The sequence below is a fragment of the Mesorhizobium sp. M1295 genome (genome assembly GCF_040318135.1).
Taxonomy (GTDB): Bacteria; Pseudomonadota; Alphaproteobacteria; order Rhizobiales; family Rhizobiaceae; genus Mesorhizobium.
Map to the genome: position 1 here is coordinate 57,672 of NZ_JAMYLU010000012.1, position 112,207 is coordinate 169,878.

Annotated in this window: 106 protein-coding genes, 1 tRNA gene and 1 pseudogene (2 of these 108 only partly in view); 53 read left to right on the plus strand and 55 right to left on the minus strand. The window is 62.8% G+C overall.

The features are described 5' to 3' along the window. The 6 genes from glgB to bglA all read left to right on the plus strand — a co-directional run. Window positions 1-876, plus strand: the end of a protein-coding gene (glgB, locus tag NKH29_RS17820) for a 1,4-alpha-glucan branching protein GlgB (protein WP_353000209.1). The gene continues 1,338 nt to the left of window position 1, outside the view; only the last 876 of its 2,214 coding nucleotides appear in the window; the start codon falls outside the window, past its left edge; it ends in the stop codon at window positions 874-876. 35 nt (window positions 877-911) lie between these two features. Then, window positions 912-2,177 (plus strand): glucose-1-phosphate adenylyltransferase, encoded by a 1,266-nt coding sequence (gene glgC, locus NKH29_RS17825; protein WP_023718448.1) that lies wholly within the window; start codon window positions 912-914, stop codon window positions 2,175-2,177. Window positions 2,178-2,180: 3 nt separating this feature from the next. Beyond that, window positions 2,181-3,626, plus strand: a complete 1,446-nt coding sequence (gene glgA / locus NKH29_RS17830; protein ID WP_352549172.1) for a glycogen synthase GlgA — start codon at window positions 2,181-2,183, stop codon at window positions 3,624-3,626. Between the two features lie 3 nt (window positions 3,627-3,629). Continuing rightward, entirely contained in the window at window positions 3,630-5,258 is a 1,629-nt protein-coding gene (locus NKH29_RS17835) for an alpha-D-glucose phosphate-specific phosphoglucomutase (RefSeq protein ID WP_023718446.1), read from the plus strand. Between the two features lie 253 nt (window positions 5,259-5,511). Further along, on the plus strand, window positions 5,512-7,515 hold the full coding sequence (gene glgX / locus NKH29_RS17840) for a glycogen debranching protein GlgX (RefSeq protein ID WP_352515685.1): 2,004 nt from the start codon (window positions 5,512-5,514) through the stop codon (window positions 7,513-7,515). Continuing rightward, the gene (gene bglA, locus NKH29_RS17845; RefSeq protein ID WP_353000212.1) at window positions 7,505-9,133 is read left to right on the plus strand and encodes a beta-galactosidase BglA; all 1,629 of its coding nucleotides are present in this window, start codon (window positions 7,505-7,507) and stop codon (window positions 9,131-9,133) included. The genes glgX and bglA overlap by 11 nt, the downstream gene beginning before the upstream one ends. Before the next feature lie 13 nt (window positions 9,134-9,146). Here the strand turns inward: bglA and NKH29_RS17850 are convergent, their stop codons facing one another. Together NKH29_RS17850 and NKH29_RS17855 are read right to left on the minus strand one after the other, a co-directional pair. Then, the gene (locus NKH29_RS17850) at window positions 9,147-10,931 is read right to left on the minus strand and encodes a pilus assembly protein TadG-related protein (RefSeq protein ID WP_023718443.1); all 1,785 of its coding nucleotides are present in this window, start codon (window positions 10,929-10,931) and stop codon (window positions 9,147-9,149) included. A gap of 1 nt (window position 10,932) precedes the next feature. Beyond that, a complete protein-coding gene (locus NKH29_RS17855) occupies window positions 10,933-11,412 on the minus strand; it encodes a TadE family protein (RefSeq protein WP_084642568.1) in 480 nt (159 codons plus the stop codon). A gap of 373 nt (window positions 11,413-11,785) precedes the next feature. Between NKH29_RS17855 and NKH29_RS17860 the strand changes: the two genes are divergently transcribed. The 4 genes from NKH29_RS17860 to NKH29_RS17875 all read left to right on the plus strand — a co-directional run bounded on the left by NKH29_RS17860 (window position 11,786) and on the right by NKH29_RS17875 (window position 17,200). After that, complete coding sequence (locus NKH29_RS17860) at window positions 11,786-13,378, plus strand: peptide ABC transporter substrate-binding protein (protein WP_023718441.1); 1,593 nt, start codon at window positions 11,786-11,788, stop codon at window positions 13,376-13,378. Window positions 13,379-13,544: 166 nt separating this feature from the next. After that, entirely contained in the window at window positions 13,545-14,468 is a 924-nt protein-coding gene (locus NKH29_RS17865) for an ABC transporter permease subunit (RefSeq protein ID WP_023718440.1), read from the plus strand. Further along, complete coding sequence (locus NKH29_RS17870; protein WP_353000214.1) at window positions 14,461-15,579, plus strand: ABC transporter permease; 1,119 nt, start codon at window positions 14,461-14,463, stop codon at window positions 15,577-15,579. The genes NKH29_RS17865 and NKH29_RS17870 overlap by 8 nt, the downstream gene beginning before the upstream one ends. 1 nt (window position 15,580) lies before the next feature. Then, complete coding sequence (locus tag NKH29_RS17875) at window positions 15,581-17,200, plus strand: ABC transporter ATP-binding protein (protein ID WP_023718438.1); 1,620 nt, start codon at window positions 15,581-15,583, stop codon at window positions 17,198-17,200. Window positions 17,201-17,270: 70 nt separating this feature from the next. Here NKH29_RS17875 and NKH29_RS17880 read toward each other — a convergent pair. Further along, window positions 17,271-17,347, minus strand: a tRNA-Pro gene (locus NKH29_RS17880). 205 nt (window positions 17,348-17,552) lie between these two features. Between NKH29_RS17880 and NKH29_RS17885 the strand changes: the two genes are divergently transcribed. Together NKH29_RS17885 and NKH29_RS17890 are read left to right on the plus strand one after the other, a co-directional pair. After that, entirely contained in the window at window positions 17,553-19,067 is a 1,515-nt protein-coding gene (locus tag NKH29_RS17885; RefSeq protein ID WP_502895881.1) for a phosphomannomutase/phosphoglucomutase, read from the plus strand. A gap of 15 nt (window positions 19,068-19,082) precedes the next feature. Further along, a complete protein-coding gene (locus NKH29_RS17890; RefSeq protein ID WP_023718436.1) occupies window positions 19,083-21,353 on the plus strand; it encodes an AGE family epimerase/isomerase in 2,271 nt (756 codons plus the stop codon). On the opposite strand, the gene betB is transcribed toward NKH29_RS17890, so the two are convergent. The 6 genes from betB to NKH29_RS17920 are packed head-to-tail and all read right to left on the minus strand — an operon-like array spanning window position 21,317 to window position 27,840. Beyond that, window positions 21,317-22,780, minus strand: a complete 1,464-nt coding sequence (gene betB, locus NKH29_RS17895; RefSeq protein ID WP_353000216.1) for a betaine-aldehyde dehydrogenase — start codon at window positions 22,778-22,780, stop codon at window positions 21,317-21,319. The genes NKH29_RS17890 and betB overlap by 37 nt on opposite strands. A gap of 57 nt (window positions 22,781-22,837) precedes the next feature. Then, window positions 22,838-24,490: a choline dehydrogenase gene (gene betA, locus NKH29_RS17900; RefSeq protein ID WP_023718434.1), complete on the minus strand. Its 1,653-nt coding sequence runs from the start codon at window positions 24,488-24,490 to the stop codon at window positions 22,838-22,840. Window positions 24,491-24,493: 3 nt separating this feature from the next. Next, window positions 24,494-25,501, minus strand: coding sequence for a threonine/serine dehydratase family protein (locus tag NKH29_RS17905; RefSeq protein WP_023718433.1), 1,008 nt, complete (start codon window positions 25,499-25,501; stop codon window positions 24,494-24,496). Continuing rightward, complete coding sequence (gene betC / locus NKH29_RS17910) at window positions 25,501-27,030, minus strand: choline-sulfatase (protein WP_023718432.1); 1,530 nt, start codon at window positions 27,028-27,030, stop codon at window positions 25,501-25,503. Before betC ends, NKH29_RS17905 begins: the two co-directional genes overlap by 1 nt. Then, on the minus strand, window positions 27,027-27,617 hold the full coding sequence (gene betI / locus NKH29_RS17915) for a choline-binding transcriptional repressor BetI (protein ID WP_023718431.1): 591 nt from the start codon (window positions 27,615-27,617) through the stop codon (window positions 27,027-27,029). The genes betC and betI overlap by 4 nt, the downstream gene beginning before the upstream one ends. Before the next feature lie 43 nt (window positions 27,618-27,660). Continuing rightward, window positions 27,661-27,840 carry a hypothetical protein gene (locus tag NKH29_RS17920; protein WP_156948046.1) on the minus strand — a complete coding sequence of 60 codons (180 nt, stop codon included), beginning with the start codon at window positions 27,838-27,840 and terminating at the stop codon, window positions 27,661-27,663. On the opposite strand from NKH29_RS17920, the gene NKH29_RS17925 reads away from it, so the two are divergent. Then, entirely contained in the window at window positions 27,839-29,005 is a 1,167-nt protein-coding gene (locus tag NKH29_RS17925; RefSeq protein WP_023718430.1) for an acetyl-CoA acetyltransferase, read from the plus strand. The two genes, NKH29_RS17920 and NKH29_RS17925, sit on opposite strands and share 2 nt — an antisense overlap. Before the next feature lie 130 nt (window positions 29,006-29,135). Next, entirely contained in the window at window positions 29,136-30,140 is a 1,005-nt protein-coding gene (locus NKH29_RS17930; RefSeq protein WP_023718429.1) for an asparaginase, read from the plus strand. On the opposite strand, the gene NKH29_RS17935 is transcribed toward NKH29_RS17930, so the two are convergent. Continuing rightward, window positions 30,133-31,509 carry a TIGR03808 family TAT-translocated repetitive protein gene (locus NKH29_RS17935; protein WP_353000218.1) on the minus strand — a complete coding sequence of 459 codons (1,377 nt, stop codon included), beginning with the start codon at window positions 31,507-31,509 and terminating at the stop codon, window positions 30,133-30,135. The two genes, NKH29_RS17930 and NKH29_RS17935, sit on opposite strands and share 8 nt — an antisense overlap. A 122-nt stretch (window positions 31,510-31,631) precedes the next feature. On the opposite strand from NKH29_RS17935, the gene NKH29_RS17940 reads away from it, so the two are divergent. Continuing rightward, window positions 31,632-32,105, plus strand: coding sequence for a GreA/GreB family elongation factor (locus NKH29_RS17940; protein ID WP_023718427.1), 474 nt, complete (start codon window positions 31,632-31,634; stop codon window positions 32,103-32,105). Here NKH29_RS17940 and NKH29_RS17945 read toward each other — a convergent pair. From NKH29_RS17945 to NKH29_RS17960, 4 genes are all read right to left on the minus strand, one after another. Then, window positions 32,102-32,491: a type II toxin-antitoxin system death-on-curing family toxin gene (locus NKH29_RS17945; protein WP_023718426.1), complete on the minus strand. Its 390-nt coding sequence runs from the start codon at window positions 32,489-32,491 to the stop codon at window positions 32,102-32,104. The two genes, NKH29_RS17940 and NKH29_RS17945, sit on opposite strands and share 4 nt — an antisense overlap. Further along, entirely contained in the window at window positions 32,488-32,709 is a 222-nt protein-coding gene (locus NKH29_RS17950) for an AbrB/MazE/SpoVT family DNA-binding domain-containing protein (RefSeq protein WP_353000220.1), read from the minus strand. Before NKH29_RS17950 ends, NKH29_RS17945 begins: the two co-directional genes overlap by 4 nt. 73 nt (window positions 32,710-32,782) lie before the next feature. Beyond that, a complete protein-coding gene (gene scpA / locus NKH29_RS17955; protein WP_353000221.1) occupies window positions 32,783-34,906 on the minus strand; it encodes a methylmalonyl-CoA mutase in 2,124 nt (707 codons plus the stop codon). Continuing rightward, window positions 34,903-36,345: a methylmalonyl-CoA mutase subunit beta gene (locus NKH29_RS17960; RefSeq protein WP_352483647.1), complete on the minus strand. Its 1,443-nt coding sequence runs from the start codon at window positions 36,343-36,345 to the stop codon at window positions 34,903-34,905. The genes scpA and NKH29_RS17960 overlap by 4 nt, the downstream gene beginning before the upstream one ends. 276 nt (window positions 36,346-36,621) lie before the next feature. Between NKH29_RS17960 and NKH29_RS17965 the strand changes: the two genes are divergently transcribed. Beyond that, window positions 36,622-38,154, plus strand: coding sequence for a helicase HerA-like C-terminal domain-containing protein (locus NKH29_RS17965; protein ID WP_353000223.1), 1,533 nt, complete (start codon window positions 36,622-36,624; stop codon window positions 38,152-38,154). Window positions 38,155-38,762: 608 nt separating this feature from the next. Here the strand turns inward: NKH29_RS17965 and NKH29_RS17970 are convergent. Next, complete coding sequence (locus NKH29_RS17970) at window positions 38,763-39,344, minus strand: dienelactone hydrolase family protein (RefSeq protein WP_023718420.1); 582 nt, start codon at window positions 39,342-39,344, stop codon at window positions 38,763-38,765. 554 nt (window positions 39,345-39,898) lie between these two features. Between NKH29_RS17970 and NKH29_RS17975 the strand changes: the two genes are divergently transcribed. After that, window positions 39,899-40,705: an alpha/beta fold hydrolase gene (locus NKH29_RS17975; protein WP_023718418.1), complete on the plus strand. Its 807-nt coding sequence runs from the start codon at window positions 39,899-39,901 to the stop codon at window positions 40,703-40,705. A gap of 436 nt (window positions 40,706-41,141) precedes the next feature. Here NKH29_RS17975 and NKH29_RS17980 read toward each other — a convergent pair whose 3' ends face one another. Further along, the gene (locus NKH29_RS17980) at window positions 41,142-41,966 is read right to left on the minus strand and encodes a L,D-transpeptidase (protein ID WP_352483646.1); all 825 of its coding nucleotides are present in this window, start codon (window positions 41,964-41,966) and stop codon (window positions 41,142-41,144) included. 175 nt (window positions 41,967-42,141) lie between these two features. Beyond that, a complete protein-coding gene (locus NKH29_RS17985; RefSeq protein WP_353000225.1) occupies window positions 42,142-42,804 on the minus strand; it encodes a haloacid dehalogenase type II in 663 nt (220 codons plus the stop codon). A gap of 151 nt (window positions 42,805-42,955) precedes the next feature. Between NKH29_RS17985 and NKH29_RS17990 the strand changes: the two genes are divergently transcribed. The 4 genes from NKH29_RS17990 (at window position 42,956) to NKH29_RS18005 (ending at window position 46,117) form a co-directional block, all read left to right on the plus strand. Then, on the plus strand, window positions 42,956-43,834 hold the full coding sequence (locus tag NKH29_RS17990; protein ID WP_023718414.1) for a branched-chain amino acid aminotransferase: 879 nt from the start codon (window positions 42,956-42,958) through the stop codon (window positions 43,832-43,834). A 108-nt stretch (window positions 43,835-43,942) separates the two neighbouring features. Beyond that, complete coding sequence (locus NKH29_RS17995) at window positions 43,943-44,539, plus strand: superoxide dismutase (RefSeq protein ID WP_023718413.1); 597 nt, start codon at window positions 43,943-43,945, stop codon at window positions 44,537-44,539. Window positions 44,540-44,713: 174 nt separating this feature from the next. Beyond that, entirely contained in the window at window positions 44,714-45,157 is a 444-nt protein-coding gene (locus tag NKH29_RS18000) for a c-type cytochrome (protein WP_023718412.1), read from the plus strand. Between the two features lie 9 nt (window positions 45,158-45,166). Then, window positions 45,167-46,117, plus strand: coding sequence for a cytochrome c (locus NKH29_RS18005; protein ID WP_353000227.1), 951 nt, complete (start codon window positions 45,167-45,169; stop codon window positions 46,115-46,117). A gap of 12 nt (window positions 46,118-46,129) precedes the next feature. On the opposite strand, the gene NKH29_RS18010 is transcribed toward NKH29_RS18005, so the two are convergent. From NKH29_RS18010 to NKH29_RS18020, 3 genes are all read right to left on the minus strand, one after another. After that, window positions 46,130-46,513 (minus strand): SET domain-containing protein, encoded by a 384-nt coding sequence (locus NKH29_RS18010; protein WP_023718410.1) that lies wholly within the window; start codon window positions 46,511-46,513, stop codon window positions 46,130-46,132. Window positions 46,514-46,655: 142 nt separating this feature from the next. Next, a complete protein-coding gene (locus NKH29_RS18015) occupies window positions 46,656-47,282 on the minus strand; it encodes a LysE family translocator (RefSeq protein ID WP_353000228.1) in 627 nt (208 codons plus the stop codon). A 79-nt stretch (window positions 47,283-47,361) separates the two neighbouring features. Then, entirely contained in the window at window positions 47,362-49,473 is a 2,112-nt protein-coding gene (locus NKH29_RS18020; RefSeq protein ID WP_353000229.1) for a S9 family peptidase, read from the minus strand. A gap of 115 nt (window positions 49,474-49,588) precedes the next feature. Between NKH29_RS18020 and NKH29_RS18025 the strand changes: the two genes are divergently transcribed. After that, window positions 49,589-49,960: an SH3 domain-containing protein gene (locus NKH29_RS18025; RefSeq protein WP_023718408.1), complete on the plus strand. Its 372-nt coding sequence runs from the start codon at window positions 49,589-49,591 to the stop codon at window positions 49,958-49,960. 413 nt (window positions 49,961-50,373) lie between these two features. Beyond that, window positions 50,374-50,799 carry a Ros/MucR family transcriptional regulator gene (locus NKH29_RS18030; RefSeq protein ID WP_023677844.1) on the plus strand — a complete coding sequence of 142 codons (426 nt, stop codon included), beginning with the start codon at window positions 50,374-50,376 and terminating at the stop codon, window positions 50,797-50,799. 113 nt (window positions 50,800-50,912) lie between these two features. Here the strand turns inward: NKH29_RS18030 and NKH29_RS18035 are convergent, their stop codons facing one another. Then, window positions 50,913-51,341 carry a SufE family protein gene (locus NKH29_RS18035; RefSeq protein ID WP_023718407.1) on the minus strand — a complete coding sequence of 143 codons (429 nt, stop codon included), beginning with the start codon at window positions 51,339-51,341 and terminating at the stop codon, window positions 50,913-50,915. 113 nt (window positions 51,342-51,454) lie between these two features. Further along, window positions 51,455-51,823 carry a DUF5330 domain-containing protein gene (locus NKH29_RS18040; protein WP_023718406.1) on the minus strand — a complete coding sequence of 123 codons (369 nt, stop codon included), beginning with the start codon at window positions 51,821-51,823 and terminating at the stop codon, window positions 51,455-51,457. A gap of 518 nt (window positions 51,824-52,341) precedes the next feature. Here NKH29_RS18040 and NKH29_RS18045 point away from each other — a divergent pair. The 3 genes from NKH29_RS18045 to NKH29_RS18055 all read left to right on the plus strand — a co-directional run bounded on the left by NKH29_RS18045 (window position 52,342) and on the right by NKH29_RS18055 (window position 55,271). Beyond that, window positions 52,342-54,087, plus strand: a complete 1,746-nt coding sequence (locus NKH29_RS18045) for an ATP-binding protein (RefSeq protein ID WP_352588876.1) — start codon at window positions 52,342-52,344, stop codon at window positions 54,085-54,087. Continuing rightward, window positions 54,062-54,829: a peptidoglycan-binding domain-containing protein gene (locus tag NKH29_RS18050; RefSeq protein ID WP_023718404.1), complete on the plus strand. Its 768-nt coding sequence runs from the start codon at window positions 54,062-54,064 to the stop codon at window positions 54,827-54,829. The genes NKH29_RS18045 and NKH29_RS18050 overlap by 26 nt, the downstream gene beginning before the upstream one ends. Window positions 54,830-54,923: 94 nt before the next feature. Next, entirely contained in the window at window positions 54,924-55,271 is a 348-nt protein-coding gene (locus NKH29_RS18055; RefSeq protein WP_023718403.1) for a DUF1491 family protein, read from the plus strand. Between the two features lie 4 nt (window positions 55,272-55,275). On the opposite strand, the gene NKH29_RS18060 is transcribed toward NKH29_RS18055, so the two are convergent. Then, window positions 55,276-56,286 (minus strand): DUF2336 domain-containing protein, encoded by a 1,011-nt coding sequence (locus NKH29_RS18060; RefSeq protein WP_023718402.1) that lies wholly within the window; start codon window positions 56,284-56,286, stop codon window positions 55,276-55,278. Window positions 56,287-56,473: 187 nt separating this feature from the next. Between NKH29_RS18060 and NKH29_RS18065 the strand changes: the two genes are divergently transcribed. Further along, a complete protein-coding gene (locus NKH29_RS18065) occupies window positions 56,474-56,665 on the plus strand; it encodes a hypothetical protein (RefSeq protein ID WP_031193791.1) in 192 nt (63 codons plus the stop codon). Window positions 56,666-56,679: 14 nt separating this feature from the next. Here the strand turns inward: NKH29_RS18065 and NKH29_RS18070 are convergent, their stop codons facing one another. The 7 genes from NKH29_RS18070 to NKH29_RS18100 form a co-directional block, all read right to left on the minus strand. After that, the gene (locus tag NKH29_RS18070; protein ID WP_023718401.1) at window positions 56,680-57,228 is read right to left on the minus strand and encodes a DUF1254 domain-containing protein; all 549 of its coding nucleotides are present in this window, start codon (window positions 57,226-57,228) and stop codon (window positions 56,680-56,682) included. Continuing rightward, window positions 57,221-57,805, minus strand: coding sequence for a DUF1214 domain-containing protein (locus NKH29_RS18075; protein ID WP_023718400.1), 585 nt, complete (start codon window positions 57,803-57,805; stop codon window positions 57,221-57,223). The genes NKH29_RS18070 and NKH29_RS18075 overlap by 8 nt, the downstream gene beginning before the upstream one ends. Window positions 57,806-57,902: 97 nt before the next feature. Next, a complete protein-coding gene (locus NKH29_RS18080; RefSeq protein WP_023718399.1) occupies window positions 57,903-60,062 on the minus strand; it encodes a transglycosylase domain-containing protein in 2,160 nt (719 codons plus the stop codon). A 177-nt stretch (window positions 60,063-60,239) separates the two neighbouring features. Then, entirely contained in the window at window positions 60,240-60,677 is a 438-nt protein-coding gene (locus tag NKH29_RS18085) for an NAD(P)H-binding protein (protein ID WP_023718398.1), read from the minus strand. A 3-nt stretch (window positions 60,678-60,680) separates the two neighbouring features. Then, the gene (locus tag NKH29_RS18090; protein ID WP_023718397.1) at window positions 60,681-60,842 is read right to left on the minus strand and encodes a hypothetical protein; all 162 of its coding nucleotides are present in this window, start codon (window positions 60,840-60,842) and stop codon (window positions 60,681-60,683) included. Between the two features lie 82 nt (window positions 60,843-60,924). Next, window positions 60,925-62,544 (minus strand): chaperonin GroEL, encoded by a 1,620-nt coding sequence (gene groL, locus NKH29_RS18095; protein WP_352481903.1) that lies wholly within the window; start codon window positions 62,542-62,544, stop codon window positions 60,925-60,927. 102 nt (window positions 62,545-62,646) lie between these two features. Then, window positions 62,647-62,985, minus strand: a complete 339-nt coding sequence (locus tag NKH29_RS18100; protein ID WP_023718396.1) for a co-chaperone GroES — start codon at window positions 62,983-62,985, stop codon at window positions 62,647-62,649. Window positions 62,986-63,228: 243 nt separating this feature from the next. On the opposite strand from NKH29_RS18100, the gene NKH29_RS18105 reads away from it, so the two are divergent. Together NKH29_RS18105 and NKH29_RS18110 are read left to right on the plus strand one after the other, a co-directional pair. Beyond that, entirely contained in the window at window positions 63,229-63,501 is a 273-nt protein-coding gene (locus NKH29_RS18105) for a hypothetical protein (RefSeq protein ID WP_023718395.1), read from the plus strand. Then, window positions 63,498-63,764 carry a DUF1488 family protein gene (locus NKH29_RS18110; protein ID WP_023718394.1) on the plus strand — a complete coding sequence of 89 codons (267 nt, stop codon included), beginning with the start codon at window positions 63,498-63,500 and terminating at the stop codon, window positions 63,762-63,764. The genes NKH29_RS18105 and NKH29_RS18110 overlap by 4 nt, the downstream gene beginning before the upstream one ends. On the opposite strand, the gene NKH29_RS18115 is transcribed toward NKH29_RS18110, so the two are convergent. Further along, the gene (locus NKH29_RS18115; RefSeq protein WP_031193831.1) at window positions 63,761-63,985 is read right to left on the minus strand and encodes a hypothetical protein; all 225 of its coding nucleotides are present in this window, start codon (window positions 63,983-63,985) and stop codon (window positions 63,761-63,763) included. The genes NKH29_RS18110 and NKH29_RS18115 overlap by 4 nt on opposite strands. 44 nt (window positions 63,986-64,029) lie before the next feature. Further along, window positions 64,030-64,245, minus strand: a complete 216-nt coding sequence (locus NKH29_RS18120; RefSeq protein WP_352588751.1) for a hypothetical protein — start codon at window positions 64,243-64,245, stop codon at window positions 64,030-64,032. Window positions 64,246-64,511: 266 nt separating this feature from the next. Here NKH29_RS18120 and NKH29_RS18125 point away from each other — a divergent pair, with 266 nt between their 5' ends. From NKH29_RS18125 to NKH29_RS18190, 14 genes are all read left to right on the plus strand, one after another. After that, the gene (locus tag NKH29_RS18125; protein ID WP_023718393.1) at window positions 64,512-64,922 is read left to right on the plus strand and encodes a DUF3168 domain-containing protein; all 411 of its coding nucleotides are present in this window, start codon (window positions 64,512-64,514) and stop codon (window positions 64,920-64,922) included. Between the two features lie 398 nt (window positions 64,923-65,320). Beyond that, window positions 65,321-65,620 carry a hypothetical protein gene (locus NKH29_RS18130; RefSeq protein WP_023718391.1) on the plus strand — a complete coding sequence of 100 codons (300 nt, stop codon included), beginning with the start codon at window positions 65,321-65,323 and terminating at the stop codon, window positions 65,618-65,620. A 64-nt stretch (window positions 65,621-65,684) separates the two neighbouring features. Next, entirely contained in the window at window positions 65,685-66,350 is a 666-nt protein-coding gene (locus NKH29_RS18135; protein ID WP_023718390.1) for a response regulator transcription factor, read from the plus strand. Window positions 66,351-66,360: 10 nt separating this feature from the next. Next, entirely contained in the window at window positions 66,361-67,773 is a 1,413-nt protein-coding gene (locus NKH29_RS18140; RefSeq protein ID WP_051409642.1) for an ATP-binding protein, read from the plus strand. A gap of 109 nt (window positions 67,774-67,882) precedes the next feature. Next, complete coding sequence (locus NKH29_RS18145) at window positions 67,883-68,317, plus strand: RT0821/Lpp0805 family surface protein (protein WP_023718388.1); 435 nt, start codon at window positions 67,883-67,885, stop codon at window positions 68,315-68,317. 117 nt (window positions 68,318-68,434) lie between these two features. After that, entirely contained in the window at window positions 68,435-69,565 is a 1,131-nt protein-coding gene (gene ccmI, locus NKH29_RS18150; protein ID WP_023718387.1) for a c-type cytochrome biogenesis protein CcmI, read from the plus strand. 3 nt (window positions 69,566-69,568) lie between these two features. Further along, window positions 69,569-70,012 (plus strand): cytochrome c maturation protein CcmE, encoded by a 444-nt coding sequence (gene ccmE, locus NKH29_RS18155; protein WP_023718386.1) that lies wholly within the window; start codon window positions 69,569-69,571, stop codon window positions 70,010-70,012. Window positions 70,013-70,083: 71 nt separating this feature from the next. Beyond that, window positions 70,084-72,072: a heme lyase CcmF/NrfE family subunit gene (locus NKH29_RS18160; protein ID WP_023718385.1), complete on the plus strand. Its 1,989-nt coding sequence runs from the start codon at window positions 70,084-70,086 to the stop codon at window positions 72,070-72,072. After that, complete coding sequence (locus NKH29_RS18165; RefSeq protein ID WP_352588740.1) at window positions 72,069-72,536, plus strand: cytochrome c-type biogenesis protein; 468 nt, start codon at window positions 72,069-72,071, stop codon at window positions 72,534-72,536. The genes NKH29_RS18160 and NKH29_RS18165 overlap by 4 nt, the downstream gene beginning before the upstream one ends. 116 nt (window positions 72,537-72,652) lie before the next feature. Then, window positions 72,653-74,209: a Do family serine endopeptidase gene (locus NKH29_RS18170; RefSeq protein WP_023718383.1), complete on the plus strand. Its 1,557-nt coding sequence runs from the start codon at window positions 72,653-72,655 to the stop codon at window positions 74,207-74,209. Between the two features lie 299 nt (window positions 74,210-74,508). Continuing rightward, window positions 74,509-75,183, plus strand: coding sequence for a response regulator transcription factor (locus NKH29_RS18175; protein WP_254819962.1), 675 nt, complete (start codon window positions 74,509-74,511; stop codon window positions 75,181-75,183). 6 nt (window positions 75,184-75,189) lie between these two features. Beyond that, window positions 75,190-76,659 carry a sensor histidine kinase gene (locus NKH29_RS18180; protein ID WP_352788993.1) on the plus strand — a complete coding sequence of 490 codons (1,470 nt, stop codon included), beginning with the start codon at window positions 75,190-75,192 and terminating at the stop codon, window positions 76,657-76,659. Then, on the plus strand, window positions 76,659-79,625 hold the full coding sequence (locus NKH29_RS18185) for a bifunctional [glutamine synthetase] adenylyltransferase/[glutamine synthetase]-adenylyl-L-tyrosine phosphorylase (protein ID WP_352788991.1): 2,967 nt from the start codon (window positions 76,659-76,661) through the stop codon (window positions 79,623-79,625). The genes NKH29_RS18180 and NKH29_RS18185 overlap by 1 nt, the downstream gene beginning before the upstream one ends. Before the next feature lie 145 nt (window positions 79,626-79,770). Further along, a complete protein-coding gene (locus NKH29_RS18190; RefSeq protein WP_352481890.1) occupies window positions 79,771-80,241 on the plus strand; it encodes an EF-hand domain-containing protein in 471 nt (156 codons plus the stop codon). A 52-nt stretch (window positions 80,242-80,293) separates the two neighbouring features. On the opposite strand, the gene NKH29_RS18195 is transcribed toward NKH29_RS18190, so the two are convergent. Next, window positions 80,294-82,621 carry a PAS domain-containing sensor histidine kinase gene (locus tag NKH29_RS18195; protein ID WP_023718378.1) on the minus strand — a complete coding sequence of 776 codons (2,328 nt, stop codon included), beginning with the start codon at window positions 82,619-82,621 and terminating at the stop codon, window positions 80,294-80,296. Window positions 82,622-82,802: 181 nt separating this feature from the next. Then, entirely contained in the window at window positions 82,803-85,448 is a 2,646-nt protein-coding gene (gene pepN, locus NKH29_RS18200; RefSeq protein ID WP_352481888.1) for an aminopeptidase N, read from the minus strand. Window positions 85,449-85,602: 154 nt separating this feature from the next. On the opposite strand from pepN, the gene NKH29_RS18205 reads away from it, so the two are divergent. Together NKH29_RS18205 and NKH29_RS18210 are read left to right on the plus strand one after the other, a co-directional pair. Continuing rightward, window positions 85,603-85,818, plus strand: a complete 216-nt coding sequence (locus tag NKH29_RS18205; RefSeq protein ID WP_023718376.1) for a hypothetical protein — start codon at window positions 85,603-85,605, stop codon at window positions 85,816-85,818. Next, window positions 85,815-86,792 (plus strand): DMT family transporter, encoded by a 978-nt coding sequence (locus NKH29_RS18210; RefSeq protein ID WP_502911278.1) that lies wholly within the window; start codon window positions 85,815-85,817, stop codon window positions 86,790-86,792. The genes NKH29_RS18205 and NKH29_RS18210 overlap by 4 nt, the downstream gene beginning before the upstream one ends. Here the strand turns inward: NKH29_RS18210 and NKH29_RS18215 are convergent, their stop codons facing one another. From NKH29_RS18215 to NKH29_RS18225, 3 genes are all read right to left on the minus strand, one after another. After that, window positions 86,793-87,611, minus strand: coding sequence for a helix-turn-helix domain-containing protein (locus NKH29_RS18215; RefSeq protein WP_352481886.1), 819 nt, complete (start codon window positions 87,609-87,611; stop codon window positions 86,793-86,795). It abuts the gene before it with no gap. Window positions 87,612-87,716: 105 nt separating this feature from the next. Then, window positions 87,717-88,598, minus strand: coding sequence for a uracil-DNA glycosylase (locus tag NKH29_RS18220; protein WP_023718373.1), 882 nt, complete (start codon window positions 88,596-88,598; stop codon window positions 87,717-87,719). A gap of 37 nt (window positions 88,599-88,635) precedes the next feature. Further along, window positions 88,636-89,280 carry a hypothetical protein gene (locus NKH29_RS18225; protein ID WP_023718372.1) on the minus strand — a complete coding sequence of 215 codons (645 nt, stop codon included), beginning with the start codon at window positions 89,278-89,280 and terminating at the stop codon, window positions 88,636-88,638. Between NKH29_RS18225 and NKH29_RS18230 the strand changes: the two genes are divergently transcribed. The 3 genes from NKH29_RS18230 (at window position 89,231) to NKH29_RS18240 (ending at window position 91,906) form a co-directional block, all read left to right on the plus strand. Continuing rightward, the gene (locus tag NKH29_RS18230) at window positions 89,231-89,413 is read left to right on the plus strand and encodes a hypothetical protein (RefSeq protein WP_198030476.1); all 183 of its coding nucleotides are present in this window, start codon (window positions 89,231-89,233) and stop codon (window positions 89,411-89,413) included. The two genes, NKH29_RS18225 and NKH29_RS18230, sit on opposite strands and share 50 nt — an antisense overlap. Before the next feature lie 106 nt (window positions 89,414-89,519). Beyond that, a complete protein-coding gene (locus NKH29_RS18235; RefSeq protein WP_352588722.1) occupies window positions 89,520-91,199 on the plus strand; it encodes an electron transfer flavoprotein-ubiquinone oxidoreductase in 1,680 nt (559 codons plus the stop codon). A gap of 110 nt (window positions 91,200-91,309) precedes the next feature. Further along, window positions 91,310-91,906: a DUF922 domain-containing protein gene (locus tag NKH29_RS18240; RefSeq protein ID WP_352856751.1), complete on the plus strand. Its 597-nt coding sequence runs from the start codon at window positions 91,310-91,312 to the stop codon at window positions 91,904-91,906. Window positions 91,907-91,937: 31 nt separating this feature from the next. Here the strand turns inward: NKH29_RS18240 and NKH29_RS18245 are convergent, their stop codons facing one another. From NKH29_RS18245 to NKH29_RS18265, 5 genes are all read right to left on the minus strand, one after another. Continuing rightward, complete coding sequence (locus NKH29_RS18245; RefSeq protein ID WP_353000232.1) at window positions 91,938-92,975, minus strand: endonuclease/exonuclease/phosphatase family protein; 1,038 nt, start codon at window positions 92,973-92,975, stop codon at window positions 91,938-91,940. A gap of 79 nt (window positions 92,976-93,054) precedes the next feature. Further along, window positions 93,055-94,557: an AMP nucleosidase gene (locus NKH29_RS18250; protein WP_352494832.1), complete on the minus strand. Its 1,503-nt coding sequence runs from the start codon at window positions 94,555-94,557 to the stop codon at window positions 93,055-93,057. Between the two features lie 83 nt (window positions 94,558-94,640). Continuing rightward, window positions 94,641-94,835 (minus strand): hypothetical protein, encoded by a 195-nt coding sequence (locus NKH29_RS18255; protein WP_352494833.1) that lies wholly within the window; start codon window positions 94,833-94,835, stop codon window positions 94,641-94,643. A gap of 31 nt (window positions 94,836-94,866) precedes the next feature. After that, window positions 94,867-95,019 carry a hypothetical protein gene (locus tag NKH29_RS18260; RefSeq protein WP_023718367.1) on the minus strand — a complete coding sequence of 51 codons (153 nt, stop codon included), beginning with the start codon at window positions 95,017-95,019 and terminating at the stop codon, window positions 94,867-94,869. A gap of 208 nt (window positions 95,020-95,227) precedes the next feature. After that, window positions 95,228-95,572 (minus strand): DUF2147 domain-containing protein, encoded by a 345-nt coding sequence (locus NKH29_RS18265; RefSeq protein WP_023718366.1) that lies wholly within the window; start codon window positions 95,570-95,572, stop codon window positions 95,228-95,230. Window positions 95,573-96,028: 456 nt separating this feature from the next. Here NKH29_RS18265 and NKH29_RS18270 point away from each other — a divergent pair, with 456 nt between their 5' ends. After that, a complete protein-coding gene (locus NKH29_RS18270) occupies window positions 96,029-96,295 on the plus strand; it encodes an SEL1-like repeat protein (protein ID WP_010915070.1) in 267 nt (88 codons plus the stop codon). Between the two features lie 379 nt (window positions 96,296-96,674). Further along, window positions 96,675-97,796 (plus strand): branched-chain amino acid ABC transporter substrate-binding protein, encoded by a 1,122-nt coding sequence (locus tag NKH29_RS18275; RefSeq protein ID WP_023718365.1) that lies wholly within the window; start codon window positions 96,675-96,677, stop codon window positions 97,794-97,796. A gap of 98 nt (window positions 97,797-97,894) precedes the next feature. Here NKH29_RS18275 and NKH29_RS18280 read toward each other — a convergent pair whose 3' ends face one another. The 12 genes from NKH29_RS18280 to NKH29_RS18335 all read right to left on the minus strand — a co-directional run bounded on the left by NKH29_RS18280 (window position 97,895) and on the right by NKH29_RS18335 (window position 107,023). Further along, window positions 97,895-99,883, minus strand: coding sequence for an acetyl/propionyl/methylcrotonyl-CoA carboxylase subunit alpha (locus tag NKH29_RS18280; protein ID WP_023718364.1), 1,989 nt, complete (start codon window positions 99,881-99,883; stop codon window positions 97,895-97,897). Between the two features lie 112 nt (window positions 99,884-99,995). Beyond that, entirely contained in the window at window positions 99,996-100,367 is a 372-nt protein-coding gene (locus NKH29_RS18285) for a hypothetical protein (RefSeq protein WP_023718363.1), read from the minus strand. 42 nt (window positions 100,368-100,409) lie between these two features. Continuing rightward, window positions 100,410-100,784, minus strand: a complete 375-nt coding sequence (locus NKH29_RS18290; protein WP_023718362.1) for a hypothetical protein — start codon at window positions 100,782-100,784, stop codon at window positions 100,410-100,412. Window positions 100,785-100,820: 36 nt separating this feature from the next. Continuing rightward, window positions 100,821-101,189: a hypothetical protein gene (locus tag NKH29_RS18295; protein WP_023718361.1), complete on the minus strand. Its 369-nt coding sequence runs from the start codon at window positions 101,187-101,189 to the stop codon at window positions 100,821-100,823. 45 nt (window positions 101,190-101,234) lie between these two features. Then, the gene (locus NKH29_RS18300) at window positions 101,235-101,609 is read right to left on the minus strand and encodes a hypothetical protein (protein ID WP_023718360.1); all 375 of its coding nucleotides are present in this window, start codon (window positions 101,607-101,609) and stop codon (window positions 101,235-101,237) included. A gap of 118 nt (window positions 101,610-101,727) precedes the next feature. Next, a complete protein-coding gene (locus NKH29_RS18305) occupies window positions 101,728-102,258 on the minus strand; it encodes an O-acetyl-ADP-ribose deacetylase (RefSeq protein WP_023718359.1) in 531 nt (176 codons plus the stop codon). A 1-nt stretch (window position 102,259) separates the two neighbouring features. Continuing rightward, the gene (locus NKH29_RS18310) at window positions 102,260-103,867 is read right to left on the minus strand and encodes a carboxyl transferase domain-containing protein (protein WP_352481873.1); all 1,608 of its coding nucleotides are present in this window, start codon (window positions 103,865-103,867) and stop codon (window positions 102,260-102,262) included. A 4-nt stretch (window positions 103,868-103,871) separates the two neighbouring features. Continuing rightward, a complete protein-coding gene (locus tag NKH29_RS18315) occupies window positions 103,872-104,255 on the minus strand; it encodes a type II toxin-antitoxin system VapC family toxin (RefSeq protein ID WP_023718357.1) in 384 nt (127 codons plus the stop codon). Beyond that, window positions 104,252-104,644, minus strand: a complete 393-nt coding sequence (locus NKH29_RS18320; protein WP_023718356.1) for an AbrB/MazE/SpoVT family DNA-binding domain-containing protein — start codon at window positions 104,642-104,644, stop codon at window positions 104,252-104,254. The genes NKH29_RS18315 and NKH29_RS18320 overlap by 4 nt, the downstream gene beginning before the upstream one ends. An 82-nt stretch (window positions 104,645-104,726) precedes the next feature. Beyond that, the gene (locus NKH29_RS18325; RefSeq protein ID WP_352481872.1) at window positions 104,727-105,890 is read right to left on the minus strand and encodes an isovaleryl-CoA dehydrogenase; all 1,164 of its coding nucleotides are present in this window, start codon (window positions 105,888-105,890) and stop codon (window positions 104,727-104,729) included. A 48-nt stretch (window positions 105,891-105,938) separates the two neighbouring features. Further along, window positions 105,939-106,601, minus strand: coding sequence for a TetR/AcrR family transcriptional regulator (locus NKH29_RS18330; protein WP_352481871.1), 663 nt, complete (start codon window positions 106,599-106,601; stop codon window positions 105,939-105,941). Between the two features lie 143 nt (window positions 106,602-106,744). Continuing rightward, a complete protein-coding gene (locus NKH29_RS18335) occupies window positions 106,745-107,023 on the minus strand; it encodes an acylphosphatase (protein ID WP_352481870.1) in 279 nt (92 codons plus the stop codon). Window positions 107,024-107,221: 198 nt separating this feature from the next. On the opposite strand from NKH29_RS18335, the gene NKH29_RS18340 reads away from it, so the two are divergent. Then, window positions 107,222-107,728, plus strand: a complete 507-nt coding sequence (locus NKH29_RS18340; protein ID WP_352848254.1) for a MarR family winged helix-turn-helix transcriptional regulator — start codon at window positions 107,222-107,224, stop codon at window positions 107,726-107,728. A 45-nt stretch (window positions 107,729-107,773) separates the two neighbouring features. On the opposite strand, the gene NKH29_RS18345 is transcribed toward NKH29_RS18340, so the two are convergent. Beyond that, window positions 107,774-108,880, minus strand: coding sequence for a pyridoxal phosphate-dependent aminotransferase (locus NKH29_RS18345; RefSeq protein WP_352856209.1), 1,107 nt, complete (start codon window positions 108,878-108,880; stop codon window positions 107,774-107,776). 120 nt (window positions 108,881-109,000) lie between these two features. Between NKH29_RS18345 and NKH29_RS18350 the strand changes: the two are divergent. Continuing rightward, a pseudogene (locus NKH29_RS18350) lies at window positions 109,001-110,652 on the plus strand (tetratricopeptide repeat-containing sulfotransferase family protein). 190 nt (window positions 110,653-110,842) lie between these two features. Then, window positions 110,843-112,207, plus strand: partial view of a tetratricopeptide repeat-containing sulfotransferase family protein gene (locus NKH29_RS18355; RefSeq protein ID WP_353000236.1) — the 5' portion only. 288 nt of this gene lie beyond the right edge of the window; the window shows 1,365 of its 1,653 coding nt (coding positions 1-1,365); the start codon lies at window positions 110,843-110,845; its stop codon lies off the right edge, out of view.

A 112,207-nucleotide genomic window follows, 5' to 3' on the forward strand; every position in this document is an offset into this window, starting at 1 on the left:
CTGGAAGCGGTCAGCTTCCTGCAACGGATGAACAAGGAGGTCTACGGCCACCATCCGGGTGTGATGACCATCGCCGAGGAATCGACCTCGTGGCCGAAAGTCTCGCAGCCGGTGCACGAGGGCGGACTGGGCTTCGGTTTCAAGTGGAACATGGGCTTCATGCACGACACTCTGGAGTATTTCTCCAAGGAGCCGATCTTCCGCAAGCATCACCACAACGACATCACCTTCGGCCTGGTCTACGCCTTCAGCGAGAACTTCGTGCTGCCGCTGTCCCATGACGAGGTGGTGCACGGCAAGGGAACGCTGCTTAACAAGATGGCCGGCGACGACTGGCAGAAATTCGCGACGCTGCGCGCCTATTACGCCTTCATGTGGGGCTATCCCGGCAAGAAGCTGTTGTTCATGGGCCAGGAGTTCGCGCAACGCCGCGAGTGGAGCGAGGCGCGCGCGCTCGACTGGAACCTGCTCGATTTCCGGCTCCACCGTGGTGTCTGGCAGACGGTGCGCGATCTCAACTATCTCTACCGCTCGCGCCCGGCGCTGCATGCCCGCGACTGCGAGCCGGAGGGCTTTTCCTGGCTGATCGTCGATGACAGCGCGAATTCGGTGTTCGCTTGGCTGCGCAGCGCGCCGGGCGGCAACCCGGTCGCCGTCATTTCCAACTTCACGCCGGTGCCGCGCGACAATTACCGCGTGCCGTTGCCGCAGACCGGAAAATGGCGCGAGATCATCAACACCGACGCCACGGACTATGGCGGTTCCGGCAAGGGCAACAGCGGCCTCGTCGAGGCTCGGGCGGAAGGAGGAGGCATTTCGGCGACGATGCTTTTGCCGCCGCTGTCGACGATCATGCTCGAATTCGTCCCGGACTGAGCTATGTCTGGAGCATCTAACCTGGGAGGATAGGAATGGCTGAAACAAAACGAACACAGCCGCTGGCACGCGACGCCATGGCTTATGTGCTGGCCGGCGGCCGTGGCAGCCGGCTCAAGGAACTGACCGACCGCCGCGCCAAGCCGGCGGTCTATTTCGGCGGCAAGACCCGCATCATCGATTTCGCGCTGTCCAATGCGCTCAATTCCGGTATCCGCCGCCTCGGCGTCGCCACCCAGTACAAGGCGCATTCGCTGATCCGCCACCTGCAGCGCGGCTGGAACTTCCTGCGGCCCGAGCGCAACGAGAGTTTCGACATCCTGCCGGCCAGCCAGCGTGTGTCGGAAACACAGTGGTATGAGGGCACCGCCGACGCCGTGTACCAGAACATCGACATCATCGAGGCCTATGGGCCGGAATACATGGTCATCCTGGCCGGCGACCACGTCTACAAGATGGATTACGAATTGATGCTGCGCCAGCATGTAGAGGCCGGCGCCGATGTCACCGTCGGCTGCCTCGAAGTGCCGCGCATGGAAGCCACCGGCTTCGGCGTCATGCATGTCGACACCAAGGACACCATCATCTCCTTCATCGAAAAGCCCGCCGATCCGCCGGGCATTCCCGACAAGCCGGATTTTGCGCTGGCCTCGATGGGCATCTATGTGTTCAAGACCAAGTTCCTGATGGAGCAATTGCGTCGCGATGCGGCGGAGCCCGGCTCCAGCCGCGACTTCGGCAAGGACATCATCCCCTACATCGTCGAACACGGAAAGGCGATCGCGCATCGCTTCGCCAAATCATGCGTGCGCTCGACCGCCGAGAACGAAGCCTATTGGCGCGACGTCGGCACGGTCGACGCCTATTGGGAAGCCAATATCGACCTGACCGACATCACGCCGGAACTCGACCTCTACGACCGCGACTGGCCGATCTGGACCTACGCCGAGTTGAAGCCGCCGGCAAAGTTCGTGCATGACGAAGATGGCCGCCGCGGGTCGGCCGTGTCGTCTCTCGTGTCGGGCGATTGCATCGTTTCGGGCGCTTCGCTGAAGCGAAGCCTGATCTTCACCGGCGCGCGCATCAATTCCTATTCGACGCTGGAGGAGGTCGTCATGCTGCCCGACGTCCATGTCGGCCGCAACGCCAGGCTGAAGCGCGTGGTCATCGATCACGGCGTCAGGATCCCGGAGGGGCTGGTGGTCGGCGAGGATCCTGTCCTCGATGCCAAGCGTTTCCGCGTTTCGGAAAAAGGCATCTGCCTGGTCACGCAGGACATGGTCAACAGGCTGGGATCGTAGTGCATGCAGGTTCTGTCGGTGGCGCCCGAGATCTTTCCGCTGGTCAAAACCGGAGGGCTCGCCGACGTGACTGGCGCCTTGCCCGTGGCATTGGCCGGCAACGGCGTCAACATGCGCACGCTCGTCCCCGGCTATCCTCAGGTGATGGGCGCCTTCAGGAAAAAGAAGGCGGTTCAGCAATATCCATTGCTGCAGGGTGGGAAGGCTTCGGTGCATGCCGTCCAGATCGCCGGGCTCGACCTGTTTGTGCTCGACGCGCCGCATCTTTTCGACCGTCCCGGCGGCCCGTACGGCAACGCGGCCGGCGCCGACTGGCCGGACAATTGGCGGCGGTTCGCGGCCTTGAGCCAGGTCGGCGGTGATATTGCTGCCGGCGCCATCTCCGGCTACCTGCCCGATATCGTCCATGCCCATGACTGGCAGTCGGCAATGACACTCGCCTATATGCGCTACGGCAAGGCGGTCGGCACGCCGTCGATGATCACCGTCCATAACCTCGCCTTCCAGGGCCAGTTCGGCGCCGGCATCTTTGGCGAGCTTGGCCTGCCGGCGGCGGCGATGGCGCTCGACGGCGTCGAATATTATGGCGGCGTCGGCTTCCTCAAGGCCGGCCTGCAGGCCGCCTGGGCGATCACCACGGTCAGCCCGACCTATGCGCAGGAAATCCGCTTGCCCGAATTCGGCATGGGCCTCGACGGCCTGATCAACATGCGCTCCGTCGATCTCCATGGCATCGTCAACGGCATCGATACCGAGATCTGGAACCCGGAAACCGACACGCATCTGGTCTCCAACTACACGGCAAAGACGCTTAAGGCGCGAATGCCCAACAAGGCCGCGGTCGAGGACCGTTTCAGCCTCGATCGCGATGACAGCCCGATCGTCTGCGTTGTCAGCCGGCTGACCTGGCAAAAGGGCATGGACATATTGGCGGCCGCCGTCGACGGTATCGTCGCGGCAGGTGCACGGCTGGCAATCCTTGGGTCTGGCGACGCCGGGCTCGAAGGCGCGTTGCTTGCCGCCGCAGCCCGCCATCGTGGTCGCATTGGCGTCGTCGTCGGCTATGACGAGGGGCTCTCCCACACCATGCAGGGCGGCTGCGACGCCATCATTATCCCGTCGCGCTTCGAACCTTGCGGGCTGACGCAGCTTTACGGCCTGCGCTATGGCTGCGTGCCGGTCGTCGCGCGTACCGGCGGCCTTGCCGACACGGTTATCGATGCCAACGAAGCCGCCATCTCTGCCGGCGTGGCGACCGGCTTCCAGTTTGCGCCCCCCATTGCTGGCGCCCTGCTGCACGCCATCCGCCGCCTTGTCGAAGCGCATGCCAATCCCGCGGTGTGGGCGTCGATGCAGCGGCAAGGCATGAAGGCCGACGTGTCGTGGGACAAAAGCGCCGAAAAATATGTCCAACTCTATCGCTTGTTGCTTTCGAAAAGGGCTGCCTGACTGATGATCCGCACTGTCGCCACCAAACCCTATCCCGACCAGAAGCCCGGCACCTCCGGGCTGCGTAAAAAGGTCCCGGTGTTCCAGCAGGAGCACTATGCCGAGAACTTCATCCAGTCGATCTTCGACGCGCTGGACGGGTTCGAAGGCAAGACCCTGGTGATCGGCGGCGACGGCCGCTTTTATAACCGCGAGGTCATCCAGAAGGCCATCGCCATGGCCGCGGCAAACGGCTTCGGCAAGGTGATGGTCGGGCAGGGCGGTATCTTATCCACGCCGGCCGCTTCGCATGTCATCCGCAAATACAAGACCTTCGGCGGCATCATCCTGTCCGCCAGCCACAATCCGGGTGGCCCGCATGAGGATTTCGGCATCAAGTACAATGCCGGCAATGGCGGCCCGGCGCCGGAAAAGCTGACCGACGCGATCTTCGAAAAAACCAAGGTGATTTCGAGCTTCAAGATCGCCGATATCCGACCGGTCGACATCGACACGATCGGCACGGTCGAGGCAGGAGACATGACCGTCGAGATCATCGATCCGGTCGCCGACTATGCCGAACTGATGGAAAGCCTGTTCGATTTCAATGCCTTGCGGGCGTTGTTCAAATCAGGCTTCCGCATGCGCTTCGACGCCATGCATGCGGTGACCGGCCCCTATGCCAAGGAGATCCTCGAAAACCGGCTAGGGGCGCCGAACGGCACCGCTCGTAATTTTATCCCGCTGCCGGATTTCGGCGGCCACCATCCCGATCCCAATCTGGTGCATGCAAAACACCTCTACGACGAGATGATGGGGCCGGATGCGCCCGACTTTGGCGCGGCCTCCGACGGCGACGGCGACCGCAACCTGATCATCGGCAAGGGCATTTTCATCACCCCGTCGGATTCGGTGGCGATGCTCGCCGCCAATGCCCATCTGGCTCCGGGTTACAAGGCCGGGCTGAAAGGCATCGCCCGTTCGATGCCGACCAGCGGTGCTGCCGACCGGGTCGCCGAAAAGCTCGGCATCGGCATCTATGAAACGCCAACCGGCTGGAAGTTTTTCGGCAATCTGCTCGATGCCGGCATGGCGACGATCTGCGGCGAGGAGAGTGCGGGGACCGGCTCCAATCATGTCCGCGAAAAGGACGGCCTGTGGGCCGTGCTTTTGTGGCTCAACATCCTTGCCGCGCGCGGCGAAAGCGCCAGGCAGATCGTCACCGAGCATTGGGCGGCCTATGGGCGCAACTACTATTCGCGCCACGATTACGAGGAGGTCGAGACCGATCGCGCCAATGCGCTTGTCGACGAACTGCGCGGCAAACTTGGCTCGCTGCCGGGCACCAGCGTGCGCGGCATGACAATCGCCAGCGCCGACGATTTCGCCTATCACGATCCGGTCGACGGCTCGGTCAGCAAGAACCAGGGCATAAGAGTATTGTTCGAAGGCGGCTCGCGCGTCGTCTTCCGCCTGTCCGGCACCGGCACCTCGGGCGCGACGCTGCGCCTTTATTTCGAGCGCTACGAGCCAGACAAGAGCCGCCACGATCTCGACACCCAGGAGGCGCTTGCCGATCTGATTGCGGCGGCCGACGACATTGCCGGGATTCGCAGCCATACCGGCCGCGCCAAGCCGAGCGTGATTACGTGAGCTTGGAGCGGCGCGCCTTTCCTTCTCCCCTTGTGGGGTCCGAAGGACGGGGCGAGACCCGTGGCTCGCCCCCGGGCGGTGGATCGGCGCGAAGCGCCGAGACGGATGAGGGGTGTTGGAAGGAATGCCGTCCGCGCCAAGCTGGAGCACCCCTCATCCGTCGCCTTCGGCGACACCTTCTCCCACAAGGGGAGAAGGGGGAGCTAACCTGGCAACGCCTCAAACTGTCTACGACCTGCTGCTGTGAGCGCGCGTGAGCCAACTCGGCGCAACCATCACCAAAGAAGGCATTCGCTTCGCCGTATGGTCCTCGTCGGCTCGGCGCATCTGGGTCTCGATTTTCGACGAGCGAGGAAGGCGCGAGATCGACCGGCTTGAACTGCAGCCCGAGGGCGACGGCGTGCATACGCTTTTTGTTGCCGGTCTCGCCGCCGGCACCCGATACGGGTTCCGCGCCGATGGCGACTACGCGCCGGAACAGGGGCTCTGGTTCGATCCCGACAAGCTGCTGGCCGATCCCTATGCCGTCGAGATCGACAGACCCTATGCCTATGACGGCCGGCTCGCCGCACGCCAGGGCGAGGGGGGCGACACGGCGTCGCTGATGCCGAAGGCCATTGCCGGCGCCTTGCCGGAACCCTTGCCCGCCTTGCCGCCTCTGTTTAGGCCCGGCGGCCTCATCTACGAGGTGCAGGTGCGCGCCTTCACAAAGCTGCATCCCGACATTCCCGAGAAGCAACGCGGCACCATTGCAGCCCTCGCTCATCCTCTTGTTGTCGAGCATCTGCAAAAACTCGGCGTTGCAGCCGTGGAGTTGATGCCGGTGACTGCATCGATCGACGAACGGCATTTGCCGCCGCTCGGGCTGGGCAACGCCTGGGGCTACAATCCCGTGACCTTCATGGCGCTGGATCCGCGACTGGCGCCCGGCGGTCTGGCTGAGCTGCGCGAAACGGTCGCCGCGCTGCGCGAGGCTGGCATCGGTACCATTCTCGACCTGGTGTTCAACCACACCGGCGAAAGCGACCGGCTCGGCCCGACATTGTCGCTGCGCGGGCTCGACAACCGCGCCTACTACCGGCACGAGGCCGACGGCGCTCTGGTCAATGACACCGGAACCGGCAATATGGTTGCCTGCGATCATCCGGTCGTCCGGGAAATGGTTCTCGACACGCTTCGCCACTTTGTCCAGCACGCCGGTGTCGACGGGTTCCGCTTTGACCTGGCGCCGATCCTTGGCCGCGTCGACGGCGTTTTCGACGCCGATGCGCCGCTGCTGAACGCCATTCGCAACGACCCAGTTCTTGCCGACCGTGTGCTGGTCGCTGAGCCCTGGGACATCGGACCGGATGGCTATCAGCTCGGCAATTTTCCGCCGCCCTTCCTCGAATGGAACGACAAATACCGTGATGATATCCGCCGCTTCTGGCGCGGCGACGGCGGCATGATCGGTACGCTGGCGACGCGGCTTGCGGGGTCGTCCGATGTCTTTGCCAAACCAGGCCAGGCAACGGTCCGCAGCATCAATTTCATCGCCGCACATGACGGGATGACACTGGCCGACATCGTTGCCTATGAACACAAGCACAACGAGGCCAATGGCGAACAAAACCGCGACGGCCACGACGACAACCTGTCCTGGAACAATGGCGTCGAGGGCCAGACCGACGACCAGTCAATCGTTACGGCCCGTTTCGATGACCAACGCGCACTGCTGGCGACGCTCTTTGCCTCGCGCGGCACGATCATGCTGACGGCCGGCGACGAATTCGGCCGCACGCAGCGCGGCAACAACAACGCCTACGCGCAGGACAATGACATCACCTGGCTCGACTGGGCCGGGCGCGACCGGGCGCTGGAGCGGTACACGGCTCTGCTCGCCAAGATGCGTCGTGCCGCGCCGGCGCTTTTGGACGCAAGCTTTCTCACCGGCGAGCCTGCGGCCGGCTCGGAAATAGCTGACGTCGTCTGGCTGAGCGAAACCGGCGTGCCGCTCGACGAAGCAGCCTGGCACGATCCTAGGCGGCATCGGCTGGTCATGGTTCTCGGCGATGAGGACGGTCGCCTTGCCGTGATCATCAATGGTGACCGTCGGGCCTGCATGTTCACGCTGCCGGAACGGGCGGGTTTTCATTGGTGCCCAGCCATCGAAACGGATAGTGGCGATATCTCACGGCCGGTTTTGGGGCGAACGGTCATATTCATGATCGAAAGCAGGGCCGCGCAGGCGGGCGCAGGGGAGAGCCATGATGGGTGACAATGCCGAATGGTGGCGCGGCTGCGTCATCTACCAGATCTACCCGCGCTCCTTCCAGGACACGACAGGCGACGGTAGCGGCGATCTCCTCGGCATCACCTCGAGGCTTGCCCATGTCGCATCGCTCGGTGTCGACGCCGTTTGGCTGTCGCCTTTCTTCAAGTCGCCAATGGCCGACATGGGCTACGACGTATCGGATTACTGCGCCGTCGATCCGATGTTCGGCACATCAGAGGATTTCGACGCGCTGATTGCAGAGGCGCACCGGCTCGGCCTGAAAGTGATCATCGACCAGGTCTTGTCACATTCGTCGGATCGGCACGAATGGTTCGTCGAAAGCCGAACGAGCCGCGATAACGCCAAGGCCGACTGGTACGTCTGGGCCGATGCGAAGCCCGACGGCACCGCGCCCAACAACTGGCTGTCGCTTTTCGGCGGCCCCGCCTGGGAATGGGACGCAACGCGCAGGCAATATTACCTGCATAATTTCCTCGCCTCGCAGCCGGACCTGAATTTCCACAATCCGCAGGTGCAGGACGCCTTGCTGGAAACGGTGCGGTTCTGGCTCGAGCGTGGCGTCGACGGTTTCCGGCTGGATACGGTCAACTATTACGTCCACGACCGCTGGCTCCGCAGCAACCCGCCTTTGGCGGAAAGCGTCGCCGGCACCAATACGGCAACCAGCCCCTATTTTTACCAGGAGCATCTGTTCGACAAGACGCAGCCGGAAAACCTTGCTTTTCTCAGGCGCTTCCGGGCGTTGCTTGACGAGTACGAAGGCCGCGCCGCGGTCGGCGAGATTGGTGACGAAAGCCGTTCGTTGCAGACGCTTGCCGCCTACACGGGCGGCGGCGACAAGCTCCAAATGTCCTACACGTTCGACCTGCTTGGCCCGCAATTCTCCGCGGCGCATGTGCGCGGTTGTGTCGAGGCCTTCGAGAGTACGGTGTTCGACGGCTGGGTTTGCTGGGCATTCTCCAACCACGATGTCGTGCGCCATGTCAGCCGCTGGACAAGGCCGGGCGGCGATCCGGACAGGGTGGCGAAATTCTCAATCGTGCTGCTTTCTTGCCTGCGCGGGTCGATCTGCCTCTATCAGGGCGAGGAGCTCGGGCTGGAGGAGGCCGAGCTGGCGTTCGAGGATTTGCGCGATCCTTTCGGCATCCGCTTCTGGCCGGAGATCAAGGGGCGGGATGGGTGCCGCACGCCGATGGTCTGGGAGGCTGGCGCCGATAATGCCGGCTTTTCAACCGGCAAGCCGTGGCTTCCGGTCCCGGCAAACCATCGCGCCCGCGCGGTCGATGTCCAGGACGGCGAGCAAACCTCCGTCCTGGCGAGCTACCGGGCGATGCTGGCCTTGCGCAAGCAGCATCCGGCGCTGGTTCGAGGCTCGATCCGGTTTCTCGATGCTGAGGGCGACGTCCTTGCCTTCATTCGCGAATGCGGTGACGAAAAGCTGCTCTGCGTCTTCAATTTTGCCGATGAGCCGGCCGGCTGGCAATCGCCGCCGGATCTGGATGTGATAGAGCCGATAGATCTTGGCAGTACTACCGGCGTCTTGCAGGAAGGAGCTCTATCCCTGCCGCCGCTCGGCTGCTTTCTCGGCCGGATCGGCTGATCTCTATTTGATCTCATTGAACGAGTACGGAGCGCCCGCAAGTCGCGCCGACAACCCGGACATCGGCCTCGCCGACATGCACGCCAAGCGCTGCAAGAACGTTATAAACCAGTGCGTCGACAGGCGCCGTCACGCCGTTCAGAACCGTTACCACCGCCGGCTTCACCGTTCCGAGCAGAGCCGTCACGTCCAGCCCGAGGCCCAGCGCATTGACCGAGAGCGACAGCCCGCTGACCAGTGACGTGGTGAGCGATTGCGTCAGGTTCTTCGTCGAAACCGTCTTTATCGTCTTGTTGGCGATATCGGTGCTGTCGAACGTCAATGTGGTCGGATCGTTGTTGGTGATCGCAAGTGCTGAAGAACCCTTCACATCGAGCAGATTGAGGGTGAGCAGCAGGAGCTTCACGCTTACCTGTGCAATCGTGGCATCGGAGAACGATTGCGGATTGCTGAAATCGGCGAAGGCCGATGGGTTGTTGTCGGCGTCGCTGGCGGCAAGGTGCAGCGAGGCCACGCCAGGCTGCGCGGCGATCGAGACCTTGATGCTATCCGGCCGGCCCGTCGGGCAGCTGATGTCGGTTAGTTTGGCTTCCGCATAGGCGACTTCGACATGCAGAGGCAGGTTGACGGACAGCAGACTGATGCCGCCGCCGAGATTGGAATTGCCGATGCCGACTGTGGTGACCAGCTTGATTCGTGTCTGCGCAGTGCGCACCACGGTGCCTTTTTCCCCGACGGCCAGCCAGGGTGAATATTGCATCGGTTCACCGATGGCGACGGCGAGCGTGGTGGAGGTAAGTCCCGGAATAGTGGCGCCGAGATCGACCTGGACCTGGTTTGAGCCATTGGCCAGCGAGGCGGCGGCACCCAGCATGCCCATCGCGCTTGCGTCGACGGAAAAGCCTGGAGACTTTTGTCCGAGGCCGAGCTTGCCGATCGAACCAAGGTCGACAAGATGATTGAGCGGTATCTTGGCCGTGTTGGTAGCCCTCGACGCGATTGTCTGTAGGACAAGTTTGCTGGCGCTGCCCGTCCCCGAAGCATTGGCCATGGCGGTCGCGATCTGGCCTACCGTCGCTTTCGAGGCCAGCACTTCGGAATAGCTGACGCCGGTCAGTTGCAACTGCACCGCAAGGGCATCGACGAACGAAAGCACGTTGACGTCGGCCGAAATCAGCGCGTTGTAGTCCATGACGCTGAGCGAGATGTTTCCGCCCAGCAGCTTACTGAGAAGCGCGTTGAGGATGCCGCCGTTGACGCTGAGAAGCCTGGATCCGACCGAGAACATCGCTTGCGGCGTCATGCTGGCAATGGCTTCGGTGCCGACAACCGGAGTAGGGATGAGCGAACTGGCGAAATACCGGGCGGGGATTTTGTGTAGAGTGACGCGAACGGCGTTGTAAGGCGTTTTACCGGCTTCGAAGCGCTTGTCGACCCCGACCGAGGACGCCGCTGAGTATCGGCCGCCGGTGACGGACACGACGGTTTTCCCAACCGTGGGAACGATTGTCTCACCCGGCTTTTGAACAATGATGCCGGGCATTCGGTTGTCACTGAGCGTGGTTACCGCCGCGGCTTCCATATTGTTGATGTTCGACGCCGCGGTGATCGCCGCCAGATCGGTCATCGCCTGGGCTTCCCTGCGCTCCGTGTAGATCGAACCTTCGTCGACAGCGAAGGCCGCCAGCCCCAGCGCGAATGGCGCTATCAGCGCAGTCATGACGGCAAAGTTCGCCTTCTTGTCGCCAACGATGGAGCGAGCGATCCGCCCGATGCCCCTCAGCAAGAACTGCGACATTTCAAATGCCTCCAATCCTGATGGTAGACCTGCGCGAGATCGTGGTTTGCGGCATCGCAAGGCTGGGCAACAGGTTCCAGATCGGCAGGTTGCTGGCATCGTACTGGATCGACACGACGAACTGATTTCCGTCGGCCGTGCTGTCCGTCGCCTGATAGGTCAGCTTGCCGGAATCGACGAACGGGTATCCACTGGCATTGTTTTTGACGAAACCCGCCACCAGCGCCTGGCGCTCGGTTTGGTTCAATCCGGCAATTGCAGTACGGGCGGCATCGGCGGCGATTTGCTGCAACGAGTTGCTTGCACCAAAATAGATACCATATGCAACCATTCCGAGTACGAGCAGGATAAAGATCGGGGAAAGCAGGGCGAATTCGACCGCGGAAGTTCCGGATTCTTCTCCAATTTTGCGTAGATTTGCCCTTATTGGGCGCAATATTTTACGCTTTAATGTGACAGTATTACTGTCTATCTTGTTCATTGCCCTTGCCCGTTGGACCATAAAGGTCGATGTGCCGAACCCATCGGGATTTGTAACCCTTGGTTGCCTAAGAACCAATTAATACATTCCGGTAAACTGAAATGATCAGCCAGATTATCGGCGTTCTGGCCAGGAAACCCAGCCAAACTCATGCTTTCGATCATTGATTGGCGGTTCGCAAAGCGGCTGCCCCGGCCCCCTTACTTTGGGTGACCCCGAGAGTCTGTTGAAATAAAAAATCTCCACGTTACTGTTTGGCCACCAGCTGCCGGAAAGGGAACCGGCTGCGCGCTCGAAAGGAACCAGCCAATCGGTTTCGGGGCGTCAACACTTAGAGACGTAGCTGAAGGGCGACGTCATTAGGGAGAACTCCATGCTGAAACATGTGCTGAAGGCGACGGTACTCGCCACGACCATGGTCTTGGCCGCCGGTACGTTCTACACGCCGGCTTTCGCCGAAACCGTCTACAACCGCGGAGCCGCCGCCGAAGCGGAGACGCTCGATCCGCACAAGACCTCGACGGTCTACGAAGCCGATATCATACGCGACCTGTTCCAGGGCCTCGTCATGCATGACCAGAAGACGAACCTCATTCCGGGCGCAGCCGAAAGCTGGACGGTGTCCGACGACGGCACTGTCTACACCTTCAAGCTGCGCAAGGACGGCCTCTGGTCGGATGGCAGCCCGGTGACGGCGGACGACTTCGTTTATTCGTTCCGTCGGCTGGAAGATCCGGCCACCGCTGCCGAATACGCTTCCATGCTCTATCCGGTGAAGGGTGCCGAGGAAGTCAACACCAAGAAGGGAAAGCCGGAGGATATGGGCGTCAAGGCGATTGACGCAAATACCCTCGAAGTCACCCTCAAGGCGCCAACGCCTTACTTCCTGGAGATGCTGACCCATCAGGCGACCTTTCCGGTTAACAAGGCGTCCATCGAAAAGCTTGGCGCCGACTGGATCAAGGCAGGCAAGCTGGTCTCCAACGGGGCCTTTACAGCGGCGGAGTGGATTCCCAACGACCATCTCAAGCTGGTGAAGAATCCGAAATTCTGGGACGCCGCCAGCGTCAAGTTAGACGTGGTCAACTACATCCCGACCGAGGATCGCTCGTCTGCGATGAAGCGCTTCGAGGCCGGCGAATTCGACAGTTACGGTGACCTGCCGACGGAACAGCTCGCCGATCTCAAGTCCAAATTCGGCGACCAGGTCCGTGTCGGGCCATATCTCGGCACCTACTATTATGCGATCAAGACCGACAAGGCGCCGTGGGACAATGTCGAACTGCGCAACGCCATCTCGATGGCGATCGATCGCGACTTTCTCGCCGAAAAAGTCTGGCAGAATTCGATGCTGCCCGGCTATTCGATGGTGCCTCCGGGCATCGAGGGCTACACGCCGGCACTGGCCAAATACGCTGACATGCCGCAGATCGACCGCGAGGATGAAGCCAAGAAAATCCTGGAGAAGCTCGGCTATACGCCCGAGCATCCGTTGAAGATGCAGATCCGCTACAACACCTCGGAAAACCACAAGAACACCGCTGTCGCCATCCAGGAACAGCTGAAGCCGCTTGGCGTCGAGGTCACGCTGCTCAACACCGATACCAAGACCCACTACTCCTTCCTTGAGCAGAAGGGCGACTATGATGTGGCGCGTGCCGCGTGGATCGCCGACTACAAGGATCCGGAAACCTTCCTTGGCATCACCCGCAAGGCCAGCGGCAACAACTATTCGAGCTACGTCAGCCCGAAATACGAAGAGGCCATGGACAAGGCCGCCGCCGCCGGCGGCAAGCCCGAAGAGCGCATGAAGGAACTCGCCAAGGCCGAGCGCATCCTCGTCGACGATGTCGGTAACATCCCGCTTCTCTACTACAGCTACCACGACATCGTTTCCTCGAAGCTGCACGGCTTCGACGACAATGTGATGGACATCCATCCGTCCCGCTTCATCAGCAAGGACTGATCCCTTAGCCAGGCCGCCGCGCAACTCGATGCGCGGCGGCGCTGGTTTGCCATCGCATCGGCCCGGGAACCGGATTCGATTTTCGACAATGTCGGTGCGAAGATTTGAAGGCTAGAGCGCAATCGTCCAGTTGGACGCGCGCTGCTCTGGATCAAGCGGGGCACCGATGCTGCGTTACGTATTTCGGCGGCTGCTGACCGCCATCCCGACGCTGTTCGTCATCGTGACCATAGCGTTCTTCCTGATACGCGTCGCGCCGGGCGGCCCGTTCAACCAGGAGCGGGGCCTGAGCCCCGAGATCAGGGCCAATCTCGAAGCCCAGTTCGGGCTCAACGACCCGCTCTGGCTGCAGTACCTCCATTATTTAGGCAATCTTCTGCGCGGCAATTTCGGCCCCAGCTACAACATGCCGGATTTCACCGTCGGCGAGTTGTTCAGGGAAGGCCTGCCTATCTCGATCCAACTCGGCGCTTCGGCGCTCGTTCTGGCGCTGCTTCTCGGCAGCGTGCTCGGCACTGTTGCCGCGCTCAACCAGAACAAGCTTGCCGACTATTCGGTGATCGCGTTGGCGACCGCCGGCAGCACCATTCCGACCTTCGTCATCGCTCCGGTGATCCAGCTTGTATTCGGATTGACCTGGAAGCTGCTGCCGATCGGCGGCTGGGGCGATGGAGCCGTCATCAATAAGGTCGGCCCGGTGCTGACGCTCGCTCTGCCGCAGATCGCCATCGTCGCTCGATTGATGCGCGGCTCGATGATCGAATCGCTGCACTCGCATCACATCCGCACCGCCCGCGCGCTTGGGTTGTCGAACTGGTCGGTCGTCGTCAAGCATGCGCTGCGCGGCGCCATCCTGCCGATCGTCTCCTTCACCGGTCCGGCGGCCGCAGCCCTTCTCACCGGCTCGATCATCGTCGAGACCATCTTCTCTATCCCGGGCATCGGCCGCCATTTTGTCGTTGCCGCACTCAATCGCGACTACACACTGGTGATGGGGACGGTGGTGGTCATCGCGCTCTTCACCATTGTCTTCAACCTGATCGTCGACGTCCTCTATGGTGTCGTTGATCCGAGGGTGCGCTATGACTGATGTCGCAGTTGCAGCACCGGTCGTCGGCCGATCCCTGTGGGGGGATGCGTGGGCGCGCCTCAAGGCCAACCGCGCGGCCATGTTCAGCCTCTATTATCTTGCCTTCATCGCCGTCATCAGCGTGTTTGGACCCTCTTTCGTGCCGCACCAATACACCACCATCTATGGCGACTATGTCCGCACGCCGCCGAGCTTCTCCGCCTATCCAAAGGCCGACATGATCGAAGGCGCTCTCGACGAGGCGATCAGGCGTATGCGCGTCGACATCAAGGAGTGGCGGCAGGAGGGCAGCCGTGTGTTCGTTACCGTCAGATCGTCCAAGCCGATCGACGACCGCAACATTCGCTACCTTGATCGTTCCGATACCTTCGATGACACAAAGATCGAGAGCAAATCGCCGGACGGTCTCGAAATGGTGATGAGTGCATCGATCAAGCAGCAATATTTCCTGTTCGGCACCGACAATACCGGCCGCGATCTCCTGTCGCGAACGCTGATGGCCGGGCGCATATCGCTGGCCATCGGCCTGCTTGCCGGCATTGTGGCGGTGGTGATCGGCGTGCTCTATGGCGCCACCGCCGGCTTTGCCGGCGGCAGGGTCGACGAGGTGATGATGCGTATCGTCGACGTGCTTTATTCTTTGCCGTTCATCTTCTTCGTCATCATGCTGGTGGTGTTCTTCGGCAGGAACTTCGTGCTGATGTTCCTGGCCGTCGGCGCCGTGCTGTGGCTCGACATGGCGCGCATCGTGCGCGGACAGGCGCTATCGATCCGCCGGCAGGAATATGTCCAGGCGGCGGAGGCGATGGGCGTCGGGCAGCGCGGCATTCTGCTGCGCCATGTGATCCCCAATTTGCTCGGGCCGGTGGTGATCTACATGACGCTGCTGGTGCCGCAGGTCATCATCCTGGAGAGTTTTTTGTCGTTCCTCGGGCTCGGCGTCCAGGAGCCGATGACCAGCTGGGGCGTGCTGATTTCGGTCGGCGCCCAGAATATCGGCTCGGCCAACTGGCTGCTTTTGTTCCCGGCCTTCTTTCTCGTCTCGACATTGTTCGCGCTGAATTTCGTCGGCGATGGGCTGCGCGACGCGCTCGACCCGAGGGATCGTTGAGATGGCTGCTTCCGAAACCATTCTCAGCGTCAAGGATCTTCGCGTCCGCTTCCGCACGCTCGACGGCGTGGTGGAGGCGGTGAAGGGCATCAATATCCATGTTAAATCAGGCGAGACGGTAGCCGTCGTCGGCGAATCCGGCTCCGGCAAGAGCCAGACGATGATGGCGGCGATGAGCCTGCTGGCCTCGAACGGCGAAGCCACCGGGAGCGTCGACTACCGCGGCCGCAATCTTTTGACCCTGAGCAAGCCCGAGCTCAACAAGATCCGCGGCCGCAAGATCAGCATGATCTTCCAGGAGCCGATGACTTCGCTCGACCCGCTCTATTCGATCGGTAGCCAGTTGATCGAACCGATCCGCAAGCATCGCGGGCTTGGCGCCGCCGAGGCGCGCGAAGAGGCGCTCAAGCTGCTGCGGCTGGTCCATATTCCAGATCCGGAGCGGCGGATGAAATCCTATCCGCACGAGATGTCGGGCGGTCAGCGCCAGCGCGTCATGATTGCCATGGCGCTGGCCAATGACCCCGACATATTGATCGCCGACGAGCCGACGACGGCGCTCGACGTGACCATCCAGGCGCAGATCCTCATGCTGCTCGCCGAACTGCAGCGCAAGCTCGGCATGGCGATCGTCTTCATCACCCACGATCTCGGAATCGTCAGGCGCTTTGCCGACCGGGTCTATGTGATGCGCTATGGCGAGGTCGTCGAGGAGGGCGAGGCGGAAGCAATCTTCGTCAACCCGCAGCACGCCTACACCAAGATGTTGCTTGCCGCCGAGCCGACCGGCACCAAGGCCCCGCCGCCTCCGAATGCCCCCGTCCTGCTCGAAGGCAGGAACGTCGAAGTGACCTTCAAGATCGGCGGCGGCTTTCTTGGTGGAGAACCGCTGATATTGCGCGCTGTCGATAGCATTTCGATCCGGCTGAAGCGCAACCAGACCATCGGCATCGTCGGCGAATCCGGTTCGGGAAAGTCGACGCTCGGCCGCGCCTTGCTGCGGCTCCTGCCCAGCGACGGCATCATCCGGCTTGGCGACCGCGACATCTCCCACGCCGACCGCCAGGCGATGCGGCCGCTGCGGCGCGAATTGCAGCTGGTCTTCCAGGACCCGTTCGGCTCGCTGTCGCCGCGCATGACCGTCGGCCAGATCATCACCGAAGGGCTCCTGGTCCACGAGCCCAATCTGTCGGGCAGGCAGCGCGATCTCCGCGCCGTCGATGCCTTGCTCGAAGTCGGGCTCGACCCGAACACGCGCAACCGCTATCCGCACGAATTCTCCGGTGGTCAGCGGCAGCGCATCGCCATTGCGCGCGCCATGATACTGAAGCCGAAAGTGGTGGTGCTGGACGAGCCGACCTCGGCGCTGGACCGCTCCGTGCAGAAGCAGATCGTCGAATTGCTGCGCAAGCTGCAGGCCGACCACGAACTGTCCTATCTGTTCATCAGCCACGATCTCGCGGTCGTGCGCGCCATGGCCGACTACATCATCGTCATGAAGCAGGGCAAGATCGTCGAGGAGGGGCCGTCCGAGGCGATCTTCAGCAATCCGCAGGCAACCTATACGCAGACACTGATGGCCGCGGCCATCGATGTGACGCGATTTCGCCTGAGCGCATAGCGCGATTGGTCAGAACTGCGGCGGAAGGTGGTTGTTTCGGGAACAAGAACAGCTAAGCCGCTGTTTTTTCTGGTCGGAGTGGCAGGATTTGAACCTGCGACCCCATCGTCCCGAACGATGTGCGCTACCAGGCTGCGCTACACTCCGTGACCAGACCGCGGGCTTATAGCCGCCGCATTTGGTTACTGCAAGCGCCAATGGCAGCGCTTCCGTCGCATTTCTTTCGCTTTAGCCGCTACGTCATACAGGTTTCAGTTTCCTGTCGCACAAACACGGCTTAAAGGGGCTTCTAGGTAACCGTCCACTTGCCTCGAAGCATCTGATTCAGCCGCCTGGAGTTGCAGCCTTGTCGATGAAGATCGTTAGCGATGTCAAACCAAACACTTTTGAGTTCGAAACCTCGGCGTTGATCAAGCCATCCGGGTTTCGCGAATATGATGCGCGCTGGTGGTTTGGCCATCCCGGTTCGAACGAGCCGCCGGAGCTCAATCTGATCGGCGTCCAGGCGCTCGGCATGGGGCTCGGCACGCTGATCCGCCGTCTGGGTGCCGGACCCGACATCGTCACCGGTCACGATTTCCGCTCTTATTCGCTTGCCATCAAGCTGGCGCTGGTTTCCGGGCTGATGGCCGCCGGCGCGCGGGTCAAGGATGTCGGGCTGGCCTTGTCGCCGATGGCCTATTTCGCCCAATTCGCGCTCGACACGCCGTCCGTCGCCATGGTCACCGCCTCGCATAACGAGAATGGCTGGACCGGCGTCAAGATGGGCGCGGCGCGCCCGCTGACTTTTGGTACGGAGGAGATGAGCGCGCTGAAGGCGATCGTGCTCTCAGGCGATTTCGACCTTGTCGGTGGCGGCTCCTATGACTTCGTTGCGGATTTCCGCAAAACCTACCTCGACGATCTGACAGCGGGAAAGCGTATCTCGAGGAAGCTCAAGGTGGTGGCCGCCTGCGGCAACGGCACCGCCGGGGCTTTCGCTCCCGAGGCACTGAAAAGGATCGGCTGCGAGGTGATTCCGCTCGACGTCGCGCTCGATCATACGTTTCCGAATTACAATCCCAACCCCGAAGACATGAAGATGCTGCACGCCATTCGCGACAAGGTGCTGGAAACTGGCGCCGATGTTGGGCTCGGCTTCGACGGCGACGGCGACCGCTGCGGCGTGGTCGACAATGAAGGCAACGAGATCTTCGCCGACAAGGTCGGCGTCATGCTTGCGCGCGACATCTCACACCTCTATCCCGGCTCGACTTTCGTCGTCGACGTCAAGTCGACCGGATTGTTCATGACCGACAAGGTGTTGCGGGAAAATGGCGCGGTCACCGACTATTGGAAAACCGGTCATTCCTACATCAAACGGCGCGTCGCCGAACTCGGCGCTGTCGCCGGTTTTGAGAAATCGGGCCACTTCTTCTTCAATCCGCCGATTGGCCGCGGTTATGACGATGGCCTGGTCACGGCCATTGCTATATGCCAGATGCTGGATCGCAGCCCGCAAAGCAGCATGGCCGACCTCTACCGCGATCTGCCGCTGACGTTCGGCACGCCGACCATGTCGCCACACTGCGCCGACGAGCTCAAATACGGCGTCGTCGAGCGGGTCGTAGGCGATGTTCGCAAGATGAAGGACGAGGGCGCAGTCTTCGCCGGCCAGAAGATCGCCGAGCTGATCACCGTCAACGGCGTCAGGGTCGTGGCGGAGGATGGTACTTGGGGGCTGGTGCGGGCATCATCGAACAAGCCGGAGCTTGTGGTGGTGGTCGAAAGCCCGGTATCGTCCGAGCGGCGTCGCCAGATGTTCGAAGCCGTCGACGCGGTGCTGCGCCGCAGCCCGGAAGTCGGCGCCTACAATCAGACCTTTTGAGCGGGACTTATTTTCATGACCGAACGGATCGTCAGTTTTGTGATGAGCGGCGGCATCGGCTCGCGGCTGTGGCCGCTGTCGCGCGAGGACAATCCCAAGCAGTTCCATGATTTCTCCGGCGACGGCTCGATGCTGGCCAAGACGCTACGCCGGCTGACTGCGCGGCCGGAAGGCGAAACGCCGGTTTTCCTGATTGCCTCGGAAAGGCACGCCGACCGCGTTCATGCCGACATTGCCGGCCACGAGCTTTCCGGCGGCGGCCCGCTGTTCGAGCCGACCGGACGCAACACTGCCGCGGCCGTCGCTTTGGCAAGCCTGCGCACTTTGTCCGAATTCGGCGACAGCCTGGTGCTGGTGGTGCCGTCCGACCATGAGATCGCGACCGCGCAGCAATTCTGGCGGAGCGTCGAGGCCGGCACGGCGGCGGCGCGCGAAGGCAGGCTGGTGGTGTTCGGCATCAAGCCCACCCAACCGGAGACCGGGTATGGCTACATCGAGGTGGCCGGCGAGCGCGATGGCATCTGCGATGTCTCGCGTTTCGTCGAAAAACCCGATCTCGCCACCGCGCAGAGCTATCTTGAGGCCGGCAATTTCTACTGGAACACCGGCATCTTCCTGTTTCGCGCCAGTGCCATGCGCGACGCGTTCATGGCTTTCCAGCCAGACATCTGGAGCGCCACAGAGGCTGCCTACCAGGCTGCGACATCGGATCTTTCCGGCCTCTACATGCCTCTGGAGCTCTATGCCGCCATCCCTTCGACATCGATCGACTATGCGATCATGGAGCGCGCCAGCGGCATCGCCATGGTGCCGGCCGGCTTTCGCTGGAACGATCTCGGTTCCTGGCAATCGCTGCTCGATGTCGGGCCGTCCGACAAGCAGGGCAACGTCATTGTCGGCGACGTCGTCGCCATCGATTGCGAGAACTCCTATATCCGCAGCGACGGCCGCCTGCTGTCGGCCATTGGCCTGAAGGACGTCGCCATCGTCTCGACCGCCGACGCCACTTTCGTCGCGCCGGTCAGCCACAGCCAGAACGTCAAGAAGATCGTCGAGCAGCTCGAAAAGAGCGGCCGCCTGGAGACCAGGTTCACGCCCGCCGACGATCGCGTCATCGAAAGCGGCGCCTGGCAACGCCGCGTGCACCATTGGCTGTTCGAGGAGACGGTGCCGCTGTGGTCGACGATCGGCGTCGATGAGCGCCATGGCGGGTTCCATGAGGCGCTCGGTTTCGACGCCACCCCGCTGATGAAACCCAAGCGCATGCGCACGCAGGCCAGGCAGATCTATGCCTTCGCCGTCGCCAAGGCGCGCGGCTGGAACGGCCCGGCCGATCGGCTGATTAGCCACGGCCTCGAATTCATGGCCAGGAACGGCCGCACCGATAATGGCGGCTGGGTGCGCACGCTCAACGTCGACGGCACCGTCGCCGATGCCGCCGAGGATGCCTATGACCATTCCTGCGTGCTTCTGGCGCTGGCGCATGCCCATATGTGCGGCAATCCGGATGCATTGCGGCTTGGCGAGGAGACCTTTGCGTTCATCGACGCGCATCTCGAGGACGAACGCCTGACCGGCTTCCGCGAGACCTCGAGCGGCGAGGGCGAACGCCGCTCCAACCCGCACATGCATCTGCTCGAGGCGTTTTTGGCCTGGCATCAGGCGACCGGCGAGCGCGCCTATCTTCGCCGCGCCGCGCGCATCGTCGATCTGTTCCGCAGCCATTTCTTCGACCCGGAAAGCTGGACGCTGGGTGAGTATTTCGACAATGAATGGCGGCCAGCCCCTGGCGAGAAAGGCACGTGGACCGAACCGGGCCATCATTTCGAATGGGCCTCGCTGCTGGTCGACTTCGCGGGCCGCAGCGGCCAAAGCGGCTTGACCGGCCTCGCCAGGAAACTCTACGCGTCGGCGATTGCCAATGGCCTGAACCGCGCCACAGGCCTCGCCTACGGCGCCGTCTCGCGGCAAGGGCTGCCGCTCGACCGCGTCTCGCGCAGTTGGCCGCAGGCCGAAGCAATCAAGGCAGCGATCGCGCTGGACGGCTCGGGCGGTCCCGACCTGAAGCCGGAAATCGAGGCGCGTGTCGGCCGGCTGTTCCGCTGGCACATCAATCCGGCACCGCTCGGCCTGTGGATCGACCGCATCGACGAGCGTGGCCGCTCGCTGGCAAGCGAGGTGCCGGCCAGCATCTTCTACCATCTGGTCTGTGCGCTGACGCAGTATCTGGACGGTACGGCCCGCAAGGATCAGTACGGGCTGGCGACATCACCGGTCTCGACGTAGACCGACTTTAGCTGCGAATAGAGTGCCAATGCCGCGAGCGAATTCTCGCGGCCGATGCCGGACTGCTTGAAGCCGCCGAACGGGATTTCGACCGGCGTCAGATTGTAGGCGTTGATCCAGCAGGTGCCGGCCTGCAATTCGGCGATGACACGGTGGGCGCGCGCCAGGTCGCGCGTGAACACGCCTGCAGCGAGGCCGAATTCGGTGTCGTTGGCGCGCTCGATCACCTCGTCCTCGCTGTCGAACTTCAGCACGCTCATGACAGGCCCGAAAATCTCCTCGCGGGCGATGCGCATCGTGTCGGTGACACCGGTGAACACCGTCGGCTCGACGAAGAAGCCGCCCTGAAAACCCTGCAGCGAAGGCACATTGCCGCCGCAGGCGAGCACCGCACCATCCTGCTTGCCGGCCTCGATGTATGAGACGACCTTGTCGTGCTGCGCCTTCGAGACCAGCGGCCCCATCTGCGTGTCCTGGTCGAGCGGGTCGCCGATGCGGATTTTCTTGGTCCGCTCGGTCAGCCTTTCGACGAAACGGTCATGGATGCTGCGCTGCACGAAGACCCGTGTGCCGTTGGAGCAGATCTGACCGGTCGAATAGAAATTGCCGAGCATCGCGCCGCCGATGGCGTTTTCGAGGTTGGCGTCTTCGAAGACGATCAGCGGCGACTTGCCGCCGAGCTCCATCGTCGCGTGCTTCATCTTCGAGCCGGCGAGCGACAGCACCTTGCGGCCGGTCGGCACTGAGCCGGTCACCGAGACTTTGGCGACGACCTCATGGCCGACAAGGCCGGCGCCGACTTCGCCAAAACCTTGCACGACATTGAACAGCCCGTCGGGCAGCCCGGCCTCGGTGTAGATTTCGGCGAGCGCCAGCGCTGAAAGCGGCGTGTTTTCCGACGGTTTGAACACCATCGCATTGCCCATGGCGAGGGCGGGTGCGGATTTCCAGCCGGCGATCTGGATCGGGTAGTTCCACGCGCCGATGCCGACGCAGACGCCGAGCGCCTCGCGCCTGGTATAGGCAAAGGGACCGCCGAGATCGACGGCCTCGCCATTAAAGGCGGCGACCGCGCCGCCGAAATATTCGAGGCAATCCGCCGCCGAAGGGGCGTCCGCAACCAGCGTCTCCTGGATCGGCTTGCCGGTGTCGAGCGTCTCGATACGCGCCAAATCGGCATTGCGGGCGCGCAAAATGTCGGCGGCACGGCGCAGTATGCGGCCGCGCTCGACCGGCTTCAGCCGTGCCCAGGCCGGCTGTGCCGCACGCGCGGCTTCGATCGCGAGTTCAAGCACGTTCGGCGTCGCCGAGCGCAGCATGGCAATGGTCTCGCCGGTCGCCGGATAGATGACCGGCAGCGGCGCGCCGCGCTCGTCGTCGATATAGCGGCCGTTGACATAATGCGATGCCGTTGGCTGGGCGCGCATGACTGTTCTCCAATCGTCTTTCGCGGCAGGCGGAATGTGCGTCCGCCGGATCATGGCCTATCTGTCCGACGCCTGCCAGCGCGGATTGATCCATGGTTCCTGGTTGGACGGCGCCAGCGGCGAGCGCCCGAGAACGTGGTCGGCGGCCTTCTCGCCAGTCATGATCGACGGCGCGTTGAGATTGCCATTGGTGACGCGCGGGAAGATCGAGGAATCGGCGACCCGCAGCCCTTCGACGCCGATGACGCGGCATTCCGGATCGACGACGCTCATCGCATCGTCGGCACGGCCCATCTTGCAGGTGCCGCAAGGGTGATAGGCGCTTTCGGCGTGGTCGCGGATGAAGGCGTCGAGCTCGTCGTCCGATTGTACGTGCGAACCCGGCGACAGTTCCTTGCCGCGGTAAGGATCGAAGGCCGCTTGCCCGAAGATCTCACGGGTCAGCCGGATGCAGTGGCGGAACTCCGTCCAGTCGTCCGGATGCGACATGTAGTTGAAGCGGATCACCGGCTTCGATTTGGGATCGGGCGAGCGCAGCGTGACCGAACCGCGCGACTTCGACCGCATCGGCCCGACATGCGCCTGGAAGCCATGCGCCTTCGCCGCCGCCTTGCCGTCATAGCGGACTGCTGCCGGTATGAAGTGATACTGGATATCGGGATAATCGACGCCGGCGCGCGAGCGCACAAAGGCGGCCGCCTCGAAATGATTGGTGGCGCCGAGGCCGGACTTGAAGAACAGCCACTGCGCGCCGATCAATGCCTTCGAGAACGGGTTCAAGATGGAGTTCAGCGTGATCGGCTTTGTCGATTCCTGCTGGATGTAGAGTTCCATGTGGTCCTGCAGATTGCGGCCGACGCCGGGCCGGTCGACAATCACCGGAATGCCGTTCTCTTTGAGGTGCTGGCCGGGGCCGATGCCGGACAGCATCAGGATCTTGGGCGAGTTGATCGAGGACGCGGCAACGATCACCTCACGCCGCGCTCTGATCACCTGAATCCGCTTGCGCGCTTCGATCTCGACTCCGGTGGCGCGTTGATTCTCGATGATTACCCGTCGGGCGAACCCCTTGACCAAGCTGACATTTTTCCGCCTGAGTGCCGGCCTGAGATAGGCGCTCGCCGCCGACCAGCGGCGACCGCCACGAATGGTCTGCTCCATCGGCCCAAAACCTTCCTGCTTCGCGCCATTGTAATCATCGGTTAGCTCGAAACCGGCCTGACGGCCTGCCTCGACAAAGGCGCCGTAGAGTGGATTGGTCCGCGAGCCGCGCTGCACAGTCAGCGGGCCGCCATGGCCGCGCCAGCCATTCTCGCCGCCATTGCTGTCCTCCATTCGCTTGAAGTACGGGAGCACGTCTGCGAAGCCCCAGCCGGCCGCGCCCTGTTCGGCCCAATGGTCGAAGTCGCGGGCATGGCCGCGCACATAGACCATGCCGTTGATCGAGGATGAGCCGCCGATGACCTTGCCGCGAGGCGTTGCCAGCACGCGGCCGCCGAGATGCGGCTCCGGCTCGCTGGCAAAGCCCCAGTCGTAGAGGCTCATGTTGAGCGGGATCGACAGCGCCGACGGCATCTGGATCAGCGGCCCGATATCGCTGCCGCCATATTCGATGACGATCACCGAATGCTTGCCGTCCTCCGACAGCCGGTAGGCCATGGCCGAGCCGGCCGAGCCGGAGCCGATGATGACGAAATCCGCTTCAAGCATGGTTCATGCGCGCCCATGGTTCATATGCGCAATGAAATCGGCCAGCGAGACGTTGCCGCCGGTTGCCACTACGAGAACGGTCTTGCCGGTCACGTCGACCTTGCCGCCGAGCAACGCCGCGAGTGAAGCAGCGCCCGAAGGCTCGAGCACCAGCTTCAGCCGCTCGAAGGCGATCCGCATAGCGCGCCGCACCGAAGCATCGTCGACGGTGACGCCGCGAACGCCGGCGGTCTTCACCGCTGCGAACGGCGCGTCGCCAGGCCGCCGCGACATCAGCCCGTCGCAGATCGATTTCGGCCCGATCGGCATGGTTTCGATGGCGCCATGTGCCAGCGACGAGCCCATGCCGTCAAAACCTTCCGGCTCGACGCCGATGATCTTCGTGGCTGGCGACAGGTAGTGGAAGGCCAGCGAAACACCGCCGATCAGGCCGCCGCCGCCGACCGAGCAGAACAAGAGATCGGCCTCGGTTTGCCTGGCGGCGAGCTGGTCGAGTGCCTCCAGCCCGGCACCGGCCTGGCCGGCGACGATCTCCGGATCGTCGAACGGGTGCAGCAGCGCCAGGCCTTCGCTCGCGGCGATCTCGCGCGCCCTGGCGGCAGCGACTTCCTCACGCGCGCGCTCGCCATGGTCGGTCAGCACGACGTGCGCGCCGTAGCCCGATGTGGCGTCGCGCTTGGCGGCCGGCGCGTCGATCGGCATGACGATGGTGACAGGAATGCCGAGCGCCTGGCCCGCCGCCGCCAGCCCTTGCGCGAAATTGCCGGAGGAATAGGCGACGACGCCCTTTTTGGCTTCGTCAGGCGACAGCCGCTTCAGCCGCCAGTAGGCGCCGCGCACCTTGAACGATCCTGCCCATTGCAGCGACTCGGCCTTGACGAAGAAGCGGGCGGCGCCGGTCTCGCGGGCGAGTGCCGCCGATTCCAGCAGCGGCGTGATCTGCGTCGCCTTGGAGGTGGCGGCATAGGCCTGCCTGAGATGGTCGAGCGAGGGGACGAGACTGTCTGCCATCATTTGCCTCGCGGAAAGCGCTTCTGCTCTTCGAGCAGGTCGAGGTTCATGTGATTGCGCATGTAGCGCTCCGATGCTTTCTGCAGCGGCTGGAATTCCCAAGGGTAGTGGGTGCCGTTGCGCAGCGCCGGGTAGACCACCCAGCGGCGTGCCTGGCTGGCACGCACCGCGGCATCGAACGCCGCCATGTCCCAGCGCTCCCGCACCTTGCCGGTGAAAGCCGCGACCAAAGCCGCATTGGCCGGATCGGCGGCGAGGTTGGTCAATTCCAGCGGATCCGATTCAAGATCAAACAGTTGCGGCGGATCGATCTCGCAATGGATGAATTTGTAGCGGCCCTCGCGCATCGCCACCATCGGCGCGTTCGAGCCTTCGGCTGCATATTCCATCAGCACCGGCGCGGAGCGTTTCCTTCCGTTCAGCAGCGGCAGTAGCGACTGGCCGTCGGTCCACGGCGCAATCGCGCTGATGTCGATGCCGGCGAGATCGCAAAGCGTCGGCGTCACGTCGAGGTTGGAGACCGGCGTGTCGATCAGCCCGGTGCGTATGCTCTTGCCGGCGATCATCAGCGGCACCCGCGCCGAACCTTCGAAGAAGCACATCTTGAACCACAGGCCGCGCTCGCCGAGCATGTCGCCGTGGTCCGAGCAGAACAGGATGACCGTGTCGTCGAGCATGTGCGTGCGCTCGAGCACCGACAGCAACTCGCCGAGCTTGTCGTCGAGATAGGAGATATTGGCGAAATAGCCGCGCCGCGCGCGGCGGATCTGCTCCGCGGTGATGTCAAAACTATCATAGTCGCTGGCGCGGTAGAGCCGCTGCGAATGCGGGTCCTGCCTGTCGTAGGGAATGAAGCCGATCTCGGGCTCGAGCGCCGGGCAATCCTCGTAGAGGTCCCAGTAGCGCCGCCGTGCGACGTAGGGATCGTGCGGATGGGTGAAGGAAACCGTCAAGCACCAGGGCCGATGTGCGACGTCGTCGGAGACGCGGGCAAGATCGTAGAGCTTCTGCACCGCATGGAAGGCGACCTCGTCGTCATATTCCAGCTGGTTGGTGATTTCGGCAGTTCCGGCACCGCTCACTGAGCCCAGATTGTGATACCACCAGTCGATCCGCTCGCCGGGCTTGCGATAGTCCGGCGTCCAGCCGAAATCGGCCGGATAGATGTCGGTAGTCAGCCGTTCCTCGAAGCCGTGCAACTGGTCCGGCCCGACGAAATGCATCTTGCCGGAGAGGCAGGTGTGATAGCCGGCGGCGCGCAGATGATGGGCAAAGGTCGGGATCGACGAGGTGAATTCGGCGGCGTTGTCATAGACCCCGGTGCGTGACGGCAATTGGCCGCTCATGAATGCGGCGCGGCCCGGCGCGCAGAGCGGCGAGGCCGTGTAGTTGTTGCAAAAACGCGCCGAACGCGCGGCGAGCGCCTTCAGATGCGGCGCGTGCAGGAAGTCTGCCGGCCCGTCTGGAAACAGCGTTCCGTTGAGCTGATCGACCATAACGATCAGGATGTTGGGTCGCTTGGATGTCACTGCTTCTGCCGTCCGCTAAGCTTCATTTCGAGATAGTCCTCAACCAGTGCGATCGCGGTCGCGGCATCGGGCACGCCGTCCTTCAGCGCGCGCCTGATATAGAGCCCGTCGATCAGCGCCGCCGTCGCTTCGGCAACCCGGTCGGCCTCGCTTCTCGGCAGGATGCCGGTCAGCCCGCTGAGCAGATTGGAATGCAGCCGCCGTGCATAGACCTTGAGCAGCCGGCGAAGTGCTGCCGATTTCTGCGCCTCGACATAGAAGGCGAGCCAGGCGGCGATCGTTTCCGGCTGGAACTGGACGTCGGAGAAATTGACCGCGACCACTGCCGAGACGCGTTGGCGCGCCGTGCCGGCCGTGCGAAGCGCGCGCCGCGTATCGGCGGTGAGCCCGCTCAGGATGTGCCGCATCGTCGCCAACAGCAATTCGTCCTTGGCGCCGAAATAATGGTGGGCAAGCGCCGAGGACACGCCGGCGCGCCCGGCGATTTCCGACATCGTGACATCAAGCGAACCGCGCTCGCCGATCGCCGAGATCGTTGCGTCGATGAGCGCCTTGCGGCGCAACGGCTCCATTCCGAGTTTCGGCATTCTTGCTCCGGCCTGTTGGGTAAGTTTATTTTTTATTGACGCATCAATCAACAAAAAATTCAGCCTGATTTGCTGGCAAATGCCAGGCGTTATGACCAGATATCAAGATCAAGCGATTGTGCGGTTCTGGCCCCTTTACGAAACCGGCGGAACGGTTCATCCTTGAACAATGCCGAGCGGCCGCGACATCGCGCAGCCGGGCCTGCAGGATGGGGATCGCCATGACAGCATGCATCGTCGGTTGGGCGCATTCGCGCTTCGGCAAGCTCGAAGGCGAGACGCTGGAGGGCCTGATCACCAAGGTGGCGGTCGAGGCGCTCGATCATGCCGGCATCGGTCCAGATGACGTCGACGAGATCGTGCTCGGCCACTTCAACGCCGGGTTTTCCGCCCAGGATTTCACCGCGAGCCTGGTCCTCCAGGCAGACGACCGGCTGCGCTTCAAGCCGGCGACCCGCGTCGAGAACGCCTGCGCCACCGGCTCGGCGGCGGTCAGGCAAGGCATCCGCGCCATCGACGCAAATGCCGCCCGTATCGTGCTGGTGGTCGGCGCCGAGCAGATGACGACGACGCCCGGTCCTGAGATCGGCAAGAACCTGCTCAAGGCCTCGTATCTGCCGGAGGATGGTGACACGCCGGCAGGCTTCGCTGGCGTCTTCGGCAAGATCGCTCAAGCCTATTTCCAGCGCTACGGCGACCAGTCGGATGCGCTGGCGATGATCGCCGCCAAGAACCATAAGAACGGCGTCGACAATCCCTACGCGCAGATGCGCAAGGATTTCGGCTACGAGTTCTGCCGGCAGGAAAGCGAAAAAAACCCCTTCGTCGCCGGTCCGCTGAAGCGCACAGACTGCTCGCTGGTTTCGGACGGCGCCGCCGCCCTTGTCCTCGCCGACACGGCGACGGCGCTGAAGATGCGCCGCGCCGTCGCCTTCCGCGCCAATGAGCATGTGCAGGATTTCCTGCCGATGTCGAAGCGCGACATCCTCGCGTTCGAAGGTTGCGAGCAGGCCTGGAATCAGGCGCTGAAGCAGGCCGGCGTGACGCTCGGCGACCTGTCCTTCGTCGAGACGCATGACTGTTTCACCATCGCCGAGCTGATCGAGTATGAGGCGATGGGCCTGGCCAAGCCGGGCGAGGGCGCCAAGCTGGCCTTGGATGGCGATACGGCGAAAGGCGGAAGGCTGCCGGTCAATCCGTCCGGCGGGCTGAAGGCCAAGGGCCACCCGATCGGTGCCACCGGCGTATCGATGCATGTGCTTACCGCCATGCAACTCGTCGGCGAGGCGGGCGGCATCCAGGTGCCGGGAGCAAAGCTCGGCGGCATCTTCAACATGGGCGGCGCGGCGGTCGCCAACTACGTTTCCATTCTCGACCGGATCAGATAAAAGCGGCCCCGCATTACAGCGCGCGCGCCGCTTCGCGCGCGCAAAAGGGCGCTATATCGCTTTGATTTTGCGCATGATCCTTTTCGAAAATTGATTCCGAGTTTCGAGATCATGCGCTAGCGGGGAATTCATGACAAATCCGGTTCTGGTCGAAGTTTTGCGCGGCGCTATCGTCGAGAGCGCGCATCGCGGCGCTGTTGCCGTCTTCGACGCCGACGGCAAGCCTGTCTGGGAGATCGGCGACACGGCACAACCGGTGTTCCCGCGTTCGGCGGTCAAGGCGATCCAGGCGTTGCCGCTGGTCGAGAGCGGCGCTGCCGATGGGTACGGCTTCGGTGACCGGGAGCTGGCACTGGCCTGCGCCTCGCATTCCGGCGAGCCGCCACATGTCGAGCTCGCGAGGGCTATGCTGGCGAAGGCCGGCCTGGACGAGACGGCACTCGAATGCGGCGCGCATTGGCCGTCGAGCCATGGGGCGACGCTGGCGCTTGCCCGCGCCGGCAGCGTGCCGAACGCGCTGCACAACAATTGTTCCGGCAAGCACTCAGGCTTCCTATGCACCTGCGTTCACAGCGGCATCGCCCATCGCGGTTACGTCAAGGCTGGCCATGCTTCGCAGGAGATGGTGCGCGAAGCGATGCAGGCGGTGACCGGTGCTGCCCATGACGCCGATCACCGTGGCACTGACGGTTGCTCGATTCCGACCTATGCCGTGCCGCTGCGCAGCTTTGCGCTTGGCTTTGCCCGCATGGCGACAGGCGCCAGCTTCGAGCCGGTGCGCGCCCGGGCGGCGAAGCGGCTGCTTTCCGCCTGCATGGCCGAGCCGTTTTTCGTCGCCGGCACTGGCAGGTCCGACGTCGCGATGATGGAGGCCGCGCCTGGCCGGATCTTTGCCAAGGGGGGCGCCGAGGGCGTCCATTGTGCCGCCCTTCCAGAGCTTGGCCTTGGCATCGCGCTGAAATGCGACGACGGCGCCGGCCGCGCAACTGAAGTCATGCTCGCGGCCGTGCTGTTAAAGCTTTTGCACGCAGACCAGCCGCTGGCGGCAAAGCTGATCGAACAGGCAAATCCGCCTATCGAAAGCCGGATCGGCGCCAAAGTCGGCGCGCTCCGGCCCACCGCCGCCCTCAACTGACGTGATTGCGCTCGACGGTCAAATGCGCATAGCCGGCATTGCCTGACGCGGCGAGGTCGCCGGTCACCGGCTCGGCCCAGCGCTGGCCGACGATCGCGCCGTTCTGGACTCCGTCGATGACATTGTCGGAGATGATTGCCGTCCCGGCACCTTCGACCACGGTGACGACGATACCGATCCCCGCCTTGCGGATGACGTTTCCCGTGGCGACCACATTGCGCATGAACGGTCCCCAGCCGATCTGCATGCCGTAGAGCGGCGCATTCTCAACGACATTGCCGGAAACGGTGGTGTCTGCCTCGACGCTGATGCCGACGCCGAAGCCGGGCGCATCGGCAGGGTAGGGGCCGCTGGTCGACAGGTTGCGGACGATGTTGCCGGAGCAGACCCCCATGCGGCCGCCTTCGTTGAAATTGACGATCGAAATACCGTTCGCAGCACTATCGACGATGTTGTTGCTGATGATGGCGCCTTCGAATGAGAATTCGGAATACACGGCCGTTTCGCCCGAGCGCGAGCAGGTGTTGCCGGTGATCTGCAAATTGCTGGCACTGTTGGCGCGGATAGCCGAAAACGCGCAATCCGAAACAATATTGCCGGAGATGATGACATTGCCGGCGCGGAAGGCATTGATGCCGTTGCCGTTCTGGCCGGTTCCGCCGCTGCGCGCCTGGATGCGTTCGACGCGGTTGCCGCTGACGATGGTACCATCTTCCGCCGCCTGCCAGCGGTGCACCAGAATGCCGCCATTGGCGCAGTCGGAGACGGTATTGCCTGATATTTCCAGGCCATCGGCCTCGACCGAATAGATGCCGGCATCGGCCGCATCGGATATCTCCGAGCGTTCGATACGGCCCGAGGCGTGTTCGAGCGCCAGACCGTTCTTGCCGCTGCCGGTAAGCTGGCAATTGTCGACGACGAGATGGGCGATGCGGCGCAGATCGAGCAGGCCTTGCGTATAATCGCCCATCCAGTGGTTGCTGCCGTCGAACACCAGTCCACTGAGTTCGATATGCTCGGCCTGTTCCGCCATGATGAGATGGCCGTTGCCGCCATAGACGATCCGCGATGCGCCCGCCACGCCGGACAGGCGAACGCGGCCGGGCAGCGACAGGTTGGAAACGATATAGGTCCCCGGCGGCAGGAACACCGGCATGTCGCGAACGTGCGCTTCGCGCAGCAGCTTGGTGAAAGCCTTGCTCTGGTCCTCAAGCGCGCCGGGCCGGACGCCGAGATCGGTCGCATTGATCGCCCCGCGCATCGCGGCTTTGTCGATGCCGGGCAGGTTTTCCGCCGCTGCCTTGCCGAGCGAAAGCCCCATGACTGCAAAGCCAGCGGTCTGCGTAAGCAGCGTTCGTCTGTTCAACATCGGCACAGATCCCTGGCGTTCAAAGATCATGTCGCAGGATTCGTGCCAGACGGGATCGGCCCCGAGGTCGGGTTTGCCGGCTATGGCTTGTGGAGTCGTCGCGCCGGGCCTAAGTTCATCGGATGAGCAGGGCCTTCACCCGCGAGGAAGACAGCGAAAACGCCATTGCCGGCATCGGCGAGCGGCCGATCAGCCATCACCGCAATCTGGTGACGGAACACGGCCTGGCGCTGATCGATGCGGAGGTGGCCGCTCTGCGCGACGAACTGGGCAGAGCCGAAAAGAGGGCCGACCGCGAGCGCATCGCGCTGGTGTCGCGTGATCTCCGCTATTGGACGGCGCGGCGTGAAAGCGCCGAGCTTTCGGTGCCGGAACCGGGCAGCGACATGGTTCGCTTCGGTATGGGCGTCACACTGGAGAGCGACGACGGCAAGAAGGTGCACTGGAAGATCGTCGGCGAGGATGAGGCCAACCCGGCCAAAGGGTCAATTTCCCATATGTCGCCGATGGCGATGGCGCTGTTCGGCAAGAAGGTCGGCGAAATTGCCGTGGTTAACGGCAAGGAATGGGAGATCGTCAAGCTCTCCGATAGTTAGTCTTCGAGCTTGACGACATGGTCGCGGAAGAACGCCGCGGCACCGGCCTCGTCGATTTCGCCGGCGGCGACGCCCATGACGAATTCGTAAAGCATGCCGTCATTGGCCGACAGGGCATAACCATTCACAATCAGAAATGCGCCGGCAGCGACAATGGCGGTGCGTTTGTTGCCGTCGACAAAGGCATGATTTCGGGCGATGCCGAAGACATAGACGGCGGCGAGTTCTTCAACCGACGGGTCTCCGTAGTTGGCTTTGTTCTCCGCACGGGCGAGCGCCGATTCAATGGCATTTTCATCCCTCAAGCCTTGTGCTCCGCCGTGTCGGCGCAACTGCTCGGCGTGCATCGCTTCGACTGCACGCCGCGTCAGAAACTCCCAGCTCATTCGGCGAGCTTCTGAAGCGCGACCTTGTATTTGTCCATGACCTCGCGGGCAGCTTTCATTTGCCGCTCGAAGCTGTCGTCCACCGGCTTCAGCGCAAGACCGTCACCTGTTTCAACGATTTGAAGATGGTCGCCGGCCTTCAGGTTCAGACGATCGAGAAGCTCCCTCGGTAGGATCACGCCTTCGGAATTGCCGATCTTGCGAATGGTCGTGTTCATGGTGAGACATCCTGTTGCAACGCCGATTATAACTCAGCGTGCCGGTCGTTGCAACGGGCATTATAACAAAGCGTCAGCCCGCCTGCAGCAGCCGGTCCATCAGCCGCTCCGCCGCTTCCGGGATGACCGTGCCGGGCGGGAAGATCTCCGCTGCGCCTGCCTGCCAGACTGCATCGTAATCCTTCGGTGGAATGACGCCGCCGGCGACGATCAGCATGTCGTCGCGGCCGAGCTTCTTCAGCGCCTGTTTGAGTTCGGGAATGAGCGTCAAATGGCCTGCCGCCAACGACGAGGCGCCGACGATGTGCACGTCATGCTCGACCGCCAGCTTGGCGATCTCGTCCGGCGTCTGGAACATCGGCCCAACGGTGACGTCGAAGCCGAGATCGGCAAAGGCGGTGGCGATCACTTTCTGGCCGCGATCATGGCCGTCTTGCCCCATCTTGGCGACCAGAATACGCGGCTTGCCGCCGGACTTCTCCTCGAACGCTACGACCTTGTCCTGCAACCGGTCGACCACCGGATTGTCGCCAAGCGCGTTGCGATAGACGCCGGAGATCGTCTGCACCGAGGCGACATGGCGGCCGAAGACCTTTTCCAGCGCCAGCGAAATCTCGCCGACCGTGGCATTGGCGCGCGCCGCCCGGATGGCGAATTCCAGCAGGTTTTCGTTACTCCCGGCAGCACGGGTCAGCGCATCGAGCGCGCTCTCGACGGCGGCGACGTCACGCGTGCCTTTCAGCCGCTGCAGCTTCGACAATTGCCGCGCCCTGACTTCCGCGTTGTCGATCCTCAGCACGTCGACTTCGATGTCCGTGCCGGGACGGTGGGCATTGACGCCGACCACGATCTGTTCGCCGGAATCGATGCGCGCCTGGGTGCGCGCGGCAGCCTCTTCGATGCGCAGCTTCGGTAGGCCCTTTTCGATCGCCGCGGCCATGCCCCCGAGGCTCTCGACCTCCTCGATATGGGCAAGCGCGCGCGCCGCCAGATCATGCGTCAGCCGCTCGACATAGGCAGAGCCGCCCCACGGGTCGATGCTCCGGGTCGTGCCGGATTCCTTCTGCAGGATGAGCTGTGTGTTGCGGGCGATGCGGGCCGAATGATCGGTCGGCAGCGCCATTGCCTCGTCGAAGGAATTGGTGTGCAGCGACTGCGTGTGGCCTTGAGTCGCCGCCATCGCCTCTATCATGGTGCGGATGATGTTGTTGTAGGGGTCCTGCGCCGTCAGCGACCAGCCCGAAGTCTGGCAATGGGTGCGCAGCGACAGCGAGCGCTCGTCCTTCGGCGAAAAGTTCTTCAGCATCAGGCTGGCCCACAAAAGGCGCGCTGCTCTCAGCTTCGCGACTTCCATGAAGAAATTCATGCCGATCGCCCAGAAAAACGACAGGCGCGGCGCGAAACGGTCGATGTCGAGGCCGGCCGCGACGCCGGCGCGGGCATATTCGATACCGTCGGCAATCGTGTAGGCGAGCTCGAGGTCCGCCGTCGCTCCCGCCTCCTGCATGTGGTAGCCGGAGATCGAGATCGAATTGAACTTCGGCATATGCGTCGACGTGTAGGAAAAAATGTCCGACACGATCCGCATCGAAGGTTTGGGCGGATAGATGTAGGTGTTGCGCACCATGAACTCTTTCAGGATGTCGTTCTGAATGGTCCCAGTGAGGTCCTTCTGCGCGACGCCCTGTTCCTCCGCCGCCACGATATAGAGCGCCATGATCGGCAGCACCGCGCCGTTCATCGTCATCGATACCGTCATCTCGTTAAGCGGGATGCCCTCGAACAGCTGGCGCATGTCGAGAATGGAATCGATGGCGACGCCGGCCATTCCGACATCGCCGGCGACGCGCGGATGGTCGCTGTCGTAGCCGCGATGCGTGGCGAGATCGAAGGCGACCGACAGGCCTTTCTGGCCGGCGGCAAGGTTGCGCCGGTAGAAGGCGTTGGACTCTTCGGCCGTCGAGAAGCCGGCATATTGCCGGATCGTCCAGGGTTGCTGGACATACATCGTCGGATAGGGGCCGCGCATGAAGGGCGGCAGGCCCGGATAGGTATCGAGATGCGGCAAGCCCTTGAGATCGCCCTGGTTGTAGAGATGCTTGACGGCGATGCCTTCCGGCGTCATCCGCCGGCCTTTGACGTCGACCGGCGCCCGCCGTGGCGGCGACCAGCCGATCTGGCTGAAATCGGGGATCATGGTACGGCTCCGATCGACTGATCGATGCGGATCGGAAACAGCGGCTCGCACACCGCAACGCCTTCGGTGAAGGCTGGCCGCCGCTCCGCCGCCAGCGTCTCGACCGGACGCTCGGTTTTCGACGGGTGCAGCGTCGTGCCGACGATCGCCCGTTCGCCCGCCTGGTAGGCAGCGTTGCGGCGGGCGGAAGCTGCCTGCACGCGTCTCTGGACGTGGCCTTGTTCGAGGCTGGTCAGCACGCCGCCTTCCGCCTCGATCTGCTGGAACTCCTGCCAGGCCGCCGCGCAGAGCTCCGCAGTCAGGGTTTCGACGGCGCCCGAACCGCAAGCCGGATCGGCGACGTGGTCGATGTGGCTTTCATTGGCCATGATCAGTTGCGCGTTGCGGGCAACGCGGCGTGCAAAACCCGCGGGCAGGCCGTGCGCGATGGTATGCGGCAGGATGGCGATCGAATCCGCCCCGCCGGCGGCAGCGGCAAAAGCGGCGATGGTGGTGCGCAGGATGTTGGTTTCCGGGTCGGCCGCCGTCATCATCCTGAAGGAGGTTTCGGCATGGATGCTGGCGGTGGAGGGCGGTATCGAGCAGGCCTCCTGGACACGCGCCCACAGTCTCCGCAACGCCCTGACCTTGGCCGTCGACACGAACTGGTCCTGGTCGACGCTGAGCGCAAAACCGATATGCGGCGCCGCATAGACAAGCGGCTGGCGCGCCTTCTCGAACAGCCTCAAATAGGAGACTGCCGAGGCGAGCATCGTGCCAAGCTCCTGCGCCTCGGTTGCGCCGGCATTGTGGAACACCCGCCCGTCGGCTTCCAGCAGCACGCCGGGCACCCCCATCGAAAAGAAATGTGCGAGCGACTGCGGCATCGATGCCTGCAAAGCTTCGATCGACATGCGCAGCCTGCCGGTCCCGGCAAATATCGCCGCCGGATCGATGCCGAAGGAGAGGTTGAGCTTTGCCGGGTCGGAGCGGCGCTTGGTCAAGAACGCCACCAGCCAGTCGGCCACGGCGCGGCTCCAGGGATGGGCATCGATGCGGATCTGGATGCGGTTGAGCGGCACGCCGTCGAGCACGCTCTCCAGCGCCTCGGCCGTCCTCGGCAAGCCATAGCCGAAGGCGTTCGGCGCGCCTTCGAAGACAAGCGACAGTCCGGTAGCACCCTGCGCGACGTCTTCCAGCGCCTGCGCCCTGGCGCGGCCTATGTCCGGATCGTCGATACGCTGGCTGACGATCCACGGTGATCCCGGGTTGGCGCGCACGACAGGCTCGACGGTCACCGAACGCTCGTAGAGCGGCTCGATGCGGATGGCGTCGTCCGTATGCGAGACGAGCTTTTCCTCGAAGGAACCGCCGGCCAGCGCCTTCTCCGCCAGCGCCAGCCATCGTTGCCGGTCGGCGCTCGGAAGGTCGGCATCATGGGTCAAGGCACCGGCGCCCATCCGTTCTCCTCGTTCTAGTGGCCGTGTCAGCCTACTATGTCAGTCTACGGTCCCCGGTCCCATATCACAATGCAGCACACATGCCGTGCAACTCGCCTTCCGTGACGGTGACCGTCAACCGATTGCCAAACATGGGCAGGTTCCGCAAGCTCCAAAAGCCATTTTCGACGATGCCCATTGTCGCTGCGCAATGGCCTCACTATACCTGCGGCGGGCCTCCCTTTTCTTCAAGGGGATCAGGGCATTCAACCCTATAGGTTTGCGGAGACCGGACACATGGCCGACGACACCAGTATCTTCATGGGAGCCAGCCGCAAGCCGGACGACAGCTATCAGCGGCCGGAACGGCTTTTGCTGCAATATGGCAATCGTCACGGCCTGGTCACCGGCGCGACCGGCACCGGCAAGACGGTGACCCTGCAGATATTGGCCGAGGGTTTCTCCAATGCCGGCGTGCCGGTATTCTGCGCCGACATCAAGGGCGATCTGTCGGGTATCGCCATGATGGGCACAGCGCAGGATTTTCTGGTCAAGCGGGCCGAGCAGGTCAAGCTCGATCCCTATGAGTTCCAGGAATTTCCGGTCATCTTCTGGGATCTGTTCGGCGAGCAGGGTCACCCGATCCGCGCCACCATCTCGGAGATGGGGCCGCTGCTTCTGTCGCGGCTGATGAACCTCTCCGAGGCGCAGGAAGGCATTATGAACATCGCCTTCCGCATCGCCGACGAGGAAGGCCTTTTGCTGCTCGACTTGAAGGACCTGCAGTCACTGCTTGCCAACATCGCCGACCGCGCCGAAGAGATCGGCGCCCGCTACGGCAATGTGACGAAACCTTCGGTCGGCGCGATCCAGCGCACGCTGCTGGTCCTGGAGCAGCAGGGCGCTGCCAATTTCTTCGGCGAGCCGGCATTGCGGATCGCCGACATCATGCGCACCACGCGCGATGGACGCGGCGCCATCAGCGTGCTCGCCGCCGACAAACTGATGATGAATCCGCGGCTCTATGGGACGTTCCTTCTGTGGCTGATGTCGGAACTGTTCGAGGAACTGCCCGAGGTCGGCGACCCGGACAAGCCGAAGCTGGTCTTCTTCTTCGACGAGGCGCATCTTCTGTTCGACGACGCGCCGAAGGTGCTGATCGACCGCGTCGAACAGGTGGTCCGGCTGATCCGTTCGAAGGGCGTCGGCGTTTATTTCGTCACGCAAAATCCGCTGGATATCCCTGAAACGGTGCTGGCGCAGTTGGGCAACCGCGTGCAGCACGCACTGCGTGCCTATACGCCGCGCGAACAGAAGGCCGTCAAGACGGCGGCCGAGACGTTCAGGCCCAATCCCGATTTCGACTGTGCAACCGTGATCACGCAACTCGGCACCGGCGAGGCACTCGTCTCCACGCTGGAAGCCAAGGGCGTGCCGTCCATGGTACAGCGCACGCTGATCCGCCCGCCATCCTCGCGGCTTGGCCCCATCACGCCCGAAGAGCGCCGCAAGCTGATCACTGAGAGCCCGGTTTCGGGACAGTACGACCAGACCGTCGATCGCGAATCGGCTTTCGAGATGCTGCAAAAAAAGGCCAAGGACGCCCAGGAGGCACAAGCGCAGCAGCAGGAGAGCGGCCGTTCGCGCTGGACCATTCCCGGCTTCGGCAATGATGATCCCCAGCCAGCTGGCGGCCGCCGCGCGCCGCGGCCTTCCAACCGCCAGACGGTGGCGGAGGCGGCGATCAAATCCGTGGTGCGCTCGGTCGGCTCGTCGGTCGGACGGGCGATCGTGCGGGGTATTCTGGGGAGTTTGGCCAGGGGGCGGTGAGGGAGCATCGGGCCACCGAGTTTGACAAATGCTGTCTTGGCATCAAGCGCCAGTAGCCAGATCTGGAGGACAGCGGGCGGCGGCTATGCTCCCATCTATTTGGCGGATAAGGTAAAGAGCCTCCGGGATGCGCCCGAGACTTGGGAGTGAACATGCCACCCCGCCTGCTCGCTCTAGTGTCCGCCTCTGGGATGCGGCTACCGCCCCTTCAGCGACCGACATGCGGGCATTGCAGCCTGCGGCCTTTGGGCCGATTGCGGACAGGCCGCCTTAGGCTGGGATACACGAGAGCCGACATTCAGGTCGTCGCGAACATCGTCGTGACCTAACCCTGACCCGCCCTTCATCAGCATATTACGCTGCCTGATAGCTGACATTCACGGCAACCAGCACCGAGACCCCAAAGCAGCCACTTGCTCGAGTAAATGCCTTGGCAGATCTTGTGGAGGATTACAGATGCCGGCCTTCTGTGGGAGGTGCCGTGCGCCGGGGCCGGCGTCCGGAAGCCCTCCAGGGAACGAACCCGCGGGTGGTGATCGCGGTTTCGACCCTATGGGAGATTTGACGAGAGCTGCCATTGCTCCTCAATAAGGCCCTCGCCGACATGGTTAGACACGGTCCAAGAACTCGAGCACCCGCCGCGTGAGCAGCGCGCTGGCAGCCGCCTCGTACGACGGGAGCGAGCTGTCGGCGAAGTAGTGCTGGTCGCCGGGATAGAGGAACAGCTCCGCGTCCTCGACCTTCTCCACGATCTCGCGAGCGGCGTCGATGTCGCCCTCGCCGACGAAGATCAGGTCGTTATCCATACCGTGGATCTGGACCGGGACGCCGTCCGGCCAGGGTCCGAAGGCCCACTCGCCGCTAATCGGCAGACAGGAGTGGAAGAGCAGGGCTCCGCAGGCACCGGGTCGTGTCTGTGTGAGCTTCTGCGCCGGCAGCACGCCGAACGAGAATCCGGCGTAAACGAGCTCGGGGGTCAGTTCGCCGGCGACGCGGACGCCGCGCTCCCGCATGTCGTCGAACCCGATCTCACCGATGTAGGCGAGACCCTCGTCAATACTCTGGAATGTGCGTCCGTCGAACAGGTCCGGCGTATGCACGGTGTGCCCGGCTGCCCGCAGGTCGTCAGCGAACGCGCGCACGCCGGGAGTCAACCCTTGTGCGTGGTGGAACAGCAGGACCTCGGCCATGGGAGCCTCCAGGTGGGACGTGGATTGCGGCGATAATTGCGAATCGCTTCGCAGAACTGCAAGCGATTTCGCTGTGCATCGAAGAACTTCCAAATGATGACAAGCCTCGGCGCATCGTCTTTCCCGGCGTGACGACGCGGGGGCCGATCTACACCAACAGATAGGCGGCGACGAAAATGCTTCCGGCGCCCACGTCCGCCAGACGGACGCACCGCGGCGGTAGTGTCTTGGTTCGAATTTCCGCCAAGGTCGACTCCGGCCGATGCGCGAAAGGCAGCTTGAAGGAGCGCCATGAAAGTCGCTTTAAGCGCGTCCGTTCGTTCAAGAACCCTAAGCTACCGAACGACCGAAATCGACGGCGAAGGACTGGCTGGGGTGGGAATGCGTCATTCCCAGCAGACACACGAATGACGCAAGCGCGCACAGAAGCGGACATTGATCCAGTTAGTCGCTCGGTGTTATGTCGCTTGGGCAACTGGCTCCTGTCAGCGGTTGGTTTGATCTGCATCAGCGGCAGTTTGCAGGCCTTTCTGTTTACTTGGAGTCACATCAGCATGGAATCACACGACGACGACCTTAAGAATTTCGAGGCCCATGGCGCTGCGCCTCTGCCCGTTACGAGCGATCAGGGCTTCGTGGATCACGACGGCGCTCGAATTTGGTACGCGACATACGGGTCCGGCTCTCCCGTGATCCTGCTGCATGGTGGCCTCGGCCATAGCGGTAATTGGGGCTATCAAGTTTCAACGCTGGTCAGCTCTGGCTATCGCGCCGTGCTCATTGATAGCCGCGGCCACGGCCGCAGCACGCGCGATCAGCGGCCTTTTACATATGAGTTGATGGCATCCGACGTGCTCGCCGTGATGGACGCGCTGCAGTTGGAAAAGACGGCCGTTGTGGGCTGGAGCGACGGCGCGTGCATCGCTTTAATCCTCGCAATGAACGCACCCGAGCGGGTTGCCGGTGTATTCTTCTTTGGCTGCAACATGGACCCCAGCGGCACAAAGGAATTCGAGCCCACTCCGACCGTCGACCGGTGTTTCAGACGGCACGCCAAGGACTATGCCGACCAATCGGCCACGCCGGACCAATTCAATGTATTTGTCGAAGCGGTCGGCAAGATGATGAAGAGCGAACCTAACTATTCTGCAGGCGACTTGACCCATGTCCATGTGCCCGTTGCGATCGTGCAAAGCGAGCACGACGAGTTCATCAAGCCCGAACATGCCGCATATCTCGCGCGGAGCATTCCGGCAGCGGAATTGATCATCCTGTCCGGCGTGAGCCACTTCGCACCCCTGCAAAGACCAGAGCAATTCAACGGCGTGATGCGTGCTTTCCTCGGCAAGGTTCTTTCTTGAAGGAAGATGACGCTCGGCGGCGGCTCGCAAGTCCGCTTTCGGGTCACGGCTTGCCGTAGGACTGCTCCGCAGGAGGGGCAGAGAAGGGCCGACTCAAGCCGTAGCGCGAAGGTCAGTTTTGGAGAAGCGCCGGGAATGGCAGCTCCTGGCGCCACCACGACCTCCAGCGCGGTCGCCTGCGACGTCAGCTTTCAGGAAACGGCAAAGCGAATCTATACGGCCGAGATTAGGCGCAAAGCGGTCATCCGACCGCTTGGCCTTCGGAAGACGTATTTGGATCATGAGCTATCCACCGGCGGCGTCTGCACAGAGCGCGGCAAAATCCGCTGCTCGGCGTAAACATCGGACCTGAAGGCGGGCACCGGCACGGGCAAGCCGAGGCTCGGCAAAACCAGCAGGAGCCGTGAGCCAATCGCGCCCCCGTGCTTCCGTCAGCTCAGAAGATCGAGTTCGTCACCGCTTTTATCGGGCCGAGCAGGATCGATCCTTCCGGCACGCCGGCGTCGATCGGAATGGCTTTGCGGTTTGCGGTCGCCACCATCGGCTGGCCGATATCGGCCGTCACCACGACCGGCGTCTTGTTCGGCACACGGTCGTAGAGATCGATGATATCCTGGTTCATCAGGCGCACGCAGCCTGACGACACCGACTTGCCGATCGACCGCCATTCCGGCGAACCGTGCAAGCGGTAGAGCGTGTCCTGGTTGCCTTGGAAGAGATAGAGCGCCCGCGCGCCAAGCGGGTTCTTGAGCCCGCCGGGCATGCCGCCATTCTCGGCGCTGTAGGGTTTCAACTCCGGCTGCCGGGAGATCATTTCGTCCGGCGGCGTCCATTTCGGCCATTTCTGCTTCCATTGGACCACGGCATCGCCCGACCATTCGAAACCGGCGCGGCCGAGGCCGACACCGTAGCGGATAGCCTGGCCGCCCGGGCGCACCAGATAGAGGAAGTGATTGGTGGTGTCGACGACGATGGTGCCTGGCTGCTGCCCGGTCGGATCGTCAACGATCTGGCGCAGGAACTGCGGGTCGATCTTGTCGACCGGTATGGCCGGCAGCTCGAAGCCGCCATCCGACATCGGCCCATACATCGTCACATAGTCGCCGAGCGCCGGCTCGACATAGGTCGGCGGCGGTGGCTCGACCGGTTGTTGCGACAGCGTGGTGCAACTGGAGACCGCGACCGAGGCGGCGCCAAGGGCTGCGGCGTTGAGGAAACCGCGACGGCTAAGGCGCAGAGAGGACGATGGGGGTGTGAACATGATTGCCTTTTTTTAAGTCTCAAATCGCAACAAAGCATGAATGCGCCCGGTTGCGCGCGGTTGCCCGAGCAATGCCCGGCGCGATAGGCGGTTCCAATTCTGGCCGCAGGGTGGACAAACAAAGGCAAAGCTGTGACTGGGTCGTCACTGTTGCGCCCAGGCAACATGTCCGGCGTCAAACCCCGGAGATCAGACCATCGAGGGATGGCAGGATCAGGGCCGGTGGGAAATCCCGGTATTCCTCTGGGTGATTGGCGCGGTTGATCCACACCGTCCGGAAGCCGAATTTGGTGGCGCCGGCGACGTCCCAGCGGTTGGAGGACTGGAAAGAGACAGCGCCTGGATAGAGGCGCCAGCCCGTGGTGACCATGTCGTAGACCGACGGGTCGGTCTTGAAGCGCCTGACGCTGTCGACGGAAAAGACGTCGTCCAGGACCTGGTCGAGCGCGGCGGACTTGACGGCCGCCTCCAGCATTTCAGGCGAACCGTTGGACAGGATCGCCAGCCTTGCCCCCGATGCCTTGAGCGCCTTGAGCACGGCCGGCACCTCCGGATAGCAGTCCAGCCGCCAATAGGCCTCGAGCAACTTCGCCTTCAGCCCGGCATCGGCGGACGGAACCTTGCGCAGGGCGAAATCGAGTGCCTGCTCGGTGAGCTGCCAGAAATCGGCATAGGCCCCCATCAGCGTCCGCACCCAGGAATATTCCAGCTGCTTTGCGCGCCAGATCTCGGACAGCAACTGGCCGTCCGGCCCGATCTGGTCGGCGTGACGGCGCACGGCCGCGTGCACGTCGAACAGCGTGCCATAGGCGTCGAAAACGTAAGCTGCATGGTGCATGCGACAGTTTTGAGGCTGCGCAAGGCAAGGCGCAAGCGCTGATTGCAGTCCGCCAGCCCGCTGGCCTCAACAAATCTCAGCCAAACCGGTTGACGGCGGCCGCCAAAGCATCTTCCAATGCGCCGCAACAAGCATCGAACGGAACCTGGCAATGACACTGGCGACTGCGGCGCAATCCGCGACATGGACCTTCGTCGACGGCGACTGGTATGAGGGCAACGTCGCCATCCTCGGGCCGCGCAGCCATGCCATGTGGCTCGGCACCAGCGTGTTCGACGGCGCCCGTTGGTTCGAGGGCGTCGCTCCCGACCTCGATCGCCATGCAGCAAGGGTGAACGCCTCGGCGATCGCGCTCGGCCTGAAACCGACGATGAGCACCGACAAGATCGTCGGCCTGACCTGGGACGGGCTGAAGAAGTTCGACGGCAACACAGCGGTCTACATCAGGCCGATGTATTGGGCCGAGCATGGCGGCTATATGGGCGTGCCGGCCGACCCGGCCTCGACGCGTTTCTGCCTTTGCCTCTATGAATCGCCGATGATCTCGCCAGCGGGTTTTTCGGTGACGGTGTCGCCGTTCCGGCGCCCGACCATCGAAACCATGCCGACTAACGCCAAGGCCGGCTGCCTTTATCCCAACAACGGCAGGGCCATCCTCGAAGCCAAGATGCGCGGCTTCGACAATGCGCTCGTGCTCGACATGCTGGGCAATGTCGCCGAGACCGGGACCTCGAATATTTTCCTGGTCAAGGACGGCCATGTCCTGACGCCGGCGCCGAACGGCACCTTCCTGTCCGGCATCACTCGCGCGCGCACCATGGCCCTGCTTGGCGAGTACGGTTTCACAACGACGGAAAAGACGCTGTCGATCCGCGATTTCCTGGAGGCGGACGAAATCTTCTCGACCGGAAACCACTCGAAAGTCGTGCCGGTCACCCGTATCGAGGATCGCAATCTGCAGCCCGGGCCGGTGGCCAAGAAGGCGCGCGAACTCTATTGGGAATGGGCGCATTCGACTTCGCCCGGCTGACCCGCTAAAAAGCGGCCCGGCGCTTCGTTTCCGGAGTTGTTCCAGACCAATCCAGTCCTATGTTAGTCCGGTATCGACACCGGATTTTTCCACGAGGGAGTACGACCGATGGCTTTTGAATTGCCCGCCTTGCCCTATGATTACGAGGCTTTGCAGCCTTATATGTCCAAGGAAACGCTGGAATATCATCACGACAAGCACCACAAGGCCTACGTCGACAACGGCAACAAGCTGGCCGCCGAGGCGGGCCTGGGCGATTTGTCGGTCGAAGAGGCCGTCAAACAGTCCTTCGGCAAGAATGCGGGGCTCTTCAACAATGCCGCCCAGCACTACAATCATATCCATTTCTGGAAATGGATGAAGAAGGGCGGCGGCGGCAACAAGCTGCCGGGCGCCTTGCAAAAAGCGGTCGACAGCGATCTTGGCGGCTACGACAAGTTCAAGGCCGACTTCATCGCCGCCGGCACCACCCAGTTCGGTTCGGGCTGGGCCTGGGTCTCGGTCAAGGACGGCAAGCTGGCGATCTCGAAGACGCCGAATGGCGAGAACCCGCTCGTCCATGGCGCGACGCCGATCCTTGGCGTCGATGTCTGGGAACATTCCTACTACATCGATTATCGCAACGCCCGGCCGAAATATCTCGAAGCCTTCGTCGACAGTCTCATCAACTGGGACTATGTGCTCGAACTCTACGAAAAGGCCTGATCCGTTCCAGAAAGCCCCGGCAGAACCGGGGCTTTTCTTTTTCAGCATCAGAACGACAGTTGCAAAAATTTCACGCAAGCGTGAGGCGAAGCGTCGGAATTTTTAAGCCATCCTTGCCGTTTGTCATCGGGGTGGGACCGCACCCTGAATTGCCTTCAACATGGAGCCAAGTGAATGAGAAAGCTTATCCTCGCCATCTCGATGCTCGCCTTCGCCGGTTCGGCGGCATTTGCCGACCCGGTCGCTGACCGGCAGGCCCTGATGAAGGAACGTGGCAAGATCGCCGCCGGCTTGTCGAAAGTGGTCAAGGGCGAGACGCCCTACGACGCAGCTTCGGTGCTGACGGCGTTGCAGGCACTGCAGGCCAATGCCGAGAAATTCCATGCCGGCGTCGACGCGCTGTTCCCGGCGGGCAGCGACATCGGCGACACCACGGCGTCTCCCAAGATCTGGCAGGACATGGCCGGCTTCAAGACGGCTGAAGGCAAGTACCTCGCCGACGTCAAGGCGGCGGTCGCCGCGGCACCTGCGGATGCCGACGCGTTGAAGGCACAGTTCAACACCATCGGCGGCGGCTGCGGCAACTGTCATCAAAGCTACAGGGTGAAAAAAGGCTGATAGCGGGCAATGCCCTTGCTGAAGAAACTCGTCGGCGCCGCCCTCGTTCTGGGCGGCGTCGCCGCGATTGCCGGCTGGTTCCTGTCGGCTCCGGTCAGGCTCGGTGCCGCCACGCTGGCGCAGCTTGGCCCCGGTGACGCTGACAGGGGCAAGCGCATCTTCTACGCTGGCGGCTGCACATCCTGTCATGCCAAGCCTGGCTCGCAAGGCGACGCTCGCCTTCAGCTGGTCGGCGGCCTCGAGCTCAAGACGCCATTCGGCACCTTCGGGCCGCCGAATATCTCGCAGGATACCAAGGACGGCATCGGCGCCTGGTCGGTCGAAGACTTTGCCAACGCCATGCTGAAGGGCGTGTCGCCGTCGGGCGAGCATCTTTATCCAGCATTTCCCTATATTTCATACGCGCGCATGAAGCCGGCCGACATTGCCGATCTCTATGCGTTCCTGAAGACCTTGCCCGCGGTCGCCGGCAAGGCACCCGCCAATTCGCTGGGGTTTCCCTTCAACGTCCGACGCGGCCTTGGTCTGTGGAAATTGCTCTATCTGAGCGACAAGCCGGTCGTTTCCTTTCCCGAAGGCACGCCACAGCCGGTGCAGGCCGGCCGCTATTTGGTCGAAGGCCCCGGCCATTGCGGCGAATGCCACACGCCGCGGGACCTTACCGGCGGTACCAGGAAGAGCCAGTGGCTGGCAGGCGCCGCGGCCGCGGAAGGCAGCGGCATCGTGCCCAACATCACGTCGGGCGAGGGCGGCATCGCCGACTGGTCGGAAGCCGACATCGCCAACTATCTCGAAACCGGCTTCACGCCGGACTTCGATACGGTCGGCGGCGCGATGGTCGACGTGCAACGGAACATGGCCGTGCTGACCCGGGAGGACCGCGCGGCGATCGCCGCCTATCTGAAAGCCGTGCCGCCGCATCCCAACGGCTATCCGGCGCGCAAGAAGCCGGCGAGCTGACGGGCCGTTGGGTCAGCGGTCGCCGAGGAAGTCGAAGCCGGTTTCGAAGAAGTGATTGTAGTCGCAGGTCATTTCCTCGCCGGGCGCAATGTCGCGCAAGGCATAGGTCTCCTCCGGCTGCGAGACGTCGCAATTCGGGCTGTCGGCATGGTTCATGTAGCGCGCATCGTCGGCTTCGAAGACGATGTAATTCGGGTCGCGCCGGTCCGGATAGGCGTAGCGGTCGAGATAGGTTTTGACCGGCCCGGTTTCCCGCTCGTAGGTCTCCACCTCGATGCGCCGGTCGTATTTCGGGTCGAGCTTCCAGACCAGCGTGCCGCGGGCAATGTGGTTTTTGGCAAAGACGCCGATGCCCTGGATGGGCGATTTGTCGAGATAGACATCGACGAGCAACATGGCAGATCCCTGGGTGATTGTGTGTTGGCGCGGCTGTGAAAAGCCGCGCACTGGGTAGCGCGCGGCCTTTGCAATTGCGAGCGGAAAATCAGCTGTGCCTGCCCATTATCCGAAGCCTCATACGGCGTCGCCTGTCGAGGTCCTAGCGCTGTTGCAGCGCCGGCCGGATGCCCAAGGCGCAATAGATGCCGCCGACAGCCTTGCCTTGCCATCTCAGCACCGTCGGGTTTCGGCGCAGGAATGCACCGAGGCCGCCCGCACCCACGGCGAAAACCAGCGTGCTGATGAGGCCCAACAGAACAAAGATCACGCCCAATGTCGCCAGTTGAAGCATCACCGATCCGTTTTCAGGCCGCACGAACTGCGGAAGAAATGCAAGGAAGAAAAGCGCGGTCTTGGGGTTGAGAACCTCGGTCAAAACAGCCTGCCGAAATGCTTTGGTAGCGGGGATCGCAAGTGCGCCGGCGGCCGGATAGGCAGGCGTTTTCTCGATGATCGCGCGAATGCCGAGATAAATGAGGTAGGCTGCGCCGATGTACTTCACGATGCTGAAAAGCGCCGCCGACGTGGCAATGATCGCCGAAATGCCGACGATCGCCATGAAGGTGTGAACCACGTCGCCGGCCGTGATCCCCGCGCCGGTCGCGATGCCAACCCTGGTTCCGGAACTGGTGGCCCGCGCCACGGTCAGAAGGGTGGCCGGACCGGGGATGAAGACAAAGCCAAGCACAACCGCGACATACGCAATCAATGTGGCGAGATCGATCATTGGTGGGCGTCTCCGCAACTCTTACCGCGAATGAAAGCCACGTCTCGGAACGGAAGGCAATGACCGCTCTCCCCCGACTTCACGCGGCTGGTTCGGCCTTGCCTGTTACCTTGAGCGCGAAGGCATAGGTGAACGCGATTTCCTCCAGCCTGGAAAACCGGCCGGAGGCGCCGGCGTGGCCTGAATCCATGTTGATCTTGAACAGAACCGGATTCCCCCCTGTCTTGCGGTCGCGCAACCGCGCCACCCATTTGGCCGGCTCCCAATAGGTGACGCGCGGGTCGGTCAGGCCGGCCAGCGCCAGGATCGGTGGATAGTCGAGTGCGGCGACATTGTCGTAGGGCGAGTAGGCGGCGATGGTCCGGTAATCCTCCGCCGAAGCGATCGGGTTGCCCCATTCCGGCCATTCCGGCGGCGTCAGCGGCAAGCTTGCGTCGAGCATGGTGGTGAGCACGTCGACGAAGGGAACCTCGGCGACGATGCCGCCGAAGCATTGCGGCGCCATGTTGGCGACCGCGCCCATCAGCATGCCGCCGGCCGAGCCGCCTTGCGCGACGATGCGGTCATGCTGCGTATAGCGTTCGGCGACGAGGTGGTGGGCGGCAGCGACAAAATCGGTGAACGTATTCATCTTGTTCGCCCGCTTGCCGTCGTCGTACCAGCCATAGCCCTTGTCCTTGCCGCCGCGGACATGGGCAATCGCGTAGACAAAGCCGCGGTCGACCAGCGAAAACAAATTGGTGTTGAACGCGGCGGGTACGGCTATGCCGTAAGATCCGTAGCCGTAAAGCAGGCAAGGCGCCGATCCGTCGAGCGGCGTGTCGCGGTGGTGGAGGAGCGAGATCGGCACCAGTTCGCCGTCGGCGGCAGGCGCCATCAGCCGGCGCGTGACATAGTGCTCCGGGTCATGGCCGGACGGCACTTCCTGGGTCTTGAGCAGCACGCGCTCGCGGGTGCGCATGTTGTAATCGAAGACCTGCGCCGGCGTCGTCATCGACGAATAGGAAAAGCGCATGATTTCGGTGTCGTATTCGTAGGAGCCGGACAGGCCGAGCGAGAAGGCTTCCTCGTCGAAGGAGATCAGGTGCTCTTCGCCGCTCTTGCGATCGCGCACGACGATGCGTGGCAGGCCTTCCTTGCGCTCCAGCCGGACCATGTGGTCCTTGAAGCCGATTACCGAAAGGATCAGCCGGCCCGCTTCGTGCGGCACCAGTTCCTGCCAGTTGGCGCGCACCGGATCATGGGCCGGCGCCGTCATGATCTTGAAGTCCTTGGCGCCGTCGGCATTTGTGAGGATGAAGAAGATGTCGCCGCCTTCCTCAAGGTCGTACTGCAAGCCGGTCTGGCGTGCCGCAACCAGCTTCGGCTCTGCGGACGGTTCGTTGGCGTTCATGATGCGATATTCCGAGGTCTCATGGTCGTTGATGCCGATCATGATCCACTCGTTGGAGCGTGTGCCGCCGACATCCATGAAGAAGCCCGGATCGGTTTCCTCGTAGATCAGCCGGTCGTTTTCAGGACTATCGCCAAGCGCATGGAACAGCACTTTGGAAGGACGGTGGTTGGGGTCGAGGCGGGTGTAGAAAAAACCGTCATTGCCGGCATCCCACACACCGCCGCCGCCGGTGTCGGGGACCCTGTCCGTCAGATCGTTGCCGCCGGCGAAATCGCGGACGCGCAGCGTGTAGAATTCGGAACCCTTGTCGTCGAAGGCCCAGAGCAGCTTGCGGTGGTCGTCCGAATGATCGACGCCGCCCAGGCGGAAATAGGGCTTGCCCTCGGCCTCGGCATCGCCGTCGAGCAAGATCTGCTTGTCGCCGCCGTCGCGCGCCGTGCGGAAATAACGCGGCTGCTGGCCGCCAAGCTTGAAGGAGGAGCCGTAGGCGTAAGGCCCGTCCTTCATCGGCACGGAAGAATCGTCTTCCTTGATGCGTCCCTTCATTTCCGCGAAAAGCTGTTTCTGCAGTTGGACCGTATCGGCCATCAGCGCCGCCTGGTAAGCATTCTCGGCTTCGAGGTGGGCGCGGATCTGGCCGTCGAGCAGCGACGGGTCCCTGAACATCTCTTGCCAATTCACGGCCCTCAGCCAGGCATAGTCGTCCGTCCGCGTCATGCCGTGATGCGTGTCGAAGATCGGCCGCTTCTCCGGCTGCGGCGCGGTGGCGGTCGGAAACACTGGAGTTCTGGTCATTGCGTCTCGCTGTGGAAGTTACTTGAATGGCGAATGAACACGCCGATCAGCGCGGGTTCAAGGGCTACGATCTATTGTCGTGGTGGCTCAAGAGGACGGGCTGGAGGAGAGGACAATGAATATTTTTTCTCGGACTGCCGCGGCCCTCGCCGTCGCTGCGATGACCCTGGCCAATGCCGGTCAATCTCATGCAACTGCCTTTGCGGCTTGGCAAGTGGCCAATGTGCCGTTCGGCGACACGCTCAATGTGCGCAAATATCCTTCAGGAACTTCGCAGAAGCAGGCCGCCTATCCCAACGGGACGGTTCTGCAGATGACCGGCAAATGCACCGGTGGGATAAACCTGCTCGACATGACCAGCCAAACCTACTGGCAGCAGAAACAGAAGATCCGCCATCGCTGGTGCGAAGTCTGGCACGATCCGGCACAGAGCGGCCAGTTCGTCACCGGCTGGGTCTACGGAAAATACATCACCCCGTTTCAGTGACGCAGCACGCCGCTCCGGCCGACGGCTCACGAGCAACAGTAACGCTTCGCAACCTATGATTTTACTGAATCCGCCGATCGGCCAGGCTGTAATGCTGCGGGCAGGATCAAGCATTGAGCTCTATTTACCTGCTGCCGTCTGTGTAATGGCTGCTTGCCGCGGCGTCAGTCGATGCTGGTCTGACCAGAAAAAACGGCAAAGTTACACTCTGCACGAAAGAGTGAAGCTGAATATGAAAGATTTGACTTGTATCGCTGAATAGAGCGCAAGAAGCGAATTGACTTACTTGACGCTCAGGCCCATTAAGATGGCGCGACGCGAATCGCGGAGGCTTTTTCCTGCACAAGTTCGCGCGATGCCCAACTATCGAAACGGGCGCAAACAGAAACAATTCTCGTTGGGGCCTGAACGCCATGGATATTACCGAAACACCTTCCAGAAACAGTGACGCGCTGATCGAGCTCACCGCCGATGTGGTGGCCGCCTATGTCAGCAACAATCCCGTGCCGGTCGGCGAATTGCCGAACCTCATCGCCGATGTCCATGCCGCTCTCGGGCGCGTCGGCGGGGCCGCCGAGCAGCCGCCTGCCGACAAGCAGAAGCCGGCGGTAAATCCGAAGCGTTCGGTGCATGACGACTACATCATCTGTCTCGAAGACGGCAAGAAGTTCAAGTCGCTCAAGCGTCACTTGATGACCCACTATGATCTGACGCCCGACCAGTATCGCGAAAAGTGGAACCTGGACCCGAGCTATCCGATGGTTGCGCCCAATTATGCGGCCGCCCGTTCGCAGCTCGCCAAGAAGATGGGTCTCGGTCGCAAGCGCAAGGGACGCTGACAAGCGGCTCTTCCGGTTTGACACTCAAGCGGCGCCTTCGGGCGCCGTTTTGTATTGGGGGGAGACCAAGCTCGGGCCGCCAGTTCTTCATACTGCTGGTAATTGCCGTCCGGTCAGGCGGTCTGCTTCAGCGCTGCCTCGGCGTCACGCTTGATACGCTTGACCATCGAGCGAAGACCATTGGCGCGCTGCGGCGACAGGTGCTCGTCAAGTCCGAGTGCCTTTAGCGTTGCCTCTGCGTCGGTCCTCTGGATTTCGCTGGCGGGCCGTCCCGAAAACAGCGCCAGCATGATGGCAACCAGGCCGCGCACGATATGGGCGTCGGAATCGCCCTTGAAGGTAATAACGGGATTGGCACCCTCGCCTTGCTCGGTGGTCAGCCAGACCTGGCTGACGCAGCCGGGCACCTTGTTGGCTTGTATGCGTTGCTCGTCGGGAAATGGCGGCAGCGCTTCACCCAGTTCAATCACATAGCGATAGCGGTCTTCCCACTCGTCGAGCAGGGAAAAGTCGTCGCGGATGGTCTGGATCGTCGTGGTCATTTCCCCGGATATAGTCATCCGGCGCGGCCGCGTCACGGAAAAAGAGGAGAAACGCCGCAGGCGCCGAGAGCGGGGCGCCCTGCGGTTTAGCGATGGATTCGGCCGAAACAGTCTCAGTTCTTTGCCGGCAAGTGCACTTTCGCCGGCAAATCGACTTTCGCCGGCAAGACGATTTCCTCGGGCACGCTGCCGGTGGTCGTCACCGTATCGGGTTCAGCGGCCTTGTCGTCCAGCATGGCGGCCGCGATCTTGGCGGTCTCCTTTGCCCGGGCGGTGATGGTGTGCATTGCCGATTTGCCGGTCTCGCAGACGTCCGGCTTGCGCTCGCAGATGCCGGCGATGTCGCCGACGGCTTCGCGCGCGGCAAACAGCGCCTGGAGCGGCCCGACGCTTTCGCGGCCCGCATCATCGGAGCCGACACCCAGCGGCAGCGCCAGAAGCACCAGCGAAAACCAGAAAGCAGCTCTTATCAGAAAGCCCATCTGTCTGTCCTTTATGACGGTCATGCATCCGAACCGCACAACCCTTGTACCGCGATATTGGCACAGACGCGCAAAGGACGGCTTGTCCCGAAAGCAACAGTTTTCCTCAAATTTTAGGCAGATTCGAAACGAAGTGTTTTGAAATTCATTTGCCTCGAAAGGCACAGATTTTATTCAGCAAAGGGTAACCATCCAACCTGTTGTTTTTCCTGCTCGTTTTTTGACCCGGCGACAGTTTGATGCCCTCGGCCCAAGTCCAGGCGCGGGCGGTCCGGATAACGCTCCGTTTACTATGGCGGCAATTGCCCCGGTTTTTCGCCGCCGGTATCCCGATATTTGCAGCCGGCCGGGGGACGATCGGCCCAGCCTTATCCATTCCTTAAATGCTGGATGCGAGTTTCGGATCGACAAAAGCCACCTGCAAAGCAGGGCCGTTCACGACCGGGTGCGTTGAGTTGAGTGCGATCAAGGCCAGATACGCCGAGTTGCCGGGCGCGATAGCCGCCGGTTGCGAACGGATGGTTCATCCGTCCGTCCTCGGCCAGGACGACCGACGCCGCCACAGCCGGTTCATTGGCGTCATGCTGGCGGCTCCTTTCTTCAGCGCAGGTGCGGCGGTGACGCTGGTCACGTCGGGCATGGGCGCGGCCGTGACTGTGGCTGCGATCTTTGCCGCGTTCGGCCTTTGCTGGTTCGCCGCCCTGCTGGTGGCTGCATCGGGTAAGATCACTCTGGCCGGCCAACTAGCCTTGGTCGTGAGCAGTGTTGCCCTGGGTTCCCTTGTCGCTGCCGCCGGCGGTGTGGCCTCGCCGGTTGCCGTGCTTGCGGTGGCGCTGCCGTTTGAAGCCTGGTGGATCGGCCAGTCGCGCCGTGCCGTGATCTGGGGCGCCATATCGGCCCTTGTCGCAGTCTTGCTGCAGCCTTTCGCCGGTTCCGTCTTGCCGCTCGGCCAGACCGAAATCGCCGCATGGCACTGGCTGGTACCACTGGCCTGGGCGCTCACGCTCTTTCCGCGTGTCGCTCCACTTCGTGGCGCCGCCAACGCACAGCTCGATCCTGCCGGCAGCGACCGGCTCGAAGACCTGATCGACGCTGTCGTGCTGCGAATAGCGGCGCATGGCGAGGTTCTGGACGCCTCGACCAAGGCGCGCACCATGCTGAGGCTGCCGCCGGAGTTGCTTTTCGGCGCCGGGCTTTTCGATCGCATCCATCTGTCCGACCGCGTCCCGTATCTCAGCGCGCTGGCCGATATGCGCGATGGCGCTCTGTCGCGCCGGCTCGACCTTCGCGTCCGGCTGCCGCAGAACAGCGGCGTGACGGCCGACAATTACCGGCCGTTCTCGCTCGAGATGATGCGCGCGCCGGGGCAGGAGACTGTCTTCACGCTCGTTCTGCGCGAGAATGATGAACTGGCCGGACTGCGCCAGGAGCTTGCCGCCGCCAATGAAGCGGCTGCCTCGGCCGAGGTGGCGAAAGGACGCTTCCTTGCCGTCGTCAGCCACGAGCTGCGCACCCCGCTCAATGCCATCATCGGTTTTTCGGACATGCTGCTGCACGAGATGTTCGGCACCTTCAAGGATCCGCGCCAGAAGGAATATGTCGGCTTGGTACGGGATTCGGGCCAGCACCTGCTTGCCGTCGTCACCTCGATACTCGACGTATCGCGGATCGAATCGGGCGCCTATGCGACCGAACCGGAACCGTTCCGCTTCCGCGAAGCGGTCGAGATGTGCCAGTCGATGATGCGCCTGCAAGCCGAGGCAAAAGCCATTGATCTGCAGGCCCAGATCGCGCCGGACGCAGGTGAAATAAATGCCGACCGTCGCGCCGTGCAGCAGATCCTGATCAATCTCGTCTCCAACGCGATCAAGTTCACGCCCGAAGGCGGCAACGTCGTCATCGGCGCCAAGCGGATCGGCTCGCGGCTGCATTTCTGGGTCCGGGACACCGGCATTGGCATCGCCGAGGAAGATTTTGCCAATCTCGGCAAGCCGTTCATGCAGATACAGAACGACTATACCCGCCGGTTCGAAGGCACCGGGCTCGGGCTTTCGCTGGTGAAGGGGCTGGTGGCGCTGCACGACGGCACCATGTCGATCGAAAGCATGCCGGGCGAGGGCACCACGGTAACGATCAGCCTTCCCGTGAACGGCCCGACGGGCCACTCGGCGGAGAAGACCGGCGTGGTGCCGATGTCCGCGGCCAAAGCCAGAGCGGACGGTGGCAAAGGGGAGAGCAATGGGTCGCTCCGCAAAACAGCCTAAGGCGGTCAAACGCCGCGGCAATGCCTTCGAGCACGGAGCGATGGCTCTGGGCAGCCTGATCTCGCGCAATCCAGTTGTGGTCGGCGGCTCCACCGCATTCCTGGTGACGCTGTTCTACGTCTCGGCGAACGCTCTTTGGTACCAGCCCTTTCCGCACGCCGGCGCGTTTTTCGTCACCAGGAGCATCGAGCGCTTTCCCCGGGCGGACAGCGACGAGCCCGAAACCACCATCAACATCGTGCGTCCGGCGGCTGCGCCGATCAAGAGCGACCCGGTCGTCGAGCAGGTCCAGGGCATATTGAAGGATCTCGATTTCTATTCCGGCACCGTCGACGGCATTCCCGGACCGAATACGCGCAAGGCCATCCAGGCCTATCAGCAGAAGGTCGGATTGAATGCCTCCGGCGAGATCGACAGCATTCTGCTGGATCAACTGGGTGCCACGCCGACGACCGCGGCCGTGGTGCCGCATCCCGTGCCGCGGCCGGTCGAAACGGCCGCTGTTCCAGCCGCCATTCCAGCGTCCGCACCGGCAAATGCGGCGGCACCTGATCCCCGCATCGTCAAGATCCAGGCCGGACTGAAAGCTTTCGGCAATGACGACATGCAATTGGACGGCGTCGTCGGCGCACGCACCAAGGCCGCGATCAAGGAATTCCAGGCGCTTTTCGGCCTGCCCGAGACCGGCGAGCCCGACGAGATCGTCTACGTCAAGATGCGCGAGATCGGCCTGACCAACTGAGGGTCGTGACGGCCGCACGCCGGTCGCTCGGCAAAGACCGGTTACAGTCTTCCGGCCAATGCTGTAAGGACCGCCGCATGGCCAGGAATTCTCCATGCGGGTAACCACCGACCTGTGGGTATCGGCGCTGTTGCGTCGGGTTTTCAGCGCCGGCGGCTTTGCCGCCGTGGTCAAGCGCGGCGCGACGGAAGCCGGCGCGGTTTTCGTGCTGGCGCGGGGCAGGCTGGGGGAGATGGCGCTGTTCGGGCCGGCGCCGCAGACGAGCTACGATTCGGCCAGGCCGGACGACCGTTTCTTCAGCCTTCTCGGCGAGGGCGACGATGCCGCCATCTTCGACGCGCGGCTGGAGCGCGAGAAGAAATTCGATCCCGATATCTGGGTGGTCGAGGTCGAGGCGGGCGCCATTCCCGTTGAGGAGCTTATCTCGGTCAAGTTGCCGTAACTTTTCAGACGCGACGCGCCTTTGGGACAGCGGCAACATCGGCGCTGTTCGGCTTGCGCAGGTCGGCGTTTGCGGCGACGCGCCCGGGCTTGCGAACGATTTTCGACACGGTGTCGGCCTTCCAGCCGCGGAGCCTGTCCAACGCCGCGTCGCGGTGCAGCAGGCGGTAGCGGTCGAGGAAGATGCGGATCGCCTGCGGGTGCGGAAACTCGGTCGGATAGATGGTGGCCGTGATCAGGAACGCCTTGTCTTCGCTGAGGTCGAGCGCGCGCAAGGCGGCCAGCAGCGGTGTGTAATTTTGGCTCGTGGTGAGCGTCCGCGCCGTTGAAAAATCGACTTCGAGCGCATCGGCGAGCGCTGTCTGGAAGAATGCCGCATTGCCGGTCAGCGCGGTCTCGCGCAGCTTGACATAGGTTTGCGGCTCGACGAACGGACCGATAGCGGTGCCGCTCTCGGCGCGCATCATGGATCGCAACCGGCGGCGTACTGTTTCGGCGGCATCGGAAGCCTCTTGCCTGTTGGCATCGCTCGCAACCACTTCGGCGTTTTCGGACGCGGCTTTGGCGGTTGTTTCCGGCTGCTGTTGCGACCGCACCAGCGTCGGCCTTTCGAGCACTTTGATGAGATCCGCGATCGTTTGATTGAGATCCTTGCGGCGGGCAATGGCACGGGCATGCGGCAGCCCGTGGCGCCCGATCAGCGCGATGAGGTCGACGTCGCTGAGGGCACGCGAGCGGATGAGCAGCGGAGCGGCGATATCGACCCGCTCCTGGCAAAGCCGCCGCACCAGCGCGGCGGGTGCATATTCGCATTCGGAAAGGGCTGCCGCGACGTAGCGGCGCGATTCGACCGAGACATTGTCGAAAAGCGGCAGCGTCAGGTCTTCGAGCTGCGCGATCTCGCGGCGTGAAGGTCGGGTGAGCGAACAGAACGCCGACACCGCGGCGCGGAACAGCCTCTCGGCCTTTCCCGATTCAGCTCCTGCTGCGATTTGCCTGAAATCCGAAGCTGACACGAAGGATACGCCCGACACTCGACACGATCTGGACTGCGCTCTGCCGGGCTGTACCGGTTTCGCGTTTCCCAAGAACAAAGATCAATTTAGCGGCGATCCGTTAGCGCTCCGTTAACCTACTGCCTCCTTAATCGACTATGGAGGCGTTGCGTTGTGCTCCGGGGCAACCGAGAGGAATACGCGAACCATGGGCATGGTACTGTCTTTCGTGCCGCGAACGGCGGCAACCAATCGAGCACAACAAACCGCGGGAACGCCGGCGGCGGTGATCATCTTTCCCGGGGTCCGCTACGAGCAGCGGCCGCTGACCGGCGAGACGCGGCCGGTCGGCCCCGATAAGCCGGGACCTTCGGGGACATTGCCGGTACCGCATCACTGAGCATCGGAAGTGGGTTAAAAATCCTGCAGTTCGCAGGAACTCTGTTCGAGAAACCGCGAGACGATCGGCTTCCAGCTGTCGTCGGGCACGAACGAGCGGATGACGAACATGCCTTCCGCTATCGGCGCTTCGACGAAGATCGCCCCTTGCAGTTCCGCGGGAAGATTCTTGCGGACCTCGATCATCTGCGCCGGCGTCAGCACCACGGTGTCGAGCACGCCTGCGGTCGCGCTGCGGTCGTTGAACGAGTAGATGTTGTGGCCGCCGCGGTCATAGACCGATATCGACCAGAACGGCACCTTTCCCGGCGCCTTGACCCGCACCATCCCCTCGGCAAGGTCGAAGCGGCAAGCCGCCGCATAAAACAGCGGATCGACCGATTTCACCACCGGCGCGCCGCCGGCTTCCGCGTCGAGCCTGGTCATCTTGTAGAGATCCGAAGCCATGGCCAATCGCGACCAGGCGTCGCGTTCGGAAAACTCGGGGACGAGCAGCAGCACGATGATGTGCACGATGCCGCCGCCAAGCAGGCCGAGCAGCACGGCATGCAGCAGGCTACGCATTGCAGCCGACCTTCTGGATCTGCGGCAGCGTGACGTCCGAGAGGCCGGTGCTGCTGGCGATCGGCGTGTCATAGAACGTGAGCACGAAGTACATCCCGCCGGCGCCGCTGGTCAGCAGCCAGTTGTCGGGCGCCGGGCGGCTGCCGACGGAAATGATCACCGAATTGTCGGCCTCGCGCAGCACTTGATAGGACTGCAGCGCAGCCAGCCTCGGCTTGCCGGTCTCGATCACGCCAAGCGACCGATCTGCGGCATAGAGGGTCCAGAACCGGGCGGTGGGAAAGCCGCCCGCAATCTTGTAGGCACATTGCCGCTTGAGTTGCTCGCCGCCGGAATCGCGCTCGGCGATGAAGGACAGTCCTTCCGCCTGTCCGAGCGCCAGCACGCCTTCGCGCGCCACGCGGGCCTTCGAATAAGGATCCGCCGTCGGCGTGCCGATATCGGGGAAGGCGGTCCATTGGCCGATCCTGATGGCGCCGACGCCGTCCTGCAGCTTCAGTGCATACCAGACGCTGCCGCCACCGCCGACGACGGCGATGGCAAGCGAAAGCAGTGTCAGGAAGGCATTCTTGAGCATGAGGAGCCGGGGAACCGAAGGCCGGGGACTGAAAGACTGTCGCTCGGGATATCGCGGTGCGGGGGCTTGTGGCAAGCGGCCCTGTGGAATTGACCGCTCAGAGCGCCGAGAGGGTCTCCGGTGCAGCGGGCGCGTCGAGCACGGGTGCCGCCTGGAACAGCTTGGTGAGTTCCTTCAGGGTCTGGGTGGTCCGGCTGGACAGCACCGGCGGACGCTCGGCGGCGGCATCGGCTGCTGCCTGTTCGGCGCTCTTCTTTTCCGCTTCCTCGGCCTTGGCAGCGATTTCGGCATCGACGAAGGGGTGATCGAGGCCAGGGATCGGTCTGAGGTCGATATTCTGGTGCGCATAGAGCATCAGGCGCTGCCACACCATGGCCGGCAGGGTGCCGCCGGTCATCTTGTTGGTCGCGGTGAAGTCGTCATTGCCAAGCCAGACGGCGGCCGTGTAGTTGCCGGTAAAGCCGACAAACCAGGCATCGCGGTAGGACTGGGTCGTGCCGGTCTTGCCGGCGACGACGATGTTTGGAAGGGCCGCGCGCCGGGCCGTACCGATCACCGGAACGGCGGCCAGCATGGTGTTCATGTATTTGAGCGCCTGCTCCGACAGCACCCGGTGCGGCGGCGGCGCATCCTTGGCGAAGTCGTAGACCACCTCGCCGGTGCGGGTGAAGAGTTGGCTGACGCCGTGCCGGGTTCCGGCAAAGCCGTTCTGGGCGAACACGCTGTAGCCCGTCGCCTGGTCCATCACGGTCATGCCCGACGTGCCGAGCACCATGGTCTTGTGTGATTCCAGCGGCGACTCGACGCCCATCGCCTCGGCCATCGCCTTGATCGGCTTGATGCCGAGATAATCCTTGGCCAGCCGCACCGGCACGGTGTTGATCGATTTGGCCATCGCCGTGATCAGCGTCACCTTGCCGGCCGACCCGCCATTGTAATTGTGGGGCGACCAACTGCCCCAGGAGATGGGTCCGCCGGAAACCACCGAATCCGGCGTGAAGCCATGCTCCATCGCCGTCGCATAGACATAGGGCTTGAACGAGGAGCCGGTCTGGCGAAGTGCCTTGGTGGCGCGGTTGAACTGGCTGGCGCCGTAGTCGCGGCCGCCGACGATCGCCCGGACCGCGCCGTTGGTCTCGATGACGACGATGGCGCCCTCGGTGACGTTGTATTCCTTGCCGAACTGGCGGAGGTGGAACTCCATCGATTCTTCGGCCGCCTTCTGGATGTTGGCGTCGAAGGTGGTGTGGGCGACAAGCGAGTGCGGGCCGCCTTTGGCGGCGATCTTCTTGACCTCTTCGAAGGCCCAATCGAGATAGTAGTCGGGGCTTTTCTGCTCGCCGCGATCAACGATTTCGGCCGGGTGTAATCTTGCCTGCAGCACCTGGCCTTCGGTCATGAAGCCGGAATCGACCAGGTTGGACAGCACGACATTGGCGCGCGCCCGGGCGGCGGGCAGGTTTATGTGCGGCGCATATTTGGTCGGTGCCTTGAACAGGCCGGCCAGCATCGCCGCCTCGGCAAGGTTCAGGTCCTTGACGCTCTTGCCGAAATAGAAATCTGCCGCCGCCTCGATGCCGAAGGTGCCGCCGCCCATATAGGCGCGGTCGAGGTAAAGCTGCAGGATTTCCTTCTTCGACAGATTGGCTTCGAGCCATAGCGACAGGAAGGCTTCCTTGATCTTGCGCTCGAATGTCCGCTCATTGGTCAGGAACAGGTTCTTGGCCAGCTGCTGGGTGATGCTCGAGCCGCCCTGGACGACAGAATTCGCCCGTACGTTCTCGAATATCGCCCGCGACAGGCCGAGCACGTCGATGCCGTAATGGTCGAAGAAGCGCCGGTCCTCGGTGGCCAGCACCGCCTTGATGACATGGTCGGGCATCTCGTCGACCGGCACCGAATCGCGCTGGATAATGCCGCGCTGGCCGATCTCGTTGCCGTAGCGGTCGAGGAAGGTGACGGCGAAGTCGCCCTGCGTGCGCCAGTCGCCGGCGGTTATCTGAAAGGCCGGCAAGGCCAGCGCCAAAAGCACAACGATGCCGCCCGCACCGAGCGTAAATCCTTCACTCAACAGTTCAATCATGCCGCGGCGCCAGCCGCCGACGCGGAAACGCCGCGAGAAGATGGTCGCCGCTTCCCAGAACTGACGCGCCCTGAAGCCGATTTCGTAGACCGAGGAATCGATCCACGCATCCACCGCCAGCAGCCTTGCGGCGATCGGACCTCTTCTCTTGCGTGGTTCCAAAGGACTAGCCATTCCAGGATCCGGCTGCGGCGATGCCGCCAACTGAGAAACCGCATGCCGGCAATTTCACGGCGGCGCACCTTGCAAGACTATTCGTCCATTTTGGTGCTGCCGACAAGGGCGATGAAGGTAAGGACGATGAAGATATAGCGGGCGGTTCGTCGAGGGGAAGACGGCTCCTGCGAGGCGTCAGCGCAGGATGTTGGCTACCCTGCGCGAGTAGGTGGTGCCGTCGAGTTGGGCGAGCATGAAGGCCGCCACGTCGGCACGCGCCAGCGTCGGCAGCAGCGACGCCGACCGGATGCCGTTGCCGTGGCGGAATTCGCCCGTTGCCGCTCCATTGCTCAACCTGGGCGGCTCCACGATGGTCCAGTCGAGCCTGGATTGAACGATCAGGCTTTCCTTCACCTCGTGGTCCGCCACCTCATGGCGCAGAACCAACGGTACGATGACGCCGCCAAGTAGCGGCCCCAGTTGCCGCCGCTCGGAGATAAGCTTGACCGCACCATGCAGGCACTGACGGCGCTTGTGCGTTCGGGCAAGAATCGCATTCAGCTGGCGCTGATCAGCGACGAGACGCGATAAGGGTCTGGTGCCGCGCTTGCGCGGGGTGCCGAGGATTGGCAATCGTCACATGGGACGCTTGTCCGCGATCTTTTTCGGGTCGCGGCCTATCGTGCCGGCGTCGGCTTTCCTGTGCTTGTCGGCAAGCCTGCGAATGCGATCGAAGCGGCTTTCCTCTGCCACTTTGGTCTTCGTGGCTGCATTTGGCTTCGGGACGAATGCGATCATGGATCGATCTCCTTGCCGATGGCGCGCGCCGGGGAATATCCCCCGGCGGCTGTCTTTCAGGCTTGTTTCCGGCAGCGGCTGGTCAATAGCCCATGCCGCCGGGCGAAGCAGCGGCTTCCTTGGCTGAAACGTCTGTGATCATGGCCTCAGCAGTGATCAGTAGCGCCGCAATCGAGCCCGCGTCCTGCAGCGCCGTCCGCACCACCTTCGCGGGGTCGACGATGCCGGCCTTGATCATGTCGACATAGACCTCGTTCTGGGCATCGAAGCCCTGATTGTGGTCCTTGCTGTCGGCGAGTTTGCCGACGACAATCGAACCTTCGACGCCGGAATTCTCGGCGATCTGCCGGATCGGCGCTTCGAGCGCTCTCGACACGATCGAAATGCCCGCCGTTACATCGGCATTGGCTCCGGTCAGCCCGTTCAGCACAGCCTTGGCGCGCAGCAACGCGACGCCGCCGCCGGGAACGATGCCTTCCTCGACGGCCGCGCGGGTGGCGTTCAGCGCATCGTCGATGCGGTCCTTCTTTTCCTTGACCTCGGATTCGGTGGCGCCGCCGACGCGGATGACGGCAACGCCGCCCGCCAGCTTGGCGAGACGTTCCTGCAGCTTCTCCTTGTCGTAGTCGGAAGTGGTTTCCTCGATCTGCCCCTTGATCTGCTGGACGCGCGCCTGGATGGTGGCCTTCTCGCCGGCGCCGTCGATGATCGTGGTGGTGTCCTTCTCGATCAGCACGCGCTTGGCGCGGCCGAGCATCTCTATGGTGATGTTCTCCAGCTTGATGCCGAGATCCTCGGAAATCATCTGTCCGGCGGTGAGCACGGCGATGTCTTCCAGCATCGCCTTGCGGCGGTCACCGAAGCCAGGCGCCTTGACGGCCGCGACCTTGAGGCCGCCGCGCAGCTTGTTGACGACCAGCGTCGCCAGCGCTTCGCCCTCGACGTCCTCGGAGATGATCAACAGCGGCCTGCCGCTTTGCACCACGGCTTCGAGGATGGGCAGCAGCGCCTGCAGATTGCCGAGCTTCTTTTCGTGGATGAGCACGTAAGGCTCCTCCAGCTCGGCGCGCATCTTCTCGGCATTGGTGACGAAATAGGGCGAGAGATAGCCGCGATCGAACTGCATGCCTTCGACGACGTCGAGTTCGGTTTCGGCGGTCTTGGCCTCCTCAACGGTGATGACGCCGTCATTGCCGACCTTGTCCATCGCCTTGGCGATCATGGCACCGACGCTGGTGTCGCCATTGGCGGCAATGGTGCCGACCTGCGCGATCTCGCCTGAGGACTTGACCTTCTTGGCTCGAGCCTGGATTTCCTTGACGACGGCGGTGACGGCAAGGTCGATGCCGCGCTTGAGGTCCATCGGGTTCATGCCGGCGGCAACGAATTTGGCGCCCTCGCGCAGGATGGAAGCGGCAAGCACCGTGGCGGTGGTGGTGCCGTCGCCGGCGAGGTCGTTGGTCTTCGAGGCCACTTCGCGCACCATCTGTGCGCCCATGTTCTCGAACTTGTCGGAAAGTTCGATTTCCTTGGCCACCGTCACCCCGTCCTTGGTGATGCGCGGCGCGCCATAGGCCTTGTCGATGATGACGTTGCGGCCCTTAGGGCCGAGCGTCACCTTGACGGCGTTGTTGAGGATTTCGACACCGCGCAGCATGCGGTCACGCGCGTCGGTGGAAAATTTGATTTCCTTGGCAGACATGATTTTTTCCAGTTCGGTTGGTTGTGGCAAGACGCTTGCAGCGCGCCTGAATCAAAGCTTGGAGCATCCTTTGCGCGCCCGGCAGGGCGCGCGGCATTCCAATCAGGCGGCCTTCTTGGTAGCCACGCTCTTGTCGATGATACCCATCTCGCTCTTGTCGATGATGCCCATGATGTCGGCCTCCTTCATGATCACAAGGTCCTCGCCGTCTATCTTGACCTCGGTGCCGGACCATTTGCCGAACAGGATGAGGTCGCCGGCCTTGACGTCGAGCGCCATCAGCACGCCGCTTTCGTCCCGCGCGCCCGGCCCGACGGCGATCACTTCGCCTTCCTGCGGTTTTTCCTTGGCATTGTCGGGGATGATGATGCCGCCCTTGGATTTGGTGTCGCTTTCGGCGCGCCGAATGACGACGCGATCGTGGAGTGGCCGGAATTTCATGGGGACTCTTTCTGGGGCCGGCTTAGGCGGCCGCCCCTCTCTATAGGCGCCTTGGCACTCGATTGATAGGAGTGCCAAAAAATATTCATGGGGTATGTCAAATATTGAATGAATTATTTTGCCTGGCTATCCCTTGGTGTTCGGGCATTGCCGAATATTAATGAAATTGAATTTCTGTCTTTGAACACCTATTTTATGGTGAAGTTCACACTCACGACTTTCGCTGCAAGGGAGATTTTACCGATGGCCGAAGGCAATCAGAACATCATGGAAAAAGCTCAGGCTCGCTTCATGGAAAATCAAAAGAAAACGGCGGAGCGGAACAAGGCAACTGCCGAATATCTCTCGGAGGCCAAGGCCAGGGCGATCAAAACGGCAAGACTGAGGGAATTGCGACTGGCCAAGGAAGAGGCGGATCGCGCGGCGGCAGCTCTGAATCCGGTCGCCCCAAAGAAGAAGCGGGCGGCGCGGACAGTCAAGCAGGCCGTATCCGCATCGACGGAGGCCAAATCATGAGCCTGACATTTCCCAATCCCAGCCGCAGCTACGACGAGGCAAGCAAACGCATCCGCTTCGTCGGCCATGACGGCATGTTCCAGATTTCCTTCTCTGTCGCAACCGATGCCATCTCCAAAGTGCAGCCGGGAACGGCGGCCTCGGAAGCTACCTATCTGGCGGCCTTCGACACGGCTTCCAGCTCGATCCACGATGTCGCCAGGAATGCCTATGCCCGCACCCGCAGGAGCATATATGTGCTGACTGCGGCCGATTTTCGCTAGATCCGTCGCGATCCGTCCACAAGACGCTTTCTCGGGGCTTCCGGTCCGCCTGCATCCGCCGCGATGTCACGACTGTTCAGCCGATCGACCATCGCGTGCGCATCGCACGTGTTCATGCCGACCATGGATTGCTGCTTGAGCTCGACAGGCTGGCCGGTGAAGACGTAGAAGACGGTCCAGCTGTGAGGACGTTCCATACGCAGCGCGTAGCGGTTTGCCATCTTGGCATCCTTTAGTTTCCGCCCGATCGATGAATGTCGCTCGGTCAGGCTTGGGCGACGAAGAATATTGCCGCCAGGATAAGCACCGTCCACAAAACGACGAACAGCTTCAGGGCCAGGCTACCGTGCGCCGAGAGCAGCTCCCGAGTGCGGTTGACCAAATTCTTGATGGTCATCGACATGGTCGGCGCCGCAATCGCGACCGGCCGCGCCCTGACCCCAAGCTTTCCGAAAACAGGCAGCAGCGATGGCTCGCGCACGAAAACGACCTCGAATGTTTGGAAACCAGAATCTTCATAGCATCGTTCTTCGAACGCCCTGCACGCCAAATGAATTCGCGTCACCCTCAAGGGCGTCCGTGACGCGAAAGGCCGCGGCGTCGCGGGTTCCAGTAGCAGGGCTTATTCCCGAGATCATGAAGGTTCATAATCCGTATGAGACGCGCTGATTCGCGCTTTGCCGGGATGCCGCCATGCAACGCAGCTACGCAGCAGGGAGGTCGACGCGACGGGCGAGGGGAAAGACAATGACCGCGCCACCCGTCGAATTGCAGAAGGCCATATTCGAGGCAGTGAATGGCGATCCCGATTTATCGGCGGCACTGGGCGACGCAAGATTGTTCGACCGTGCGCCGGAAAATGTTGCGTTTCCCCACATGACCTTCGGCCGCACCAGCGTTTACGACTGGGCTACGGGCACGGAGAACAACGCCGAGCAGTTGCTGACGCTGCATGTCTGGTCGAAGTCCGAGGCCAGCAAGGAAACGCTCGACATCATGGACCTGGTCAGCGCCCGCTTGCGAGATGCGGCACTCTCGCTTGGCGAACATCGCCGCGCCTATCTCAAGCTCGAATTCGCCGAAGCCCGCTACGACGAGGACCTTTCGGCCCATCACGGGCTGCTGCGTTTCCGCGCCATGATCGAGGATGAGGGCTGACCGCCGGGCACTTTCCGTAAGAATCGGGCAATTTTGTTCTTGCTTTGTGCCGGCAGCTATGCTACTAATTTCACTATGGTGCTGATTGGCGCCAACGACCCGCCGCCGAGCGGGTTTTTTTGTTTCAGGTCGGTTCGCCTGAACCTGCCTTCGGTTGCCGGATCGATTGTCCCGGATCGATTGTCGAAGTCGGCGCACACCTGAAGCGATTGCCTTCTCCGCCAAATGATGCCGGTTGTCGGCGAAGGATCGGAGGGCTAGGTTAAACTTTGGCGATTTCGCGAGACGGGCGGCGAGATGGCAATCCGGTAATCTCGCGCTTCAGGGGTGTGGCGGGCATGCATTCGAGCGTTCACCGTTCATATCACGTTCAGCACCAGCGCGTTAGAACGCTGACCATGAACATCCTTTGCTCCCACTTCCGGACCGCGGCACTGGCGCTCTCAGCCGCCGGTCTGCTTGCGTCGCAGGCGATGGCGATCCCCGTTGTCGTGCCCGAGCAGCCCCAACCGGTCGTCCTCGCCGCCTCGGACTGCTATGCGATCGGCCAGCAGGTGGCCGAGCAGAATGGCGGCACCCTGGCCAAGGCCTCGCAGTCGACACGCGGCGGCCAGCCGGTCTGCGTCATCGTCGTGCTGGTTCCGGGCAAAGAAGGGCAGCGTCCGCGTCGCTCGGAGATCGTCGTTCCGCTGAACTGAACCGTGCCGTTTCCCAGTCTGCCGGAATCGGCCTATATCTGAACAGCTTCAACAGGCCTCCCGCATGCGCGTACTCGTCGTCGAAGATGACAAGGATCTCAACCGGCAGATCGGCGACGCGCTGGTCGATGCCGGCTATGTCGTCGATCGCGCTTTCGACGGCGAGGAAGGGCACTTTCTCGGCGACACCGAGCCCTACGATGCCGTCGTGCTCGACATCGGCCTGCCGCAGATGGACGGCATCAGCGTGGTCGAGCGCTGGCGGCGTGGCGGCCGCAAGATGCCGGTGCTGATCCTGACGGCACGCGACCGCTGGAGCGACAAGGTTGCCGGTATCGACGCAGGCGCCGACGACTACGTCACCAAACCTTTCCACATCGAGGAAATCCTGGCCAGGGTGCGGGCCTTGATCCGGCGTGCCGCCGGGCATGCCTCGTCGGAGCTGACCTGCGGACCGCTGCGCCTCGACACCAAGGCCTCCAAGGCCGACGTCGATGGTGTACCGCTGAAGCTGACATCGCATGAATTCCGCCTGCTTGCCTATTTGATGCACCATATGGGCGAGGTCGTGTCCCGGACCGAACTGGTCGAGCATCTCTACGATCAGGATTTCGACCGCGATTCCAATACGATCGAGGTCTTCGTCGGACGGCTTCGCAAGAAGATGGGCATCGACATGATCGAAACCGTTCGCGGCATGGGCTACCGCATGCGTAAGCCGGAGGCGTAACGCGGAACCGCTGCCTACAAAACCCGCCGTCTCGAACACGCCGTCGCTGCGGTCATGGCCGCGTTCGCTGGCGTTTCGCGTCATCGCCTTTTCCACGGTCTGGGCGATCCTCACTCTGGTCGTCATCTTCACCTTGATCACCACGCTCTATCGCCAGGCCAGCGAGCGCGGTTTCGACAGCCTGCTCTCGGCGCATCTGTTCAACCTGATCGGCTCGGTCGGCGTTTCCGAAAGCGGCCAATTGACCGGCGCTCCCGACCTTGGCGATTTGAGGTTCTCGGAGCCGAATTCCGGCTGGTACTGGTCGGTCGAGCCCGCCTCGGAAGGCGTGCACGGCGATCTCCATTCGTCGTCGATGACCAAGGCGATCCCGTCGCCAAGCGTTGCCGAGGTGCCATTCAATGCCAGCTTCCAGCGCAGTTATTCGGCGGACGGCATCGAAGGCGAGCAACTGGAGGTGTTCGAGAGCGAGTTCGTCCTCGATGCGAAAAACCGCGCCGCGCGCTTCCGTGTCATGGGCAACCAGACCGAGCTCGAGCAGGAAATCGCCACCTTCCAGCGGCGCCTTTTGACCTATCTGTCGCTGTTCGGCGTCGGCATGATCGCCATCAATGCAATCGCCATCCTGCTCGGCCTGCAGCCGCTGCGCCGGGTCAGGAATGCCCTTGCCATGGTGCGCGAAGGAACTGCGCAACGGCTCGACGGCCGCTTCCCGGCCGAGATCGAGCCGCTCGCCAACGAGACGAATGCGCTGATCGAGAACAACAGGCGTATCGTCGAGCGGTCGCGCACGCAGGTCGGCAACCTCGCGCACTCGCTGAAGACGCCGCTGGCCGTGCTGCTCAACGAGGGGCGGGCGCTGGGTGGCGCCAAGGGCCAGCTCATCGCCGAGCAGGCCGCTTCCATGCAGAAGCAGGTCGACCACTATCTGCAACGTGCCCGCGTTGCCGCGCAGCGCGACAGCGTCGTTTACCGCACGCCGGTGGCGCCGCTGGTCCAGCGCATGGTGCGCGTGCTGCAGAAGCTCAACCCGCGGACCGCGCTCTCGCTCTCGCTGCCGGCCACCGACATCGTCTTTGCCGGCGAACGTGAGGACCTTGAGGAGCTGCTCGGCAATCTGCTCGACAATGCGATGAAATGGGCAAGGAGCGCGGTCGCCGTTTCCGTCAAGCCCATCGCCGGCAGGGAAGGGGCGGCCAATCTGTTCGAGATAGCCATCGAGGATGACGGCCCCGGCATTCCCGAAGACAAGGCGCGCGAGGCATTGCAGCGCGGACGGCGTCTCGACGAGACAAAACCCGGCAGCGGGCTCGGACTTGCCATTGTCGCCGACCTTATCAACGAGTATGGAGGCGTTCTGGCGCTGGAACGATCCGTCATGGGTGGATTGAAGGCGGTGGTTCGATTGCGGAGCCTTCAGTAATGCTTTTCCGGGCGGCTGGCTGCGGCCAAATTTCCGATAAACATCGACATTATGGCCGCGCCAGCCTGCTGACAGCGCGGCGGTCCAGCTCAAGAAAGCCGGTATTGGCATGAAGATTCGCGTCGCGCTCGTTTCCGCCCTGCTCGCCGTCTCCGGCTGTACGACGCTCGGCAAGGGCCCAGCCGTTACGGTGACACCGGCCGCCACGCCTCCCAGTGGCGCCAAGGTCGCGACGACGATCATCGCCGCCATGGGCGGCGGCCTCGTCGGTGGCTCGATCGGCACCGGCTTGAGCGAGACCGAGAAGCGCAGCGCGCTCGAGGCGGAATACAAGGCGCTTGAATATACGGCGAGCGGCCAGAAGGTGGCGTGGAAGAGCGACAGTTCGGCCCATCGCGGCGAAGTTGTCGCCGCCCAGCCCTATCGCGTCGGCTCGCAGGACTGCCGGCAATACACCCATACGGTGTTTACCGGCGCTGCCGGCGCCACCGCGCGCGGAACCGCCTGTCGCAATGCCGACGGCAGCTGGACCCCGCTGACGTAGCTCGCCGGCCGTTGATACACCGATCCCGGTCCGGCACTATCGATCGGAGCGGTCCCGTCAAAGCGTCGCAGCACGCTTGTGTTGGCAGGGCAAGGGTCTCGTTCTATTGGAAGAGCCATGCTGTTCTGGGTCATAGCCGCAATCCTGACGCTGGGCGCAAGCCTGGCGGTGCTGCTGCCGTTGGCGGGCGAAACAAAGAACACGTCCGCTGCCGGCGATCACGACCTTGAAGTCTATCGCGACCAATTGGCCGAGCTTGACCGCGACGTGGCGCGTGGCCTGATCCGGCCAATGGAGGCCGAAGAGGCGCGCGCCGAGATCGCCCGCCGCATCCTTCGCCTGAGCAATGCCGGCCCGGCCGGCACGACGGCGACACAGCGGTCGACAAGGCTGGTGGCGACCGCTGCCGTGCTGGTGGTTCCGCTGGTTAGCTGGGGCCTTTACGGCCAGCTCGGCTCACCCGACCTGCCGTCGCAGCCGCTCAGCGAACGCCTGGCCAAGAACCCCGCCGACAGCTCGGTGGACGAGCTGGTGGCACGCGCCGAAGCGCACCTTGCGGCCAACCCGTCCGATGGCCGCGGCTGGGACGTGCTGGCGCCGGTCTATCTGCGCATGCAGCGATACGCCGATGCGGTAACCGCCTACCGCAATGCCATTCGCCTTGACGGCGACAGTGCCGCCCGTCAAGCCGGCCTCGGCGAGGCGATCGCCAATGCGGCCGGCGGCATCGTTTCAGCCGACGCCCAGGCTGCTTTCGAGGCGGCGCTGAAGCTCGATCCGGCAAACCCGAAGGCCTCGTTCTATCTCGCCATGGGCTTGGCGCAGGAAGGCCGCACAGCTGAAGCGACGGCGGCTTGGCAAAAGATGCTTGCCGCCTTGCCGCAGGGCTCGCCGTGGCGCGGTGCCGTCGAGCAGGCGCTCGCTGAATCCGCCGCCCGCAACGTCGCTTCGGAGGCGCCCGCGAAAGGGCCGAGCGCCGACGATATCGATGCTGCCTCCTCGATGTCGCCGCAGGACCGGCAAGCCATGATCAGCACCATGGTTGCCGGCCTCGACGAAAAGCTTCGGCAAAATCCGCGCGACGAGGAAGGGTGGATGCAGCTCGTTCGTTCCTATGCCGTGCTGGGCAAGACAGATCAGGCGCGTGACGCACTCAATCGCGGTATCGCCGTCTTTGGCGCGGACAGCGACCAGGCCAGGAAATTCACCGCCTTTGCCGCCTCGCTCGGCGTGACGGCGACGGAGTAGACGATGACGCGCAAGCAGAAACGACTGTCGGTGATCGCTGCGGGGCTGGCCTTCCTCGGGGTTGCCACCGGGCTGACCTTCTATGCGCTCGGCCAGAAGGCCTCCTACTTCTACATGCCGGCCGATCTGGCCACCGCCAGCCTTCAGCCGGGCCAGCGTATCAGGCTCGGCGGCCTCGTCGAAAAAGGCACAGTAGAGCGTAGCCAGGGCGCCACCGTCGCCTTTTCGGTGACCGACAACCAGAAGGACGTCAAGGTTACCTATACCGGCATTCTTCCCGACCTTTTCCGGGAAGGGCAGGGCGTGATCACCGAAGGCTCGTTCGGCCCTGACGGAATCTTTGTCGCCGACAGCGTGCTCGCCAAGCATGATGAGACCTATATGCCCAAGGAAGTGGCCGACGGCCTCAAGGCCAAGGGCGTCTGGCAGGAGAGCAAGAGTGACTAGAGAGGTTCCGCAAAAGTGTTCCACGGTTTTGCGGCAAGAACCTGCGGCAAAACCTGGCGAGCGCGGCGACAATGGTTGAAACCGGACATTTCGCCCTGGTCCTGGCGTTTGCGCTGGCCCTGGTGCAGACGGTGGTGCCGCTGTTCGGTGCGCGCACCGGCAACCACAAGATGATGGCCGTCGGCGCACCCGCCGCGCTGACCGGCTTTGCCTTGACAGCGCTGTCCTTCGTGGCGCTGGCGACCGCGTATGCAGGCTCCGACTTTTCGGTGGAGAGCGTCTGGGAGAACTCGCATTCGCTGCAGCCGCTGATCTACAAGATCACCGGCACTTGGGGCAATCACGAAGGTTCGATGCTGCTCTGGGTGCTGATCCTGACCTTCTTCGGCGCGCTTGTCGCCGTCTTCGGCGGCAATCTTCCGGCGACGCTCCGGGCCAATGTGCTTGCGGTGCAGGGAGCGATCGGCGCTACTTTCTTGCTGTTCATCCTGACGACGTCGAACCCGTTCGTCAGGCTCAATCCGGCGCCCATCGAGGGCCGCGATCTCAATCCGATCCTGCAGGATCTCGGCCTCGCCATCCATCCGCCGCTGCTCTATCTCGGCTATGTCGGCTTTTCGATATGCTTTTCCTTCTCGGTCGCCGCCCTCATCGAAGGCCGCATCGACGCATCGTGGGCGCGCTGGGTGCGGCCGTGGACGCTGGTCGCCTGGATGTTCCTCACCGGCGGCATCGCCATGGGCTCCTACTGGGCCTACTACGAGCTCGGCTGGGGCGGCTTCTGGTTCTGGGATCCGGTCGAGAACGCGTCCTTCATGCCGTGGCTGGCGGGCACGGCGCTGCTGCATTCGGCGATTGTCATGGAAAAGCGCTCGGCGCTGAAGATCTGGACGCTGCTGCTGGCGATCCTGACCTTCTCGCTGTCGCTGCTCGGCACCTTCCTGGTGCGCTCCGGCGTGCTGACCTCAGTCCATGCCTTCGCCACCGATCCGACGCGCGGCGTTTTCATCCTCTGCATCCTGACGCTGTTCATTGGCGGCTCGCTGGCGCTGTTTGCCTTGCGCGCCTCCCGGCTGACGGCCGGCGGCCTGTTTCACCCGATCTCGCGCGAAGGCGCGCTGGTCCTCAACAATCTGTTCCTGACCACCGCCACCGCCACCGTGCTGGTCGGCACGCTCTACCCGCTCGTAGTCGAAGCGCTTTCGGCCGACAAGATTTCTGTCGGCGCGCCGTTCTTCAACCTGACATTCGGCCCGCTGATGGTGCCGCTGCTGGTCGTCGTGCCGTTCGGGCCACTGCTCGCCTGGAAGCGCGGCGACATTTTCGCGGTCGCCCAACGCCTGATGGCGGCTTTCGCGGCGGCGCTGCTCGCCGTGCTGGTGACCGCCCTGTTCATCGATGGCGCTTCGGTGTTGGCGGCACTCGGTGTCGGCCTTGCCTTCTGGCTGATCTGCGGCGCGTTCACCGATCTCGCCGTCAAATCCGGCTTCGGCACCGTCGCGCCCGCCACCGTGCTCAGGCGCTTCGCCGGCCTGCCGCGCTCGGTCTTCGGCACAGCGCTTGCGCATCTCGGCCTCGGCCTGACGACGCTCGGCATTGTCGGCACGCTTTGCTTCGGCACCGAAAAAATCCTGTCGATGCATGCCGGCGATACAGTCGAACTGTCCGGCCACACCCTGCGCTTCGAGGGGCTCTACCCGGCCCAGGGGCCTAACTACAGCGAGGATCGCGGCCGCTTCGCCCTGCTTGGCGCTGACGGCAGCATCGCTGGCGAGATCACCTCAGCCAAGCGCTCATACCCGGTGCGCCAGATGACAACGACCGAATCCGGCATCAGCACGATCGGCTTCAGCCAGCTCTATCTCTCGCTTGGCGACGAGGCCAGCGACGGCTCTGTAGTCGTTCGTCTGTGGTGGAAGCCGCTGGTGACGCTGATCTGGGGTGGCGGCCTGGTGATGATGGCGGGTGCGGCGATGTCGCTGCTCGACCGCCGCCTGCGTGTCGGCGCGCCGTCGTCCCGCAAGCCGGCGGGCGCCGTGCCATCGGCGAGCCCGCCATGAGCCAAAGGGTCACGCTGGCCTCGCTGGTCCTCTTGCTGGCGCTGTTGTTCGCCGGCGCCGCGCAGGCGGTCAAGCCCGACGAGGTGCTCGCCGACCCGGCGCTCGAGGCGAGGGCGCGCGCTTTGTCGGAAGGCTTGCGCTGCATGGTCTGCCAGAATCAGTCGATCGACGAGTCCGATGCCGACCTTGCCCGTGACCTGCGCATCCTTGTGCGCCAGCGCCTGGTCGCCGGCGATACCGACCGGCAGGTGATGGACTATGTCGTTTCGCGCTACGGCGAATTCGTGCTGCTGAAGCCACGCTTCAATCTGCGCAACGCCTTGCTCTGGGGGACGCCAGTTCTTCTGCTGCTCGTTGGCGGGACGTTCATCCTGCTGGCCGCCCGCTCGCGCCGCTCGACGGCGACCAATGCCCTGACCGCGGACGAGAAGGCGGCGCTGGACGCGATACTCCGCCGCGATTGATCCTAACATTACGAAAGTTTCATGTACCGGAAATGGCGCCGTAATGTGCGGTTCTCTATTTCCTTTGTCGAGGATGCCAATCAAGGGGCGTCCCTTGAAAAGAGGATACGAGAACCATGAATGTTGCCCCCAATTCATATCTTCGCACCCGCAAACGCCTGCTGGCCGCAGCCGCATCCCTGGCCATTGCCGGCGCGATCGGCTTTGGTGCTGTTGCTACCGGGACAGCCCCGGTTCTGGCCGACGCCGTGCGTGTCGAGGCACCGCAGGTCCCGAGCTTCGCCGATGTGGTCGAGCGCGTTTCGCCGGCGGTCGTCAGCGTGCGCGTCAAGGCCAAGATCCAGTCGACGGCCGATGACGGTTCCGGCCAGATGGACGACGAGGACGGCCTAGGCAATCTTCCCGACAATCCGCAGCTGCGCCGGTTCTTCCGCGAATTCCGCGGCTTTGGCGACCAAGGCGGCGACCAGGGTCCGAACGGAATGCGCCGTTTTGGGCACCGTGACCGCAACAACGACCAGCCGCGGCCGGTGGCGCAAGGGTCGGGCTTCTTCATCTCCGATGACGGCTATCTCGTCACCAACAACCATGTCGTCGAGGAAGGCACCGCCTTCACCGTGGTGACCAATGACGGCAAGGAGCTTGACGCCAAGCTGATCGGCACCGATCCGCGCACCGACCTTGCCGTGCTCAAGGTCGATGACGGCAACAAGTTCACCTATGTCGACTTCGCCGATGATTCCAAGGTTCGCGTCGGCGACTGGGTGGTGGCTGTCGGCAATCCGTTCGGCCTCGGCGGCACGGTTACCGCAGGCATCGTTTCGGCCCGCGGCCGCGATATCGGCGCCGGCCCCTATGACGACTTCATCCAGATCGACGCCTCGGTGAACCGCGGCAATTCGGGCGGCCCGACCTTCAACCTCAACGGCCAGGTCGTCGGCATCAACACCGCGATCTTCTCGCCGTCGGGCGGTAGCGTCGGCATTGCCTTCGACATTCCCGCTTCGACCGCCAAGCAGGTCGTGCAGGATCTGATGAAGAACGGCACAGTCCAGCGCGGCTGGCTCGGCGTCGAAATCCAGCCGGTCACGCCCGAAATCGCCGAGTCGCTTGGCCTTGGGTCCGGCAAGGGCGCGCTCGTTGCCAGCGCGCAGGACAACAGTCCCGGCAAGAAGGCCGGCATCACTGCCGGTGACGTGATCACTCAGGTGGACGGCAAGGACGTTGCTTCGCCGAAGGAACTCGCCCGTCTGATCGGCGCTTACCCGCCCGGCAAATCGGTCGATGTCACGGTGTGGCGCAACGGTAAGAGCGAGGCGGTCAAGGTCGATCTCGGCAAGCTGCCGTCGAGCGACAAGCAGGCCTCGGCCGACCAGCAGCCTGCACCCGCGCCGAAGACCGACACGCTGGCCGATCTCGGCCTGACCGTCACCAAGTCCGACAATGGCAAGGGTCTTGTGGTGACCGATGTCGACCCCGACAGCGATGCCGCCGATCGCGGCATCCAGCCCGGTGACGTCATCACCTCCGTCAATTCGACGGAAGTGACCGGCACCGGCGACATCGACAAGGCGATGGCCGACGCGGTGAAGTCCGGACGCAAGGCGGTGCTGATGCAGATCACCCGCGACGACAGCAACCGCTTCGTCGCGCTGCCTGTCGCCAAGGGCTGACGACCGGCTCGACTTTTCCGGTGCGGCGGTTTTCACACCCCCGAGCCGCCGCACGGGAAAGCACGGGGCCTGAATACGTTAGTCAGTCATCGTGTTCCGCCCCAGCGGCAGCGGGCTTCCGATCGCCCGCTGCCGCTCGAACATGCCGCTCAAAGCGTGAAGCGGTTTAGGCTACGGCATGCTAAAACAAAGACTTACCGCGTATCCCTGAATCACCTTGTTCGCGATACGCCATGGAGACGGCCACGATGCATATGCCGGCCACTCAATCTTCCAGCGAAATCGCGTATAACGGTTCTATGAAGATTCTCGTCATAGAAGACGATCGCGAGGCGGCCGACTACCTGCAGAAGGCGTTCGCCGAGGCCGGCCATACCGCCCATGTCGCCGGAGACGGCGAAACCGGCTTCGCACTCGCTGATTCCGGCGACTATGACGTCATGGTCGTCGACCGCATGATGCCGCGCCGCGACGGCCTGTCCGTCATTGCCGGGCTCAGGTCCAGAGGCAATACGACGCCCGTGCTGATCCTGTCGGCGCTCGGCGAAGTCGACGACCGGGTCACCGGTCTGCGTGCCGGCGGCGACGACTATCTGACCAAGCCCTACGCCTTTTCCGAACTGCTCGCCCGCGTCGAGGTGCTGAACCGCCGCGCCAGCGCCAGGGAGGCAGAAACCGTCTACCGGGTCGGTGATCTCGAACTCGACCGGCTGTCGCATTCGGTGCGGCGCGCCGGGCGCGAGATAACGCTGCAGCCGCGCGAGTTCCGCCTGCTCGAATATTTGATGCGCCATGCCGGCCAGGTAGTGACGCGCACCATGCTGCTCGAGAACGTCTGGGACTACCATTTCGATCCGCAGACCAACGTCATCGACGTTCATATCTCGCGGCTGCGCGGCAAGATTGAGAAGGGCTTCGACAAGCCGATCCTGCACACGGTTCGCGGCGCCGGCTATATGCTGAAAAGCGGCTAGAACCTCATGGCCCTTTCCGTGCCGGCCATCATGAGGACGACGGCAGCGCGGCTTTCAGCGCTTTATCTTCTGCTTTTTGCGCTGTGCGCTGTGCTGCTGGTCTTGTACATGACCTCGCTCTCGGCGCGCATGCTGACTGCCCAGACGCAGGAGACGATCAACGACGAGGTACTCGGCCTTGCCCGCGCCTATCAGCGCGGCGGCCTGCCGGTGCTGGTCCGCGTCGTCGAGCAGCGCTCCCGCCAGCCCGGCGCCAATCTCTATCTGATCGCCGATGCCAACGGCCAGATCCTGACCGGCAACGTGCAGAGCCTGGAGCCGGGCGTGATTGAGGCCGAGGGCTGGACCACCGAACCGTTCTCCTACCGCCGCTTCGGCGAGGGCGAGCTCGAGCGGCAGCGCAACCCGGTCTCCGACCCGAACGAGCCCGCGCAGAACGAGGTCCAGGCCGAAGGCGAGAAAGGCCACAACGCCATCGCCCTGGTGCTGCGCCTGCCCAACCAGATGATCATGCTGGTTGGCCGCGACCTCGGCGAGCCGGAGCGCTTCCGCGCCGTCATTCGCCGCGCCTTGATGCTGGCGCTCGGCATGATGGGCGTCGGCGGGCTGCTGATCTGGTTCTTCGTCGGGCGCGCTGCGCTGAAGCGCATCGACAGTGTGTCGGAGGCGAGCCGCCGCATCATGGGCGGCGATCTTTCCGGCCGGCTGCCGGTCACCGGCGCCGGCGACGAGTTCGACCGGCTGTCGGAAAACCTCAATTCCATGCTGGCCAGGATCGCCACGCTGAACGAGGGACTGAAGCAGGTCTCCGACAACATCGCCCACGACCTGAAAACGCCGCTGACCAGGCTGCGCAATCGCGCCGAAGCGACGCTTTCCGGCAAGCACAACACCAGCGACTACCGACAGGCGCTGGAAGGAACGATCGCCGAATCCGATCAGCTGATAAAGACCTTCAACGCCATCCTGATGATCTCACGGCTGGAGGCCGGCTATTCCTCCGAAAGCACCACCAGGGTCGACCTAGCCGCTGCCGTGCACGACGTCGTCGAACTCTACGAGCCTGTGGCGGAAGAGGCGGGTGTGACGCTCGAAACCTCGGTACAGGGTGCCTTCGCCGTCAACGGCAATCGCGAGCTGATCGGCCAGGCGCTGTCCAATATCGTCGACAACGCGATCAAATATTCGACCGACTCGACCTCCAGGCCTACGGTTCGCGTGACGCTGGAGCGTATCGATGGCGAGATCAGGCTTGCTGTTTCCGACAACGGCCAGGGCATTCCCGACGATGTCGACCGCGCCAGGGTGACCGAGCGTTTCGTGCGGCTGGAAAAGAGCCGCTCGCAGCCGGGTTCCGGCCTTGGCTTGAGCCTCGCCAAGGCGATCATGACGTTCCACAATGGACGGCTTGAGCTTCTGCCCGGCAATCCCGGATTGTCCGTCGTCATGAGTTTTCCCGGGCGGGAGGATCGCTGATGGTGGCGAGGATGGCAGCGCGACGCCGCGAGACGGACTGGCTTTTGAAGCCGGCGGTAAAGCTCGTTCCGCTGGATGCAAGCCGCGCCAGGCAGGAATTGGCGGAGATCGCCGACGCCGCGCGGCAGGAAGAACTGCCGCGACTGGCGAAATTTCTCGCCGGCAAGGGGGTCGTCCAGGATTTCCTCGCCGCCGTTTTCGACCTGTCGCCGTTCCTGCGCGATACCGCGCGCCGCCGGCCGCGAATCCTCGATGCGCTTTTTGACGAGACCATCGAGGCGCGGCTGTCATCGATCGGCGCCGCGGTCGACAAGGCAGCGCGCGCAGAGGCCGTCTCCGAAGGCAGCCTGATGATGGAGCTGCGCCGATGCAAGGCGGAGGCGCATTTCCTGATCGCCTTGGCCGATCTCGCCGGCGAGGCCGAGACTTCGCTGACGGTGCGGCGACTGAGCGACCTTGCCGACGCCTGCACGCGTGCAGCCGTCGATTTCCTGCTCCGCGACGCGCATGAGCAAGGCAAGCTCAGTTTGCCGGATCCGAAAAATCCGGCGCAACGCTCGGGCTGGATCCTGCTCGGCATGGGCAAGCTCGGTGCGCATGAGCTGAACTTCTCCTCCGACATCGACCTCGTCGTCTTCTTCGACCCCGATGCGCCTGCCGTCGTCGATCCGCTCGATGCCACCGAGCTGTTTTCGCGCCTGACCCGCCGGCTGGTCCGCATTCTCCAGGACCGCACCGAGCACGGTTACGTCTTCCGCACCGATCTCAGGCTTCGTCCCGACCCCGGCTCGACGCCGCTGGCGATCCCGGTCGAGGCGGCGCTGCGCTACTATGAGGCGCGCGGCCAGAACTGGGAGCGCGCCGCCATGATCAAGGCGCGCCCGGTGGCTGGCGATCTTGCCGCCGGCGCCGCGTTCCTGAAGGAACTGCAGCCCTATATCTGGCGCAAATACATGGACTATGCGGCGATCGCCGACGTCCATTCGATCAAGCGCCAGATCCACGCCCACAAGGGCCATGGCGAGGTCGCGGTCAAGGGCCACAACGTCAAGCTCGGCCGCGGCGGCATCCGCGAGATCGAGTTCTTCGTCCAGACCCAGCAGCTCATCGCCGGCGGTCGCTTTCCCGAACTGCGCGGCCGCGAGACCGTGCCGATGCTTGGCGAACTCTCCGCGCGTGGCTGGATCACTGCCGATGCGCGCGATGCGCTCACCAGGCAATACTGGTTCCTGCGCCGCGTCGAGCACGCCATCCAGATGGTTGCCGACCAGCAGACGCACATCCTGCCGGAGGACGAAGAGGGGCTGGAGCGCGTCGCCCGCATGCTGGGCTTTGCCGATGCGGCAGGCTTTGCCGAAGCGTTTCGCGCGGCCCTGCACCAGGTCGAGCGCCACTATGCAGCGCTGTTCGAAACCGCGCCGGAGCTTTCGGCAGGCATCGGCAATCTGGTCTTTACCGGCGACGTCGACGATCCCGACACCTTGCAGACCCTGAAGCGGCTCGGCTTCCAGCGGCCGAGCGACATCTGCCGGGTTATCCGCGGCTGGCACTTCGGCCGGTATCGCGTCACCCGGTCGGCGGAAGCGCGCGAGCGGCTGACCGAACTGACGCCGGCGCTGCTGCAAGCCTTCGGCCAGACGCGGCGGGCGGACGAGGCAGTGATCCGCTTCGACGAATTCCTTGCCGGCCTGCCTGCCGGCATCCAGCTGTTTTCCCTGCTGCAGTCGAACCCGGCTTTGCTGAAGCTGATGGCGACGATCATGGGCGCGGCACCGCGGCTGGCCGCCATCATCACGCGCCGGCCACATGTCTTCGACGGCCTGCTCGATCCGGCGCTGCTCAGTGAACTGCCCAACCGAGCCTATCTGTCGGCGCGTCTTGCCGCCTTCCTCGAAGGCGACAGGGCCTATGAGGACGTGCTCGACCGACTGCGCATCTTTGCTTCGGAGCAAAAGTTCCTGATCGGCGTCAGGCTGCTTGCCGGGTCGATCGATCCGCCGCGCGCCGGCCGCGCTTTTTCCGATCTCGCCGATCTGACTATCGAAGCGGCATTGCAGGCGGTGATGGCCGAATTCGCGCTGCGTCATGGCTATATTGCCGGCGGCAGGGTCGCACTGCTCGGCATGGGCAAGCTCGGCAGCCGCGAACTGACGGCAGGTTCCGACGTCGACCTCATCCTGCTCTACGATCACGACGCCGATGCCGAGGAGTCCGACGGCGACAAGCCGCTTGCCCCGTCGCATTACTACAGCCGGCTGACGCAGCGGCTGATCGCCGCCGTTTCCGCGCCGACCGCCGAGGGCGTGCTCTACGAGCTCGACCTTCGCCTTCGGCCGTCCGGCAACAAGGGGCCGGTGGCCACGCATGTCGACGCCTTCAAGAAGTATCAGCGCCAGGACGCCTGGACATGGGAGCACATGGCGCTGGCGCGAGCCCGCGCGATCGGCGGCGATGCCGAGCTCTGCCGCGAGGTCGAAGGGGAAGTTGCCGCAGTGCTCGCTCTGCCGCGCGATCCAGTCAAGGTGATGGCCGAGGCATCCGAGATGCGCGCCATGGTCGACAAGGAGAAGCCGCCGCGCGATACCTGGGACATCAAGCTGATCCCGGGCGGCCTCATCGATCTCGAATTCATCGCCCAGGTTGCGGTGATTACCGGAAAGATCGAGGCAGGCCGCAGGGCCACCGGCACGGCTGACATCCTGTCGCGCCTGGCGCCGGATTTCGCCAGCGCCCAGGTCAGGCAGGAACTGGTGGATGCCTATTCGCTCTATCTGGCGCTGACCCAGATAATACGGCTTTGCCTTACCGGCGCGTTCGAACGCGACGACGTTCCGCCAGGGCTTTCGGATCTGCTTCTGGCGGTCACCGACCTGCCGGATTTCGGTGTGCTTGAAGCGCACCTCAAGGAGACGTCGCAGAAGGTCAGAAAGGATTTTGACCTTTTGCTTCGTGCGAAACAACCGTGACGGCAATCGGCCGAACGGGCGAGAGCATCGGAGCCAAAAGTGGCGACCTGCTTTGGGAGCTTCCGATGCTCAAACAAGGAGATAGAGCGGGGATTGAAGATCTGCCGCTCTAGCATCGGGGGTGACGATGCAACAGGAGAAGACCATGAGAAAGACGACCAGACTTGCACTCGTTTTCGCAGCCCTGGCCGGCGCCGTCGGCACCGCTGCCTATGCAGACGAGCACTCCGGCGCCGGGCCGCGCGAGGGCATGATGATGCGCCTCGGTAAGGTCATGAAGGACAATGACGGCACCATCACCTTCGACCAGTTCTCCGACGCCATGAACGCGCGGCTGAAGAAGATGGTCGCCGACAATGGCGGCAAGCTGACCGTGGCACAGCTCGCCGACGCGCTGGAGAAGGCACGCTTCGAGCAGATGGCCAGGCGCATCATCGCCCGCTACGACACCAAGGGCGACGGCACGCTGACCGCCGACGACATCACCAGCCGCCAGAAGAAGGTGTTCGCCATGCTCGACCGCGACAATGACGGCAAGATCGAGAAGAACGAACTGCCGAAGGGTCCCGGCCGTCACCACCAATGGGGCGGCGACGGCAATGACGGCATGCAGTGAGAATTAATAACCTCTCCGGCGGCGCGAGCCGCCGGAGACTTATTTTGTCGTTTCAGGCAGCGGCCTTGACCGCCTGCGTGGCTTTCTTGATCGGGATGCGTACCGAGACGATCGTGCCGACGCTTTCGGTCGAGCGGATCTTCAACGCGCCACCCTGAAGCTCGGCCAGCGAGCGCGAGATGGCGAGGCCGAGGCCGGAGCCGGCATGGCTCTTGGAGAACTGGTTTTGCACCTGTTCGAACGGCCGCCCGAGCTTGCTCAGCGCCGCCTTCGGGATGCCGCAGCCATTGTCCTCGATCGTCAGGATCAGCGCGCTGGAAATGCTGCGGGCCCTGACCGAGATGTGGCCGCCTTGCCCGGTGAACTTCACGGCATTCGATAACAAATTGATGAGGATCTGCTTGATCGCCCTGCGGTCGGCGAACAGCGTCAGCGAATCGGCGATGCGGGTTTCGACGGTGATCGATTTTTCCGCCGCCTGCAGCGAAACGACGCGAACCGTTTCCCTGATCAGCGGGCAGAGATCGATTTGTTCCTGATCCAGCGCGAACTGGCCGGCCTCGATCTTCGACATGTCGAGGATATCGTTGATGACGCCGAGAAGATATTTGCCGCTGCCGTTGATGTCGGTGGCATACTCTTCGTAGCGCGGCGAACCCAGCGGCCCGAACAGGCCCCGTTCCATCAGTTCCGAAAAGCCGATGATCGCGTTGAGCGGCGTGCGCAACTCGTGCGACATATTGGCCAGGAATTCAGATTTGGCCCGGTTCGCCGCTTCCGCCCGCTCGGTTTCCTTCATGTATTTGCGATTGAGCTCGACGAGTTCGCGGGCCCGTTCTTCTTCCGCCCGACGGGCAAGGCTGAGGTCGTGGATCGTTGCCATCAAACGGCGCTCGCTGTCGACCAGCTTCTCCTGGTGCAGCTTGATCTGGGTGATGTCGGAGCCGACCGAGACGGTGCCGCCGTCCCTTGTCCGCAATTCGTTCACCTGAAGCCAGCGGCCGTCGGCAAGCTGGCGCTCGAAGGTCACGCCCCCCTGCGGTCCGTTGGTATTGGCAAGCCGCCGCTCCGAGGCGAACGCCAACATGCGTTCATCCAGCACGGCGCGCGGGGCGCCCGGCATCACGTCGCGATCCGACAGGCCGTTATCCTGCTGGTATTTGGAATTGCACATGATCAGGCGCTCGGACGAATCCCACAGCACGAAGGATTCGTTGATGTTTTCGATGGCTGTCCTCAGGCGCAGGTCCGCGGCTTCGGAGCGCAGCGCCAGGTGCCGCTGCTCGGTGACGTCGACGGCGATGCCGATCAGCTGGATCTCCGGGGCTTCCGGGTCGATAACCTGTGCTCTTGCCCGCATCCAGACCCATTGCCCGTCGGCATGACGCATCCGGAACACCTGGTCGATGTGGTCGATCTCGCGCCCGACGATCCTGTTGGCGAGTTCAAACAAATCGCCGTCCTCGGGATGGATGATTTCGTCGACTTCGCCGAACGACAGCATCGTGTCGCAAGGCTCGTAGCCCAGCATGTCGTACATCGAGCGCGACCAGTACATCTTGCCGCGCACCATGTCCCAGTCCCACAGGCCGCAGCGGCCGCGCACCAGCGCCATGTCGATGCGCTGGTGGGCTTCGAGATAGATGCGGTCGGCGGCCTGGGCGCGCGCCGCCTGGCCGAAATAGGCGTAGAGGATAATGATCAGCACGCCGGCCGTCAGCACAAACAGCGTGACGTTGAGCGAGACCGTCTTGCGCCAGGTGTCAAAAACTGCCTCCTGCGGCACAAAGGCTGCCGCGGCACCCCTTCGGCCATTCGCCAGGCTCACCGCCGCGTACCAGTCCTGTCCGCCGATGCTGACCTCCATCACCCCGGCGCGGTCGCCGAACATGAACAGCGGCTGCCCGCCCTGCACGACGCCATCGAGCGATCGCCCCTCCCAGTGCGTCGACTGCGGCGATACGGCAATGATCTTGAAGGCGCTGTCGGTGATCGCCAGTACGTGGCTTCGGCCCATCGCGCCCTGACGGCCGGTTCCCTCCAGCAGGTCCTGGATCGCGCCGGGCGTCGAAACCATGGTCGCGTCGGCAGCGATCGAACTGGCCAGTTGGCCCGCGGCCAGCGCAAGGATCGCCTTGGCGTCGCGCTCGATCTCGTCGCGCTCGTTCATCAGCGACAGAAAGCGCAATACTGCAATGATCAACAGAAAGATGATGATGAGGGCCGGTATCGATCGCCGCAACAGCGGCTCGGCTGCCAGCAGCCGTCGGTAGGCAGGTTCGGCGATGAGCCGCGTATTGCCGGCGAGACCGTCGCTTCGCGCCTCGCGTCGCTCAAAAGCCGTCCCACCGGGCGCGCCCCACGCGTCCGCCTTCGCCATAAATGGCACTCCCCGATTTTCAATCTGCTTGACGATCCGGCAACGCCGCACTTCCGAATCGTCTGTAAAGAATCAAAGGTGATTCGCCTTGTCCAGAGGCGCGGCGAAAAAAGATTAAAAATCGACTAAAATAATGCGGTTTTCGGGCGAGACGCCATTGTGGTGGTGAGCCGGCGCGTTGTCAGGCCAGCGTGCGCTCGACGATGTCTCGCAAATCGGCCGACAGCTTCTCTGCATTGGCGATCGAAAGCAGCGCCTCCCTTGCCTTGGCCTGCCGCACCGGTTCGAGCGACCGCCAAGACCTGAGCGCCGTCGCCAGCCTGGCGGCCACCTGCGGGTTGCGCTTTTCCACCTGCAGCACCGTTTCGACGAAAAGCCGGTAGCCCTCGCCGTCGGCGCTATGGAAGCCGGTCTGGTTGGCGCTGGAAAACGTACCGATGAGTGAGCGCACCCGGTTCGGGTTGGCCATCGAGAACGTCGGGTGGCCGGTCAAAGCGCGCACCGCATCGACGGTTTGCGGGCCGGGCACACTGGCCTGGATCTGGAACCATTTGTCCATGACCAGCGCATCGGTTGCATATCTCGCCTCGAAATCGGCCAGCGCCTTGGTCGCCTCCGGTGAGCCGTGGTGACGGTGCGCAAGCACGGTCAACGCCGCGGCCCGGTCGGTCATGTTGGTCGCCGACTGGAAGTGCCGGGCAGCGAGTTCCGCGCCTCCCGGCAGCAAGCAGAGATAATCCAGCAGGACATTGCGCAGTGCACGCCGCCCGGCACTGGTCGCATCCGGGCTGAACGGACCATTGTCGGCGAGCCGATCGTAAAGTTTGGAGAATATCTCGCTGTTGGTCTCGGCGATCGCAACCACTAGCGCCTCGCGCGCCGCGAAAATGGCGTCGGGGTCGATGTTCTTGCCAATGTCGCGGGCGATATCGGCCTCGCCGGGCAGCGCCAGCGCCAATGCCCGATAGGCGGGTTCGAGTGCTTCGTCGCCGGCTATCTTGCCCGCAAGCTCGGTCAGCCGGGCGCTGAACTCGGGTTGCCTGTGGTCCAGGATCTGACGGAAGGCTGCAATCAGGGCATCGGTCAAAAGCGTGTTGAACGCCTGCCAGCGCGAGAAGGCGTCGCTGTCATGGCCAGCCAGAAAAAACTGGTCGTCGGGCCGTTGCTCGACCGAAAGCGTCACCGGCGCCGAAAAGCCACGGTTGAGCGACATGGCCGGACGCTCGGCAATCCCGGAAAACCTGACGACATGGCGACGTTTGCGGATATGGATGACACTGTCCTCGACGTTCGCCCCTTCGACGCCGCTATGCGCTATCGCCTCGCCACCGGCGCCAACCAGGCCGAAGGCAAGCGGAATGTGCATCAGCCGCTTGCGGCTTTCCGCCGGTGTTGGCGGCACCGACTGCTCGATTTCGAGCGTGAATTCTCGCGCCGCCGGATTATATGCCGAACTGACGGTCAGGTTCGGCGTACCGGCCTGATGGTACCACAGCGAAAACTGCGACAGGTCGCGACCGGAGACGTCTTCGAACACCTTGATGAAGTCTTCGATCGTCGCCGCCTGGCCGTCGTGACGTTCGAAGTACAGGTCCATGCCGGCGCGGAACGTCTCGGCGCCGAGGATGGTATGGATCATGCGCACGACTTCCGAGCCCTTTTCGTAGACCGTCGCCGTGTAGAAATTGTTGATCTCGCGGTAGCGGCGCGGCCGCACGGGATGCGCCAGCGGCCCCTGGTCCTCGGGAAACTGATGGGCGCGCAGCGTACGCACCTCGGCGATGCGCTTGACGGCGCGCGAGCGCTGATCGGCGGAGAATTCGTGGTCGCGGAAAACGGTCAGGCCTTCCTTCAGGCAAAGCTGGAACCAGTCGCGGCAAGTGATTCTGTTACCTGTCCAATTGTGGAAATACTCATGGGCAATGATGGCTTCGATATTGGCGAAATCGGCGTCCGTCGCGGTTTCCTGGTCGGCCAGCACATACTTGTCGTTGAAGATGTTGAGACCCTTGTTCTCCATCGCGCCCATATTGAAGTCGGACACGGCGACGATGTTGAAGACATCGAGGTCGTATTCGCGGCCGAACGCCTCCTCGTCCCATTTCATCGAGCGTTTCAAGGCATCCATGGCGTAGCCGGCGAGCCTCTCCTTGCCCGGTTCGACATAGATTCCGAGCTCGACGTTGCGGCCAGACAGGGTAACGAAACTGTCCGAGATCTTGCCGAGGTCGCCCGCCACCAGCGCAAACAAATAGGACGGCTTGGGGAACGGGTCGTGCCAGACCGCATAGTGCCTGCCGCCGGCAAGTTCGCCGCTGCCGGCCGGGTTGCCGTTGGACAAAAGCAGCGGCGCCTCACGGCGCTGAGCTTCGATGCGCACCGTATAGACCGACAGGATGTCGGGGCGGTCGAGGAAATAAGTGATGCGGCGAAAGCCTTCGGCCTCGCACTGCGTGCAATAGACGTCGCTGGAGCGATAGAGGCCCATAAGCGCTTCGTTCCGCGCCGGCGCCAGCACGGTTTCGATTCTCAGTTGGAAGCGCCTTGCCGCAGGGGGGCTGACGATTGTCAGTTGATCGGGCGTGGCGAGAAAATCCGCAGGGCTCGTTTCCTGGCCGTCGATGGCGATGCTGCTGAGCGTCAGCCCGTCGCCATCGAGCACCAGCGGCACTGATGCCGCAATCCCGTCGCGGCGTTCGACCGCCAGCACGGCGGTGACATGCGTTGCTTCAGGTGAAAGGCGGAAAGTCAGGCTGGTTTCCGGAATGAGATAATCGCTGGGGCGATAGTCTTCGAGCTTGAAGACCTGGCCGGTATCGGTGCGCATTCCTTGATTTTTCCTGTCGATCCGGGAGTGGCGGGCGGGTCCGCTGGTCCAAATAAATTGAAGTCTGCGCTCTTTACACGAAACACTCCCTCGACAAAACTGCAGCGACGTCTATTTCAGGCGATCATTTCCCAAGCATCATCGCGAGGCTTCCATGACCGTCGTCACGCCGAAATTCGGGATGGGCGCCTCGGTGCTGCGTCGCGAGGCCTTCAAGGGCGCCGGGGAGGCGAGTACGATCGGGTCGACGCGTGCCGCGCTCAATGAGGTGACCGACGCTCTCTATAGCGCCTACGGCATCAGACATATCGACATGCCCGCAACGCCGGCGCGCATCTTGGCGGCGATCCAGGAAGCAAAAGGGGCGTGACAGCCGAACGGGACTTGCCAGTGCTTGCTGCCGGCGACCACGCCGGCGAACACAGCACGCTAACCGGGATCGTGCTCAAGATCGTATCGGTGGCGGTCTTCGTCGGCATGTCGTCCTGCATCAAGGCGGCAGGCACGGTGCCGGCGGGCCAGATCGTCTTTTTCCGCTCCTTCTTTGCCATCTTTCCGATCATCGCCTTCCTCGCCTTCCAGGGGAAACTCGGCACCGCCTTTTCGACAAAGCGCCCGCTCAACCACATTGCGCGCGGTGTTGTCGGGGTTTGCGCCATGGGGCTCGGCTTCTTCGCGCTGACGCGGCTGCCGCTGCCCGAGGCGATTACGCTGAACTACGCGCAGCCGCTGCTGGTCGTGGTGTTCAGTTCGATCTTCCTCGGCGAAGCCATCCGCATCTATCGCTGGAGCGCGGTTGCCGTCGGCCTGGTCGGGGTGCTGATCATCTCGTGGCCGGAACTGACGCTGCTGGGCTCGGGCGCTGCCCTTGGCGACCAGGAGGTGCTCGGCGTCATCGCCGCCCTCATGGCCGCGGCGATCTCGGCCATCGCCATGCTCCTGGTGCGCAACCTCATCCAGAGCGAGCGGACGGCGACCATCGTGCTGTGGTTCTCTGTGACGGCGAGCGTCATGGCGCTGCTTTCGCTGCCATTCGGCTGGCAGGCGCTGACGCCAGTGCAGGCGGGGCTTCTGATTGCCGCGGGTTTTTGCGGCGGGCTCGGCCAGATCCTGATGACCTCGGCCTATCGCCATGCCGAAGCTTCGGTCGTCGCACCGTTCGAATACACCTCGATGATCCTCGGCGTCGTGGTCGGCTATCTGGTCTTTGGCGACGTCGCCACGATCAACATGCTGGTCGGCGGCATTATCGTCGTCGCAGCGGGCATTCTCATCATCTGGCGTGAGCGCCAGCTCGGCCTCGAACGCACCCGCACGCGCAAGGCGATCGCGCCACAGGGGTGATCAGCCTTTCGCCGCGTCGGCCCGCCCTTTCGCCAGCCGCACCAGCACCGCCCGCGTCTGCTCGTCGGCCGGGAAAAAGGATTCGATCGCCAGCTCCGACAACGTCACGTCGAGCGGCGTGCCGAATACGGTGATGGTGCTGATGAACGACAGCATCGCGTCGCCATGGGCAAGCTTGAGCGGATGGACAATCGCATTCGGTTCGACCGGCGCCGGCCGGCTGCCTTTGAGGCCGGACGGATAGGCCCGAAGCTCGCGCTCGAGCTCGACCAGCACCGGATCGGCGGTAGCATCGTTCTGCTGCTTCAGCCGCTCCAGAAGATGCGTCCGCCATTCCGCAAGGTTGACGATGCGCGGCGCGATGCCGCCCGGATGCAGGCTGAGGCGCAGCACGTTGACCGGCGGCGTCAGCAATGAGGCATCGGCGACATTGGCGAGGAACGGGCCTATGGCGGCGTTCGCCGACACCAGGTTCCAGTGCCGGTCGACGGCAAGCGCCGGGAACGGCTCGTGCGCCTTGAGCACGGTCTCGACCGCCGCCATCGCCGGCGCCATCGAGGCATCGTCAAGCGGCCGCTCACTGAAGCTCGGGGCAAAGCCGGCGGCCAGCAGCAGCTGGTTGCGCTGCCTGAGCGGGATCGAAAGCTGCTCGGCCAGATGCAGCACCATATCGCGCGAGGGTGCGGCGCGGCCGCTTTCGACGAAGCTCAGATGCCGCTGCGAGATCTCGGCCTCCATGGCGAGGTCGAGCTGGCTCATGCGCCGGCGTGTACGCCATTCGCGAATGAGACTGCCGGCGGAAATCTGGACTGCTGTCATGACGAGATGACTAGGCCGGTGGGAGAGGGATTTCAATTACCTGGGAAGTCATCGGCACTGTCTTTCCCTTCTCCACCACAGAGAGAAGGAAGAGGCGCGCGAACCTCAACTCAGCGCCCGCAACTTCGCCTTCACTTCGAGGAAATCCCGCCACGCCAGCTTCTTGTGCGCCGGCGTCCTCAGGAGATAGGCCGGATGCAGGGTCGGCATGGCGGGAATTGCGACGCCGGATGGGGTCGTGTGGACGCGCCAGTTGCCGCGCAGCCGCAATATGCCTTCGGAGGTGTTGAGCAGGGTCTTTGCCGACGGGCCGCCGAGATTGACCAGCACTTTCGGAGCAACCAACTCGATCTGCCGTTCGATGAACGGCCGGCATATCTCGGTCTCGTGCGGCGTCGGCGTGCGATTGCCCGGTGGCCGCCAGGGAATGACATTGGCGATGTAGACTGAATTTCGATCAAGACCGATCGCGGCCAGGATGTGGTCGAGCAGCCGGCCAGAGCGGCCGACGAACGGCAGGCCCTCTATGTCCTCGTCGCGGCCCGGCGCTTCGCCGACCAGCATCACCTCGGCAGTCGGATTGCCGTCGGCGAACACCAGGTTCTTGGCCGTGAATTTGAGATTGCAGCCGTCGAATGCCGCCATGTGCTGGCGAAGCTCGTCGAGGTTTGCCGCCGACCTCGCCAGTTGCCGCGCCAACGCCGCCTGCGCCTCGTCGGGCACCGTTGCGGTGGCCGGAGGCGTTCGCACTACCGGTGCCGTGTTCGGTCTCTCGCCCATTTCGGCGCGCGACACGCTCGTCGAGCGTTGCGGCGCCGCATTTTCACCGGCCGGCAGAGCGGCCGCCGCGGGTACCCGCTCCGGCGGCCTGGCTTCTGCAAACCTGTTTACCGGCTGTTCTTCAAGTGCCTCATCGACGCCAGCGCTGGCGTAGAAGGCCAGCAGCTCGGCGAGATCGGCTCGGTTATTGTGGGGGGCGGCAGTCATGGTTTCACATTCGGCCGCGGAGCTTGAATTTGCAAGTTCAGCTCGACGGTATGCGCGGATCCTGCACCAGATAGAACGTCCAGCGCGGCGTATAGTCGGTGATCAGGAAATAGAAGCTGGCGGTCTTCAGCGGGTCGATCTTGCCGTTCTTGAACAGCAGGCGGTCATACGGTTCGAAATTGCGGTCGAAATCGGCGTAGCTGCTCGACCAGATATTTTCGGGCGTTTTGTTGCGCTGGTCGAACGACAGGCCGTCGCCGAACACGCTCGGCTGGTCGAGGATCTCCTGGAGTTCGAACTGGAACTCGACCCAGGCCTGGCCGCTATTGTTGAGCACGTCGATGCGCATGTACATCAGCCCATTGGCGAAGTCTCCAGCCTTGCCGAACGGCTGGATCGGCTTGGTCGTGCGAATGGCTAGCGTTACCGGCGTCGCTGAATTCAGCTCTTCGGTGATGACGAGCGGATCCTCCTTCGTGCCGACGCCCGAAGCCCCGGTGATGCGGAAGCCGCCGCGCTCGTCGGAAAAGGAGTAGGCGCCGGTCGCCCAGACCAGTCGTGGGTCGGCGCGGGCATCAACGGCCGCCAGCGGCAGAAGCGCCAAGAACGCCGCACGGCAAATCCGGCCGGGCGTGAAAAAAAAGCGCGTCGATGAAAAGCCAGCCGGCCCGAATATGCGCATGGCGGGAAGTATGGCCGATAAGCAAGCCGTCGAACAATTAAAAACATCAGTGCGACATATCTCTACAAACGGAATAGGATTGAAGATTGGTGCTCGCCACCGCGAATCTGTGCGGCAGGACGCGACTTTTTGACGAAATCGGTATTGTCACGTCCGCGCCGGTTTCCCGTCGCTATTTGATGCGCTATGCAGCGCGTGAGCCAGCAAGATGCCGGGAATAGCGAGCCAGTGAGGGGTCGATGAGCGATATCGAACGCGAAAGCATGGAATTCGACGTGGTCATCGTCGGCGCCGGCCCGGCCGGCCTCGCCGCCGCGATCCGTCTCAAGCAGGTCAATCCCGAGCTTTCCGTTGTCGTGCTGGAAAAGGGCGGCGAAGTCGGCGCGCACATCCTGTCCGGCGCCGTCGTCGATCCGATCGGCATCGACCGGCTGTTGCCGGGTTGGCGCGAAGAGGAGGGTCATCCCTTCAGGACACCGGTCACCGACGACCATTTCTTGGTTCTCGGCCCCGCCGGTTCGTTCCGTCTGCCCAATATCCTGATGCCGCCGCTGATGAACAATCACGGCAACTATGTCGTCTCGCTCGGCAATGTCTGCCGCTGGCTGGCGACAAAGGCCGAGGCGCTGGGCGTCGAGATCTATCCGGGCTTTGCCGCGGTCGGCCTGCTCTACAACGAGGCCGGTGCGGTCACCGGCGTCGTCACCGGCGACATGGGCGTCGAGAAGGACGGCACGCACGGCCCGGGCTTTGCGCCGGGCATGGCGCTGATGGGCAAATATGTCTTGATCGGCGAGGGCGCGCGCGGCTCGCTGGCCAAGCAACTGATCGCCAAATATCACCTTTCCGACGGTCGTGAGCCCGGAAAATACGGCATCGGCCTCAAGGAACTCTGGCAGGTCAAACCGGAAAACCACCGGCCGGGCCTTGTCCAGCATTCCTTCGGCTGGCCGCTCGATATGAAGACCGGCGGCGGCTCCTTTCTCTACCATCTCGAGGACAATCAGGTGGCAGTCGGCTTCGTCGTTCACCTGAACTACAAGAACCCCTATCTGTCGCCCTTTGACGAGTTCCAACGCTTCAAGACCCATCCGGCGATCCGCGGCACCTTCGAGGGCGCCAAGCGGCTGGGCTATGGTGCCCGCGCCATCACCGAAGGTGGCTGGCAGTCGGTGCCGAAACTGTCCTTCCCCGGCGGTGCGCTGATCGGCTGCGCGGCCGGCTTCGTCAACGTGCCGCGCATCAAGGGCTCGCACAATGCCGTGCTCTCCGGAATGCTGGCCGCCGAGCATGTCTGTGATGCGATAGCCGCCGGCCGCGCCAATGACGAACTGGCCTCCTATGAGGCCGCCTGGCGCGCCACCGATATCGGCAAGGACCTGAAGAAAGTGCGCAACGTCAAGCCGCTGTGGTCGCGCTTCGGCACCATTGTCGGCGTCGGCCTTGGCGGGCTCGACATGTGGCTGAACACGCTGTTCGGCTTCTCGCCCTTCGGCACGATGAAGCACGGCAAGGCTGACTACGCCACGCTGGAACCGGCCGCCGCGCACCAGAAGATCGCCTACCCGAAGCCGGACGGGGTGCTGACCTTCGACCGGCTGTCGTCGGTGTTCCTGTCCAACACCAACCACGAGGAAAACGAGCCGGTCCATCTGCTCGTCGCCGACATGGACCTGCAGAAGCGCTCCGAACATGACGTCTATGCCGGGCCCTCGACGCGTTACTGCCCGGCTAGCGTCTACGAATGGGTCGACAAGGACGGCAATGCCGCCGCCGATCCTGCGGCCAAGGATGTGCGCTTCGTCATCAACGCGCAGAACTGTGTGCACTGCAAGACTTGCGATATCAAGGACCCGAACCAGAACATAAATTGGGTGCCGCCACAGGGCGGCGAGGGCCCGGTCTACCAGAACATGTAAGTCACAAGGTTTGCTCCGGACCAAACAAGATGAGGAGCAGCGCAACCATAGGATTGTTGAATAGACCGCCTGCCTGTGTTTCCTTTCTGTGACGACAGGGAGGAAGGAAAATGCGTCTGGCAGTTCTGACGAGCGCTGTGGCGATCGGGGCGTTGTGCACCCCTTTAGCCTTGGCCGACACTAAAGTATTGGTCAAGACACGAACTTATAACATTGCCGGAACCACCGGCGCGGCCCTGATCGAGGCCATGGATCGCAGTGGGCCGAAGCACGGCTTCATGACCCACGCCATCGCGCAGACCGGCTACAGCGTCGATGATTGGACCTTCGACGCCTATACGGAAAACGGCGTCTGCCGCCTGCGCCAGGCCAACGGGACGCTCAATCTCTTCTATACCTATCCCAAACTGGCCTCAGCCACGTCGCCGGCACTGCAGAAGCGGTGGAAGCGGTTCTTCGCTGGCGTCCGCGCCCATGAAGAGACCCATGGCCGCATCGCCAGACAGATGATGCGGGCCACCGAAAAGTCGGTTCGAGGGCTGACAGTCGATGATGACCCGCACTGTTTCGAGGCACGTCGCGAGGCAAAGCGCCGGATCAATGCCATCTATGCCGAATATGAAGCAAAGCAGAAGGCCTTCGATGCGCGCGAGCATCGCGACGGCGGCCCCGTCGAGCACCTCATCCGCGCTTTTGTGGGCCAATAATAAGCCAGGGTAGAGATTGGACTGCGGATTTTCAGCTTCGGGCCCCGCCAGGCAGCGCCGCAAATGCGGTCGCCGTCTGGTGCTCGTCGAGCGGCTCTTGTCCACCCGAGCGCAGCGAAAATTCCACCAGCACCGGCAGATGGTCTGAGCCGGTGTCCCCAAGGGTCGACGCCGAACGGATGGCGATAGCGCCCTTGCTGAAAACCTGGTCGATCGGCAGTCCGGCGAAGCGCAGGAAATCCGGCAGCTTTCTGTAGAGCCAGGTCGGCCCGACCGATGGCATTACAGTCAGCTTGCCAAGCGATGCGACGCGCCGGACAGCGGCGCTCCATGGCGCTGCGTTGCAGTCGCCCGCCAGGATCGACGTCTCGCCAAGCGAGACGATTTCGTTCGACAGTCCGTCAATCTGCCGTGATTGGTTGTGCGGCCATGGCCAGGTGAGGTGGATGGCGGCGACATCGACGTCGGTTCCGCCGAAATCGACCGTAGCGATTGCCATCGCGCCGCGGCTGTCGCAGTGCGGCTCTGTGCCCGCGGCAAACGGTCGTCTGGACAGCAGCGCAACGCCGAACACGCCATTGGGATACGGGCAGAGGATCCGGTAGGGATAAGCGCCGGACAGCAGCCCAAGCTTTGCCTTCCACATTTCGGACACCTCATCGAGGGTGATCACATCAGGCTGGGTCCGACCGATCAGCGACAGCACCTTCTCAGGCGTTGGATTGTTGAACCTGAGGTTCATCTGCAGCAGGCGGTAGTCCGCCTCGCCCCGGGGCCTGGCTTCGTAGGCGGCCTGCACCTGCCATAGCCGCGAAAGCGGCAAGGCATTCGACGTGGTGGCAAAGGCGGCCACCGCAAACAGCAATGCGGCGGCGGCCTGCAGGCGAAACGAGGTGGCGAGCAGCGGCAGCGCGCAAAGCGCCATCAAGACGGCAAAATGAACGCGGAAATGAGCAAAGGAATCGAAGGCCGGATGCAGCGATCCGAAGAACCCGGCCACCAGCGCGACCGAGAGTGCAAGCATTGCGACGAACGCCAGCGCAACCGTCATGTCTCGAACACGTGCCATCGCTTTGTCTATCGGCAGAAATGCGGTTCAATCAAGATGACGAAATGTCCTGACCTGGACCGACAAATGCGATCGGCACTTACTGGAAGGCAGTTTCCGAAAAGCTCCTGAGCTTGCGCGAATGCAGCCGCTCCATCGGCATTTCGGCCAGCTTCTCCATCGCCCTGATGCCGATGGTCAAATGCTGCGCGACTTGCCGCTTGTAGAATTCGGTCGCCATGCCAGGCAGCTTCAATTCGCCATGCAGGGGCTTGTCGGAGACGCAAAGCAGCGTGCCATAGGGCACCCGGAAGCGAAAGCCGTTGGCGGCGATCGTCGCCGATTCCATATCGAGCGCGATCGCCCGCGACTGCGACAGCCGCTGCACCGGCCCGCGCTGGTCGCGCAACTCCCAATTGCGGTTGTCGATGGTGGCGACGGTGCCGGTGCGCATGATGCGCTTGAGGTCGTAGCCGGAAAGCCCGGTGACCTCGGCGACCGCTTCCTGCAGCGCCACCTGGATTTCAGCCAACGGCGGAATCGGCACCCAGACCGGAAGGTCGTCGTCGAGGACATGGTCTTCCCGTACATACGCATGCGCCAGCACATAATCCCCCAGCGCCTGCGTGTTGCGCAGACCGGCGCAATGGCCGAGCATCACCCAGGCATGCGGCCGGAGCACCGCGATATGGTCGGTGATCGTCTTGGCGTTGGAAGGGCCAACGCCAATATTGACCATGGTGATGCCGCCATGGTTCGGCTTCTTCAGATGATAGGCCGGCATCTGCGGCAGGCGAGGCGGCGCGGCACCCTCACCGGGCGCGCTGTCCCCGACTTTGGTCACAATATTGCCCGGCTCGACGAACTCGACGTATCCGTCACCGCCATTGGCCATCAAATCGCGTGCACGGGCGACGAATTCGTCGATATAGAACTGGTAATTGGTGAACAGCACGAAGTTCTGGAAATGCTGGGGACTGGTCGCGGTGTAATGCGACATCCGATGCAGCGAATAGTCGATCCGTTGCGCGGTGAACGGTGCCAGCGGCCGTGCCTCGCCCAATGCCACTTCGAACGTGCCGTTGGCGATCTGGTCGTCGGTGCCGTCGAGATCCGGCACGTCGAACAGGTCACGGATCGGCCGTTTAATGCGCTCGGCAGCAGTGCCGTCGACATGCGTGCCTTCGAGAAAGGCGAAATGCAGCGGGATGGGAGTGGTCGATTCCGAAACCGTGACCGGAACGCCGTGGTTGCGCATGATCAGCCGAAGCTGTTCGGTGAGATAGCTTTCGAAAAGGGCAGGCTGGGTGACGGTGGTCGAGAAATGCCCCGGCGTCGGCATGTGGCCATAGGCCTGCCGCGAGTCGATCTGGGTGAACGAACTCGTGGTGACGCCGATCTCCGGATAGAAGGCCCGGTAGCGTTTGTTGTTGTCGCCGCCCGCGGCGAGCGCGGCAAATGAATCGCGCAGGAACTTGGTATTGCGGTCGTAAAGCACCTGCAGGGCGGCGACCGCCTTCTTGGCGTCGTTGAAGCTCTGTCGGCCAAACGGCTCCGGCGTGACGACCGATTCAATGGCTTGGGGATAGATTCGCTTTTCCATGACCCAATATAGAGAGTTGGGCGCGCGGTTGGGAGGGGGTAAGGCGGTCTCAGAACGCTGTTGGGCGTTTTCTTTCCTGCGATTCAACCGCGCCGCAGGCTGACCAGCAGCACAAAGCCGAGACCGGACTTCCTCAGCGCAGGCGCCTCGATGGTCGAACCGGCATCGGCGCGCATCGTCGGTACGGCCAGAACCGGGGCCGCCAGAAGCATTAGGATGAGCGCCGTCCGCGGCAGAAGCCGAAGGGTCTTGAGGACGTTGGCGGTGAGGTGGGTCATGGCGTGGTTTTCTAGATTCTCGCTGTCGGGTTCAGTGGCGAAGCTGGTTCGGGCAACCGAGCCGGCAGGAAATGGCGACGTCCCAGGCGCGGGCCGGACGGCCGGCTTCGGCGACAAGGACAGCGAACAACATGCCGAACAGGCTCATCAGCAGGCAGACGATGGTGAAGCGGCGGGCAAGCATTGCGCGGTGTCTCCTTCAACACGCATGACAATGCCTTGCCCCGGCTGAACCAGCTCTGATGCCGGCGTTCATCTGGGGTTCAAAATGGTTGATGATCTCTGGACGGGCCGCCTTGAAAGCAGCGACCGATGGCGACGCCGTGGCTGCGAGACCGATAACATGAAAACGGGGCCAACTGGCCCCGCTCATCCCGGCAGGAATGGCTCGATCAGAGCTTATGCCAGGTCTGGCTCTTGCAGATCAGCCCGCCGAGCACGCAGCCGCTCATCTTGAGCGAACTGCCGGAAAGCGACGCCTTGCCCGAATAGGTCTTGTCGGTTTCCGGGTCGGTTATCGTGCCGGCATATTTGTTGTCGCCGGCCACCTTCAGTGAACCGATGTTCTTGCCGGCAAATTTGCCGGATTTGAGCGTAATCGAAAATGCCCCGCCGCCACCCGAAATGGCGGCAGTCGATCCGGCTTGCGTTTTCCAATTGCCTTCGATCGGATCGGCCCATGCCGCGCCGGTCATCGTTATTGCGGCCGCGAGGGCCAGGCTCACTTGTCGAAACATGTCTCTCCTCCCTCAGGCAAGTCAATCGGGCTCCGCCCCGGCCGTCTGCCCCTTACGCAAACGTAAGCTAGTCCAGCTCTCGGAAAAACAAAAGCGGTGCCGCGACGGAAGGGTTGCGGGTTTTTGCCCGCTCCCGAACGGCCGCGCCGGCGAAAAATGAAACGGGCCGCACACGTCTTTGTGTTCCGTGGTTAGCGGAGTCTTGATCCGCGCCTCGCAAGTTTTCTTCAAATTTTGTGCAAACCGGCGCGATTGCTGGCTTTGTATCCTTAACGAATTTTCGCGTTTACCTCTTGTTTTAGCTTTGTTTTCCTCAAATTAAGCACGCCATTTAACGACGGATTCAAGCCTCCGCGGCATTCTCGAAAGCATCGAAAGAGAGCCGCCCCGAAGGTAGTCAAGGACACCGAGGGACAGACGGAGACACCTCTCGGGAGCCAGAACAGGGGATTTGAAATGGCACGTTTTGAAATGCTTGAAGCCGGCTTCGGCGCCATGGGGGCAACTGCCCAGGCCGATATTCTTTTCGAGTTGGGCATGATGTATGCGACCGGCCGCGATTGCGAGACCGATGTCGTCGCCGCCCACAAATGGTTCAATATCGCCGCGATCAAGGGTTCGGCCCGCGCCGCGGAACTGCGCTCTGAATTGTCGGCCGCCATGTCGAAGGTAGAGATCGCCAAGGCGCTCCGCGAAGCCCGCGAATGGATGACGATGCACTGAATTCGTCAACGTCGACTTCACGGGGTACTGAGTTCACGACAGGGACGCTTCGGGTCAAAGCCGCGCAGACGGTTAGGCCCGAAAAATCAAGGCCGCGCAAGACGGCTGGGCTAACAAGATCAAGAACACGGCAGCGAGCTGTGCAATAGACAGGGAAGGCGAGCGGTTCCTGGCGCCGATGCGTTGGGAAGCTCGATGGCAAAAGCCGCGACCGGCCGGAACAAGGCTGGCGCGGCTTTGTCTTTGGGACCGCGTGTTGCAGGCCCAATCGAGTGCCGACGATGCGCCTAGACAGCTCCGGTGAAGGATGAAATTCTCCCGCCACTCTGGAAGAGGCGCGGCCGGGACGGTCGCGCGAGAGTGGAGGAGTTGTGTCACCATGAAGAAATTCAGTATCTTGAGCGCCGCCATATTTGGCCTGATGATGACCGCGCCGGTCGCCTTCGCCGACGACATCACCTTTTCGGTGGTCGGACCGATGACCGGTCAGCTTGCCACCATCGGCGACCAGTTCAAGCAGGGCGCGCAAGCCGCCACCGACGCGATCAACGCGGCGGGCGGCGTCGACGGCCGCCAGATCAAGCTCGACATCGAGGATGACCAGTGCGATCCGAAGCAGGCAGTTTCGGTCGCGAACCGCATCATCGCCAATGGTGTCAAGTTCATCGATGGCCATGCCTGCTCGGGCTCCAGCATCCCGGCCTCCGCTGTCTACGCCGAAGCCGGTGCGCTGATGATGAGTCCGGCTTCCTCGAACCCGGTGCTGACCGACGCAGCGGCGAAGGCCGGCTGGCCGACGATCATGCGCCTCTATACGCGCGACGATGCGCAGGGCGCTTTCATCGGTCCATGGATCGCCAAGAAATATGCCGGCAAGAACGTCGTCATCATGCACGACAAGAGCGCCTATGGGCAGGGTGTGGCCGATGCCGTCAAGGCAACGATGAACCAGAACGGTCTCAAGGAGATCCTCTACGAGGGCATCAACGCCGGCGAGAAGGACTACTCCGCGCTTGTTACCAAGCTCAAGGAGCTGAAAGCTGATGTCGTCTATTTCGGCGGCTATCATCCCGAAGCGGGCCTCATCCTGCGCCAGTCGGCGGAGCAGAACCTCAAGTTCCAGCTGATCATGCCGGACTCGATCGCTTCGCCGGAATTCTGGCAGGTTGCCGGTCCGGCCGGTGAAGGCACCATGTTCGTCTTCCCATCGGATCCGCAGGCGAAGCCCGAAGCCAGGGAAGCCATCGCCAAGATCAAGGCCGGCGGCTTCGTGCCGGAGGGCTTCACGCTGTTTTCCTATGCGGTGATCCAGGCCTTCGCCGAAGGCATCAAGCGCGCCGGCAGCGACGACCCGGCCAAGGTCGCTGAAGCGTTGAAGAACGGCCAGCCGATCAGCACGGTTGTCGGTCCGGTCACCTTCGACGAGAAAGGCGACCTCAAGAACGCCAGCTACGACATCAACCAGTGGCACGACGGCAAATACGCCCCGATCCAGCCGTAATGGCCGCGGCGCCGCAAGCTGCGCTGGTGTAATCGAACATGGCCGGGGTCAAACCCGGCCATGTTGTTCTTGGCGATGCCTTTGTGACGCGTTCGAGATCACTTCGTGGATAGGGAAACAGCAGTCAGCTGTGGTTCCTCGGCAAAGCGAACCAGCACGGTTCCGTCGGTGACCTGCGCGCCTTCGGCAGCGATTTCGGCGATTACCCCGTCATGGGGGGCGGCAATGGTGTGCTCCATCTTCATCGCCTCCAGGATCAGCAGCGGCTGCCCCTTGATCACGGCCTCGCCTTTGCCAGCACGAACCAATTTGACCAGTCCCGGCATTGGCGCGCGCAGGCTGCCGGAAGCGGCTGCGGCTTCGTCGGCCCGCGCCAGCGGATCCGGCACGGCAAAACCGTAGCCGATGGCGCCTTCGAAGACCGTGACGTGGCCCGGCCAGCGGGCGAGGCGAGGCGCGGCGCGGAGATCATGCGAATTGGCGCTGTCATAGGGGGCATCCAGCGCCACCTCGAACCGCCCGTCCGGCCGCACCGATACGCGCGCGACGATCCCCTGCTCGCCAAATCTCAGCAGCGTGCGCCGCGCCACCGCGTGGAAATGCGCATAGCCGGCCAGTGACGACCAGGGATCGTCGGAGGACGGCAAGTCGCCCGCACCAGACGCGGCAAGTGCCGCAGCGGCAATCGTCTCACCGCTCGGCGGCGGAACCGCCGTCAGCGCCTGCTGATGCCTGGCGATCAGGTCGGTATCGACATCGCCCGCCGCAAAATCCGCATCAGCGGCCAGCGCGGCAAGAAAGGCGGTGTTGACCGTCGAGCCGGCGATTTCGGTCTGCGACAGCGCCGCGCCGAGTGCCGTGAGCGCCGTCCGCCTGTCCTTGCCATGGATGACCAGCTTGGCGATCATCGGATCGTAAAACGGCGAGATCGCATCGCCGGCGCGCACACCGGTTTCGATGCGCATGCTCGCACCTTCGGGCGCCGGTTGCGGAAATTTTAAATGGTGCAAGGTGCCGGTCGCCGGCAAAAACCCTCTTGCTGCGTCCTCGGCATAGATGCGCGCCTCGAAGGCGTGGCCGGAGAGCGCGACCTCGCTCTGCGTCTTCGGCAGTTTTTCGCCGGAGGCCACCCGCAACTGCCACTCGACCAGGTCGATGCCGGTGACCATTTCGGTGACCGGGTGCTCGACCTGCAGGCGGGTGTTCATTTCCATGAACCAGAAACGGTCGGCCTTCAGACCTTGCGAGGCATCGACGATGAACTCGATGGTGCCGGCGCCGGAATAGTGGATTGCCTTGGCGGCCTTCACCGCCGCCTCGGTCATCGCCTTGCGCAACGCCGGCGTCATGCCGGGGGCAGGCGCCTCCTCGATCACCTTCTGGTGGCGGCGTTGCGCCGAGCAGTCGCGCTCGTAGAGGTGCACGACATTGCCGAAACTGTCGCCGAATATCTGCACTTCGATGTGGCGCGGCTTGTCGACATATTTTTCCACCAAAACGCGGTCGTCACCGAAGGCGGCCTTCGCCTCGCGCCGCGCGCCAGACAGTGCTTCCGAAAAATCATCGGGATGCTCGACGCGCCGCATGCCCTTGCCGCCGCCACCGGCGCGCGCCTTGATCAATACGGGGTAGCCGATCTCGCGCGCCTTGGAGGCGAGCAACACGATCTCCTGCGCCTCGCCATGATAGCCCGGCACCACCGGCACGCCGGCCTTTTCCATCAGCCGCTTAGCCGCGTCCTTCAATCCCATGGCGCGGATCGAGGCCGCCGACGGCCCGATGAAGATCAGCCCCGCCGCGACCACCTGGTCGACGAAGTCGGGATTTTCCGAGAGAAAGCCGTAGCCCGGATGAATGGCCTCGGCACCCGTGGCCAAGGCCGCCGCGATGATCTTGTTACCCCGCAGATAGCTTTCGCCGGCAGGCGAGGGACCGATATGCACCGCCTCGTCCGCCGTCTCGACATGCAAGGCGCGAGCGTCGGCGTCAGAATAGACGGCGACGCTGCGCACACCCATCCTGCGTGCCGTGCGGACCACCCGGCAGGCGATCTCGCCACGGTTGGCGATCAGGATCTTGGCGAACATCGGGCCTCCACAGGCAGAGCTCGCCGCCAACGGCGCGAATTCTCTTCACGCGAGCTGCGGCAATACCCCGCTTTGTAATCTGGCCGTCAAAGGATAGGCAAGCGAGGCCTGCCTACTTGGAGGCCGCGATTTCGCAAGCTCCACCGGTCGTGACCTTGTAATGGCTGCGGGTGGCCTGGCAGGATTTCATAGCCATATCCTCGGCAGCCTTTTGCGAGGGCGCATTCAAGCGCGAGCCGCACATGATGTACAACGAACGCACTCTGGAATACGGAGTGGTCGCATAGGCTGAATGGCCGCTGGCCGCCACATACGCCTTATATGCCTTGGTACACGGCCGATCCGCGGTTGCCGGCAAATACGGGTAGAAACGGACGTCGCCCTTGCTTCCAGCTAGCGATTCGGCAGCGCCAATATTCGGTGCAGAGGCCACGAACAGTGCAAGTACCAATATGGTTGCTCGCCTGATGGATAAAGATTTCATTGCCCAACCCATTTGAAAAACCCAAGACTGGCAGATATTCAGCTATTTGGAGGCGGCTATTTCGCAGCCTCCGCCTGTCGTAACCTTATAACTGTTGCGGGTGGCCTGACAGGATTTTAACGCCAACTCTTCGGCAGCTTGCTGTGATGGTGCATTCAAGCGCGAGCCGCATATGATGTACAGCGAACGCACCCGGGAATACGGAGTGCTTGCATAGGCCGAATGGCCACCGGCCGCTACATAGGCCTTGTAAGCCATGGTGCATGGATCCTTCGGATTCTTCGGCAAATAGGGGTAGAAACGGGTCTCGCCCTTGCTTCCCGCCAGCGATTCCGCCGTTCCTATGCCAGGTGCCGTGAATACAAGAAAGCCGGCAAGTATCGAAGCGATTGTACTTTTGACGTGTCTCGGTGTCATTTTTCCCCCTGGAAGAGCGAACGCCAACAGCATCTCCTACTTGGAGGCAGCGATGCTGCAAGCTCCCGCGGTTGTGACCTTGTAGCTCCTCTTGGCTGACTGGCAGGATTTCAGCGCCTGCGCCTCTGCAGCCTTTTGCGACGTTGCATTTGCACGCGCGCAAATCATGAACTCGGTCGCCCAATTGAATGGAGTCGACGCATAAGCGGAATGGCTGCCGGTCGCCACATAGGCCCTGTATGCCTTCTGACAGCCTCCCGTCGAGCCAGGTGCGAAATAGACGGGATAGCGGCTGTCGCCCTTGCTTCCCGCCAGCGACTCCGCTGCTCCGATACCGGGCGCCCCCAACACGAGCAACCCTGCAAATATGGATACAGTTGTTTTCTGAAAAAGCTGAAGTCTCATCTTCGCCCTATCCCCCATTGCTATCTGGCCCTTTGATGCCGAAAGCTACTTGGAAGCGACTACGCCGCAGCCGCCGACCATGTCCACTTTGAACTTCTTGCGACCGGATTCGCATGACTTAAGCGCGAGCGCTTCGGCAGCCTTCTGGGACGGTGCGTTAATGTGCACGCCGCAGACGAAATACAGGACCCTTGCTCCGGTGATGGTCGATGCGTAGGCGGAATGACCGGCCGCAGCCACATAGGCGTTGTAGGCCTGCCTGCAATTGCCTTCCGAGCCTTGCTGAGGGAGATACACGAAGGAACGCTTGTCGCCGACTTTCCCAGCCAGCGACGCCGCTGCACTGACGCCAGGCGTCGCTAATATAAGCAACCCCGCAAGTATAGACGCAGTTGTTTCCTTGAAAAGCCGCCGTTTCATCTTCGCCCAATCCCCATTGGTATTTGCGATGACCAATAGCCGTAATTCTTTCGGCTGGCCAGATGAAGAAGCAAAAAAATGGTCTGGAGGTGTGGACGGGTTCGTCGCCCGCGCAGGGTCACACCCTGCCGAGTGCAGCAACGACCCGCTGATACAGTTCGGCCGTCGGCTCGTCGAAGCAGCAGAAAATGACGGTTTCCGGAACGATGTTCTGGCCGATGAAGGCACTCACGGCACCGACAGCAATTTGCGTCGCCTGATCCTTAGGATAGCGGTAGACACCGGTCGAGATCGCTGGAAACGCCACCGTCCGGCAGTCCTTTGCGGCGGCGATTTCGAGTGACCGGCGATAGCAGGAGGCGAGCAGCTCGGCCTCTCCTTTGCTGCCGCCTTGCCAGACCGGTCCGACCGTGTGGATGATGTAGTGTGCCGGCAGCCTGTAGCCCTTGGTGAGTTTTGCCTCGCCAACCTTGCAGCCATTCAGCATCCGGCATTCGAACTCAAGCTCGGGGCCGGCCGCCCGGTGGATGGCGCCGTCCACGCCGCCGCCGCCGAGAAGCGAGGTGTTGGCGGCGTTGACGATTGCATCGACCGCCAGCTTCGTGATGTCGCCGGTGTGAACGCGAATCCTCTGGTCGATTTCGCTCATCTCACATCCTGAACACGCCGAACCGGGTCTCCTCGATCCCGGCGTTCAGCGCGGCCGACAGGCTTAGCGCCAGCACCTCGCGGGTCTTCGCCGGATCGATGATGCCGTCGTCCCAGAGCCTTGCCGACGAATAGAGCGGGTGACCTTCATGCTCGTACTTCATCAGGATCGGCTTCTTGAATTTTGCTTCCTCTTCGGCGCTCCACTCGCCACCCTTGCGCTCGATGCCTTCGCGCTTGACCACGGCCAGCACCGTTGCTGCCTGTTCGCCGCCCATCACCGAGATGCGGGCATTCGGCCACATCCACAGGAAGCGTGGCGAATAGGCGCGTCCGCACATACCGTAATTGCCGGCGCCGAACGAGCCGCCGATGATCACGGTCACCTTCGGCACCTTGGCCGTTGCGACCGCCATGACCAGCTTGGCGCCATCCTTGGCGATGCCGCCGGCCTCGTATTTTCGCCCGACCATGAAACCGGTGATGTTTTGCAGGAAGACCAGCGGGATCTTGCGCTGGCAGCACAGTTCGATGAAGTGCGCGCCCTTCAGCGCGCTTTCCGAAAACAGCACGCCATTGTTGGCGACGATGCCGACCGGCATGCCGTTGAGATGGGCAAAACCGGTGACCAGCGTGGTGCCGTAATTCTGCTTGAACTCATCGAACTCGGAGCCGTCGACGATGCGGGCGATCACCTCGCGCACGTCGTAAGGCTGGCGCAGATCCGTCGGTACGATGCCGTAGAGTTCATGTGGATCGTGAAGCGGTGGGATCGATTTCTTCAGGGCCAGGCTTACAGTCTTGTTCCGATTCAGGTTTTTGACGATACGCCGGCATATTGCCAGCGCATGCTCGTCGTCGAGCGCATAGTGATCGGCAACGCCGGAAAGCCTTGTGTGCACGTCGGCACCACCGAGGTCCTCGGCGGTGACGTCCTCGCCGGTGGCCGCTTTCACCAGCGGCGGCCCGCCGAGAAAGATGGTCGCCTGGTTGCGCACCATGATTGTCTCGTCCGACATCGCAGGCACATAGGCGCCGCCGGCCGTGCATGAACCCATGACGCAGGCGATCTGCGGAATGCCGGCGGCCGACATGTTGGCCTGGTTGTAGAAGATGCGGCCGAAATGATCGCGGTCGGGAAACACCTCGTCCTGATTGGGCAGATTGGCGCCGCCGCTGTCGACCAGATAGACGCAAGGCAGATTGTTCTGCAATGCGATCTCCTGTGCACGCAGATGCTTCTTCACCGTCAGTGGATAATAGGTGCCGCCCTTCACCGTGGCGTCATTGACGACGACCATGACTTCGGTGCCTTCGACGCGGCCGACGCCGGCGATGAGGCCGGCCGAGGAGATGTCCTCGCCATACATCGACCACGCCGCGAACTGGCCGATCTCGAGGAAGGGCGAGCCGGTATCGAGCAATTGGGCAAGACGTTGCCGCGGCAGGAGCTTGCCGCGCGAAACATGCCGCTCACGCGCTTCCTCCGAGCCGCCGTGTTCGACCGTAGCAGCCTTTTCCGCAATATCGGCGACCAGCGCCCGCATGCGCTCGGCATTGGCGCGGAAAATATCGGAGACGGGCGAGATCTGCGAGGTGAGGGGGGCCATGGCGCTACCGGATCAGCTCGATCTTGCAGCCGACATCCAGGTCGCCCCAGTCGCGATCGGCGGTGACGGCAATGGCGTTCTCGCGAATCGCCAGCGCCAGGCAGGCCCGATCGCCCAGCGACAAGCCGCGATGCCGCGTCAGTTGGCGAAGCTGGCCGGCGGCGATGCCCATCGCTTGGTCGAAAACGGCGATCGGCATGCCGAGACTTCCGAGGTCGTCGGCAGCCTGTTCCAAGCTGCGTCCCTTGTCGATCAGCTTGGCAATGATCTCGGCCGCATTGACTGAACTGCATTGTGCATCCGGCGCGAACCCCAAAGCATTCTCGGTGCCTTGCTCGTTGAGCAGGATTGCGAGCGCCGCCGAACTGTCCATGACGTAGGGCTTCATTTCACCCGCTTTCCTGTCGTCCCTTCGGCGTGAAGCCGGTCGAGACGCTTGTCGCTTCGACGCTGCTCTTCCCGCCGCTCCTTCAGAAATTCGTCGACGACGCTTTCACCGGGCTGTTTCAGCGCCGACAATTCGGCCTGAACGCGTCGCAGATTCTGCAGCCACGATCTTACCCGCAACTCGCCGTTTTCGACATGAAGGATCATGTCCTCGCCAGGCTTCACGCCCATCTCCTCGCGCATCGCAGCAGGGATGACGAAGCGCCCGCCCTCGCCAAGCTTGACGCGCTCGCGTTTCGCCGGAACCCGAAGCCGCGTTTTGCGAGCGCCAGCATCGAACTGTGCTTGCGGATCTTCATCAAATCCGGACTTTCCCGTTCTGCCCGCCATGGTCCGTCTCGCTTGTATTTATGGCATATGTCCAGAAGTATGCCATATCGTGCGGCTTCTGGCAAATCTCAAAAGAATGCCATTAGGCGCCCTCCGCCATGATTTCCCGCCCGATCAGCCAGCGACGGATTTCGCTGGTGCCGGCGCCGATCTCGTAGAGCTTGGCGTCGCGCAGCAGCCGGCCGGTAGGGTAATCGTTGATGTAGCCGTTGCCGCCCAAAAGCTGGATGGCGTCGAGCGCCATCAGCGTCGCCTTTTCGGCGGCGAACAGCACGCACCCGGCGGCGTCCTTGCGCGTCGTCTCACCGCGATCGCAGGCGGCGGCTACGGCATAGACGTAAGCACGCGCCGCATTCATCGTCGCATACATGTCGGCGAGCTTGCCTTGCACCAGCTGGAATTCGCCGATCGGCTGGCCGAACTGCTTGCGTTCGTGCACGTAAGGTATCGCCACGTCGAGGCACGCAGCCATCAGCCCGATCGGGCCGCCGGCCAGCACGGCGCGTTCGTAGTCGAGGCCCGACATCAGCACCTCGACGCCGCGCCCTTCCTCGTGCAGCACATTGTCGAACGGCACTTCGACATCCTCGAACACCAGCTCGCCGGTGTTCGAGCCGCGCATGCCGAGCTTGTCGAGCTTTTGCGCAACGGAAAAACCGGCAAAAGCCTTTTCGACGATGAAAGCGGTGATGCCGCGCGAATGGAGTTCCGGATCGGTCTTGGCGTAGACGACCAGCGTCTCGGCATCCGGCCCGTTGGTGATCCACATTTTGGTGCCGTTGAGCACGTAGCGATCATTGCGCTTTTCGGCGCGCAGGCGCAGCGACACGACATCTGAGCCGGCACCCGATTCCGACATCGCCAGTGCCCCGACCTTTTCGCCGCTGCAGAGCGAAGGCAGATATTTTTCTTTCTGTGCCTGCGTCGCCCAGCGGTTGATCTGATTGACGCACAGGTTGGAATGGGCGCCGTAAGAGAGGCCGACCGAGGCCGAGGCGCGCGAAATCTCCTCCATCGCCACGACATGGGCGAGGTAGCCCATGCCGCTGCCGCCGAAATCGGGATCGGCGGTGATGCCGAGCAGGCCGAGCCCGCCGAGCTCCACCCACAGATGTGCCGGGAATTCGTTCGAGCGGTCGATCTCGGCGGCTATCGGCGCGATTTTCTCCTGGGCGAAGCGCCGCACCAGATCGCGCAGCGCCTCGATGTCTTCGTCAAGCCCGAAGTTGAGCGTCTGCGTGTACATGCCGTTCCTCCCGGCGCACGACCGCGAAAATCGGGATCATGCGCGAAATCAAAGTGCTACAGCGTCCTTTGCGCGCTCGAATGGACGCACGGTGCCGTGGCTCGTCCTCGCGCCATCGCTCTTTGCTCCAACAAGGCGCATTGTCATTGCTAGATATGTAGCGGTGACTTCGGCGATCGACAGCCGTTCGCCCGGCCGGAACCACACGATGACGCCGGTCATCATCTGGATCAGCGCCATGGCGGTGAGCCCGGTGTCCTCGACGCTGAACAAGCCCGCTTCGACGCCGTCGCGCAGAATGGCGCGCAGCTCCTTCTCGTAAGCGGTGCGCATGCGCAGGATCTGCGTGAGTCTTTCGTGCGACAGGCTGCGCAGCTCCATGTTCGAGACATGGGTGGAATGGCGGCGTTCGACGTGGAAAGCGATGTGGTTTTCGACATAGGCGGCGAGCCGCGCTGCCGGATCGGCGCCGACAGGGCGTGTTGCGCGCCACGCCTCGATCAAGCCTTCCATATGCTCGCGCATCAGCGTGAACAGAAGGTCCTGCTTGGTCGGGAAATAGCGGTAAAGCGCCGCTGCCTGGACGCCGACCTCGGCCGCCAGCTGGCGCATCGACATCGCCTCGTAGCCGAGACGCGCAATCAGGCTGACCGCCGCCTCGCGGACCGCAGCTTCGGTCTTCTCTCCGTCGGAACCGGTCGTACGCGCCATGACAAGCCGCCTTTTCAGCACAATAAAACAAACGTTCAATTAATTCAAGGAGTGTGTTCGGGTAAGGCATTGGCTTCAGGTTTGCTCTATCTGCACCCTGGAGATTTTGTGCGATGGAAGCGAATGAGCAGGATCATGCCTTTCTAGGCAACAATCCTGAAACCCGCGGACATGTCGCGTGCCTCGATCTCCTCGACGTCAACTTTCGAAACCGCTGCCCCTGGCGGCCCTTGCCGAAGCCGTTCGATCATTGTCGAGACCGCCGCATCGGCCCCTGCAATCAAGGCTGTCACCGAGCCGTCAATTTCGTTGCGCACCCAACCGGCAAGGCCAAGTCCAGACGCCTCGCGCCGCGCCCAGACCCGATAGCTGACGCCCTGCACCTTGCCGTATATGCGTACCTGCACCGTCCGGTCGGCCATCGCGCTCTCCATCTTCTGAGTCGAGTCTGGCGCATCGCTGTGCAAATTCAACCAGGCAACGTGCATCGAAGGTCTCTCTGCCGATCGCTATCCGCCAGCTTCACGTGCGAGATAGGCGGCGTCTCCATCGAATGATTGACTAAGTCAAATAATAGACCATCATGGTCCTTAGGAGCGATCAGCCCGAAGGAGGTCGTCATGCCGGCCGATCGGAATGCCCTTGTCGCGGAGATACGTTGCTTCAATCGCTTCTACACGCGCCTGATCGGGCTGCTCGACCTGACCTTGACGCACAGCGCCTATACGCTGGGCGAGGCGCGGCTGCTGTTCGAATTGGGCGACCGATCCCGCGCTGCCGCCAATAGCGGCGGTGAGGCTGGGTTTCTGGCACGGGCGTTCCACCTCGATCTCGGGCCGGCGGCCTCCGAAATCGCCGCCGAACTCCGGCTCGATCCGGCCTATGTCACACGCATCCTGAGGAGATTCGCCGCCGCTGGCCTGACCGAGATACGCACTGACCCAGCCGATCGGCGCAGACGCATCCTGTCGCTAACCGCTCGCGGAAGTGCGGAACTCGCCAGGCTTCAGGCTGCGACGGATCGCGATCTCGCCCGGCTGACGGCCGGCCTCGCCGATGACGCGGCTGCCGAATTATCGGACGCCTTGAAACGCGTCATGCGCCTGCTTGGTGGTGGGGAGAAATAGCGGCAGTACTGGAGGTCGTGGTGTTCCGTCGCCCCTTTTGGCGCCTCAATTCCCCCGCGCTGCCGCCAGTGCGCCAGGCAGTTCCTCGGCAAAAATGTCGAGCTCGTGATCGAGGCCGACGCTGACCCGGATGCAGCGGTCGAGCACTGGCACCATCGGCTTGCGGATGAACACGTCGCGCGACAACAGCGCCCGCAGCACCTTCAGCGCGAAGGCGCCGTCGCGGCCGCAGTCGATGGTGACGAAATTGGTCGCCGAAGCCAGCGGCTTCAGCCCGTTCGCCTCGGCTATTCCGGCGATGCGCCGGCGGCCGGCCGCGACCCGCGCCACCACGCTCTCCAGCCAGGCCTGATCGGCAAGCGCCTCGACGCCGGCGATCTGCGCCATGCGGCTGACGCCGTAATGGTTGCGGATCTTCTCAAAATCGCGAATCACCTGGGCTTCGGCCACCGCGTAGCCGCAGCGTATGCCGGCTAGCCCATAGGCCTTGGAGAAGGTGCGCATGCGGATGACGTTCGGCCGCGCCACATCGATCGGCGGCATCGCTGAGGCTGGCCCTAATTCGCCATACGCCTCGTCGAGCACCAGCATTGTGGTCTCCGGCAAGGCCTCGATGAAGCGGCTGAGCTCGGCCGCTTCCCACCAACTGCCCATCGGATTGTCCGGGTTGGACAGATAGACCAGCGGCGCCTTGTCCCTGGCCACTGCCGCCAGCAGGCCGTCCAGGTTTTCCCGGTCGTTCTCGTAAGGCACCGCGACCAGCCGGCCGCCGACGCCGGCAACATGAAAGTTGAAGGTCGGATAGGCGCCGCGCGAGGTCACCACCGCGTCGCCGGGCGCCACATACATGCGCGCCACCAGGCTGAGCAGCCCGTCTATGCCTTCGCCGACGACGACGTTTTCGGCGCCGACACCGAGATGTCGGGCCACGGCTACCTTCAAATCGTGATTGTCGGGGTCGCAATACATCCACATGTCGCCGGCAATCTCGGCCATGCGGGCAACGACCCGCAGCGAGGGGCCAAAGCTGCTCTCATTGGCGCCGATACGGGCGCGAAAGGCGCGGCCGCGATCACGCTCCTGCGCCTCCGGACCGACAAATGGCACCGTCGAGGGAAGCGCGCTGATGATTGGCGTCAGGGGAGGGCGCATGGCAAAGGCTCGTTCAAAAAGGGCCTTCTTGCTAGCCTGCCGGCTGGGCCTGCGCAAGTTCCACGAACGGCGGCGACGGTCAGGCTGGATTCTCGCGGATCATTTTGCTAGCGAGACATGATGAGCAACCGACTGCCGCCCGCCTGGTCCAAGCATATAAAGTCCCACCCGGCGCCGAAAGTGGAACCGCCGAAGGCGAAACCATTGACGCGCGTGCAGGCCGACGACGCGCTGCTGAAACAGGCGTATGACTTGCAGCAGGCCAAGCGGTTGGCCGAGGCTCAGGAACTGTGCCGCCGCGTGCTGGAGCGCACGCCCAACCATCCCTTGGCATTGTATATCATGGGCACGCTGTTCATCGGGCTCGACGATGAAATGGCCTTGCGCTATTTGGCGCGAGCCGTCGGCGTGGAGCCCCGAAACCCCTATTATCACCTTAGTCTGGGTGAAGCTTATCTGAGGGTAAGCGAATATTCGCCCGCAATCACGCACATCCAGCACGCTCTGGAGTTGAAGCCCGATTTGGTGGAGGCGCTTTGCGCATTGGGGCGCGCCTACGTCGAATTCGACAAGGCTGACATGGCTGTGCCGGTTTACGAGAGAGCGCTCAAGATCAACCGCGATCATCCCCGCGTTCGGACGGGGCTGGCCAGCGCACTCACCGGTCTTGGTCGCATGGATGAAGCCAAAATCTATCTGAAGGAGGCGATCGAACGTCGCATCGCTATGCCCGCCGCCTATAATGAGCTTGTGCGTACGCGCAAATTCACCGAAGAGCCGGCCGAACTTAGGTCCATCCTGCGCGAGCTTGGTGAGCCAAAGCTTGACCCGGACAGTGCGACGACACTTCATCACGCTGCCGGCAAAGTGCTGAACGACCTTGGGCGCTACGAAGACGCGATAGATCATTTCAAGAAAGGCAAGCGGGCCGCCGGCTATAAGTTCGATCTGGAGACCTATCGCCGCTGGATCGACTCCACGATTGAGTTCTTCAACCCGGACATGTTGGCCGCCAAGGCGGGTTATGGAAGCCCGTCGGAAGTGCCCGTGTTTGTATTGGGCATGCCCCGATCGGGCACCACCCTGACCGAGCAGATTTGCGCGAGCCACCCGAATGTTCATGGCGCCGGAGAGCTGAAAAAGATAAGGCGAGCCGCAAATGCTATCGGCCTCACGAAGGTTTCAGCACGGACCTTGGACCAATCGATCGTTCCGATCACCCCCGACCTATCCAAAATGCTGGCCGAGGAGCACCTGTCCTATCTTCGTGAGCGTGCGCCGACCGCGCTTCGCATCGTCGACAAGATGCCCCGGAATTTCGAACTGATCGGTCTCATAGGGCTTCTCTTCCCCAATGTACGGATTATTCACTGTCGTCGCGATGCCATCGACAATTGCCTCTCGTGTTTTTTCCAGAATTTCTCCAAGGGACACAGCTACATCGCCGACCTGCAGACACTCGGGCTGTACTACCGTGAATATGATCGCCTGATGCGACATTGGGACAAGGTTTTTCCCGGACGCATCTTCGAAAGTCGCTACGAGACGCTGGTTGCGGATCAGGAGGCACAATCGCGCCGTCTGATCGATCATCTTGGATTGCCCTGGACGATACCTGCCTGCGCTTCTTCGACAAGGAGGGATCGGTCAACACGGCCAGTCGCTGGCAGGTTCGGCAACCGATCTACAGTTCATCTGTCAAGCGCTGGAAAAACTATGAGAGCGCAATCCAGCCGCTGATCCAGTCGCTCGGTGATCTCGCCGAGATTTGACTCGGGAATTGCAGTCGGCAATTTGCATTTGTGTGGGCCACGAGATCTGAATCGCCAGGTTTGTGGGCTGGGGCTGCAATTGCGGCGGGGCACCGGTTGCTAGACTAAGCTCCCGGCCTGGCTGCCAAGTTCTGCGGCGGGCGGGCACGTCAGGCTGGATTCTCCCAGATCATTTTGCTAGCGAGACATGATGAGCAACCGACTGCCGCCCGCTTGGTCCAAACACATAAAGTCCCGCCCGGCGCCGAAAGTGCAGCCGCCGAAAGCGAAACCGCCGTCGCGCGCGCAAGCTGACGACATGCTGTTGCGACAGGCGCTCGAACTCCAGCAAGCCAAGCGGCTTCCAGAGGCCGAGGAGTTATGCCATCGCGTTCTCGCCCGCACGCCAAACCACCCGCTTTCGCTGTACATCCTCGGCACGCTGGGGCTCGGTATCGACGATGAGTTGGCTCTCAAATATTTTGCACGAGCAGTAAGCCAGACGCCTCAAAATCCGTATTTCCACCTTAGCCTGGGAGAGGCCGGTCTGAAGCTTGGCGACAGCTTGCTTGCTATCAGGCACCTGCAGCGCGCCTGCGAATTGAAGCCCGATCTGGTGGAAGCGCTTTGCGGACTGGCGCGTGCCTACGTCAACTTCGACAAGGCCGAGATGGCTTTGCCCCTTTACGAGAAGGCACTGAAGATCAACGGCGACCATCCCATGGTCCGAATTGGTCTGGCTGGTGCGCTCGCCAGCCTCGGTCGCATGGACGAAGCCAGAGCCTATCTCAATCAGGCAATAGAACGTCGCGTCGATGTTGGGGCAGCCTACAACTACCTGGTCGACACGCAAAAGTTCACCGAAAAACCTGCCGAGCTCGACTCTATCCTGCGCGAACTCTCCAATCCCAGGCTCGAACCGGTTGCTGCATCCCAGCTCCATCACGCCGCAGGCAAAGTGCTGAACGATCTCGAGCGCTACGATGAGGCGATGGATCACTTCCAGAAGGCAAAAAAGGCCGCTGGTCACGATTTCGACCTGGAGTACTACCGCCGAAGTGTCGATTCCATGATCGAGATATTCAGCCCGTCACTATTGGAAGCCAAGGCTGGCCACGGCAGTCCATCCGAAGTGCCTGTGTTTGTGCTGGGCATGCCCCGGTCGGGGACGACGCTGACCGAGCAGATCTGCGCGAGCCATCCGGACGTCCATGGCGCCGGGGAGCTTACGAAGCTGCGCCGAATCGCGAACTCGATGGGCTTTAGAACACAATCGGATGAGGACCTGCGCAGTTCGATCATGTCGATGACGAGGGATCAGTCGAGGGCGCTGGCCGAAGAATACCTGTCTTATCTGCGCCAGCACGCGCCTGCCGCGCTCCGCATAGTCGACAAGATGCCGCACAACTTCGAGTTTATCGGAGTGATTGGAATTCTTTTTCCCCACGCGCGCATCATTCATTGCCGGCGCGATGCCATCGACAATTGCGTGTCCTGCTTCGTCTTGCATTTCACCAAGGACCACGGCTACAACGCCGACCTTGAGACACTCGGCCTATACTACCGTGAATATGAT

Bases quoted from the DNA above. Each gene is read 5' to 3' on its own strand.
- NKH29_RS18305 (WP_023718359.1), bottom strand. From the start codon at position 102,258: ATGAGCGAAATCGACCAGAGGATTCGCGTTCACACCGGCGACATCACG.
- NKH29_RS18170 (WP_023718383.1), top strand. From the start codon at position 72,653: ATGAATGTTGCCCCCAATTCATATCTTCGCACCCGCAAACGCCTGCTG.
- NKH29_RS18320 (WP_023718356.1), bottom strand. From the start codon at position 104,644: ATGGCGGGCAGAACGGGAAAGTCCGGATTTGATGAAGATCCGCAAGCA.
- NKH29_RS18275 (WP_023718365.1), top strand. From the start codon at position 96,675: ATGAAGAAATTCAGTATCTTGAGCGCCGCCATATTTGGCCTGATGATG.
- bglA (WP_353000212.1), top strand. From the start codon at position 7,505: ATGATGGGTGACAATGCCGAATGGTGGCGCGGCTGCGTCATCTACCAG.
- NKH29_RS17850 (WP_023718443.1), bottom strand. From the start codon at position 10,931: ATGTCGCAGTTCTTGCTGAGGGGCATCGGGCGGATCGCTCGCTCCATC.
- NKH29_RS18180 (WP_352788993.1), top strand. From the start codon at position 75,190: ATGGCCCTTTCCGTGCCGGCCATCATGAGGACGACGGCAGCGCGGCTT.
- NKH29_RS17995 (WP_023718413.1), top strand. From the start codon at position 43,943: ATGGCTTTTGAATTGCCCGCCTTGCCCTATGATTACGAGGCTTTGCAG.
- NKH29_RS18130 (WP_023718391.1), top strand. From the start codon at position 65,321: ATGAACATCCTTTGCTCCCACTTCCGGACCGCGGCACTGGCGCTCTCA.
- NKH29_RS18135 (WP_023718390.1), top strand. From the start codon at position 65,685: ATGCGCGTACTCGTCGTCGAAGATGACAAGGATCTCAACCGGCAGATC.
- NKH29_RS18185 (WP_352788991.1), top strand. From the start codon at position 76,659: ATGGTGGCGAGGATGGCAGCGCGACGCCGCGAGACGGACTGGCTTTTG.
- NKH29_RS18270 (WP_010915070.1), top strand. From the start codon at position 96,029: ATGGCACGTTTTGAAATGCTTGAAGCCGGCTTCGGCGCCATGGGGGCA.
- NKH29_RS18240 (WP_352856751.1), top strand. From the start codon at position 91,310: ATGCGTCTGGCAGTTCTGACGAGCGCTGTGGCGATCGGGGCGTTGTGC.
- NKH29_RS17970 (WP_023718420.1), bottom strand. From the start codon at position 39,344: ATGGCCGAGGTCCTGCTGTTCCACCACGCACAAGGGTTGACTCCCGGC.
- NKH29_RS18115 (WP_031193831.1), bottom strand. From the start codon at position 63,985: ATGGCAAACCGCTACGCGCTGCGTATGGAACGTCCTCACAGCTGGACC.
- NKH29_RS17950 (WP_353000220.1), bottom strand. From the start codon at position 32,709: ATGAACACGACCATTCGCAAGATCGGCAATTCCGAAGGCGTGATCCTA.
- groL (WP_352481903.1), bottom strand. From the start codon at position 62,544: ATGTCTGCCAAGGAAATCAAATTTTCCACCGACGCGCGTGACCGCATG.
- pepN (WP_352481888.1), bottom strand. From the start codon at position 85,448: ATGCGCACCGATACCGGCCAGGTCTTCAAGCTCGAAGACTATCGCCCC.
- NKH29_RS18220 (WP_023718373.1), bottom strand. From the start codon at position 88,598: ATGACTGCCGCCCCCCACAATAACCGAGCCGATCTCGCCGAGCTGCTG.
- NKH29_RS18075 (WP_023718400.1), bottom strand. From the start codon at position 57,805: ATGCTCAAGAATGCCTTCCTGACACTGCTTTCGCTTGCCATCGCCGTC.
- NKH29_RS18055 (WP_023718403.1), top strand. From the start codon at position 54,924: ATGCGGGTAACCACCGACCTGTGGGTATCGGCGCTGTTGCGTCGGGTT.
- NKH29_RS17835 (WP_023718446.1), top strand. From the start codon at position 3,630: ATGATCCGCACTGTCGCCACCAAACCCTATCCCGACCAGAAGCCCGGC.
- scpA (WP_353000221.1), bottom strand. From the start codon at position 34,906: ATGATCCCCGATTTCAGCCAGATCGGCTGGTCGCCGCCACGGCGGGCG.
- NKH29_RS18015 (WP_353000228.1), bottom strand. From the start codon at position 47,282: ATGATCGATCTCGCCACATTGATTGCGTATGTCGCGGTTGTGCTTGGC.
- NKH29_RS18280 (WP_023718364.1), bottom strand. From the start codon at position 99,883: ATGTTCGCCAAGATCCTGATCGCCAACCGTGGCGAGATCGCCTGCCGG.
- NKH29_RS18010 (WP_023718410.1), bottom strand. From the start codon at position 46,513: ATGTTGCTCGTCGATGTCTATCTCGACAAATCGCCCATCCAGGGCATC.
- NKH29_RS18125 (WP_023718393.1), top strand. From the start codon at position 64,512: ATGACCGCGCCACCCGTCGAATTGCAGAAGGCCATATTCGAGGCAGTG.
- NKH29_RS18290 (WP_023718362.1), bottom strand. From the start codon at position 100,784: ATGACACCGAGACACGTCAAAAGTACAATCGCTTCGATACTTGCCGGC.
- betI (WP_023718431.1), bottom strand. From the start codon at position 27,617: ATGCCGAAACTCGGAATGGAGCCGTTGCGCCGCAAGGCGCTCATCGAC.
- NKH29_RS18340 (WP_352848254.1), top strand. From the start codon at position 107,222: ATGCCGGCCGATCGGAATGCCCTTGTCGCGGAGATACGTTGCTTCAAT.
- NKH29_RS18035 (WP_023718407.1), bottom strand. From the start codon at position 51,341: ATGACCACGACGATCCAGACCATCCGCGACGACTTTTCCCTGCTCGAC.
- NKH29_RS18325 (WP_352481872.1), bottom strand. From the start codon at position 105,890: ATGTACACGCAGACGCTCAACTTCGGGCTTGACGAAGACATCGAGGCG.
- NKH29_RS18215 (WP_352481886.1), bottom strand. From the start codon at position 87,611: ATGACAGCAGTCCAGATTTCCGCCGGCAGTCTCATTCGCGAATGGCGT.
- NKH29_RS18105 (WP_023718395.1), top strand. From the start codon at position 63,229: ATGGCCGAAGGCAATCAGAACATCATGGAAAAAGCTCAGGCTCGCTTC.
- glgA (WP_352549172.1), top strand. From the start codon at position 2,181: ATGCAGGTTCTGTCGGTGGCGCCCGAGATCTTTCCGCTGGTCAAAACC.
- NKH29_RS18000 (WP_023718412.1), top strand. From the start codon at position 44,714: ATGAGAAAGCTTATCCTCGCCATCTCGATGCTCGCCTTCGCCGGTTCG.
- NKH29_RS18235 (WP_352588722.1), top strand. From the start codon at position 89,520: ATGAGCGATATCGAACGCGAAAGCATGGAATTCGACGTGGTCATCGTC.
- NKH29_RS18205 (WP_023718376.1), top strand. From the start codon at position 85,603: ATGACCGTCGTCACGCCGAAATTCGGGATGGGCGCCTCGGTGCTGCGT.
- NKH29_RS18145 (WP_023718388.1), top strand. From the start codon at position 67,883: ATGAAGATTCGCGTCGCGCTCGTTTCCGCCCTGCTCGCCGTCTCCGGC.
- NKH29_RS18050 (WP_023718404.1), top strand. From the start codon at position 54,062: ATGGGTCGCTCCGCAAAACAGCCTAAGGCGGTCAAACGCCGCGGCAAT.
- glgC (WP_023718448.1), top strand. From the start codon at position 912: ATGGCTGAAACAAAACGAACACAGCCGCTGGCACGCGACGCCATGGCT.
- NKH29_RS18160 (WP_023718385.1), top strand. From the start codon at position 70,084: ATGGTTGAAACCGGACATTTCGCCCTGGTCCTGGCGTTTGCGCTGGCC.
- NKH29_RS17930 (WP_023718429.1), top strand. From the start codon at position 29,136: ATGACAAATCCGGTTCTGGTCGAAGTTTTGCGCGGCGCTATCGTCGAG.
- NKH29_RS17855 (WP_084642568.1), bottom strand. From the start codon at position 11,412: ATGAACAAGATAGACAGTAATACTGTCACATTAAAGCGTAAAATATTG.
- NKH29_RS18335 (WP_352481870.1), bottom strand. From the start codon at position 107,023: ATGGCCGACCGGACGGTGCAGGTACGCATATACGGCAAGGTGCAGGGC.
- NKH29_RS17875 (WP_023718438.1), top strand. From the start codon at position 15,581: ATGGCTGCTTCCGAAACCATTCTCAGCGTCAAGGATCTTCGCGTCCGC.
- NKH29_RS17925 (WP_023718430.1), top strand. From the start codon at position 27,839: ATGACAGCATGCATCGTCGGTTGGGCGCATTCGCGCTTCGGCAAGCTC.
- NKH29_RS17990 (WP_023718414.1), top strand. From the start codon at position 42,956: ATGACACTGGCGACTGCGGCGCAATCCGCGACATGGACCTTCGTCGAC.
- NKH29_RS18295 (WP_023718361.1), bottom strand. From the start codon at position 101,189: ATGAGACTTCAGCTTTTTCAGAAAACAACTGTATCCATATTTGCAGGG.
- NKH29_RS18260 (WP_023718367.1), bottom strand. From the start codon at position 95,019: ATGCTTGCCCGCCGCTTCACCATCGTCTGCCTGCTGATGAGCCTGTTC.
- NKH29_RS17920 (WP_156948046.1), bottom strand. From the start codon at position 27,840: ATGGCGATCCCCATCCTGCAGGCCCGGCTGCGCGATGTCGCGGCCGCT.
- NKH29_RS18285 (WP_023718363.1), bottom strand. From the start codon at position 100,367: ATGAAATCTTTATCCATCAGGCGAGCAACCATATTGGTACTTGCACTG.
- NKH29_RS18065 (WP_031193791.1), top strand. From the start codon at position 56,474: ATGGGCATGGTACTGTCTTTCGTGCCGCGAACGGCGGCAACCAATCGA.
- NKH29_RS17890 (WP_023718436.1), top strand. From the start codon at position 19,083: ATGACCGAACGGATCGTCAGTTTTGTGATGAGCGGCGGCATCGGCTCG.
- NKH29_RS17865 (WP_023718440.1), top strand. From the start codon at position 13,545: ATGCTGCGTTACGTATTTCGGCGGCTGCTGACCGCCATCCCGACGCTG.
- NKH29_RS17885 (WP_502895881.1), top strand. From the start codon at position 17,553: ATGAAGATCGTTAGCGATGTCAAACCAAACACTTTTGAGTTCGAAACC.
- NKH29_RS18225 (WP_023718372.1), bottom strand. From the start codon at position 89,280: ATGCGCATATTCGGGCCGGCTGGCTTTTCATCGACGCGCTTTTTTTTC.
- NKH29_RS18190 (WP_352481890.1), top strand. From the start codon at position 79,771: ATGAGAAAGACGACCAGACTTGCACTCGTTTTCGCAGCCCTGGCCGGC.
- NKH29_RS17870 (WP_353000214.1), top strand. From the start codon at position 14,461: ATGACTGATGTCGCAGTTGCAGCACCGGTCGTCGGCCGATCCCTGTGG.
- NKH29_RS18030 (WP_023677844.1), top strand. From the start codon at position 50,374: ATGGATATTACCGAAACACCTTCCAGAAACAGTGACGCGCTGATCGAG.
- betA (WP_023718434.1), bottom strand. From the start codon at position 24,490: ATGCTTGAAGCGGATTTCGTCATCATCGGCTCCGGCTCGGCCGGCTCG.
- NKH29_RS18165 (WP_352588740.1), top strand. From the start codon at position 72,069: ATGAGCCAAAGGGTCACGCTGGCCTCGCTGGTCCTCTTGCTGGCGCTG.
- NKH29_RS18310 (WP_352481873.1), bottom strand. From the start codon at position 103,867: ATGGCCCCCCTCACCTCGCAGATCTCGCCCGTCTCCGATATTTTCCGC.
- NKH29_RS18195 (WP_023718378.1), bottom strand. From the start codon at position 82,621: ATGGCGAAGGCGGACGCGTGGGGCGCGCCCGGTGGGACGGCTTTTGAG.
- NKH29_RS18255 (WP_352494833.1), bottom strand. From the start codon at position 94,835: ATGACCCACCTCACCGCCAACGTCCTCAAGACCCTTCGGCTTCTGCCG.
- NKH29_RS18345 (WP_352856209.1), bottom strand. From the start codon at position 108,880: ATGCGCCCTCCCCTGACGCCAATCATCAGCGCGCTTCCCTCGACGGTG.
- NKH29_RS18330 (WP_352481871.1), bottom strand. From the start codon at position 106,601: ATGGCGCGTACGACCGGTTCCGACGGAGAGAAGACCGAAGCTGCGGTC.
- NKH29_RS18175 (WP_254819962.1), top strand. From the start codon at position 74,509: ATGAAGATTCTCGTCATAGAAGACGATCGCGAGGCGGCCGACTACCTG.
- ccmE (WP_023718386.1), top strand. From the start codon at position 69,569: ATGACGCGCAAGCAGAAACGACTGTCGGTGATCGCTGCGGGGCTGGCC.
- NKH29_RS17945 (WP_023718426.1), bottom strand. From the start codon at position 32,491: ATGAGCTGGGAGTTTCTGACGCGGCGTGCAGTCGAAGCGATGCACGCC.
- NKH29_RS18300 (WP_023718360.1), bottom strand. From the start codon at position 101,609: ATGAAACGGCGGCTTTTCAAGGAAACAACTGCGTCTATACTTGCGGGG.
- NKH29_RS17905 (WP_023718433.1), bottom strand. From the start codon at position 25,501: ATGGCAGACAGTCTCGTCCCCTCGCTCGACCATCTCAGGCAGGCCTAT.
- NKH29_RS18005 (WP_353000227.1), top strand. From the start codon at position 45,167: ATGCCCTTGCTGAAGAAACTCGTCGGCGCCGCCCTCGTTCTGGGCGGC.
- NKH29_RS17975 (WP_023718418.1), top strand. From the start codon at position 39,899: ATGGAATCACACGACGACGACCTTAAGAATTTCGAGGCCCATGGCGCT.
- NKH29_RS18080 (WP_023718399.1), bottom strand. From the start codon at position 60,062: ATGGCTAGTCCTTTGGAACCACGCAAGAGAAGAGGTCCGATCGCCGCA.
- NKH29_RS18250 (WP_352494832.1), bottom strand. From the start codon at position 94,557: ATGGAAAAGCGAATCTATCCCCAAGCCATTGAATCGGTCGTCACGCCG.
- NKH29_RS17960 (WP_352483647.1), bottom strand. From the start codon at position 36,345: ATGGGCGCCGGTGCCTTGACCCATGATGCCGACCTTCCGAGCGCCGAC.
- NKH29_RS18110 (WP_023718394.1), top strand. From the start codon at position 63,498: ATGAGCCTGACATTTCCCAATCCCAGCCGCAGCTACGACGAGGCAAGC.
- NKH29_RS18245 (WP_353000232.1), bottom strand. From the start codon at position 92,975: ATGGCACGTGTTCGAGACATGACGGTTGCGCTGGCGTTCGTCGCAATG.
- NKH29_RS18265 (WP_023718366.1), bottom strand. From the start codon at position 95,572: ATGTTTCGACAAGTGAGCCTGGCCCTCGCGGCCGCAATAACGATGACC.
- NKH29_RS17965 (WP_353000223.1), top strand. From the start codon at position 36,622: ATGGCCGACGACACCAGTATCTTCATGGGAGCCAGCCGCAAGCCGGAC.
- NKH29_RS18315 (WP_023718357.1), bottom strand. From the start codon at position 104,255: ATGAAGCCCTACGTCATGGACAGTTCGGCGGCGCTCGCAATCCTGCTC.
- NKH29_RS18025 (WP_023718408.1), top strand. From the start codon at position 49,589: ATGAATATTTTTTCTCGGACTGCCGCGGCCCTCGCCGTCGCTGCGATG.
- NKH29_RS18090 (WP_023718397.1), bottom strand. From the start codon at position 60,842: ATGATCGCATTCGTCCCGAAGCCAAATGCAGCCACGAAGACCAAAGTG.
- NKH29_RS18045 (WP_352588876.1), top strand. From the start codon at position 52,342: ATGGTTCATCCGTCCGTCCTCGGCCAGGACGACCGACGCCGCCACAGC.
- NKH29_RS17980 (WP_352483646.1), bottom strand. From the start codon at position 41,966: ATGTTCACACCCCCATCGTCCTCTCTGCGCCTTAGCCGTCGCGGTTTC.
- NKH29_RS18040 (WP_023718406.1), bottom strand. From the start codon at position 51,823: ATGGGCTTTCTGATAAGAGCTGCTTTCTGGTTTTCGCTGGTGCTTCTG.
- betB (WP_353000216.1), bottom strand. From the start codon at position 22,780: ATGCGCGCCCAGCCAACGGCATCGCATTATGTCAACGGCCGCTATATC.
- NKH29_RS18100 (WP_023718396.1), bottom strand. From the start codon at position 62,985: ATGAAATTCCGGCCACTCCACGATCGCGTCGTCATTCGGCGCGCCGAA.
- NKH29_RS18070 (WP_023718401.1), bottom strand. From the start codon at position 57,228: ATGCGTAGCCTGCTGCATGCCGTGCTGCTCGGCCTGCTTGGCGGCGGC.
- NKH29_RS18020 (WP_353000229.1), bottom strand. From the start codon at position 49,473: ATGACCAGAACTCCAGTGTTTCCGACCGCCACCGCGCCGCAGCCGGAG.
- NKH29_RS17860 (WP_023718441.1), top strand. From the start codon at position 11,786: ATGCTGAAACATGTGCTGAAGGCGACGGTACTCGCCACGACCATGGTC.
- NKH29_RS17940 (WP_023718427.1), top strand. From the start codon at position 31,632: ATGAGCAGGGCCTTCACCCGCGAGGAAGACAGCGAAAACGCCATTGCC.
- NKH29_RS17935 (WP_353000218.1), bottom strand. From the start codon at position 31,509: ATGTTGAACAGACGAACGCTGCTTACGCAGACCGCTGGCTTTGCAGTC.
- NKH29_RS17985 (WP_353000225.1), bottom strand. From the start codon at position 42,804: ATGCACCATGCAGCTTACGTTTTCGACGCCTATGGCACGCTGTTCGAC.
- ccmI (WP_023718387.1), top strand. From the start codon at position 68,435: ATGCTGTTCTGGGTCATAGCCGCAATCCTGACGCTGGGCGCAAGCCTG.